The sequence below is a fragment of the Bacillus sp. FSL R5-0512 genome (assembly GCF_038593295.1).
Classification (GTDB): domain Bacteria; phylum Bacillota; class Bacilli; order Bacillales; family Bacillaceae; genus Bacillus; species Bacillus safensis.
This window is the reverse complement of the sequence record NZ_CP151982.1, coordinates 2,011,039-2,124,647: the sequence shown is the minus strand read 5'-3', so window position 1 is coordinate 2,124,647 and position 113,609 is coordinate 2,011,039. Positions and strand designations below refer to the sequence as shown.

Here is a 113,609-nt window from a genome sequence, read left to right as displayed (position 1 = left end):
ATGATGTAAAAAGGCATTTGGTGTTCCGAGATTATTTAAAAGCTGCACCTGACCGTGCCAAAGTCTATGCAGATAAAAAGCGTCAATTGGCAAAAGCCTATCCTGAAGATATGGCAAGTTATATCAAAGGAAAAGATGAGCTCATTAAAGAAATTGAACAAGAAGCGTACAATTGGTCAGACCAGTTAAAGACAAATGATCAGACATAAGAGCTGACAGGGCGTGAACATGTTTAATTGATGACTGATATGTTACAATGTAACAATCAACGAAAAAAGGATGTTCGGCATGTATATTCATATAACAGAACCAGCAGCAGCGTTCCTTACAAAACAACAAGCAGGGCATGAAACAAAAGAACTGCTCCTTCGATATGATTCAGATGGGTGCGGCTGTGCGGTAAGCGGTGTCCCAATGATTTGGCTCACAGGCGAAAGAACAGGCGAATGGGAAGAACTCAAGCATAATCAGCTCTTTAAGCTGTACATACACACAGCACAAAAGGTCTTTTTTGACGAGGAAATGACGATTGATTTTAACGAAAAAGCCAACACACTCATGTTGAAAAGTCCTCAACAAATACTCAGCCCGAGAATGGGTATACTTGTAAAGTAAGGTGGAAATGTAGTGGATCAAAAGCTAAAAGCAATACAAAATACGGCACAAAATAAAACATGGGTGTCGTTTTTAAATAACAATCATCCCTATAGCCTTTTGCACTGGTCAATAGGTGGAATGGATTCGGTGAAAAAGGACGTTTGGCTTCTTCAAGATGAAGTCACATTTGAAACAGAAGAATTTCCAACGCTCGATTTAGCTGTCAATTGGATCAAAGAGAATATGGACCAAGTAACAGATGTATTATAAAAGCCCTTTTTCGAAAGGGTTTTTTTCGTGCGTTCATCATCTCATCACACCGCATGGCTGTCTAATCCGGAAAATGATCTTTTGGGAACGGAAAAAGCCGTTTTTTAACAAACAATTCGACAAAATGAGCAAGCTGGAAATAAAAAAATAATGGCTGTAAATGCCGAAAAATAGGCATTTGCAGCGTTAATTGCGGGATACCGAAAACTTTGCGAAAAATGACATTTCATATTTCTTCCATTCGAGGAAATGTGATAGAATACAACATGTATCGTATATGAGAAGGGAGGTGCTAAAGTGAATTGAAGCTCAAGCTGTCATCGCCTCAGGTTGGAATCAAAATAAACGAATGGTATAGGCAGATTTGCGGATTTCATGTGATGAAAGCAGAGAAGCTGAAGGCGGAGATCGAGCAGGAAATCCTGGAGATGGAGCAGGATCAAAACTTGTTATTGTTTTACCAGCTGATGGATTTTCGCCACAAGGTGATGCTTGAATATTTTGAACCGGCAAAGAAAGCCTCGAATGATGAAGAGATTAAGAATTTGCTAGAAACGATTGAACATTCACAAACGAAATTAACGGATATGCTTGAATACTATGTTCATTTTTTCACAGGAATGTTTGAATTTGAACAGAGAAACTATTTAAGTGCCATTGCTTATTACCGCTCAGCAGAAAAAAAGCTCAATCTCATATCAGATGATATAGAAAGAGCAGAATTTTACTTTAAATTAGCAGAAATTTACTACCACATGAAACAAACCCACTTTTCGATGCACTATGCCTTGCAAGCGTTAGATACGTATTCTGCCTACAGAACGTACACGCTGAGAATCATCCACTGTGAATTTGTCATTGGTGCAAACTATGATGATTTGAAATGCTATGAACATGCATTGCCCTACTTTAAAAATGCTCTAAAGCGAGCACGCTCAATTGGAAACCCTCGAGTCATAGGTTCGGCCCTTTTCAACTTAGGTAACTGTTATTATCAAATGAACGATCTTGCGGAAGCAAGGCGTTATCTGAAAGACTCTATTGAAGTGTTTGAAAAGGAGAATTTAACCCATCTTAATCGCTCTCTAGACCCACTATTTATGCTGACACAAATCCTGTTTAAACAAAAACAAATAGAAGAGTCATTAACCCTCTATCAACAAGGTATTATGAAGGCCTGTGAATTAGAAGATGAAATTTACATCTGCAAATTTCAATTCTTAAAAGCATTGTACGTTGATGCAGACATAACAATCATAGACGATACATTAGACCTGCTCGAGGACAAGCGCTTATACCCAGATATTGAGGAATTGGCACTTGATGCGGCTCATTATTACAATGAGCTTGGACTGTTTGAAGTATCTACCCGGTTTTACGAAAGGAAAATTCAAGCCATATCAAAAATCCAAAATGGGGGTCATTTATATGAAAACGAGTTTGATAGTTCTTTTATTGGCAGCAACTGCAGGATTATCGGTCATGAGTCAGCAGCAATCGGAAGAGAGCCATATGGAGCTTGCGGGCAGACACCATACAACAGTGGTGACTATCGCATAAGTTAGCTCAAAAAGAGGGGACGAACTGCTGTTCATTCTCCTCTTTTATTTTCATTCAATTCAAATCTTTGAAGAAATGCTTGAATTTCTTGCTCATAAGCTTCCTTATTTTCGCTAAAAGACATTGCATGCGCACCGTGTGGCGCAATAAATAACTGTTTGTCACCCTTTTTTCGAGTATATAACTGCTGACTTTGCTCACAGGGGATATAGTCGTCATGGCGGCTATGAATAAAAAGTACAGGTTCTTTCACCTGATCGATCACATCAAGAGGGGAAACTTGCCGGATGCGGTATCCGTCCCGCCATTTTAACACTTGATCACTTAGTGGAAGAATCCATTTTCCTGAAAGGCGAAAATCTGTTTTTAATCGATACAGAAGCTGGTCTTCAAAAGAAGCAAAAGGGCAGTCTGCTATGTAGAAATTGGCGTTTGCTTCCGGCTTTGCGGCATATAACAAGGTCGTGACTGCGCCCATTGATTCTCCGTGTATCCCAATAATGGCACTTTCTCCGAGTTTTTGTCTGAGCCACTTTACGATCTTTGCTAGATCTTCTTTTTCATAATATCCATAACTTGTGGTTTTCCCGCCGCTCATTCCATGTCTTCTATGATCATAAAGCATCACATTCCATCCGAGCTTTTGGAATAATTTCATATACTTAACGGAGTTAATCAAACTGACTGTAACACCGTGGCAAAGGACGATTGTGCGTGTTGTATGGGGATACGGCACAAAATAGCCATGGAGATCATAACCAAATGCTGAAGGAATACACACTTTCTCTTTTTTGAGCTGTTGAAATTCCTCGTGGTGATAATGGCCTCCATCTGATTCTCGTTTGATGAGCTCTTTATCCGTTAATTTTCGAATATACATCATTTTATTGGTGAAAAAAATACCAATTGCAGCGAGTGGACATAATATGAAGGCAAATATAGCGATCCATTTCTTCATCTAGCCGATTCTTCCTTTCCGTGGTTTTTTCTATGACGATCATACCACATCTTGGGAGATTGGCGTGCCTCTTGCTCAGAAAATAAAACGGATGATACACTAAATCAAAAGGAGAGAGGCACAATGAAAAAGACCAAACAAGATCAAGCGAAATTAAAGGATGGCATAAACGATGATGTCAAACAGCAGCTTCTTCAAATGAAGCAGAACCTTGCCGTCGAGACAGAAAAAAGAGAAGAACAAAAACGACAAGACCTCCTTCGGCAGCAGAAAGAAAAAGAAAAAAACAAAAGTTTTTCAGAGCTGCTAGATGAAAGCCATTTAGACTGGAGAAAGTATAAAAGCTAAAAAAGAGGGCGATGATGCTCTCTTTTTTTCTTAAGATAGATCCACAGCAGAAACATAGAAGTGTATAAAGAGAAAAGCAATTCTTCCCCCTTCACATCACTTCATTTCAGAATCGTGACAGTATGATATTTACAGTCAAACGAAACGAAATCCCATAACTTAAGTTTAAGATAGAAGTAAAAAGGTGAGTATTGAATTATTTAAATTCCTTTTTATTGAAAATATGGTTATTAAGACCCTTTTGATAGAGGATCATTCTCCTTATAATGAAGGTGTATTACAAAATTTGGGAATGGAGATGATTCACATGAAATTGAGAAAAACAATGGCTGGAGTCGCTTTATCTTTAGGATTGCTTTTACCTGTTTCTGGACAAGCTCTTGCTACAAATGATTTAACGAATGCTGATTTGAGTACAAAGGCTACTTCAATTGTAGATTGTTCTGTAACCCCTTTTAAAGGCGCAAGTAATCGACTATGTATGTATTCAGATAATGGTTCTTTTGCAAATAGTTTCAGTCGCTTTGGTACTACATTTTATCTTAAAGGCAAATCTGGAAATTATGCATATTATGAAAGTGCAAGATAAGGACAACGGGGCTTTTAGCCCCTCCTCATTTTTAATAGAGAAACACTAGCATCATACATACGCTAAAATAAAAAGATTGTAGAAAAACATGAGTTCTTCTACAATCTGAGAGATCACACCATGTGATCTCTTTTTATATTATTTAAACCGATGCGTTTCATACACAGATGGTTTTGTATAGTAAGTTAATGCTTTGACTTCTTGGTCACTTAATGAACGTGCATTTGCTGCTGCTATATTTTCTTTTAACTGATCCACTGAGCTTGCACCAAATACAACGGAACTGACCGCAGAATGTTTCAGTATATACTGAATGGACAGTTCAGTGAGTGATAGGTCATAAGCGACTTTCTTTAAAGAAGGAATGATCTGCTGAAGCTCTTCAAATGAATATTGAAGATAGCCGTTTTTTTGAATCGCTGCACTTGCTTGAGAAAGTGGCTTTTCAGTTAATAATCCTTTCGCTAAAGGACCTCTTGCGACGACGCTAATGCTTTGTTCTTCAAGTAGAGAGAACCATTCTTCTGGGCGGCGGTCGAGTAAACTATATTGCATCATCACGCTTACGATATTGGACTTTTTGGCATATTCTTTAATGACATTTGGACGGATAGATGAAATGCCATAATAGCGAATTACGCCTTCCTCTACCAATTCTTCAAAAGCCTCAATCGTTTCATCAATGGGGTCATCAATCGTGCCTCCGTGCAATTGATATAAATCAATATAATCTGTTTGAAGCCGCTTGAGGCTTTGTTTTACTGCTTCCTTTATGTACGCTTTTGAAGGGTCCCAGTCCCAGCCTGGTTTGCCTTTTTCAAAGCGGTTGCCGCCTTTTGTCGCCAAAATCAAATCCTGACGTCTGTTTTTAATGGCTTCCCCGACAATTTCCTCATTTGTCCCAAAATCATATAAATCGGCTGTATCCAGATAGTTAATTCCGAGATCAATGGCCTCATCTAATAAAGAGAGCGCTTTTTCTTTTTCCGTCCCAAGAGACATGCATCCTAGTGCCGCCTCGCTCACTAAGAGATCTGAGGTGCCAATTCGTCTTTTTTTCAATTCCATCACACTCCTATCCCTTCACATTAAGTGAAAAAAATCAGGAATTCAAGCTAGGTGATTTCAAATGGCGCATTGAAGCAAGCGTTTCGCTTTTCGCTTCTCTTAAATCATCTATGTTAAAATAAATGAAGTAAAAAGTGAAAGTAGAACGAGGAGCTGACAAAATTGAAGGACTTTGAAGAAAAAACATTATCGTCGAAAGAATTATACAACGGAAAAATCATTGATTTGGTTCTTGAAGATGTAGAATTGCCTAACGGAAAACAAGGCAAACGCGAAATCATTAAACATCCTGGTGCAGTAGCCGTCATTGCACGTACAGCCGAAAATAAAATCATCTTGGTCAAACAATACCGTAAAGCACTAGAGAGAGCCATCGTTGAAATTCCAGCCGGAAAACTAGAAAAAGGGGAAGAGCCGGCACATACAGCATTAAGAGAATTAGAAGAAGAAACAGGATATACAACCCAGCAGCTTCAAAAGCTGACGGCCTTTTATACATCACCTGGTTTTGCAGATGAAATTGTTCACATCTATCTAGCAGATCAGCTAGTTCCGCTTGAAGAAAAAAGAGAGCTGGATGAAGATGAATTTGTCGAAGTAATGGAAGTTTCATTAGAAGAAGCTCTGCACCTCATTGAAAAGCAGCATATTTATGATGCAAAAACAGCCTATGCCATTCAGTACTTACAACTGCAAGAGGTACTTGAGTCAACAAAATGAAGGAATTTTTTGCAGACATCCATATCCATATTGGCAGAACAAGAACAGGCAGAGCTGTCAAAATTACAGGTGCAAGGTCACTGACAATTGATCAAATTCTTATTGAAGCAGCAGAAAGTAAAGGGATGGGGATGATTGGTGTGATTGATGCACAATCTCCAGAAGTCCTAGAAGAATTAATAGAAGGTGTAGAGGAAGGCAGGTACACGGAACAAAATGACGGCGGTTTATCATTTGGACAGACAGTGCTGCTTTTAGGCAGTGAATTAGAAATCAATGATGACCATTCAAAGGGTCCGATTCATGTGCTGGCATTTATGCCCACACTACACAAAATGTCTGAGTTTTCCGCATGGCTTTCGCTTCATATGAAAAATGTGCATTTGAGTTCACAGCGCCTCTATGTTGATGGGAAAACACTTCAGCGCAAGGTTAAGGAGCTGGGAGGATTGTTTATTCCTGCTCATATATTCACGCCTCATAAAAGTCTATACGGCAAAGGGGTCAACACTTCTTTGACGGAAGTATTTGATCCTGACCTTATTGATGCTGTTGAGCTTGGTCTTAGCTGTGATACGTCAATGGCGTCCCAGCTGAGTGAGCTGAACCGGTATCCTTTTTTAACGAATTCAGATGCTCATTCTTTAGGAAAAATCGCGCGGGAATATACAAAAATCAAAATGGATCATGCCTCTTTTGCCGAATTCAAGCTAGCTCTTGAAGAAAAAGATGGCAGAGCCGTCACAGGAAATTATGGACTTGCTCCGCGGCTTGGGAAGTATTATCATACGACCTGCGAGAAATGCGGGGTTAGACCTCACGCACCAGATCAAGAAGAGTGCCATGTATGCGGACATACACGGATGACAAAAGGAGTAAGTGAACGTTTAAAAGAGCTTGCTGACCAAGAAAGTGAAAAAGGAACGAGACCTCCTTATGTTCATCAGCTCCCGCTTCAGTTTATTCCGGGTGTTGGACCTAAAACGCTGGAGAAGCTTAAAGCCGTGTTTCACACAGAGATGAATATTCTACATCAAGCAACAGAACAAGAACTAAAAGCCGTTCTGCCAGAAAAGACAGCGGGCTACATCATCAAAGCAAGGAAGGGCGAAGTCGGACTGATCGCTGGTGGAGGCGGAGTGTACGGTAAGGTGGATATCAATCATGAGTCACATTAAATGGACATGTCAAACGTTTGAACAATTGTCAAAAGAGGATCTTTACTTGATTCTTATGGAAAGAGTCAACGTGTTTGTTGTAGAACAAACATGCCCTTACCCTGAAATTGATCACCGGGACCAAGATGCGCTTCATCTCATCGCAAAAGAGAACGGCACGATTGTGGCTTATTGCCGAATTTTCCAAAACGGGATCATGTACAAGGAGGCGTCCATCGGCCGCGTGCTTGTGACGCAGGCCGGGCGGAAAAAAGGCTATGGAAAGCTGCTGCTCATCAAGGCTTTGGAAAAGCTTAGTGAACTAGGTGAAACAAGTGTCAAAATACAGGCGCAAGCCTACCTGAAGTCATTTTACGAATCATTTGGTTTCAAGGCTGTCTCAGATGTTTATGATGAAGATGGGATTCCGCATCTTGATATGGTGAAAACAGAAAGATAGACGTTTTTACGTCTATCTTTTTTATGTAACATCGTGTATCATAACGTCAACGAAAGGGGTTTTGCCAAATGGGAAAAAGCAAAGCAAAGAAAAAACGAGAGCATATCCAAAGGCAGCAGAGCCGTAATCCAGAACTGTCGAGAGGAAACATGCCGCATTTTAGCACACACGAAAGGAAGACAAAAACAAAACAGGAAGCCTTGCAGCATATGATGAAGAAACATAAAGGACGAAATGCTTATGATCACTATCAAGAGGATCATAAGCATTTTTATTTTGCTTTTTTGTGACAACTAGATCAAATAAATGGAAAAATTTAAAAAATAGGACAAACGGTCGTTTCTTTTTGTCTAAATATGTAGTTAAATGACAAAAAGAAACGAAAGGGAGAGTGAGTATCGTGAACGTCAAGTCATTTGGAGCAGGGCTTTGTATGGCAAGTGTGCTTGTGACATCCGTCATGTTTGGCGCGTCAGATATTTCTGCAAAGGAGCAAACAAAAAAAGAGTACATGATCGGCTTTTCTTCTTCCGTTCAAGACAAAACACAAAAACAGCTTGTAGAAGAAGCTGGCGGGCATGTGAAAGAATCAATAGAGCAAATAGATATGATGAAAGTGTCGCTGAATGAGACTTCGAAAAAGAAACTGAATGAAGCAAAAGAAGTGACCTTTATCGAGGAAGACCAAAAAGCAAAAACAAGCGGTCAAACGATTCCATACGGCGTCAAAAGCATCAAAGCACAAAAGGTACATAAACATGGATACGCTGGACAGAATGTCAAAGTAGCCGTTCTTGACAGCGGCATCGACGGCAAACATGAGGATTTACATGTCACCGGCGGCGTGAGCTTTGTACCGGCAGAGTCTGATCCATTTGTTGATCCGCATAAACATGGAACGCATGTGGCAGGCACAATTGCAGCATTAGATAATAAGGTAGGTGTCGTGGGTGTTGCACCAAAAGCTTCTATCTATGCTGTCAAGGTGGCAGATGAAAATGGTGACGGCTACTATAGCTGGATCATAAAAGGGATTGAATGGGCCATTGAGAATGACATGGATGTCATCAATATTAGTATGGGGGGAGCAAGTGAATCTGAGGCGCTGAAAGAAGCGGTAGATCGAGCGTATGATAAAGGGATTCTCATTGTGGCTTCTGCAGGGAATGAAGGAAGCTATGGCTCTCTCAATACGATTGACTATCCGGCTAAATACAGTTCCGTGATGGCGGTTGCCTCTGTTGACCAAAAAAAGCAAAGAGCTTTTGATTCATCTGTTGGCGAAGAACTGGAAGTCTCAGCACCAGGCGTTTCAACGCTGAGCACCATCCCTCATAACGAATATGGCTACATGAGCGGAACGTCAATGGCATCACCGCATGTAGCGGGCGCAGCGGCTGTCATTCTATCAAAACATCCGAATCTGACAAACGATGAAGTACGCGAGAGACTGTCAAAAACGGCGACAAAGCTTGGAGAACCTTTTTATTACGGTGCCGGGCTTGTGAACGTACAAAAAGCCGCACGATAAATGAAAAAGAGAAAGCAGTGAGCAGGCTGCTTTCTCTTTTTTCTTTCGATAAAACTGTCATGTTTCGTAATCTCTCTCATAGAATCTAGTAACCTTACTATTTGGGAGGAAGACACATGCGGAAAAAGTCTTGGAAGGAGCATCTTCTTCAGCACGTAAAAGATCATCTCTCGATTTATTTATTTGTCTCTGTACTCTTTTTAATGGGTGTGATCTTCGGGGCGATTATTGTCAATAGCATGACATTCAGCCAGAAAGAGGATTTATTCTATTATTTAAATCAATTTTTTGGTCAGCTGACGAATGAGAAAGCAGCTGAATCAAAAGAAATGTTTCTACAAAGCTTCCTGCATCATATGAAATATTTAGGCCTTATGTGGATTCTGGGAATCTCCATCGTTGGTCTGCCGCTTATCTTTCTTATGATCTTTTTAAAAGGAATTGTTGTTGGGTTTACTGTTGGTTTTCTCGTGAATCAAATGGGGCTGAGTGGATTTTTTCTCTCGTTTGTATCGGTGCTTCCGCAAAACATTTTGCTCATTCCAGCCTATTTAGTGATTGGCACTTGTGCGATTGCGTTTTCCATCCGTCTCATTGGACAGCTCTTCATGAAAAAAACCATCAGTCAAGCACCCGTCCAGTGGTTTGGCCGGTATGCATCTGTTCTGCTGATGATTTTAGCGCTTGCTGCACTGTCGTCTTTTTTTGAATCGTACATATCATTCATGCTGATGAAAAAGCTGGCAGGTGTTCTTTTATAATTGTTATTAATTAATAATCAATTTATTTATCAATTTAAAATGATTATAGTTGGCTCTCAGCACATCATTTGATATAATGATCAAGTAATGTGGCGTAGGAGGGAAAGTCAATGGAAAATAGGATTGATCGAATTAAGAAGCAGCTTCATTCTTCCAGCTACAAGCTCACGCCACAGCGTGAAGCCACAGTAAGAGTACTGCTTGAGAATGAAGAAGACCATTTAAGTGCAGAAGATGTATACCTCCTCGTAAAAGAGAAGTCTCCTGAAATTGGTCTTGCTACTGTTTATCGGACGTTAGAATTGCTCACTGAACTGAAAGTTGTTGATAAAATTAACTTTGGAGACGGCGTTTCGCGATATGATCTTCGCAAAGAAGGAGCCGCTCACTTCCATCATCATCTTGTCTGCATGGAATGCGGAACAGTCGATGAGATAGAAGATGATTTATTAGAAGATGTCGAAGAGATTATTGAACGTGACTGGAAATTTAAAATTAAGGATCATAGATTGACATTCCATGGTATTTGCCACCGGTGTCATGATGATGAATCCGGCAAATAATCCGAATTGGAACCTTTTCATTTAAGATGAAGAGGTTTTTTGCATTTTCGCTGTATATTCTTTGTCCCACCTGGCATATGCTGAAGTAATGAGAAGGTGAGAAAGGACTTGAAGTTTATGCGAAAATGGCTCAAAACAACAGGTGAAGTGATCAAAGTATTTATCTTGTTCACTGGTTTTACCGTCCTGTTCTATTATGCTATGATATGGATAAATTCAGAATATGAAAGCTACCATCGTTATGATAAACCAGAGGGTGCAGCAATTAAAGTGATGGAAATGGATCAGCCGAATCAAGACAACTGGCAAGACCGATTGATTTATTTTTATCAAAACGGGGAGTAGAAATCATTGAACGATCAATTATCCGACTTTATTCATTTTATGACCGTAGAGAGAGGACTCTCTGAAAATACCATTGTTTCTTATAAAAGAGATTTACAGAACTACTTGTCTTTTTTAATGACACATGAACAGCTGACGGATATTAGCGATGTCACGCGTCTGCATATCATTCATTATTTAAAGCAGCTAAAAGAGGAAGGGAAATCGAGTAAAACGTCTGTACGGCATCTATCATCGATCCGTTCCTTTCATCAATTTCTGCTTCGGGAAAAAGTGACAACGGATGACCCGTCATGGAACATTGAAACGCAAAAAACAGAGCGGACTTTACCGAAAGTTCTATCATTAGGAGAGGTCGAAAAGCTGCTTGATACACCAAATCAAAACACTCCCTTTGACTACCGAGACAAAGCAATGCTTGAGCTCTTATATGCAACGGGCATTCGCGTCAGTGAAATGCTGGATCTGACCCTTGCGGATGTTCACCTCACAATGGGCTTTATCCGCTGTTTTGGAAAAGGAAGAAAAGAGCGAATTGTGCCAATTGGTGAAGCTGCTGCAAGCGCGATTGAAGAATATATCGAAAAGGGAAGAAGCAAGCTGTTAAAAAAACAGCCGTCCGATGCCCTATTTCTCAATCATCATGGGAAAAAAATGTCGCGTCAAGGCTTCTGGAAGAACTTGAAAAAACGAGCCATCGAAGCAGGGATTCAAAAGGAACTGACGCCTCATACGCTCAGACATTCATTTGCTACACACCTGCTTGAAAACGGTGCGGACTTAAGAGCTGTACAGGAAATGCTCGGACATGCCGATATCTCAACAACACAAATTTATACACATGTGACGAAAACAAGACTGAAAGATGTGTATCACAAATTCCATCCAAGGGCATAAGTAAAGCATGACACAGTGAACGGGTGTCATGCTTTTTCATGTTTACACCGTTTATGGTTGTCAACTGGCTTGTAAACGGTTTATACTTGAGATGTCTGACCTCTCGCTGTTTGTAAGGTCAAAAGACAAGAATATTGAAGGAGGCGCTTTTTAATGCCTGATTATCAGTATAAACGCATTTTCCTCGTCGTCATGGATTCAGTAGGAATTGGGGAAGCACCAGATGCTGCTGATTTTAATGATGTAGGTGCAGATACACTTGGACATATTGCTGAAAAAATGAACGGGCTTCATATGCCGAATATGGCGAAGCTTGGGCTGAGTCATATTAAAGAAATCAAAGGAATTCCAGCGGATGAAAAACCGCTTGCGTATTATGGAAAAATGCAAGAAGCATCAAACGGTAAAGACACAATGACAGGACACTGGGAAATCATGGGTCTTTACATAGACACACCGTTCAAAGTCTTTCCAGAAGGATTCCCAGATGAACTATTAAATGAACTAAAAGAAAAAACAGGCCGAGGTATTATTGGAAATAAACCTGCGTCTGGTACGGAAATTTTAGATGAGCTTGGCGAAGAGCACATGAAAACAGGCGATTTAATTGTTTATACATCTGCGGATTCTGTGCTGCAAATTGCTGCGCACGAAGAAGTTGTGCCATTAGATGAACTTTATCGTATTTGTGAAATTGCCCGTGAACTCACATTAGATGAAAAATATATGGTTGGCCGGATTATCGCTCGTCCGTTTGTCGGAGAGCCTGGCGCATTTGTTAGAACGCCAAACCGTCATGACTATGCGTTAAAACCATTTGACCGTACAGTCATGAATGAACTGAAAGATGATGGACTCGATGTCATTGCGATCGGAAAAATCTCTGATATTTATGACGGCGAGGGTATCACATCATCTCTTAGAACAAAATCAAACATGGATGGAATGGACAAGCTGGTCGATACACTTAAAACAGACTTTACAGGACTAAGTTTTTTAAACCTTGTTGATTTTGACGCTCTTTACGGACATAGAAGAGATCCAGAGGGTTATGGAAAAGCACTAGAGGAATTTGATGCACGTCTTCCTGAAGTGTTTGACCTGTTGAAAGAGGATGACCTTCTTGTGATCACAGCAGATCATGGTAATGACCCAGTTCATCACGGAACAGATCATACAAGAGAATATGTTCCGCTCATTGCTTACAGCAAAAAGCATCAGGAAGCAAATGAACTGCCAACAGCAAAAACGTTTGCTGATCTTGGGGCAACCGTTGCAGATAATTTCAAGACAACGATGCCAAAATACGGAACAAGCTTTTTATCTAAACTCAAATAGGGGGAGATTTCGTGGGAGCACAGTTTTCAGAAGCGGCGGCATACATTAAACAAGCATCGACATATGTACCAACAGTTGGGCTCATTTTAGGATCAGGACTTGGCATTTTAGCAGATGAGATTGAAAATCCAATCAAAATAAAATATGAAGATATTCCTGGATTCCCTGTTTCAACAGTAGAGGGACATGCAGGACAGCTCGTGATCGGAACGCTGAAAGGCACTGTCGTTTGCGCTATGCAAGGACGTTTTCATTTCTATGAAGGATATGATATGAAGCAAGTGACGTTTCCTGTCCGTGTGATGAAAGAAATTGGCATTGACACATGCATTGTCACAAATGCAGCCGGCGGTGTGAATACGTCATTCCGCCCAGGAGATCTCATGCTGATCACAGATCATATCAATATGATGGGAACCAATCCATTAATTGGCCCAAATGACAGTCAAGGCGTCCGTTTCCCTGATATGTCTGCACCGTACGATAAAGAACTATTGGCACTTGCAGAAGAAACAGCCCAGCGTTTAGGTATATCTGTACAGCAAGGGGTTTATGCAGGGATGACAGGGCCTTCATATGAAACACCTGCTGAAGTTCGTTTCCTAAGAACACTTGGAGCAGATGCGGTCGGAATGTCGACTGTTCCAGAAGTCATTGTTGCGCGTCATGCAGGAATCAAAGTACTTGGCATTTCATGCATTTCCAATGCGGCATCTGGTATTTTGGATCAGCCGCTGTCTCATGATGAAGTGATCGAAGTAACGGAAAAAGTGAAAGCAAGTTTTCTTGATTTAGTAAAAGACATTGTCAAACAACTTTCATAGCATGTGTCCAGAAGCCTTCTGCTACCCAAGCAGAAGGTTTTTTTTATTTGCAATCATACGATCTCTGAATAAAACAGCCTGTATGAGGAAAAAATAGAAAGGATTACGATAATGGAGGTCTGCCACTTGAAACGTCATATATGTGCATTGTTTATTTTAATGATCCTTATCTCAATGGTTTCACCATCAGCGATAGCAAAAGAAAAGATTGAAAAACCAGGAGAAAAACAAACATCAGAATTGGCACACGAAGCCAAATCAGCGATCTTAATAGAACGAGACACGGGAAAGGTGCTTTACAACAAAAACAGCGATGAAAAGCTTGCACCCGCAAGTATGACCAAAATCATGACGATGCTTCTCATCATGGAAGCCATTGATCAAGGTAAACTAAAAATGACAGACAAGGTCAGAACGAGCGACTATGCAGCGTCCATGGGAGGCTCACAAATCTTCCTTGAACCAGGAGAAGAAATGACCGTAAAAGAAATGCTGAAAGGCATTGCGATTGCGTCAGGAAATGATGCTTCAGTTGCCATGGCAGAGCATATTGCAGGATCTGAAGAACAGTTCGTTGAGCAGATGAACAAAAGGGCGAAAGAGCTTGGCCTCACCTCAACGGTCTTTCAAAACCCAACAGGACTTCCTGAAAAAGACCATTACAGCACAGCTCACGATATGGCAAAAATGGCAAAAGAGCTGTTGAAATATGAACAAATCACCAAATTCACAGGTGTCTACGAAGACTTTTTACGGCAAAACACAGATAAAAAATTCTGGCTTGTCAACACAAACCGTCTGATTAAATTTTATCCAGGGGTCGATGGGGTGAAAACAGGTTTTACAGGTGAAGCGAAATACTGTTTAACTGCATCTGCTAAAAAAGGCAACATGCGCGTCATTGCGGTTGTCTTCGGCGCAAGCACTCCGAAAGACAGAAATGCTCAGGTAGTCAAAATGTTAGATTACGCATTTAGTCAATATACGACTCATCCGCTTTACAAAAGAGGGCAAGATGTGGCGGAGGTCAAAGTGAGCAAAGGGAAAAAGAAAAACATTCAGCTCGTTACTTCTGAACCGATCTCCCTTTTAACGAAAAAAGGCGAAAATGTGGATCAGATCAAAAAAGAAATCAAATTGTCTCATGATGTCAAAGCTCCATTTTCAAAAGGAACGGAACTTGGTACGATCGTCTTGAAAAAAGACGGAAAAGTGCTGCATGAAAGCCCTGTAGAAGCAAAAGAAGGAATGGAAAAGGCAGGCGTTTGGACTTTCTTCAAACGAGCAATGGCTGATTTTGTGAAATGGAAATAAAAGGCGAAAGGCTGCTGTAATTGGCAGTCTTTTTGCTATGAGAAAAGAAAAGAACATCTAAATGTGACGAATGGTCACTAGTTTTGTCATGGTGAAGGATTTACTTCATATAAAAGAGAAACATTCTTTATCCGAAATTAGAGCAAGGAGGAAGAAAAAAATGAGCCTTGGTATTGATTTTCAAGTAAAAGAGAGCGTACTTTGCATTCGGTTAACAGGAGAGCTCGATCATCACTCCGCAGAAACATTGAGACAAAAGGTGACGAATTATTTGGAAACAGAGGACATTCGCCACATTGTGCTGAATCTGGCTGATTTATCGTTTATGGACAGCTCTGGACTCGGAGTGATTTTAGGAAGATATAAAGAAATTAAGCAGCTTGGCGGGGAAATGGTCGTCTGTGCCATCTCGCCAGCGGTGAACCGGTTATTTGATATGTCTGGTTTGTTTAAAATCATTCGGATGGAGCCTTCTGAGCAAACGGCTTTGCAAACATTGGGGGTGGCATCATGAGAAATGAAATGAACCTGACTTTTTCGGCATTAAGCCAGAATGAATCGTTTGCAAGGGTGACAGTCGCGGCGTTTATCGCTCAGCTTGACCCGACTTTAGATGAATTAACAGAAATCAAGACCGTTGTATCTGAGGCAGTGACAAACTCCATCATCCATGGCTATGATGGGAATCCAGATGGAAAGGTGCATATCCATGTCACGCTAGATGACCATGTCGTTTATCTTACCATTCGTGACGAAGGTATGGGTATTACAGATCTTGAGGAAGCAAGACAGCCGCTTTTTACAACAAAACCAGACTTAGAGCGCTCTGGAATGGGCTTTACCATCATGGAGAATTTTATGGATGATGTCATGGTGGACTCATCACCAGAAATGGGCACGACCATCCGTTTAACAAAGCATCTATCAAAAAGCAAAGCGCTTTGTAATTAAAGGAGCTGCTCATATGGATGTGGAGGTAAAAAAGCAAGCTAAAAAAGCCCAGCTGTCAAATGATGAAGTCAAAGAGCTCATCAAAAAAAGCCAAGACGGTGATCAGCAAGCAAGAGACCTCCTCGTAGAAAAAAACATGCGTCTTGTTTGGTCCGTTGTTCAGCGCTTTTTAAATAGGGGATATGAACCAGATGATCTGTTTCAGATTGGCTGTATTGGACTGCTGAAATCTGTTGATAAATTTGATTTGTCATATGATGTAAAGTTTTCAACGTACGCCGTTCCCATGATCATTGGTGAGATTCAGCGATTCATTCGGGATGATGGAACGGTCAAAGTCAGCCGGTCATTAAAGGAACTCGGAAATAAAATTCGGCGGGCAAGGGATGAATTGTCTAAGTCTCATGGAAGAATGCCGACCGTTCAGGAAATTGCCGAATACCTTGATATCACACCAGAGGATGTCGTCCTCGCCCAAGAAGCGGTACGCTCCCCATCATCCATTCATGAAACGGTGTATGAAAATGATGGGGATCCGATTACATTGCTTGATCAAATTGCTGATCATTCTGAGGAAAGATGGTTTGACAAAATCGCACTGAAAGAAGCGATCAAGGAATTAGAAGAACGGGAAAAACTCATTGTGTATTTAAGGTATTATAAAGATCAGACACAATCTGAGGTTGCAGAAAGACTTGGCATTTCACAAGTACAAGTCTCACGGCTTGAAAAGAAAATTTTAAAACAAATCCAAATGCAAATGGATCAAAAAGACAGCTAGCCAATTCGGCTGGCTTTTTTTGTGTGGTAATTACCGGTAAATCAAGTTCTATCAGTATGAGAACCATTTTTCACCACATACTATTTTTAACCCATCGTATAGGAAGTGACTTGGATGGACGGACAAATCTTTATTCGGCTGCGCCATCGAATCAAGACCGGTATTGATCAGCTCATTTATTTAGAGGATATCTCCCAAATCACTGGTGATGAGTTTGCTGTGCAAAAGCTTAGCAAAATGCCGGTGTATCATGTCAGCAAAAAGGATCGTCACATCGTCGTACTTGATATCATGCATGTCGTCAAAACGATCAAAAAAACGTGGCCGGATATCGACATTCAAACCGTCGGCGGCTCTGAAGCTATTGTTGAAATTGATACAGGCAAACGCCAGCTTTCTCCCGTTTTATTTGTGTTTGTATGGCTCCTATTATTTGTCGGAGCGGCCCTTGCCATTATGAATTTCCACGAGGATGTCAGTATGCGGCTCGTTCATATCCGTCTATATGAAATGATCACTGGAAAAACGGTTGAGCATCCGTATTTATTACAAATTCCATATAGCTTTGGACTCGGCTTTGGCATGATTTTGTTTTTCAATCATGTATTTAAAAAGCGTTTAAATGAAGAACCAAGTCCGCTAGAGGTGGAAATGTTTAAATATCAGCTTGATCTCGATCATTACGTCGCACTCAACGAAAATAAAGAAACATTGAAAGATATCCATGATCGGTAAATGGCTGTTTGTTGTACTCGTTGGACTTGGCGGCGGTTTAACGGTCGGAGCAGGATTTGTGGCATTTCTTACAGTGCTTGGCATCATTCCCCGCTTAATGCAATTAACCAAAACGCAGCGCTTCATACAAGGGTACGAGGCGGCTGTCATTAGCGGTGCAGTCGTTGGCGGCTGGGCCACCTTAAGTCAAATACATCTGCATTTAACCAAATGGCTGGCACTGCCGGTCGGTCTTTTATCAGGTATCTTTGTCGGCATGCTTGCAGCTGCACTCACTGAAGTATTAAATGTACTTCCTATATTAACGAAAAGAATTGGAATGGACGGGAAAATTGTTTTGCTGCTCATGGCCATCGTCTTAGGAAAGGTATTTGGTTCACTATTTCATTGGCTTATTTATATTTAAGAAATTGGAGGGAACAACACGTGTCGAGTTTAAAAGAGAACTATCCATCTAAGGTAAAAACGTATCAGCCCAAACCTCCTTATGTCATCAACTGCATCAAGGCGTTTTTAGTTGGCGGCTTAATCTGTCTGATAGGTGAGGGGCTGCAAAATTTCTATATCCATTTTTTTGATTTTAACGAAAAGACAGCAGGGAATCCGACGGTGGCAACCCTCATTTTAATTTCTTCTCTATTAACGGGTATCGGTATTTACGATAGAATCGGCCAGTTTGCTGGAGCCGGATCGGCCGTACCAGTGACAGGCTTTGCTAACAGTATGACAAGTGCTGCCCTTGAGCATAAAAGTGAAGGGCTTGTTTTAGGTGTTGCCACAAATATGTTTAAACTCGCTGGGAACGTCATTGTGTTTGGTGTCGTTTCCGCATATGTCGTAGGGATCATTCGATACGTCTTTGAAAAGATGTTTTCGTAGGAGGAATGAAAGGTGAAACTAACAGGTAAACAATCTTGGGTATTTGAGCACAAGCTTTATGTCAATGCAGAAGGAACTGCTGCAGGACCGAAAGAAAAAGAAGGCCCGATTGGCCATTTAATTGATAAAACGTATGATGAAATGCACTGTGATCAAAAGAATTGGGAAATGGCTGAAAGGAAGCTCATGGATGATGCGATATCAACCGCTTTATCAAAAGCAAATTTGCAAAAAAGCGATATTGACCTGTTGCTGGCTGGAGATTTACTCAATCAGAACGTCACTGCAAACTATGTGGCAAGAGAGCTGAAGATCCCGTTTCTTTGCTTGTTTGGGGCATGCTCGACTTCAATGGAATCGGTTGCCATTGCGTCAGCGCTCATTGATGGCGGTTTTGCAAATAGAGCCATTGCAGCGACAAGCAGCCATAATGCGACGGCAGAACGCCAATTTCGTAATCCGACAGAATACGGCGGACAAAAGCCCGATACAGCAACAAGTACAGTGACAGGAAGCGGAGCTGTTATTATCAGCCAAGAAATCTCTGACATTCAAATTACAAGCGCAACAGTAGGCAGGGTCATGGATCTTGGCATTACAGATCCATTTGATATGGGATCGGCCATGGCACCGGCAGCGGCAGACACCATCAAGCAGCATTTAGAAGACTTAGGAAGAACAGTAGATGATTACGATCTGATTTTAACTGGTGATTTATCAGGCATTGGTTCACCGATCTTAAAGGATCTTCTGAAAGAAGACGGCATTCAGCTTGGGCGAAAGCACGATGATTGCGGTTTAATTATCTATACACCCGACCAAAACGTATTCGCAGGAGGCAGCGGCTGTGCTTGTTCAGCTATTGTGACATTTAGTCATATTTTTCAAGAAATGAAAGCAGGGAATTTGCAAAGAGTACTTGTTGTGGCAACCGGGGCGTTACTCAGCCCGATGATGGTTCAGCAAAAAGAGACCATTCCAACCATTGCGCACGGTGTCGTATTTGAGCGTGCAGGAGGAGAGAGCTAATGGATTATCTTATCGCTTTTGTGGCAGGCGGACTTATTTGCGTCATTGGCCAGCTTTTACTAGACGTACTTAAACTCACGCCTGCACATGTCATGACTACTTTTGTTGTAGCGGGTACCATTTTAGATGGATTCGGTATTTATGATAAATTTATTGAATTTGCAGGTGCGGGCGCCACCGTACCAATCGTCAGCTTTGGTCATAGCTTGCTTCATGGGGCAATGCATCAGGCAGATGTACATGGATTCATCGGCATCGGTATCGGTATTTTTGAATTAACCTCTGCTGGAATATCAGCTGCGATTTTATTCTCATTTATTGTCGCACTTATCTTTAAACCGAAAGGATAACCGAATATGGGGCAAAGACGGAAAGTCATTTTAGTGACAGACGGAGATATATATGCTGCCAAAACCATAGAGCTTGCTGCTAAAAACGTCGGCGGACGATGTATTTCCAGCTCAAAAGGAAATCCAAGCAAACGGACAGGACCTGAACTTGTTCAGATGATTTTAAAAACGCCGTATGATCCAGTCTTTGTGATGTTTGATGATTCTGGTCTGACAGGTGAAGGAACAGGGGAGACGGCGATGAAACATGTGGCGCGCCACCCTGAAATCGAAGTTATTGGTGCGATCGCAGTTGCATCCAAGACGCATCAAGCAGAATGGACAAAGGTTCATGTCTCGATTGACCGGGAAGGTGAACTGACAGAATATGGTGTCGACAAACACGGTCTTCCCGAAATGGAGCCCCATAAAATGAGCGGGGATACAGTGTATTGCCTTGACTCCCTCAACCTTCCGTTAGTTGTCGGGATTGGAGATATTGGCAAGATGGGACGAAAAGATGATCTGAGCAAGGGATCTCCAATCACGATGAAAGCAGTGGAATTAATACTAGAAAGGAGTGGTTACCATGAAGAAAGACAAGGTAAACGTGTACCGAGACCCGAAGAAAAATGAAGATTACTTCAAGGAAAATGTCGGGATGGGTCTCAGCTTTGACCTTGGTGTTCGGAAAATTTATATACACGATCAGGAAATCCAGCTTTACTATGTAAACGGATTGTGTGATACACAGTATGTCATCTACTTATTAAAGGAACTAATCGAAATCAATGACAACGAACCTGAATCAGATGATCTTGCACATGTAGTCGAGAACCGCCTTGTCAATCAGCAGGTGTCCAAGGTAGAAACGCTGGATGAAGCAGTGGATCAAGTACTGTCTGGGCTTGTAGCAGTCGTTGTAGAAGGTGAAAACTACGCCTTTATCATTGATGTTAGAAGCTATCCTGGCAGAATGCCTGAGGAGCCGGATACAGAAAAGGTGGTCCGGGGAGCAAGGGACGGCTTTGTTGAAAACATTATTGTAAACACAGCGCTGATTCGAAGAAGAGTACGGGATGAAAAGCTGCGATACAAAATGCTCAAAGTAGGCGAACGTTCAAAAGCGGATGTCTGTGTTTGCTATATTGAAGATATTGCAGACCCTGACTTAGTAGATATTATAGAAAAAGAAGTATCAGGAATCAAAGTCGATGGGTTGACGATGTCTGATAAAACGATTGAAGAATTTATTATTAAGCAAGGATATAATCCCTTTCCGCTAGTGCGTTACACCGAGCGTCCAGATGTCGCCGCTAACCACATATTAGAAGGGCATGTCATCATCATTACGGATACATCCCCTAGTGTCATCATTACACCAACCACTATTTTTCACCACGTTCAGCATGCAGAAGAATACCGCCAGGCACCTGCCGTTGGTACATTCTTAAGATGGGTACGCTTTTTAGGCATTTTATGTTCTACCTTTCTTTTGCCGATTTGGTTTCTTTTTATCCTCGAACCAAATCTCCTGCCAGACAATTTAAGCTATATTGGATTTAACAAACCTTCTCATATCCCTGTGATTCTCCAAGTATTTCTTGCTGATTTCGGGGTGGAATTTTTAAGGATGGCTGCGATTCATACGCCAACCGCATTGTCGACCGCCATGGGGCTGATCGCGGCTGTTTTAATTGGACAAATCGCCATTGATGTTGGTTTATTTACACCAGAGGTCATCTTATACGTCTCGCTGGCAGCGATCGGTACCTTTACAACGCCAAGCTATGAACTGAGTGTCGCCAATAAGATTGTAAGGCTCATCATCCTAGCACTAGTAGCGATCTTTAAGCTGAATGGACTCATCATTGGTTTTACGTTGTTAATCATTTATTTAACATCCATTCGTTCATTGCAGACGCCTTATATGTGGCCGTTCATTCCTTTTAATGGAAAGGCTTTGTGGCAAGTGCTAATTCGGACGTCTGTTCCTGGCTCAAAAGTAAGGCCGAGCATCGTTCACCCTCAAAACAGATCAAAAATTCCGCCAAATTCTTAACGCTCATTGAAAGTGGCTGAAGATTGTGATATTGTATTTTTAACTTTGAGACACGGCAAAAGGCAGCTCACGCAGCTGCCTTTTTTCAGCCGAAGCGGAGAAAGAGGGAATGACATTGTATTTACACGGCACTTGCAGACAAAATGAACTCGGTCATTTAGAAATTGGTGGTGTTGATGCTGTTTCTTTAGCTGAAACGTATGGGACACCACTTTATGTATATGATGTGGCTTTAATACGGGAGCGCGCAAAAAGCTTTCAAAAAGCGTTTATAGAAGAAGAATTAACGGCGCAGGTAGCATATGCGAGTAAAGCATTTTCCTCCATCGCCATGTTTCAGCTTGCCAAAGAAGAAGGATTATCTCTTGATGTCGTATCAGGCGGTGAGCTTCACACAGCCATTTGCGCTGGATTCCCAGTAGAAAAAATTCATTTCCATGGCAATAATAAAAGCAGAGAAGAATTAAAAATGGCTTTAGAGCATGGGATCGGCTGTATTGTTGTGGATAATTTCTATGAAATGAAGCTCATTGAACAGCTTGGTCAAGAGCTGTCAAAAAAAGTCAAAGTATTGCTCCGCATCACGCCTGGTGTCGAAGCGCATACGCATGATTACATTACGACAGGTCAAGAGGATTCAAAATTTGGCTTTGATCTTCACAATGGACAAGCAGATGAAGCGGTGAAACAAGTGCTTGGTTCAGAAGTGATCGAGCTTTTAGGTGTTCATTGTCATATCGGTTCACAAATTTTTGATACGGCTGGTTTTGTCCTTGCAGCAGATAAAATCTTTTTGAAGCTGGATGAATGGAGAGAATCATTTGGTTTTATTTCTACAGTATTAAACTTAGGCGGCGGTTTTGGGATTCGTTATACAGAAGAGGATGAACCACTTCCTGCAACAGAATATGTCGAGAAAATTATCCAAGCTGTGAAAGAGAACGTTGCCCGCTATGAGTTTGATATGCCAGAGATTTGGATAGAACCAGGCCGTTCTCTTGTTGGAGATGCAGGGACGACTCTTTATACGATCGGATCATCAAAACATGTACCTGGCATCCGCGATTATGTGGCGATAGATGGCGGAATGAGTGATAACATTCGTCCAGCTTTATATCAAGCGAAATATGAAGCCGCAAGTGCCAACAAAATGAGCCAAACGCATGATCAAACGGTTTCAATTGCCGGTAAATGCTGTGAAAGTGGAGATATGCTCATTTGGGATATCGATCTGCCAGAATTATCACAAGGGGATTTATTAGCTGTCTTTTGTACCGGAGCTTACGGCTATAGTATGTCAAACAACTATAACCGTATCCCGCGCCCAGCTGTTGTGTTTGTAGAAGACGGGGAAGCGCAGCTTGTGGTTGAGCGTGAAACATATGAGGACATTGTCAAACTTGATTTACCGTATCAATCAAAAGTGAAATCATCTACTTAAAAAAGCCGCCTGGTGTTCAGGCAGCTTTTTTTCATGAATTATTTTCCTCCAGTGAATACAGAAACGATCGCGTTCCAAATGGAGACAAAGAAATCCCAAATCTTTTGAAGAAGGTTTTTCCCTTCATCCGATTCTATGAATTTAGTAATCTTGTCTTTTGCTTTATCAATTTGAGATCCTACTTGATTCCAATCGATATTGATGTTTTTCATTTTATCAAATAGCGAGACAAGCTGATCTTTTTGATCCTGCGTCAGATTTAAGTTCAATTCAGAAGCAGCCTGATCCACTTTTTCTTCTACTTCTTTTGTGGTTTTAGGAACACCATTTTTTGCAATGTCATCTTTGATTTTTGCAATAAGGGCAGAAGCGTTGTCTTTTCCGATAGAGTCACCCAATTTAGAAGTTGTCACAAGCTCTTCGTTTGCCACCTGCTTCACATCTTCTGGAATGGCTTTGTCGCTTGACACCTCATACGCTTTTAGTAAGCCCGTCAGTGCCGCTGTACCAGATACTTCAAATGGAGCAGTCACGACAACCTTGGCATCTTTGACACCTGCTGTCATTAAAGCATTTAAATACATCTCATCTGTAATGGTCTTGATGTTGTGTGTATCCACAGTCAGACCAGTACCTGATTTTTCAATGGTGATCGATGAAGATGATAATGCTCTCGTCCCGATTTGAGAACGAGGGATATACTTTCCTAAATATTCGTGCTCTTCTTTATTGGTTACTTCAATTTTTGTCGCATTTTCAGGTGGGTTCAACTCGTCAAGCACCTTCTGGCGATCAGCCGGTGTTAGGTCTTGCCCGAGTGTGACGATGACATCGCCGACAGCTGCATCCGCTAAGCTGACTTTTGGCGCACCAATTAGGAAAAGGAGCGCTGCCATCATACCAAGCATCATTTTTTTAAACATGTTGACCTCCTTCAAGTCGAAAGCGTTCCTCTTTCAAGAGAAACTCATCTTTTGAGTACACGTGTTGAAGTGCACTCCATCATATAGACGTAACAAATTGGCTCGACGTTTCAATTTTCTTTTTAAGATGTGTTCCTTTTCCAATAAATGAAGACATGTCATTTAGTCAAATATCATTTTATTAGGAAAAAAGAATCAAGCAACCCTATTTTATCAATCATCAGTTAAGAGGTAAATGACAATCGAAGAGCAGGGGATGTTTAACATCACCGAAAATGTGCTATAATGAGCGTTGTTTAACCTGAAAGGAGAATGTGAAAAATGGCGAAAAAAGGATACATACAATTAACGAATGGAAAGAAAATTGAGTTTGAACTTTACCCAGAGGCTGCTCCAGGTACAGTAGCAAACTTTGAAAAATTAGCGAATGAAGGCTTCTACGATGGATTAAAATTCCACCGCGTGATTCCAGGTTTCGTCAGCCAAGGCGGCGACCCAAACGGTAATGGAACGGGTGGTCCTGGTTACACAATTAAATGTGAAACAGAAGGAAATCCACATCAGCACGAAAGAGGTTCATTATCAATGGCGCATGCTGGTAAAGACACAGGCGGCAGCCAATTCTTTATCGTACATGACCCGCAGCCGCACTTAAACGGTGTTCACACTGTTTTTGGCAAGGTAACATCTGGTATCGAGGCTGTACTTGATATGGAGCAAGGCCAAGGCATGGAAAAAGTTGAAGTTGTAGATGCTTAATCTAAAACACCGCTTAATCGCGGTGTTTTTTTATTTTGTTTCTGATTCTACCGTGATTTGTTTCGTTATGCGGTAGGTGATGAGCCAATACAAAATGGCTAAAGCGCTGATAGAGGCACCAAAAAGACATACTCCGCTCCAGCCATAGGCTGCGTATATGCTGGTTGAAACAATTGAACCGGTCGCACTACCGATGGAGTAAAAAATCATGTAAGCGGCAGTAAGCCGGCTTCTCGCCTCAGGCCGTACTGTAAAAATCATACTCTGATTGGTCACATGTACTGCCTGCACAGACAGGTCAAGAATGATAATGCCAATGACTAATGCAATAAGTGAATATTCAGTCAAACTGATGAAAAACCATGAAATGAATAAGAGGACAAGGGCTATACCGGTTGTGAACTGTCCAAAACCTCGATCAGCAAGGCTGCCAGCCCGAGCAGCTCCTAACGCTCCGGCTGCCCCAGCAAGACCAAATGCGCCAATAGCAGTATGTGAAAGAGAGTATGGCGCTGTACTGAGAGGCAGCACGAGTGAAGTCCATAACGTACCAAAGACAATAAAAATCAGAAGAGCCAGAATCCCACGGATGCGGAGAATTCGTTCTTGTATAAACAATGTAAACATTGAACGAAGCAGATCAGCATAGGATAATGATTCTCTTTTGCTGTCATCATGCGGGAGCACTCGGAACAATACGCCAGTCAGGATAAGCATGATGACGGCAGAAACAAGATAAACAAACCTCCAGCCAGCAAAATCGGTTAATACACCAGCAAAGGTCCGGGCGAGAAGAATACCGATTACAATTCCACTTTGCACCAAGCCGACTATACGGCCGCGCTCTTCTGGAGCAGCCCAACTTGCTGCAAACGCAACGAGTACCTGAGTGACTACAGCGAGCAGTCCGACCACTGCTAATCCTAGAAATAGGACGGTAATGATAGGAGCAATGCCGACTAGAATGAGGGCAAGCACAGATAAAAGCATCTGACCAATGATGAGCCGGCGTCGATTCAACAGATCACCAAGTGGTACTATCAGTAGCAGCCCCGCTGCATAACAAAGCTGAGTAATCGTAATGACAATACCGATGGATGAATACGTGATACCGAACTCGTCTGCCAGTGAATCTAGTAACGGTTGTGCGAAGTATATGTTTGCAACAGCCATCCCGCACGATGCTGCAAAAAGTAGTGCCATATAGTGAGTCATTTTTGATCCAGGCTTTATTCGAAAATGAGCCGTTTTCATATCAGGATGATCTCTTGGAGTCATTTTATCTTTAACCATTCATTGCATCCTCTCCTTTTTATACTAAAAAGTATAATATATCGATAAGTATAAAATGATTTCTGTTAAGGATAACCAACAAAATGTTTTAAAGTCAAGAGTTTAATCCAGTTATTCTAAGTTAATTTTGAAAGTAAAAAGGTAGTTTGACAATTTTACATGAATAAAATAAAATTATAATGTACTGATTGATAATAAAAAAGAAAATGATATCCTTACAAATAAATAAATGAATAATTGTTTTGGTGAAATGATTTTATTATTGAAAAGAGGAATTGATGATGGTTCGACAGCGTGAGTTTGATGAGGAAAAAGCGTTGGATGATGCAATGGTGCTTTTCTGGGAAAAGGGGTATAGAGCTACAACGTTAAGCGATTTGACTGCAAAAATGGGAATACAGCGGCCAAGCTTATACTCAGCCTTTGGAGATAAAGAGGAGTTATTTGAGGCTGCCTTACGCAAATATACAAAGCAGCATGCAGCCCGTATTCGAACAAAACTTCAAAACAATCAATCTGTAAAGGAAGCATTTCATACATTATTTACAGATGTAGTGGAAGAGGAATACAGGGATGGCCCGAGTAAAGGCTGTTTTTGCATTAATACGATAGTGGAACTTGCTCCACACGAAGAGAAATTTGAAATTCTGACAAGAGAGCATCAGATGTATCTTTCGGTCATATTTGAAGAAAAGATTGTGCAAGGTATTCGCTCGGGTGAGTTCGAAAGCAGCTTGAATGCTAAAGCCTTAGCACAGACACTGGTCGTTTCTTTCATCGGGCTTACCGTCCTCATGAAGTCACGTCCAGAGCGTTCATTTGTAGATCATTCTGTAGCGACGATCCTATCCATTTTAAAATAAAATGGACAACACGCTATGACAGCTTCCGTGAAAAAATCATACAGCATAGTGAAAGCGTATTTGATCCATTACATCAAAATACGCTTTTTCTTATAGGGCAGTCATGCACAGAATATGTTTTTATGATATGATAAGAGAACAAATATTCGTATTCGCGCGGGCTCCAGCACATCCAGAATGCAAATGTAGAAAGCGAAAAGAAAGAAGGGGAGACTTTGAAACCACTCACAAAAGAAGAGAGAAATCAAATGACGATGGCTATTCAGCGTTATTTTGCCGAAGAACGAGAAGAAGAGATTGGTGAATTAGCAGCCATTAATATACTAGAATTTATCACAAAAAACCTTGGAAGCTACTACTATAATCAAGGGGTTCGCGACAGCCGCAGCATCGCTGTTCAGCGGTCACAATTGTTAGAGGAAGACTTATTCGCACTCGAAAAAAGAATATAATGAAAAGCTTGCAGTATGGTGTGTTACGAACTAATAAATAGGAAAAAGACCCCCTTAATAAAGAACGCATATTCGTATCATATGTAATGATTAAGAGGTGGAACCAAAGGGCCATCTGAATCGTTATATAAGTAACCATTAATGAAAATCAGCTTTTTTGGTTTTATTTCAATAAAAGAAGGAATAAAACATACAAATAGGCGAAGTGCAGATGATGGAGGTTCTAAATATGGGGAAAATTAAATTAAAAATTGCGATCTTATTTGTTTTACTGCTTTGTTTAGGCGCAGGTTATTTATACATGAATGGCATGAAAATTGAAGATGTGCCAACAGCTATTGGCGAAAGCTTAACAAATAATGATAAAGATTACACCATCTATGAATATACCATTACGAAAATTGATGGAGATGAATATTACGGTCAAGCGAAGAATGGCACAAAAATCATTTTTAATGGTAAGAAATTTGAAGATGATGTGGCCGATCTAAAAAAAGGAGATCGTATTAAAGCCTACTTTAGTAATGAAAAAAGAATAGATGGGCTGATAAAAGTTGTAAAAGTCGTCAATTAACATGTCTCCTTTCCTATAAGGAGGCTTTTTTTGTGAAGAAATCTTGATTGTTGCATTTGACAACAAGGATCGCTATAATAGCCCCTAAGGACAGCTAAATATCGATTGTATCCTTCGGGGCAGGGTGAAAATCCCGACCGACGGTAATAAAGCAAATGCTTTACAGCCCGTGACCCGTTAATTTATTAACGGTTGATTCAGTGAAAAGCTGAAGCCGACAGTGAAAGTCTGGATGGGAGAAGGATAAAGAAAGCTATGAACGAAAAATATTTGTTGATCATAGTCTTATTTCTGATGCAAAAAAACCACAGCCCCGGAATTTTTTCCGGGGCTTTCTGTATGATTTTGTCGTTAATAGACTGCATACAGTGTTTATTAGGTGATCCCTCATCTACCTTGTATGGACCATAAAAAGCGACGAAGGTGCTCAATCGATCACATGTCCCTAACATCGCTTTTTTTAAAAGTGAGAAATACAAATGAAACGAAAGGGAGGATCACATGTTTACGGGGATAATTGAAGAAGTTGGCACCGTTCAGTCATTAAGTAAAAAGTCAGCAGATGCCATGGAAATTGTCATTACATGCAGCCGTGTGCTGGAAGATGTTCACCTCGGAGACAGTATCGCCATTAATGGAGTATGTCTCACAGTCACTAGCTTCACAAAAGAACAGTTCGCGGCAGATGTGATGCCAGAGACGGTCAAAGCCACATCGCTGGATCAGCTGACAAAAGGCAGTCCAGTGAATTTAGAGCGAGCCATGTCCTCAAATGGACGATTTGGCGGCCACTTTGTCTCAGGCCATGTTGATGGAACGGCTGTCATTACCCGGATAGAAAAGAAGAGTAATGCCATTTACTATGATTTAAAGATGAACAAGACCCTCACAGATATGCTCACCCAAAAGGGTTCGATCGCAATAGATGGTGTCAGCTTGACCATTTTCGATTTGCGAGATTCACATGTCACAGTCTCTATTATTCCTCACACGCTTGAAGGAACTATTTTCCCGACTAAATCTATGGGGGATATCGTGAATATAGAGTGTGACATGATCGGTAAATACATTTATCGCTTTTTAACAAAAGAGCAGAGCGAAAAACAGCCATCTCGATTGACCCCATCATTTCTAAAAGAGCACGGATTCTAGGAGGCGATTGTATGTATCATTCCGTTGATGAGGCAGTAAATGCCCTTAAACAAGGAGAAATCATTATCGTAGTGGATGATGAAGACAGAGAAAATGAAGGAGACTTTGTGGCACTTGCTGAGCATGCCACACCTGAGGTGATTAACTTCATGGCTTTACATGGAAGAGGCCTCATTTGTACGCCAGTCCATGCGTCGATCGCAAAACACCTGAATCTGCATCCAATGGTTGAACATAATACGGATGCACACCATACAGCATTTACAGTAAGCATCGACCATGTGACAACGACAACTGGTATTAGTGCTTTTGAGCGCTCCACGACCATGCTGGCCATGTTAAATAAAGACGCAAAACCAGACGAATTTGCCCGTCCAGGACATGTTTTTCCGCTTATTGCAAAAGAGGGCGGCGTACTAGAAAGACCGGGTCATACAGAGGCGGCGGTTGATCTTGCTAAACTGGCAGGCTCAGAGCCAGCGGGTGTCATATGTGAAATTATGAATGCAAATGGATCAATGGCTCGCGTCCCTGAACTAAAGGAGATCCAAAAACAGCATGATTTAAAGATGCTGACAATCGAAGCATTACAGACATATTTAAACAACAATCGAACAGCCGCTATTGAAACAAAATAAAAATCACAAAAAAGGATGATCAACATATGAATACAATACAAGGTCATGTAGTAGCAGAAGGACTAAAATTTGCAATCGTTGTAGCGAGATTCAATGATTTTATTACAAGTAAACTGTTAGATGGAGCAGAAGATACATTACTCAGACACGGAGCAAATGGTGATGATATCGATGTTGTGTGGGTACCAGGCGCTTTTGAAATCCCGTACATGGCAAAAAAATTAGCAGAAACCAAAAAATATGATGCAGTCATCACACTTGGAACCGTGATTAGAGGCGCAACGACTCACTATGATTACGTTTGTAATGAAGCTGCTAAAGGAATTGCTCAGAGTGCTATGTCAACAGGGGTACCGATTATCTTTGGTGTACTCACAACAGAATCTATTGAACAAGCCATTGAAAGAGCTGGTACAAAAGCAGGAAATAAAGGCAGCGAATCGGCTGCAGCTGCTATTGAAATGGCGAATCTCAATCGAACGTTCTCTTAATTTAGTGAAAAAGAGTTTAAAAACGGTATAAAAATGTTTATAATGTGTGATGAGCAAATGAATCATAAGACATTTGCTGGAAATTAGGATAATTTGAATATTGAGGGGTATATATGTTAATTCGTTACAAGAGGTCTTTTGAAAAAATTGCCATGGGACTTCTGTCCTTTATGCCGGGTGAGAAAGACGTCAAACAGCTTCAGCAGACGATGAAGTCATATGAAATGGATGAAGATCGGCAGCTGTTCCTATGGAAAGATGGCGAAGATATTGTAGGTGCTATTGGTGTGCTCAAAACAGACGACCAAGTACAAATTGAGCATATTAGTGTGAATCCATCCCATCGTGATCAAGGAATCGGCAAGGAAATGGTTTTAGCCGTGGAAGAAATATTTAAAACCAAAACACTCATTCCAAATGAATTAACGCAAGGCTTCTTTCATAAGTGTCACAGCGAATCAAATTAAATATCACACATGTAAAAGCAGAGGCTACAGTCCTCTGCTTTTTTTACGTTCAATCTGCTTTTTTCGTTCAAGCAAAACTTCTGTCCGGTCACGGAGTCTATGTTTTTCGATTAAAAATGTATGGGATAAGTTGCTTTCCTGTCCAAAGAGCAGTCCTTCTTTTTGGGCCATTTCTTGGCATAAAGAAAGAAGTGCTTCATCTTTGATCGGCAGCATCACACTCTCATAGGGCATATCTTCATCCATTTTCTTTTTCAGCGTTCTCAGAAGCATCAGAAATGCCTCATCATCCAGACCGAGATTCGATAATACTGAACGGTTTGATTCTAACAAATGAAGACTGTTAGAAATGAGCCGTTTTGCTCCTTTTCCATTTCCCCGTCTTTGATGATACAAGGCAACAGCGAGCTGAATGAGCCCGACCCAATAGTCTTTGCGCTGCTTAGGGGGATCTTCTTTCCAATATTCCTCTAGAATTTCATGACACTCAAAATAATCTCTTGTCGTATGAAATTCGTGTAAAAAAGCCACGTACGCTTCAGGATACACAGCGGTCATCTCCTTTTCCACTCTCAGTCTAACATATCGAAAAGAAAAGAAGAAAGAGCGTCCCTTTAGTGAAAAGGACGCTCTGTTTCTTTAATAAACCCAAGCCGCGCCAACGATGATCAGCAAGATGAAAAGCACGACAATAAGCGCGAATCCTCCGCCGAAGTTATAGCCATCTCCCATAATGATACGGCCTCCTTTTTCATCAGTTCTGATTACAATGGTATTCTATGTATAAATGCCCTTATTGGTATGGGCGGATCCACTGTTTTTCTTGATTTGCCTAAGGCATTTTGGCCGAAATTATATTGGACGAGAGCTTTATCCTGTCTTATACTAAAGGTTAGCCGGTGAAACGGTACTTAGAAGACAGTAGAAATGGTGAGAAAAAGATGCTGGAATATCAGGTGAAAATAGATTCGTTCGAGGGTCCTTTGGACTTGCTTTTACATTTAATTAACCGGTTGGAAATTGATATTTATGATATTCCCGTCGCTAAAATTACGGAGCAGTATTTATTATATGTCCACACGATGAGGGAGCTTGAGCTCGATGTTGCGAGCGAATATTTGGTCATGGCTGCAACCCTCCTGAGTATTAAAAGCAGAATGCTTCTTCCAAAACAAGAGGAAGAGCTGTTTGATGAAGACCTGCTCGAAGAGGAAGAAGATCCTCGAGAAGAGCTGATTGGCAAATTGATTGAATACCGCAAGTATAAAAATGCAGCACAAGAATTAAAGGAACGCGAAGAAGAAAGGCAAAATGCCTTTACAAAACCACCGAGTGATTTAAGCGAATTTGCAAAAGAATCAGAAGCGAAGGACACAAATTTACACGTAACGGTGTATGATATGTTAGGTGCGTTCCAAAAGGTATTAAATCGAAAGAAAATAACGAAACCAGCACCATCAAAGATTACAAGACAAGAAATCCCGATTGAAGACAAAATGAATGAGATTATGAACCATTTAAGAAAAACAAAAAAGCGGACCAATTTCATGACTCTATTTCAACATGATCAAAAGGAGCACCTTGTCGTGACGTTTCTTGCTGTTCTCGAATTGATGAAAAGTCATCAAATCTTGCTAGAGCAGGAAGGGAACTTTGAAGACATTTATATCATAGGGAGTGAAACGATTCATGACGCTTGATATCGTGAATTGGAAAGCCATCTTAGAAGCGCTGCTGTATGCAGCAGGTGACGAAGGCTTAACAAGAAAACAGCTCATGTCTGTTCTTGAAGTAGATGAGTCGGTATTACTCGACATTATGTCTTCCGTAAAGGAAGAATATCAAAAACAAGAACGAGGGATTGAGCTCATTGAATATGCAGATTCATATATGCTGCTGACGAAAAAAGAATACAGCATGTATTTAAAAAAATTAGTCGAGACACCATCCAAGGGTTTGTCGCAGGCAGCGCTGGAGGTGCTTGCCATTGTTTCTTATAAACAGCCGATTACACGCAGTGAGGTAGAGGAGATTAGAGGAGTCAAATCAGAGCGGGTACTTCATAGCTTAGTAGCCAAAGCACTGCTCTGTGAAGTAGGACGTGCCGATGGTCCGGGACGAGCGATTCTTTATGGGACAACCCCTACCTTTTTAGAGCAATTTGGCTTAAAAGCCTTAGATGAATTACCGCCGCTTCCAGAAAATGTGGAAGCAGACGGGGTACAAGAAGAGGCTGATCTATTTTTTGAAAACTTCAATCAAACATTTGAAGACATAAAATAGTTCAAAAGAAGGAAAAATGTATGATAAAATATAAAAAAGATTTTAGGTCTAAAATCTTTTGATGACAGATAAAATGGTGACAAAGCCATGAGGGGAAGGTAAACACGAAACAAATGGCACATATGAATGTAAAGGCTCAAGTTGATCAAGCAGGCGTCTTTTTATCAAAGGTTGCAATTGAAATGAATGGTTTTCTGAACGAAGCCACCTTATCAAGCTTGAAACGATTAAACCCCGAAGCGGAAGCCTATTATTGTGACATATTGAGTACATTACGGAAGCTTGCAGTGTACAGCGAGGATGCAGCAGCCATTTGCAGGAAAATGGGCCAGCAGCAGACATTCCCGCAGCAGGCCGCACAGCAGATGCTTCACCGTATTTATCATCAATGCATTGAAGAATTTTTCACGCCAAAAAAGGATACATGGTATGAAGACAGCCGATCGGCCTATACAGGAAAAAGCAGCATTGTCTTTCACCATGAAGTATCCGCTGATATGAAACAATTATTTTCTTCATTAGAAAAAGACTTTTTAGCGATGAGAGAAGAGCTGGAATATACGGCATCTCATCAGCAAGTGAAAATGGTATAAGCAACTTGAAGAAGCGCCTCTACATGTAGAGGCGCTTTTTTTTATGGACGAGGCATCATAACTTTTTCAGCTGAGCATACACTTGTACAAAACGGACAAGGACGTGAATGAACATGCCCTATTTAAAAATTGGAACAGCAGTCCTTCTTCTATTTACACTCTTACTGCCTTTTTCTTCACATGCCAAAGCAGACATTTCATTATCAGTGAGTGCAAGAAGCGCCATTTTAATAGATGGACAGTCAGGCAGAGTCCTATTTGGAAAGGACGAGCACGAAAAAAGAAGAATCGCCAGTATTACAAAAATCATGACGGCTGTATTAGCCATTGAATCAGGAAAAATGAAAGATACCGTCAAAGTATCAAAACGTGCGATTGGGGCGGAGGGGTCATCCATTTATTTGAAGGAAGGGCAGAAGGTGAGCTTAGAAGATTTGACATACGGGCTCATGCTGCGTTCTGGAAATGATGCAGCTGTTGCCATTGCAGAGCATGTTGGCGGCAGCTTAGAAGGTTTTATTTTTATGATGAATCAAAAGGCGGCTGAACTAGGAATGGAGAATACGAATTTTCAAAATCCGCACGGACTCGATGATCATAAAAATCATTATTCATCAGCCTATGATATGGCGATCCTAACAAAATACGCAATGAAGCATAAACAATATCAAAAAATTGCCGGTACAACTTTCTATAAAGCGAAGACAATGGAAGGCTATTGGAAAAATAAAAATAAGCTGCTCACCGGTTTATACGAATATTCCACCGGAGGGAAAACAGGATATACAAAGCTTGCAAAACGAACACTTGTCTCCACCGCTGCAAAAGGTGATGCCGAGCTGATCGCTGTGACCATTAATGCACCTGACGACTGGAAGGATCATATTTCTATGTTTGAGTATGCATTTGATCACTATAAAACGTATGTGCTTGCTGAAAAAGGAAGGCTTGCTTCGTTAAAAGGGACCTTTTACGAAAAAAAAGCGTTTATCAAGCGTGATGTGGACTATTTTTTAAATGAAGATGAGAAAAAACTTGTCAAAATTGAAACGGAAATGCTCGCTCCTAAAAAGAAGTGGAAAAAAAACGCCGAAGCCATCCCAGATGTTGTCGGAAAAATGACGATTTTATTAGATGGACAGGTGATCGAGCAATTACCGATTTTTTATGAAAATAAACGAAACCGCATGCCTCAAAAAAGCTTTCAAGAAATGTTTAAGTCTGTCTTTCAGACATCTATAGGCGGATCTTCATGGTCAATCTAATTTGGGTATTTCTCACTGTCATCGGTCTTGTCTATGCGATGTTTAATGGAACGATGCAGGAAGTGAACGAGGCTGTATTTAAAGGCTCAAAAGAAGCGGTTACTATTTCAATTGGTTTGATTAGTGTCCTCGTTTTTTGGCTCGGGCTTATGAAGATTGCCGAAGAGGCAGGGCTGTTAAATTTCTTTAGTAAATTGTGCCGGCCCTTTATTTCAAAGCTATTCCCGGATATTCCGCCTAATCATCCTGCAATGGGGTATATTTTGTCCAATCTCATGGCGAATTTCTTTGGTCTCGGGAATGCCGCTACACCGCTTGGAATTAAGGCGATGGAGCAGATGAAATCATTAAACGGCGGGAAAAATGAAGCAAGCCGTTCTATGATTACATTTCTAGCGGTCAACACATCCTCTATCACACTTGTGCCAACAACCGTCATTGCAATAAGAATGACCTATGGGGCAGATCAGCCAACAGACATTGTAGGGCCAACCATTTTAGCAACACTCATTTCAGGAATCGGTGCAATTATCATCGATCGTTATTTCCACTATCGCAGAAGCAGGCGGGGGTGATCTTGTGGCATTTATTAACTGGCTGTCACTTGCTTTGATACCACTGATCATCGCAGGAATTTTGATTGCTGGAACCATTAAAAAGGTACCAACCTATGAAACATTTGTGGAGGGAGGAAAAGAGGGCATTCAAATTGCCTTTTCAATCATTCCCTATTTAGTCGGTATGCTTGTAGCCATTACGATATTCCGTGCGTCAGGTGCGCTTGATTTTGTTATGGGACTATTAAAACCAGTCTTTACAGCGATTGGTTTCCCGCCAGAAGTGGTGCCGCTTGCGTTTATTCGTCCGATATCAGGAACGGCTGCACTTGGAATGACATCAGACTTGATAGCGACATATGGTCCAGATTCTTTTATTGGCCAGCTTGCAGCTGTCATGCAAGGGTCAACAGACACCACCCTTTACATTTTAACGGTCTATTTTGGAGCAGTCGGCATTAAAAAAATGGGAGATGCGCTGAAAGTAGGTTTGCTAGCAGATCTCATTGGTGTCATTGCATCTGTGATTATCGTCAGTTTGTTATTTAGCGGCGCCTAATCAGGCGCTTTTTTGTATTTCATGGATGGAAAATCGCTTTTTAGCTGAAATTAGACAGACGAAACGCTTATTTTTCCACGAATGCTTGTTTGTTTTAAGTCAAGCAAGTAAGATAGTACATGAGGTGAAAGACAAATGGAACGTTTACAGAAAGTAATTGCACATGCCGGCGTCGCTTCAAGACGAAAGGCTGAAGAATTAATTAAAGAAGGAAGAGTTACCGTTAATGGTCAAACAGTGACAGAGCTCGGAGTGAAGGTGGGCTCTTCAGATAAAATTGAAGTCAATGGATTAAAGCTTGAAAGAGAAGAACCGGTTTACTTTATGCTTTATAAACCGCGCGGCGTCATTTCGGCTGCCGAGGATGATAAAGGACGCAAGGTCGTCACAGATTTCTTTGATGATGTCCCGCAGCGTCTTTATCCAATCGGCCGGTTAGATTATGATACGAGCGGTTTGATTTTGATTACAAATGATGGGGAATTTGCCCATAAGCTCATGCACCCGAAATACGAAATTGATAAAACGTATGCAGCGAAGCTAAAAGGCATTCCTTCAAAGGAACTGCTTAGAAAGCTAGAAAAAGGGATCATGTTAGATCATAAAAAAACAGCACCTGCTCGTGCGAAAATGCTTTCTATTGATAAACGAAAGCAAACTTGTATTGTTCAATTAACCATTCACGAAGGCAGAAACAGACAGGTGCGCCGCATGTTTGAAGCGATTGGACATGATGTGTTAAAGCTAAAAAGGGAGCAATATTCGTTCCTTCATATTGAAGGTATGAGACCAGGAGACCGCAGAGAATTGTCTCCGCATGAAGTAAAGCGCCTGAGAGCAATTGCCGATCATGGGAAAAGCGCTTTTTAATTTTCACATAAACTTCAAAAAATGAAGAAGCATCAAAAGAAGGAGAATGCTATAATTTACCTGAATGTCTATGGGGAAGGGGTACTTCAGATGAAAAAAAGACGGTTTTTCATACGGACGGGCATTCTCCTCGTGATGCTTGCGGCACTATGTTATACAATGTATAACTCAGTATTTGCCAAACAGGATCGAGTCAAAGAAGGATCTATTGCGCCAAACTTTGTCCTTCAATCTGTCGATGGGGATCGGATTGAGTTAAAGGACTTAAAAGGCAAAGGTGTCTTTCTTAATTTTTGGGGTACATGGTGTGGTCCGTGTAAACAAGAATTTCCTTATATGGCGAATCAATATGAAGTGTTCAAGGATCGCGGTGTGGAAATTGTTGCAGTCAATGTTGCGGAATCCAAGATTGCCGTGAAAAATTTTATGGAATCCTATGGCGTGAATTTTCCTGTTGCCATGGATAAAGATCGTCAAGTGACAGAGGCGTATGATATTGGGCAGCTGCCAACTACGCTTTTACTTAATCCTGAAGGCAAGGTAATCAAAGTCATAAAGGGAACGATGACAGAACGTCAAATCTATGAATATATGAATTTGATTAAACCAAAGGGGTCATAGAATGAAAGAGGTAAAGTGCGAGTGTGGACATATTAATCCAATCGGTACTGTTCTATGTGAATCATGCGGGAATTCCATTGCGGCTAAAGAGAAAAACTCTTCAAAGCTGCTTGATATGAGATATGACGGCAGTGCAAGACGCTCGCAAACATACAACAAAACGATTGTTGATAAAGTATGGAACTTTTTTTCTTCCGTTAAAGTGGGTGTGTGGCTGATTGTCATTACACTGCTCGCTTCTTCGCTTGGAACGATTTTTCCGCAGGAGCGATTTATTCCGCCAGGTGCATCTGCTTCCACGTATTATGAAGAGCAATATGGATCGTTTGGCAAGCTGTATTACACACTTGGATTCCATGATCTTTATAATTCTTGGTGGTTTTTAGCTCTTGTCGCATCAATCGGAATCTCCCTTGTCATTTGCAGTCTCGACCGCGTTATTCCTCTTTATCGAGCACTCAAAAACCAAGGGGTTATCAAAAAAGAAGGCTTTATGAGAAGACAGCGTCTGTTTAGCGAGACAGACAAAACATTAGATCAGCATACATATGAAGGCATCATAAGAGCAATGAAACAAAAGCGTTACCGCGTGCGAGAAGAAAATGGGCATATTTTAGCCGAAAAAGGACGTTTTTCACGCTGGGGACCTTACGTCAATCACATTGGACTAATCATCTTTCTCATTGGAGCGATGCTCCGGTTTGTCCCGGGCATGTATGTGGATGAAACGCTTTGGGTCAGAGAAGGGGAAACTGCACCAATTCCAGGTACGGATGGTCAATACTTCTTGAAAAATAATGCGTTTTCAATTGATCGCTATGAAACTGGAAATGAAAAAGAAGTGTTTGAGAATGCCATTGAAAAAGCTGGCGATGGTCAAGTGGTGAAAAGCTATAAAACGGATGCCATTTTATACAAACGTGAAGGAGAAGTTGTATTTGGTGAAAAGCCCAAGCTGAAGCAGGTAACAGAACACGATATCAAAGTGAATGAACCGCTCAAGTTTGACAATTTCTCATTATATCAAGTGGATTTTAAACAAAATGAACTCGATCAAATGGTCTTTCAGCTGATTCGTAAAGATACAGAAAAATCTTTCGGTACAGTGAAGATTAATCTGCTGGAGCCTAAGTCAGAATATGATCTTGGTAGCGGTTACAAAGTCAAGGTGATGAGCTATCTGCCTGATTTTTATTTTGACGATGATGGAACGCCAAGTACGAAAACAAGGAATCCGAATAATCCTGCTTTCGTGTTTGAAATGATTTCTCCTGAAAAACCTAAAGGTGAAAAAAGCTTTGTCGCCATTCAAGAGACAGTAGAGGGTTCTGATAACAATCTATATAAAATGAAGTTTGATCGGGTCGAAACGAAAAACGTCACAGGGTTAACAGTGAGAAAGGATTTAACACTTGGCGTGCTCATAGTAGGCGGAATCATCTTCATGATTGGTGTCGTGCAGGGGATGTATTGGCAGCATAGAAGAATCTGGCTGTCGGCAAAGGATGGAAAAGTATTGGTGGCAGGACATACAAACAAAAACTGGTTCGGCTTAAAGTCCGATCTTGGTGTGTTACTGCACGGCAGTGGCATCAAACAGCCAGTTGATCAAAAAGAACTGCCTGATACAACAAGTATCAGCAAAAGCAAGGGGGAAGGATTAGATGGCGGCAGTCAGTGAAAATCTGTTATTTGCAGCTTTTCTATTTTATTTAGCGGCAGTTCCTTTTTTTGGTGGTGCCATTAAGGGAAAAAAGAAAGAAGAAGGACCGCACAGAAATAAGGCGGCACTCATTGGCATTACGCTTACCATCATCGGTTTTTTGAGCCAGTTGGGTTATTTTATTTCAAGATGGATCGCATCTGGTCATGCACCTGTCAGTAATTTGTTTGAGTTCACAACGGCTTTTGGCATGATGCTGGTGCTTGCATTCATCATTTTATATTTTGTGTATCAAGTGTCTGTACTTGGTTTATTTACACTTCCAATCGCTTTATTGATTATTGCCTATGCAAGTATGTTCCCATCAGATATTTCACCGCTGATTCCTTCACTTCAAAGTAATTGGCTTTATATTCACGTGACAACAGCAGCACTTGGCCAAGCCATTTTAGCCATCAGCTTTGTGGCAGGTGTCATCTTTCTATTAAAGCATGTGGATCAAACAAAGCCAGGGAAGAAGACGTTTGGTTTAGAGCTTGTCATGTTTATGATTGTGGTCACACTTGCATTTATCGCTGTTACGTCTATCTTTAGAATGACAGGATATGAAGCAACATTTAATTGGATTGATAAAAATAAAGAAAAAAGTGAGATGGTCTATGAGCTCCCAGCTCTTGTCGGACCTCATAAAGGGGAGCTTGTGACGGAAGATCGTTTGGAACCGTTTGTTGAGCTGCCGCCTGTTTTTTCAGGTAGAAAGGTCAATACGGTGTTATGGTCATTTGGCGTAGGGCTGATCATATACGGACTCATTCGATTGATCATTCGCAAACGGCTGAGCGCACTGCTTCAACCGCTAGTGAAACAGGTGAACCTAGATTTAGTTGATGAAATTGGGTATAGGGCTGTTTCGATTGGTTTCCCTGTATTTGCGTTAGGCGGGCTGATCTTTGCCATGATCTGGGCGCAAATTGCATGGACTAGGTTTTGGGGCTGGGACCCGAAGGAAGTATGGGCATTGATTACGTTTCTCTTTTATGCTGCCTATCTTCATCTTCGCTTGTCGCGAGGCTGGCATGGTGAAAAGTCCGCATGGCTTGCTGTGATCGGCTTCGCCATTATTATGTTTAATCTCATCTTTGTCAACCTTGTCATTGCGGGGCTTCATTCTTACGCATAATCACAAGGAAAAGCCAACTTTTATGATTCAATTCGGCTTTTTGTTAAAATGAATGTAACAACGGAGAAAGCAGGAGGACTGTCTAATGGAACACACAACTCAAACGAAAATATTAGTCGTAGATGATGAGGCAAGAATTCGCCGCCTTTTAAAAATGTATTTAGAACGTGAAAATTATGAAATCGATGAAGCGGAAAATGGAGATGAGGCGATTCAAAAAGGGCTTCAAACCGATTACGACCTCATTTTGCTCGATTTAATGATGCCTGGTACAGATGGAATCGAAGTGTGTAATCAAATTCGAGACAAAAAAGCGACTCCAATCATTATGCTGACGGCAAAAGGAGAAGAAGCCAACCGCGTTCAAGGATTTGAGGCAGGAACGGATGACTACATCGTCAAACCTTTCAGCCCGCGTGAAGTGGTTTTACGTGTAAAGGCATTGCTCAGAAGATCGTCTCAAACGTCTTATTTGAATACTGGGACAACAACAAAGGATGTTCTTGTGTTTTCTCATCTTTCTATTGACCATGATGCACATAGAGTGACGGCTGATGGCAAAGAAGTCAGCCTCACGCCGAAGGAATATGAGCTTTTATATTTCCTTGCAAAAACACCAGATAAGGTCTATGACAGAGAAAAGCTGCTAAAAGAAGTATGGCAATATGAATTCTTTGGAGACTTACGAACAGTTGATACTCATGTCAAACGACTTCGTGAAAAACTGAATAAAGTGTCACCAGAAGCAGCGAAAAAAATCGTAACTGTATGGGGTGTCGGGTACAAATTTGAGGTCGGCGCTGAATGAAACTGTGGAAAAGTGTTGTAGGAAAGCTATGGTTAACCATTCTTTTCCTCGTCTTGATCGTTTTATCTATTTTAACTGTGCTTCTTTTAGAGTTCATTGAGAATTATCATGTAGAAGAAGCAAAATCTGATTTAACACAAATGGCAAACAAAGTAGCGGTCATTTTAGAAAGCCATGAGGATCAATCACTTGCGAGGTCGATTACATCAGAACTCGCTGACAAATTGACGAGTATTGCGATCATCCAAGAGGACGGGCTAGAGTGGTATTCGTCTGAAAAAGACGGGAAGCTTCCTGCGATTACAAAGAAACAAATTGAAGCGGACAACGATTTAAATCAAGCACTGAAAGATCGTAAAAAAATCAGTAAACGTGCAGAACCTGATGCAGGCAATCGAAAAGATGAACGGATTGTAGTCGGTGTTCCATATGAGGCGAACGGAAAAAAAGGCATGGTCTTTCTTTCTCAATCACTCCTCGCTGTAGAACAAACAACGAAACATACGACACGCTACATCTTTTTAGCCGCCGGAATTGCGATTGTACTGACCACTATATTCGCTTTCTTCTTGTCAACACGTGTCACCTATCCTCTCAGAAAGATGAGAGAGGGTGCACAAGATTTGGCGAAAGGGAAATTTGATACAAAGATTCCTATTTTAACGCAAGATGAGATTGGAGAACTGGCGATCGCCTTTAATCAAATGGGGAAGCAGCTTAAATTCCATATCACAGCCTTAAATCAAGAAAAAGAACATTTATCTAATATTTTAAGCAGTATGGCTGATGGCGTCATCACCATCAATATTGATGGAACGATTTTGATGACAAATCCTCCTGCAGAACGATTTTTGCAGGCATGGTATTACGAGCAAAATATGAAGATCAAGGATGGAGATGAACTGCCGCCAGAAGCGCGCGAGCTATTTCATACAGCTGTCAGCACAGAAAAAGAGCAAATGATCGAAGTTACGCTGCAAGGGCGTACCTGGGTTCTTCTTATGTCTCCGCTGTATAATCAGCAGGATGTCAGGGGAGCAGTTGCAGTCCTTCGTGATATGACGGAGGAACGAAGACTTGATAAACTGAGAAAAGACTTCATTGCCAATGTCAGTCATGAACTTCGTACACCAATTGCCATGCTGCAAGGGTACAGTGAGGCAATTGTAGATGATATTGCGGGATCAGAAGAGGAAAAGAAAGAGATTGCGCAAATTATCTATGATGAATCACTTCGAATGGGACGTCTTGTGAATGACCTTCTAGATCTAGCGAGAATGGAAGCAGGTCATATTACACTGAATCTTGAATCAACAGATACGGAAGAGCTGACAGAGAAGATCTACCGTAAGTTTCTCGGGATTGCGAAAGAAAAACAAATCGACCTTACGTATGATATTCAAGTGGATGAACCGCACTTTGTATTCGATCCAGATAAGATTGAGCAAGTGTTTACGAATCTCATTGATAATGCTATTCGTCATACACCAGAGGGCGGCGAGGTTCACTTCTCGGTTCAATCGGTGGAAAACGGACTGAAAATGGATGTAAAAGATTCGGGGAGCGGAATTCCGGAAGAGGATCTGCCCTTTATTTTCGAACGCTTTTATAAAGCCGATAAAGCAAGGACGAGAGGGCGTTCTGGTACTGGACTTGGCCTTGCGATTGTGAAGAACATCATCGAGGCGCATCAAGGCTCTATACATGCTCACAGCAAAGCGGGGGCAGGTACACACTTCACATTCTATATTCCGAGAAAAAAGCAGGAACTCGTCTAATCCTGACGAAGAATCTTGTTACATGAGAAACACTTCTTTTCGTAAAGAAAATGAAGTGTTTTTTCTATTTTAAAATTTTTAAGGAGAAGTTAAACAAAAAGCCCTTTCCAAACTGTCGAACTTGTAATATATTTGTCATAAAGTTGTAATGTAACGTTTTATAAGAGTCACTCGACAAAAATAAGTGAACGGAGGGGTTTCCTATGCATGAAACCTTTCAAAAAATATATGATTCGTACCATCAAGATTTGTACCAGTTTTTATTTTATATGGTTAAAGATAAAAATCAGGCAGAGGATCTCGTACAGGAGGTTTACATTCGGGTACTTCACTCATATAAAACTTTTGAAGGAAGAAGCAGCGAGAAAACATGGCTGTTTTCAATTGCAAGGCATGTGGCGATTGACTGGTTTCGCAAGCAGCAAACCATAAGACAACGGGTACTCGGCACGTTTGATTGGGATAAGCAGGATGTAAAAGACCCAGACTTGCTCCCAGACGAACTGGCTGTACAGGATGAAAATACTAAAGAAATTTATGCCGCGCTTGATCACTGCACGATTGATCAAAGAGCTGTCATCATTTTAAGGTTTATCCAGGGCTACTCAATCATGGAGACGGCAAAGGCGCTAAAGTTCTCGGAAAGCAAAGTCAAAACAACGCAGCACCGAGGCCTGAAAGTGCTCCGAAAACATATGGAGCTTTTGAAGGAGGAGCTAGTGAATGAAAACGAACAGGTCCGATTGGAGCGAAGAACGAATCAAGGTGTTACTAAGTCAGCTTCCAAAGGTGGAGGACAACCGTTCATCTAAGCAGATATACCAGCAGGTGCTGATGGCAAGCGGGAAGAAAAAGAAAAGTGTCAAATGGATCGGTCCAGCGGTGGCAACCGTTGTGGTTTTATTTATGGCGTTTTTAATTTCTCCTCATTTATTTCAGCCGGCTGCTCAAGAACAGCATAAACAGATGAAAATGGACTCAAGTGCTGACAAAGGACAGGCAAATGCCACATTAGAGCCGGTCAAACAGGCAAATGGTACCACACACGTTGTTTCTCATGAAGACAAGCAAAAGTATATGACGGTTGCATACATAGATGAATCAACATCTCAAGTGGTTCCCATTAGTATTGAAAAAGAGAATGAACATGACCATTTGCAGGAAATGATGAACACATATGAACAGGTGCAGCTGCCTGAAATGACAAAGCCACTTCAATCTTATCTTGAGATGGTGGACCTTCGTGAAAATGGGAATACACTTGTTTTTCAGTTAAAAAATGATTTGTCCCTTGATACGATAAAGGAAGCCAATCGATTTAAAGATATGGTAAAAGAAACGCTCAAATGGAGCAGGTATAAACAGGTGGAGGTCAGGTCAGTTAAAGGTTCTCATCTTCAATTAGGGACTAGCAGCTTTGGCACGATATCAATTGATAAACAAACGAAGAAAGCTTATTACGTGTTAGAAAATAAGAGCGGGACTTTTTTGGTGCCCTCCAAAACACATTATTCTTCTTATGAAGAAGCTGTAGAGGCCATGAAACGCACGAGTGATTCTGGACTTGAACCATTAATTAAAGAAGAACCCATTAAAGAAGTGACATCAAAAGGTAAGCATGTAACCATCACGTTTGGAGCATCAGCACAATTATCGGACTCAATTGATCATACTCTACTCATTGAAGGTCTGCTGCTCACAGCGAAAGATTTTGGTTTTACAGATGTCACCATTCAATATGCAGGAACAGATCAAGTAGGACCATATGAATTAAATGAACCAATAGAGGTACCGGCTCTGCCGAATCCAGTTGTCATAAAAGATCGTTAAAGGACGCAAGCATTTCATTGCGTTCTTTTTTGATGTATAGAAAAGGGTCTTCTTGCTGTATACTAAGCTGTCATGAAAAGAACCTCAAAAAAGGGGAGTCACTGATGAAAAGGTATTGCTTCATAGGTGCCAGCTGTTTTTTGCTCTTGATCTTAGCGCCATTTGCTCATGCGCAGAAGACAAACGAATGGGTGGAACCAGTGAAAGGAGAAGTCACTGACTTGTTTGGGACAAGGGGCGGCTCGCATAAGGGATTAGATATAGCTGCGCCAGAAGGAGAATCCATTTTTGCTGCAAGTGAAGGTGTGGTCACGCGTTCGTATGTATCGGCTACATATGGAGAAGTTATATTTATTCAGCATCCAAATGGATACGAAACCGTCTATGCTCATTTACACGAGCGTTTTGTGAAAAAGGGTGACCATGTACAAGCGGGACAGCCGATTGGCATAATTGGCAACACAGGAGCCTCCAGAGGCACTCATTTGCATTTTGAAGTACATCGTGGCAATTGGTCAGTCAGCAAAAAGGATGCGGTAGATCCGCTCAAAATGATTGCTGTGGAACGTTTCCAAGAGCCGGCTCTTCATGTAAATGGACATGAAAAAAATACATATGTCATTAAACAAGGGGATACCCTTTGGTCGATAGCAAAGGCGAATGAAATGACTGTGGAACAGTTGAAAAAGATCAATGAGCTGACGACTCATCTCATTCGAACAGGAGACCGTTTAATGGTTTCAACTAAATAAACCTCATGCTTTTGCATGAGGTTTATCACTGTTTTTATAGATCAATCAGGCGGACAGAAAGAATATCCTGCACTTCAGTTAATTTTTTCACAATTTCGTCCTCTAGATGCTTGTCGAAAGAAAGCATCATAATGGCTTCGCCGCCTTTTTCTTTACGTCCCACCTGCATTGTGGCGATGTTGACATCATGGTCGCCTAAAATCTGTCCAACCTTTCCAATCACACCAGGTGCATCTGTATGCTGGATATAGACAAGGTGTCCATCTGGATAAAAATCAATATTAAAACCATTAATAGAAACAACGCGCTCCCCTAGATGCGGGATGTAAGTCGCTTTTAGAGTAAAGGTTGAAAGATCACCTTTGACTTCAATGGAAATACTGTTTTCGTAACCAGATTCGCTGGAAGAAATTTTTTCACTAAAGCTAATGCCTCGTTCTTTTGCGACCATTCCAGCATTTACTTCATTCACAGTCGAATCAACACGCTCTTTTAAAAAGCCTGACAGAAGACTCTTTGTGATAAAGGATGTTTCGAGTTTTGAAATAGAGCCTTCATAAGAAATGCCTACTTCTTTTACAGGTTCTCTCATTGATTGAGAGACAAGACGTCCAAGTTTTCCTGCAAATTGATGATAAGGCTGAATCTTTTTGAACTCGTCTTTTGTCATCGCTGGTAGATTAATAGATGACATGACAGGAAGACCTTTTGCAAATTGAAGGACTTCTTCAGATACTTGCGCCGCTACATTTAATTGTGCTTCTTTTGTAGAGGCACCAAGATGCGGAGTTGCAATGACATGTGGATGATCCACAAGCGGATTATCAGTTGGCGGTTCTACCTCGAATACATCGAGTGCAGCTCCTGCGACATGGCCGCTTTCAAGTGCCTCAAGAAGGTCAGCCTCGTCAATAATGCCGCCGCGCGCACAGTTTACAAGGCGAACACCTTTTTTCGTTTTTGCAATCGTTTCTTTATTGAGAAGTCCTCTTGTTTCTTTTGTTAATGGCGTATGTACAGTAATAATATCTGATACTTCGAGTACTTCATCAAGTGATTTCGCATTGACGCCAATTTTTTCTGCACGTTCCTTTGTGAGAAATGGGTCAAACACGTTGATTGTCATGCCAAATGCTCTTGCACGCTGCGCGATTTCACTTCCGATTCTGCCTAAGCCGACAATCCCAAGAGATTTTCCGTAAAGCTCAGCACCAACATATGCACCTCTGTTCCATTCTTTTGATTTGACAGAAATGTTGGCTTGCGGAATATGACGCATAAGTGATGAAATCATAGCGAACGTATGCTCAGCTGTCGAGATCGTATTACCGTTTGGTGCATTGATCACAATGACGCCGTGTTTGGTCGCTTCATCAATGTCAATATTGTCTACTCCCACACCGGCACGGCCGACAATTTTTAATGAAGTCATTTTTTCATAAAGCTCTTTCGTTACTTTCGTGGCACTTCTGACAAGTAAGGCATCAAACGTGTGTAATTCATCTTCTGCTTCTGCTACATTTTTTTGGACAATTTCAACAAAATCTGATTCTAAAAGTGGTAGAAGACCATCATTGCTCATCTTATCTGAGACTAATACTCGAAACATCGTAAGATTTCCTCCTAAAATAAACGTCATAAATATCTGATAATTTACCATATTCCTTTTCACTGTGTCAATCAAATTAAAGCAGTAAAGTGAAAAAGAAAACACGAACATTTCTTTGTGTCTTTATAAAGAATGAACACCTTTAAACAAAAGATAACCAATTTTTGCGCATTTGTCATTATAATTTTTGTGTTTTTTACGATTTCTTAAAACTGATGAATTTGCTCAGATTTTTATCTGTACAAATGCTCATATATCATATATAATGATGTCGAATTGAATAATGATCAATCTTCGGGGCAGGGTGTAATTCCCTACCGGCGGTGATGAGCATAGTCTCTAAGCCCGCGAGCCTTTTTGGCAGGATTCGGTGTGATTCCGAAGCCGACAGTATAGTCTGGATGGGAGAAGATGGAGGTTCATAAACGTTGAAAACATTGATGTTCACACGTTTATTTGTCTAGCCCAATTTCCCCGCTCCTGTTTTCAAGGGCGGTTTTTTTGTGGCTAAAATGGAACAATCCTCTTTTCGAAAGATTTGATCGAAAAGGAGAGAGAATATTGAATCAAAGTAAAGTAAAGCGTTTAGTTGTTACCAGTATGCTCAGCAGTATTTCGTTTGTGTTAATTTTATTGGATTTTCCTTTCCCGGGTCTTCCAGCGTATTTGAAAATTGATTTTAGTGATATCCCGGCAATTATTGCGATTTTAATTTATGGACCGGGTGCAGGGATTGCTGTTGAGGCATTAAAAAATGTACTGCATTACCTCATTCAAGGCAGTATGTCCGGCGTTCCAGTTGGGCAAGTTGCGAACTTCATTGCAGGCACACTATTTATCTTGCCAGTCGCCTTTATGTTTAAAAAAATCAAATCAGCAAAAGGGATGGCATGGTCTATGATCACGGGTACATTGCTTATGACTGTGATGATGAGTATTTTAAATTACTTCTTATTCCTGCCAGCTTACACATGGTTCTTAAACGCGCCAGAACTATCCGATCATGCGCTCAAGACGACCATTACAGCAGGGATCTTACCATTTAACTTTATTAAAGGCATCATCATTACCATCGTGTTTAGTCTCATTTTTGTGAAAATGCGTCCATGGTTTGAAAATAAACGACGACTTCAAAATAGTTAATATAAAAAAAGCCCCTGCATAAGGGGCTTTTATACTATTCATGCTTAAGCGGGTCACCATCGAAAGATTCGTCCGCAACTTTGATTGAATCTGTTGGACATCCTTCAAATGCATCAAGCATATCTTCTTCAAGCACTTCTGGAACTTCTACAGTCCCTTGGTTGTCATCAAGCGTAACAAATGCAATGCCTTCATCATCATAATCATAAATGTCTGGAGCAGCTGCACCGCATGCGCCGCAAGCAATACATGTGTCTTTGTCTACAATTGTATATTTTGCCATGTTAAAAAAATACCTCCCAGATTGTTCGATGGAACAAATGGTCTAACCTTTTTAGTTTCACCGATAAAAAACAATTTCCTCAAACCTTATTGTAATGATTTTAATTTCACATTTCAACTGTAAAGTGATTGAGAATGCTTATCACATAAGGGTTTGTTCATAACTTTCCCCCACAAATTGAGTTTAAACATTTCTTCTTCTATGAAATCTGTTAAAATAAAGGGAGAAAATATTCGAATTTTGTCAGGAAGACAGGTGCTTTGGCGAATGACTCTTCATTACTTGGATGTCATGTTAATGGACAGCGTACATAAATTGAACGGCGAACGCTCCATAAGTGCTGTCTACCATCTTTTTAAAGGAAAGAAATCATCACAAACCATACAGGATGCCAGTTTGTTTCAGCTTTCAAAGTACTTCGGCTGTTACCCGGGGGTTACGAGGGATCAGCTGAATCGCTCTGCTATAAAGCTTGACGAAAAGCACTACATCGTAAAAACAGGGGAGACATTCACTGTTACAAATGCAGGACAGCGTATGCTAAACCAGTATTTTTCAGAAAAACCGATGCCCGCTTATTTTCACGGTGCCAAATATCATGATAAAGCAAAGGTGCTATGGATGAGACTCTCTTTACTTGTACAAGTGCTGTCCCACCATCTGGCTGGATCGCATCAATATGTTCCAATACAAAGAGATGTATCTGTACAAAGCTGGACGAAATCCTTCTTAAAACAGCATCACGAGAAGAATAAGCTTTCGGAAGAGCTGCATCATGAACTAGACAAGCTCCTTTCCCGTATAAGTGATCAAGAGGCGCTGATTTTTGTTTACTCATTGACGTCAAATGAAAGAATTGGGCGTACGTATCAGCAAATGGCAGAGTGGCTAAAAGAAGATGTGTGGTATGTGTACCTGCTTTTTTGGAATGTCCTCCATTATTTTATTCATGCTGCCCAAAAAGGTGAAGCGCAGGTCATGCAGCAGCTCGTAGGTGACCTTGAATTCAAACGCGTGCTAACAACCTCTACTCATAAAACGCTCGAGCTTGTGCAAAAAGGCTATGATATTGATCAGATTGCTCACATTCGTTCATTAAAAAAGGCAACGATCGAAGACCATATTGTCGAGCTGTCCATACATGAACCGAGCTTCTCAATAGAGCCGTATGTGAGCGAAGAAGAGCAGCAGGCCATTCATGCAGTAGCCAGGGAGCTTCAAACAAATAAAATGAAGCTGATTAAAGAAAAACTCGAACATCCATTTACTTATTTTCAAATAAGATTGGCTCTGACAAGGATGGTGAAAGCAAATGGATAAGCTTCATCAGACGCTCATGCGATATTTTGGTTACGACTCATTTAAAGCAGGTCAAGAGGACATTATTCAAAGTGTACTGAATCAGAAAGATACGGTTGCCATGCTGCCTACTGGCGGAGGGAAGTCCATCTGCTATCAAATTCCCGGCTATATGACTGAAGGATTAGTTCTCATTATTTCGCCGCTGTTATCGCTTATGGAGGACCAAGTCGAACGAATGAAAATGCGCGGAGAAAAACGAGTGGCGGCACTGAACAGCACATTATCTTTTCAGGAGAGACGGCATATTATTCGGCATTTGCCATCATATAAATTTTTATTCGTCGCGCCTGAGGCATTAATGTCAGAGGTGCTGCTAGAACAGCTCAAATCGATGCATATTGGTCTGTTCGTCGTCGATGAAGCCCATTGTATATCGGAATGGGGGCATGATTTCCGTCCGGAATATTCCAAGCTGGGAGAATGGAGAGAAGCATTAGGTCATCCTGTTGCCTTAGCACTGACGGCAACTGCAACAAAACAAACGCTAAAAGATACCGTGCAAACGTTAAGATTGCAGCATCCAGACTTTCATTTCCATTCTGTCAACCGGCCAAACATCGCATTAGTCAAAGAAGCGCACGAAACGAAAGAAGCAAAAGAGAAACGGGCCATTGAGCTTGTGGAATTCCTGCAAGGCCCTGGCCTGATTTATTGCCCGACCCGGCAAATGACAGAAGATATGGCGCTTATAATGAAACAAAAAACCCATCAGCGTGTAGAGTATTACCATGGAGGAATGGATGCAGGAGACCGCATGCTTATTCAGCAGCAATTTATCAGCGGACAGCTTGACCTCATTTGTTGTACAAGTGCTTTTGGAATGGGAATTGACAAAGCAGATATACGATTTGTTATTCATATGAGCCCGCCGCAGTCTATTGAAGCATTTATGCAGGAAATTGGAAGAGCAGGACGGGACGGGAAAAATAGTGTGAGCATTCTTTTATATACAGAAGAGGACGCGGATATTCAACAGCATTTAATACAAGCAGAGGGCTTTGATGATCCAGAAATTGATTTTTTCTTAGCCAGGCTGACACAAATGCAGACAAATGATGAAAAGAAACTACGTGAACAATTGATGGAATTAGGACTTCAGGAGACACGTGCAAGAATGCTGATCCATTATTACAGGATGTATCAATCTGACGAGCCTCGTGTGCTCCTGATGAAACTGAAAGAGAAATTGCAGGACAGACAAACTGAAAAACTGAGAAAAGTGTGGCAATTTAAGGAGCGGATCACAGATCATAGCTGCTTTAGACAATCTCTGTTATCATACTTTTACGAACAGCTTGATCAAACGGAGAGCGCATCCTCTGGCAGCTGCTGCTCTTCTTGCGGACTTGACCTGTCTGATTATGAAAAAAAAGATCAACCATTGGAGCTGAATGAAATGAAACACTGGAAGACCGTGCTGGACCGTATGTTTCATCTGACAAAAGAGGCGCAGCATTGATTGAACAACATCGCCGAATCATCGAAAAATTAACCGATCGACAAGTTGTAGAACAGCTGTATTTCACGCAGCTGCTGATGCTGATCATTTCTTTTTTACTAGGTATATTTATGTTCGATCATTGGACAGATTTCACATTCCTTTGGGAGATCCAAGATGCGCGGATACTGACTTATGGAATTGGCGGCGCTGTGCTTGTGATCATTGTGGATGCGATTGTCATGAAGGTGTTTCCTGTTCATATGTATGATGATGGCGGATTAAATGAAAAAATGTTCAAAAATCGCAGCATCCCGCATATCGTTTGGTTAACACTGCTCATTGCCTTTTCAGAGGAGATTCTATTCCGAGGGATCGTTCAGCAACAATTTGGATTGGAGATTGCCAGTATTGTGTTTGCGCTCCTTCACTTTCGCTACTTATCAAAAATACTCTTGTTTATCCTTGTGGTTTCAATTAGTATTTTTTTAGGACTTTTATACGAGTGGACTGGGAATTTATTTGTTCCTGTCATGACCCATTTTGTCATTGACTTAGTCTTTGCTTGTCAAATTCGTTTGAAATATAGGGGGAGGGATGAACATGGAAGAAATGTCGAGAATGAAGAGAAAGAAGGAGCAGCTGACAAACATCCATGACGATGATGCAGAGAAAATTTTTGAAGAAGAAGTGCAGCCTTCAGATGACTCTCACTTTCCTACACGAGAAGATTTTCATGAATATAAAAAGCAGCGCACGAAAAAGGTGCGTAATCCATTGTTTACAACACTTGCTATTATCTTTCCTATTATCGTCGTCACAGTGTTCTTCCTTTTGATCTACTACACATCAAAGGAAATCAACCATAATAATAATCAAGATGTATATAATATTGATTCTACATCAAGTGCTGACACAGACCCAGTCCCGTCAGCTCTTGTCGAAACGAAAAATGACTCAAGCGTTGATAAAGCGGATGCGTCTGATGATGAGAAGCAAAAGAAAGAGAAAGAAAAACAGCGGTCGAAAGAAAAAGCTGAACAGCAGAAAAAAGAAAAAGCTGCTAAAGAGAAAGAAGAGCGTGAACAAGCAGCGAAAGAAAAAGAACGCGCGAGAGCCGAAGCTGCCAAAAAGCGTGAACAGCAGCAGCTAGCCTTGCAAAAGCAACAGGAAGAGAAAAAACGAAAAGAGGCCGAAGAGAAAAAGAAGCAGGAAGAAAAACCAGTTCGTGTCGTGCAGCACACCGTTGGTCCAGAGGAAAACCTGTATCGAATTTCAATGAAGTATTACAAAAACCGTTCGGGTGAAGAGAAAATTAGAGCCTATAATCATTTGAAAGGTAACAGCGTGTATAGTGGTCAAGTGCTGAATATTCCACTAGAAAACTAATCACCTGACATGAATGAAGAAGCACGCACATACATATGTAGAAAAAAGGGACAGGGTGTATGTGATGACATTGCACGCAATCAGCCGATATATGGATCAGCCGACACAGAAAATGATGGAAACATTGATCAAAAGAAAGCAAAAATATGAGGGCTTTGCCAAGCAGTGCAAAAGATGGCAATGGACAGCCCTTCTATCGCTGGCCATTCTTTTGTTTTATTTTGTGATCACGGCAAATGCGGGAGGCGGCTCGCTTCAGCCGGAAGCCATGATTGCCACACTGCTTGGTCATGAAGTTTTTCTGTTTTGGATCATGGCTGAAGTCTTTGCTTTTTACGCCTCTTATTACTATAAGAAAAAAGAAGAAAAGGCTGAGGATGAATATCATCGGCTTCGATGTGAAATTATACAAAAAAGCACAGATTTATGGCCGCAATCAAATCAGTGGAAAGAGCGCGAGACGGTTTTTCACTATATGCAGAAGCAATACGACATTAATCTCTATTATGAAAGTAAATAAATGAGAAAAAAAGACGTTTAACAGTTGAAACGTCTTTTTTCATTCAAGCGTCTTATGAAAGAAAGATATGTAAGGGAGCCATTTGTGATGAAATATGCCATCGGATTTACTGCCGCCATTGCGGCTGTTACAACAGGTGTGTGTGTAACGGCAAAAATGGTGAAAACGGCAAAACAAAACAACATCAAAAAGCATTACTTTACAATAGAAGCACTTCAATCAGACCGGCCTGCTGTCATTTTCTTTATTTCTGATACACACAGACGTCTCATCAGTGACACTTTATTAGCAGAAATCAGACAGGAAGAGCCAGATGTGATTATGATTGGCGGAGATTTAGCAGAAAAAGGTGTACCCTATGCAAGGATTGAAGAAAATGTGAAACGTTTATCAAGAATTGCGCCGGTTTATTTTGTCTGGGGAAATAATGATCATGAGCTGGACCAGCAAAGGTTTAAAGAAATTCTTCATGCATACGATGTCACGACTTTGCAAAATGAAACGGCTGTATGGAATTTCGAAGGGCAGCGAATCAAAATTGGAGGAATTGATGATATTCGGCTTGAAAAAGCAGATTATGAAGCGATACGGCCTGAGTTTGTGAAAGATGATGTCAATATTCTCTTATCACACAATCCAGATGTACATCATTTGATGAGTGAAGAAGAAGGAATCGATCTTGTCCTGAGCGGTCATACGCATGGGGGACAGATCCGAATTGGGAAATTTGGACCGTATGAAAAAGGAAGAACAGGCCAGGTCAAAGGTGCGTTCTTTCTCATTAGTAATGGCTACGGAACAACAAAAATTCCCTTGCGTCTCGGAGCAGAACCAGAAACCCATCTGATCTATTTAATGCCTCTAAAAACGCGTTAACTTGCGGCACCCTCAATATTTTCCATAAAAGTCACCGTAAGCGTAGCTTCGTGCTTGTCTTCCGTCTTGACACAGTGTAAACTGAATACAAAATTAAGAACCTATGACTCATCATCTCATATACTACAGTATGATGTGTGTTTAGAAGAGGCAGGAGGGAACGTTATGCGACTGGAGCGTCTGAATTATAATAAAATCAAAATTTTTCTCACACTAGATGACCTGACAGACCGAGGTCTTACGAAAGAAGACCTTTGGAAAGATTCGTTCAAAGTCCATCAGCTGTTTAAAGACATGATGAACGAAGCGAATCAGGAGCTCGGTTTTGAAGCGAATGGACCGATTGCTGTTGAAGTATTTTCTCTTCAGGCGCAGGGGATGGTCGTCATTGTCACAAAGAGTCAGCAGGAAGATGCTGATGATGAGTTTGATGAAGATTACATTGAGATGCAAGTCAAGCTCGACGAGAGTAAGCATGTGCTCTATCAATTTGCCTCGTTTGAAGATGTGATTCAACTGTCCCATAGTTTAAGTCGTATTGGACTTTTAGGGGGTACAGTTTACCATTATGAAGGTCAATATTACCTCAGCCTGGATGATGTTGGAGAATTATCTGCTGATACAGTCATTTCGATTTTAGCAGAGTTTGGTTCACCTACGACACTCACCATTCACCGGCTAAAAGAATATGGAAAAGTGATCATGCAAGAAGATGCTGTGAAAACGATTCAAATGTATTTTTAATCACTTTTTTCTATTATATTTAATACTGTTGTGATGAAACAACAGTATTTTTTTATATCCTTTTTTATATTTATAAACGCTGATATTTTATTTTGATAAAAAACGCTTTTTACCTTTGCTTTACCAGTACGAAGGTGTATACTATTGCTTGAAAGGGAGCAGTAGATCATGAAAGATTTCTAGGGGGTTTATTTTAATGGCAGCCGATCAAAACGCCGCTCATAACGCAGAAGATAAGCTAGATGTTTTAAAGTCAACTCAAACCGTCATACATAAAGCGCTAGACAAATTAGGGTATCCGCAGGAAGTGTATGAATTGCTGAAGGAGCCAATTCGTCTATTAACGGTCAAAATTCCAGTACGTATGGATGATGGATCGGTGAAAATTTTCACTGGTTACCGCGCACAGCACAATGATGCTGTCGGTCCAACAAAAGGCGGAATCCGTTTCCACCCGAACGTTACGGAAAAAGAAGTAAAAGCGCTTTCAATTTGGATGAGTTTAAAATGTGGAATTGTGGATCTTCCTTATGGCGGAGGAAAAGGCGGTATTATCTGTGATCCAAGAGAAATGTCATTCAGAGAGCTTGAAAAACTAAGCCGCGGCTATGTTCGCGCCATCAGTCAAATCGTTGGACCAACAAAAGATGTTCCAGCACCAGACGTGTTTACGAACTCTCAAATTATGGCATGGATGATGGATGAATATTCTAGAATTGATGAATTTAACTCGCCAGGATTTATTACAGGAAAACCAATTGTTCTTGGAGGATCACACGGACGTGATACTGCAACAGCAAAAGGTGTGACGATCTGCATCAAAGAAGCGGCGAAGAAAAAAGGAATTGACATTAACGGGGCTCGTGTTGTCGTACAGGGATTCGGAAATGCAGGAAGCTACTTAGCTAAATTCATGTATGATGCTGGAGCAAAAATCGTAGGAATTTCAGATGCGTACGGCGGATTATACGATGAAGATGGTCTAGACATTGACTACTTGCTTGACCGACGTGACAGCTTTGGAACCGTCACTAAACTATTTAACGATACAATTACAAACCAAGAGCTGCTTGAGCTGGATTGTGATATCTTAGTACCTGCAGCCATTGAAAACCAAATCACAGAAGATAATGCGGCAAACATTAAAGCCAAAATTGTCGTAGAAGCAGCAAATGGCCCAACGACACTGGAAGGAACCAAAATTCTTTCAGATCGTGGTGTACTGCTTGTTCCAGACGTACTTGCGAGTGCGGGTGGTGTAACTGTTTCTTACTTTGAATGGGTTCAGAATAACCAAGGGTTCTACTGGACAGAAGAAGAAGTTGAAACTCGTTTAGAAGATATGATGGTGAAATCATTTAATAATATTTATGAAATGGCGCAAAACCGCCGAATTGATATGCGTCTTGCTGCATATATGGTCGGTGTACGTAAAATGGCTGAAGCTTCTCGATTCAGAGGCTGGATTTAAGCGGCTGATTTGCATCGCGCCTTAAAATCTCCTATCCTTAAATAGGAGATTTTTTTATGGAATGGAACAAAGAATCAAACAGCCCAGCAATTGTTATTGCAGTGAAATGACAGGAGTGGAACAAATGAAACAAGAAAAAGCGATCATAATAGGAGGCGGCCCATGCGGGTTATCAGCTGCCATTGCATTCAAGCAAATTGGGATTGATGCACTTGTGATTGAAAAGGGGAATGTCGTGAACAGTATTTATCATTACCCAACACATCAAACCTTTTTTAGTACAAGTGAAAAGCTTGAAATCGGTGATGTTGCTTTTATTACTGAAAACCGTAAGCCCGTTCGTATTCAGGCGCTTTCCTATTACCGAGAGGTCGTCAGACGAAAAAAACTGCGTGTGCATGCTTTTGAAAAAGTAAACGCCGTGACGAAACAAGATGGCCGTTTTACGGTGAATACATCAAAAGACGACTATGCATGTGATTACGTCGTCATTGCGACTGGCTACTATGATCATCCAAACTATATGAACGTCAAAGGAGAAGACCTTCCCCACGTATATCACTATTTTAAAGAAGGACATCCATATTTTGATAAAGATGTGACGGTGATCGGCGGGAAGAACTCCAGTGTTGATGCTGCGTTAGAACTTGTGAAATGCGGAAGCAGAGTCACTGTGCTGTATAGAGGAACCGAATATTCATCCAGCATCAAGCCTTGGATTTTACCAGAGTTTGAAGCGCTTGTCCGTAATGGAACGATTCGAATGGAGTTTGGTGCGCAGGTGAAAGAAATCACAGAAGAAGATGTGATCTTCACAAACCAGCAAAATCAAACGGATCGAGTGAAAAGTGACTATGTATTTGCCATGACTGGCTATCACCCAGATCATTCTTTCTTAGAAAAAATGGGTGTCACGATTGACCAAGAATCAGGCCGTCCAGCATTTGATGAAGAGACGATGGAAACGAATGTTGAAGGCATTTTCATTGCAGGAGTCATTGCAGCTGGAAATAATGCCAATGAAATTTTTATCGAAAATGGAAGATTTCATGGCGGACTCATTGCAGAAGAAATCAAAAAAAGAATTAACGGATAAAAAAAGAACTGAATCCTTCAAAGGGGTTCGGTTCTTTTTTTTATAAATTGGGATTATATAGAAAGGTATTTTTAGAAAAATGGGCCCGAGTCATATAAAAAAAGGGTAAATCATGGTACGATAATGAAGGATAATGTAGGGAAAGAGGTCTGGTTATGATCGCAATCATCTCAGCAGGTTTAGCTCCCGGCATCGCACTTTTAAGTTATTTTTATTTGAAAGATCAGTACGACAATGAGCCGGTTCACATGGTCATCAGATCTTTTATGCTAGGTGTCATACTTGTGTTTCCAACCATGTTTATTCAATATGTCCTTCAAGAGGAAAATATTGCAACAAATCCTATCTTGATTTCATTTGTGACGTCGGGCTTTTTAGAGGAATCATTAAAATGGTTTATTTTAATGGTCAGCGTTTATGCACATGCCCAGTTTGACGAACACTATGACGGAATTGTGTATGGAACGAGTGTCTCACTTGGTTTTGCAACACTTGAAAATATCCTTTACTTAGTCGGCCACGGGGTCGAATATGCGTTTACCCGTGCTTTATTACCTGTATCAAGTCACGCATTATTTGGTGTTGTGATGGGATTTTATATCGGAAAAGCCCGCTTCTCTGATAAAAAAGAGCAGCGCAAATGGCTGATCCTTTCTTTAACGCTCCCTGTGCTGTTTCACGGCCTGTATGATTTCATTCTATTAGGGATGAAAAACTGGGGATATATCATGGTGCCGTTCATGATTTTTTTATGGTGGTTTGGTTTAAGGAAAGCAAAAAAAGCCCGTGCGGTAAAAATGGTGCAAATTTAATTTGGAAAACGTCCTATTTGTTTATAGGGCGTTTTTTTGTCTTTTCCATCCAATTCTCTCCTGTGTTGAATGTATAAAAATAGGGATCGGAAGAAACATATATTCAAACATCAAAAGTACAGGAGGATCAAATATGGATAAAGCTCGTTTCATGAAACAAATTGTTCTTATCTTCTCAATCGTTCTTCTTGCGTCTTCACTTTTGACAGCCAGTAAAAGTGAAGCATTCACCGGCCAAGTCATCCAGCGCGGGGCAACAGGAGAAGATGTAGTCGAGCTGCAAGCGCGGCTCCAATACAATGGGTTTTACAATGGCAAAATCGATGGCGTCTATGGCTGGGGGACGTACTGGGCCGTTCGCAACTTTCAAAACCAATTTGGCATGAAGAAGGTCGATGGACTTGTAGGTGAGAAAACAAAAAACTTATTAGTTCAAAAGACGAAATACTACAAAGAGTTTGTTCAAAAACAGCTGCAGCAAGGGAACCAGTTTACCCATTATGGCGGAAAGCCTCTTGATCAGCAAACAAAGGCTCCTGCGCAAAAAAGCTCGCAAAAAAAGACAGCCCAAGGTACAAAAGAAAATCAAAAAAGTCAAAGTGGATCATCTGGGAAGTCCGGCAATCAGTCAGGCAGTCAGCAGGGAAATCAAACACCAAAACAAACAGCAGCCAACATGCCTGGTGGTTTTTCTAGTAATGACATTCAGCTCTTGTCGCAAGCTGTTTACAGTGAAGCAAGAGGTGAGCCGTATGAAGGACAGGTGGCCATCGCGTCCGTTATCTTAAACCGCTTGAACAATCCGACCTTTCCAAATACGATCGCAGGAGTCATTTTTGAACCGCTTGCGTTTACTGCTGTAGCAGATGGGCAATTTTATATGACGCCAGATGAAACGGCAAAAAAAGCTGTATTTGATGCAATCAATGGCTGGGATCCATCTGAGAGCGCCATCTATTACTTTAATCCTGATACAGCAACAAGTCCATGGATTTGGGGAAGACCACAAATTAAACGAATCGGGAAACATATATTCTGCGAATAAAAAGGGGTGTAAATAAATGATCAGAGGAATATTGATTGCTATTTTAGGAATTGCTGTCATCTCAACAGGTTACTGGGGCTATAAAGAACATCAAGAAAAAGACGCCGTCCTGCTTCATGCTGAGAACAACTACCAAAGAGCCTTCCACGATTTAACGTATCAGGTGGATCAGCTGCATGACAAACTGGGCGCAACACTTGCGATGAACAGCCAAACATCCATCTCACCAGCACTTGCAGATGTATGGAGAATGTCATCAGAAGCGCATAACAATGTCAGCCAGCTCCCGCTTACATTGATGCCTTTTAATAAAACGGAAGAATTTCTGGCGAATGTCGGAGACTTTAGCTACAAATCATCAGTCAAATCTTTATCAGATGAACCATTAAATAAAGATACACACAAAACCATTACAGCTCTATATAATCAAGCGTCAGATATCCAAAACGAACTTAGACAAGTGCAGCACCTCGTACTTAATAAAAACTTAAAATGGATGGATGTTGAAATGGCGCTCGCTGACGGCGATCGAAAGAACGACAACACCATCATTGACGGGCTGAAAACAGTCGAGAGAAATGCAGATGCATTTGCAGATGTCGATCTTGGGCCTACAAATGTGTCCACAGAAAAAGAAACACAAGGATACAATCATTTAAAAGGCGATAAGATTTCAAAAAAAGAAGCGATCCGCATTGCACAGCAATTCACACCTGACCATAATCAACATTTTAAAGTGAGAAAAAGCGGCAGCAAAACCAATCGCGACGTGTACAGCTTATCGATGTCTGATCCAGACAGCCATGCAAACTTTTATTTAGACTTAACTGAAAAAGGAGGACACCCAGTTTACCTTCTTCAGAATCGTGACGTGAAAAAACAGAAAATCAGTTTAAATGATGCATCAGAAAAAGCACTCAGCTTTTTAAAGAAGCAAGGGTTTGATACAGAATCGTTCCATTTAGATGAAAGTGCACAATTTGATAATATCGGTGTATTTACCTATGTTCCTCTTCAGAAAAATGTTCTGCTTTATCCAGATAGCATACGCATGAAAGTCGCATTGGACGATGGTGAGGTTGTTGGGTTTTCAGCGAAGGATTATTTAACGAATCATAAAACACGTGACATTAAATCACCTAAAATCTCGCAAAAAGAAGCGAAGAAAACATTAAATCAGCATGTAAAGATCGAAGATACTCATTTAGCGATTGTGCAAAATGATATGTCAGAGGAAGTTCTGTGCTATGAGTTCCTCGGAACGATAAAAAACGATACGTATCGCATGTTCATTAATGCAGATACTGGAAAAGAAGAACGAGTAGATAAACTAAAAAACGCAGAACCTATATATAAAGACCTATAGAAAAGGAAACAAGGAAAAGGCTAATAAGTCTTTTCCTTTTGTTTTAGACATGGTTTAATATAGGAGAGGATACGATTTCACAGATGAAAAGAGTGATGAGGAATGTTACAAATAGGGGATGCAATCACAATTGAATATGTCAATGAGAACAAAGAAGTGAAAACAGCAAAATCGAAGGTTTTGGAAAATAATAACGATGATATTTGCATTAATTATCCAGCTGATAAAGAAACGGGACGCACCATCTACTTAAACCAGCAAACAGAAATCACCGTCTTCTTTTTTGACGAAGACCAAATTCCATACAAATGTACAAGCGAAGTCATCGGAAAGAGAAAAGAAGATATCCCGATGATTGTTATTTCCATTCCGCCAAAAGAAAAAATGATTCGGCTTCAGCGAAGAGAATATCTGAGAGTGGATACGATGGTCAAAGCCACCATTATGCAAACGGATGAAGAGGCCTTTGAAACGTTTATTGTGAATATGAGTGCTGGCGGCGTAGCAATTTCTGTTCCTGAGGGCGTGTCATTGAAAGAATATGGAGAAGTGGTCACAGAGTTTGAACTTCCCCTAAAAGAGCCCGTGAAAATAAAAGCGGTTGCAGAGATGAATCGAGTATATCAAGATGAACAGTCTGGCAAAACAAGAGCGATCATGGAGTTTTCAGAGATCACAAATGATCACCAGCAGCACATCATGAAATACTGCTTCCAGCAGCAGCTTTTAACACGTGTGAAAAAAGCATAAGAATAAAGGGTGTAAAAAGCTTCCATACTAGAGAGGGAAGAATCTAGCGTGGAGGCTTTTTGTATGAAGACAATGGAAAGATGGTTATTGAAAGTGGTGCTCATTCAGCTTGTTTTATTGCTAACTGTTCAGATTACACTTCATTTGACGAAAGGAGAGCTTTTTTTGTCAAAAGTCGTGCAGTATGAGGGTGTGAATAACATGAGTATTGAAGAATGGATTGAAACGTTTAAGCAGAAGGATTGATAGAAAATTCCCCCGTTTGAGCGGTGATCGTGTTACAATTTATAAGGGAGATTCAATCAAGGAGAGGTATTATGAAAAAGAAATTATCTATAGCAATTGACGGTCCTGCAGCAGCAGGCAAAAGCACTGTGGCAAAAATTGTCGCAGCCAAAAAATCATATATTTATATTGATACAGGTGCTATGTACCGCGCGATTACACTTGCGGCACTCAATCAAGGTGTAGACCTTGAAGACGAACAGGCACTTGATTCATTACTGAAAAAAACGGTCATTGAACTAGTAACAACAGACGAGGGTCAAAAAGTCCATCTAAACAATACGGATGTCACAGAGGATATTCGCACAGACCGCGTAAGCAACCAGGTATCGGTTGTTGCAAAGCACAGAGCTGTTCGGGAAGAAATGGTCCGCAGGCAGCAAGAGCTTGGCAAACGAGGCGGCGTCGTTATGGACGGAAGAGACATAGGTACTCATGTACTTCCAGATGCTGAAGTGAAAATTTTCTTGCTTGCATCAGTAGAAGAAAGAGCAAAACGCCGCTTTGAAGAGAATCAGAAAAAAGGCTACGATGTCAATTACGATCAGTTGATCGAAGAGATTGCAAGACGCGATAAGCTTGATTCTGAGCGCGAAGTTTCACCTTTGAAGAAAGCGGATGACGCCATTGAAATTGACACCACTTCCCTTTCTATTCAAGAGGTGGCAGGGAAAATTTTAGATGCAGCAGACCGCGTGGAGAAACAGTAAGAAATTTTAGAAAACTTTTATAAGTTAGAGGTTTATCTCTTGACAAACAAGATCTTTTATTAGAAGTTTATACTAATACTATTTTTATTGATCATTCAAGCAATTATATTGATTTGAATGTTTCTATAATACATATTCGGCTGGCAATCATCATGCTTAAGACACATATTCGCCCAGTCGTTTTAACTAAGCTGTGTAGGTTTGGACCAAGGAGGTTATCGAAATGACAGAGGAAATGAATCAAATCGATGTTCAGGTACCAGAGGTTGGAGATGTAGTGAAAGGGATTGTTTCTAAAGTTGAGGACAAGCATGTCAATGTAGATATCGTCAATGTGAAACAACCTGGTATCATCCCAATCAGTGAATTATCAAGTCTTCACGTTGAAAAAGCATCAGATGTCGTGAAAGATGGCGACGAGTTAGAGCTTAAAGTAACAAAGGTCGAAGACGATGCTTTGATTTTATCTAAACGTGCTGTTGATGCAGACCGCGCTTGGGAAGACCTAGAGAAAAAGTTTGAAACAAAAGAAGTATTTGAAGCTGAAGTAAAAGACGTTGTAAAAGGTGGTCTTGTCGTTGACATTGGTGTGCGCGGATTTATTCCTGCATCTCTTGTAGAAGCACACTATGTAGAAGACTTCACAGATTACAAAGGGAAAACACTCTCACTAGTCGTGGTAGAACTTGACCGCGAAAAAAATCGCGTGATTCTCTCGCACCGTGCAGTCGTTGAGCAAGAGCAATTAGACAAAAAGCAAGACTTCCTGCAAAAGCTTGAAGTAGGCAGTGTGATTGATGGTAAAGTGCAGCGGCTTACTGATTTTGGTGCATTTGTTGACATTGGCGGCATTGACGGATTAGTTCACATTTCTCAACTATCCCATGCGCATGTTGAAAAGCCATCTGACGTAGTAGAAGAAGGACAGGAAGTCAAGGTCAAAGTACTTGCTGTTGATCGTGATAACGAACGTATCTCACTATCTATTAAAGAAACATTACCAGGACCTTGGAGCCAAATTGGTGAAAAGGTAAAACAAGGTGATGTGCTTGAAGGAACCGTTCAACGTCTTGTGAGCTTTGGTGCATTTGTTGAAATTCTGCCAGGTGTAGAAGGACTTGTGCATATTTCCCAAATCTCTCATAAACATATCGGCACGCCGCAAGAAGTCCTTGAAGAAGGGCAGACTGTGAAAGTGAAAGTGCTTGATGTGAATGAAGACGAAGAGCGCATCTCACTAAGCATCCGTGATTTAGAAGAAAATCCTGAAAAACAAATCGAAGAGGATTATCGTCAATATCAGGCGAAAGAAGAAAACACAAGCGGATTCCAGCTTGGTGATCTGATCGGCGATAAACTCAATAAACTAAAATAATTTGGTGATCAAAATTGACGCGAGCAGAAAGAAAGAAGCAGCATATTGAGCATGCGTTGTCCACTGGCCAGCATGCAGCAACAGGTTTAGATGATGTTTCCTTCGTTCACGCCAGTTTACCAGATCTTGCGACATCACAAATTGATACACAAACGACAATTGGCGGACTGACTTTCGGTTCGCCAATTTTTATCAATGCAATGACTGGCGGAGGCGGAGAGTCCACCTATGAGATCAACCGCTCTTTATCGATCGCAGCGAAGGAGACCAATATCCCAGTAGCAGTTGGATCACAAATGGCTGCACTGAAAGATAAAGAAGAAAGACGAACATATGAAGTCGTTCGTAAAGTCAATCCGGATGGAATTGTCTTTGCGAATTTAGGCAGTGAAGCGACAATGAAGCAAGCTCAAGAAGCAGTCAACATGCTCGAGGCAAATATGCTCCAAATTCATCTGAATGTCATCCAAGAGATTGTCATGCCTGAAGGCGATCGCGATTTCAGAGGGGCGCTTGAGCGGATTGCAGCGATCGTTGAATCTGTTGGTGTGCCTGTTGTTGTAAAAGAAGTCGGGTTTGGCATGAGCAAGGAGACGGCAGGAAAGTTATTTCATGCTGGGGTTGCAGCCGTTGATGTAGGCGGATTTGGTGGAACGAACTTCTCCAAGATTGAAAATCTCCGACGCCAAAAAGCACTTCGTTATTTTGATCAATGGGGAATTCCAACTGCAGCGAGTCTTGCTGAAGTACATACAGCCTTTCAGAATCAAACGATTTTAGCCTCCGGAGGTATTCAAGATGCTCTTGATGTAACCAAATCAATGGCTCTTGGCGCATCTGCTGCTGGTCTAGCTGGATTTTTCTTGAAATCATTGACCAGTGGAGGAGAAAGCGGCCTCATCGCAGATATCATGGAACTTCAAGAAGATATCAAGATGATGATGACAGTGCTTGGAGTGAAGACGATTGAAGAACTGAGACAGGCTCAAGTTGTGATCTCAGGGGAAACAAGTCATTGGCTCAAAGAAAGAGGCGTTGACACAACGTACTATAGTCAGAGAGGCATGTGATATCACATGCCTCAGCGCGTAGACAAACCCTCGCATTCGGTGTCAGTCCTGCGTGCCGGTGCTCACGAATGCCAAATTCGCTCCGCCCCGGTACTCGCCCTTCCTAGGGCTGCAAAGGTTTTCTATCACGCTGAAAAGAAGACAAAGATCCAAAATAAAGAACATTTTAGCCCTTTGTCAATAAATCTAAGGCATGTGATTATCACATGCCTTTTTTTATTGATTTCTTTTTCGAGCGCTTTCTGGACCTTCTAATGCTGTTGCACCTTTATGATGAATGGATTGATCGCGGTCAGATTCCACTCTTTTTGACGCCTTTAAACGTTTTTCCTGTCTATCTTTTCCCATCATGTATCCCTCCTCAGGTTATTAGGGTGTCACCTCTTGTTTATTTCATACAGAGCCGGTAACGATCCGCATGTTTAAAAATTGGAGATTTTCCCATAATGTAATTGAGGTGATGAGGCGTTGGAGGCTTTGTACTATTATTGGTCTATATGGTTCGTTTGGATTATGGTGACATTTATCATGGAAAAAAGTTTGTGGCGCAGCGTGCTGGGCATCTGTGTACTTGTCCATATTATATTCAGTCATATCATGATATCCGTTTTAGATATGAGCATCAATGCGGGATTCTTGATGACTTTTTTATATGCATGTGCTGCTTTCGTCATATATAGGCCTAGTTACCGAATGATGAGAATCATGCAATTGGGCTCGATGGTGAGCGCGTATGCCTTTTTTATGATGTTTGCATTATATGACCCTGTTTGGTTCACGATAATAAAGGTGGATTGGGTCGTATTTGCCCTGCTGATCTTAATGTGTATGACATATGGACAGCCGTTAACGGAAAGAATCACCTTATGGATGATGTCAGTATGTCTCGGCGAAGCCCTTTATGCGCTGACGATTCACCGCCTCACATCATCAATTGTCCTAGGGGATCTCTCTTTTCTTTCCTTCGTTGTACAAGGAGCGGTCTTCCTATTAGGTGTCGATCAGCTTGAAAAGCTCTTAAACGCCCGTTCATCAAGAAAATCAGTAAAAGGGGCTGCAAAATCAACATGACAGACTATACGTTTCCTGTGATTATTGGTGTCATCTTTGGGATGGCGGCCAGACTTTACATGTTAAGAACGGATTACCGGCAATACCCGACGTATATTCATGGACAAGTGATTCACATTGCACTTGGTTTTATTGCGTCAGGATTAGGTGCGATCATTATGCCTGCACTAATTCAGGAGGAATTTACAGCGATTACCTTTCTCACTTTGGCAGCCACACAATTTCGAGATGTCCGAAATATGGAAAGAAATACGTTAACCCAAATGGATTCGTATGAGCTTGTCTCACGAGGCAGTACATATATAGAAGGCATTGCCATTGCCTTTGAAAGTCGAAATTATATTGCCATTCTCACTGCACTTATTACAACGACAGCCTGTATTTTCTTCTCGCTTGTTGTTGGAACAGTAGTCGGTATTCTTTGTTTTTTCATGGCAAAGCTATTAATGTCAGGCAGTCAATTAAAGGATATCGTCAGCATTCAAAAAGGGGAACTTCGCTTTGATGGGGCAGGGCTTTATGTGAATGATATATACATTATGAATATCGGGCTGCCTGAAAAGCAAAAGCTCATTTTAGAGCATGGGATGGGCTTTATTTTGACGCCGAAAAATTTCAACTCTGCTACAACGATTGCTAACCTTGGACAGCGGCAAGCCATTTTATTTGATTTATCGAACGTGCTTGGCGTGTACCGCGATTCTGGTGAACCATCGCTCTGTCCGCTAGCAAAACGTGATCTGAATACCGGTACACTTGGTGTGTTCATTTTACCGCAATGGCAGCGTGAAGATTTGGCTGTACGTGTATTAGAAGAGGTGCCTATTTTAGAAAATGCTATAAGAATGCCGACAGATTTCATTAAAAAGAAAGTGAGGTAATAGGGCATGGCGAACACCATTGAACAATTTATATTGGCTGTGGCAACAACTAATAAAGAGCGGGTCATTGGCGGAACAGCGGTTTTTTTCTGTGAAAATAAAGAAGAGCTCGACATGTATGCCATGAATTTAGAGGCCATTTTAGATGGAATTGCACACGGCATTGGAGAAGATCTTTACTTGATTGTCAAACATTTTTAAGTTATTCATTGTGGTCTGATTAAAAATTGATATAATATATAAGTTGAACCCTTCATGTTTGAAGGGTTTATTTCATAAATCTGAATGAAAATTATAAATCCCGGTTGAAACATGATGATGAACATATTGAATCGCGGCTGGATTGAAAGGAAGGGTACTATGGGTAAACCTGTCGTAGCCATTGTTGGAAGGCCCAACGTTGGAAAATCTACAATTTTTAATCGAATCGCAGGCGAAAGAATATCGATTGTAGAAGACACACCTGGTGTAACAAGAGATCGAATCTATAGCTCTGCTGAATGGTTAAATTATGACTTTAATTTAATAGATACTGGTGGAATTGATATTGGAGATGAGCCATTCTTGGCGCAAATTCGCCATCAGGCAGAAATCGCAATGGATGAAGCGGATGTCATTATCTTTATGGTGAATGGCCGAGATGGCGTGACATCTGCGGATGAAGAAGTCGCAAAAATTTTATATCGTACGAAAAAGCCAGTTGTACTTGCTGTCAATAAACTGGACAACCCTGAAATGAGAAGCGATGTGTATGACTTTTATGCACTCGGATTTGGCGAGCCGTTTCCGATTTCTGGAACGCACGGATTAGGTCTTGGTGATCTGCTTGATGCAGTGGCAGAACACTTTAAGAACTTACCGGATACGCAATATGCTGAAGAAGTTGTTCAGTTTTGCTTAATTGGCCGCCCGAATGTAGGGAAATCTTCTTTAGTGAATGCGATGCTCGGAGAAGACCGCGTCATTGTCAGCAACATTGCTGGTACAACAAGAGATGCTGTCGATACGATGTTTACGTACAATCAGCGTGACTTTGTCATTGTCGATACAGCAGGTATGAGGAAAAAAGGGAAAGTATATGAAACAACAGAGAAATACAGTGTACTTCGTGCATTAAAAGCCATTGACCGCTCTGATGTTGTCGCTGTTGTACTTGACGGCGAGGAAGGCATTATTGAGCAGGATAAACGAATTGCGGGCTATGCACACGAAGCTGGTAAAGCTGTTGTCATCATTGTGAACAAATGGGATGCTGTTGAAAAAGATGAGCGCACGATGAAGGAATTTGAGCAAAACATCCGCGAGCATTTTCAGTTCCTTGATTATGCACCTGTCTTGTTTATGTCTGCTCTTACGAAAAAGAGAATTCATACATTAATGCCGTCTATTATCACAGCAAGCGAAAACCATGCAATGCGCGTTCAAACCAATATTTTAAATGATATCATCATGGATGCGGTGGCGATGAATCCAACGCCGACCCATAACGGACAGCGCCTAAAGATTTACTATGCAACACAGGTGGCCATTAAGCCTCCGTCCTTCGTTGTGTTTGTCAACGATCCAGAGCTTATGCACTTTTCTTATGAGCGTTTCCTAGAAAACCGCATTCGAGATGCATTTGGTTTTGAAGGAACACCGATTAAAATATTTGCGAGAGCGAGAAAATAAAAAGGGTGAGCAGGATGAAGAAAATTTCAGTACTTGGAGCAGGCAGCTGGGGAACAGCTCTTGCGCTTGTATTAGCTGATAATCATCATGATGTACACATGTGGGGACATAGACAAGAGCTCATAGATCAAATCAATGAGAAACATGAAAATCATGATTACTTGCCAAATGTCGAACTGCCAGCGTCTATTCAGGCGACAACCGATATGAAGCAGGCTTTAGAGGGGACAGAGGCGGTTATTGTCGCTGTGCCAACAAAGGCCATTCGTGAGGTATTGAAGCAGGCAAATGAGCTGATCTCATCGAAGGTGCCATTTGTCCATGTCAGTAAGGGAATTGAACCAGATACACTTCTTAGAATTTCTCAAATGATTGAACAAGAAGTTCCATCTGAGAAAAGAGAGGCTGTCGTTGTCCTATCAGGGCCGAGTCATGCAGAAGAAGTAGGTCTGCGTCATCCGACAACTGTCACTGTCTCGTCAGAAAACATTGAAGCAGCTCAATTTGTTCAAGATTTGTTCATGAACAATCATTTTAGAGTGTACACCAACCCTGATGTGATTGGGGTGGAAATTGGCGGCGCATTGAAAAATATCATTGCTCTTGCGGCTGGTATCACAGACGGACTTGGATATGGTGACAATGCAAAAGCGGCGCTTATCACTAGAGGACTTGCTGAAATCGCACGTCTTGGCACGAAAATGGGAGGGAATCCCCTTACATTTGCCGGATTAACAGGCGTTGGTGATTTGATCGTGACATGTACAAGTGTTCATTCGCGTAACTGGCGCTGCGGGAATTTACTCGGTAAAGGATACAAGCTCGAAGAAGTGCTTGAAAAAATGGGCATGGTTGTCGAAGGCGTCCGCACAACAAAAGGCGCTTATCAGCTCTCAAAAGAATACAAGGTCAGCATGCCGATTACAGAGGCTCTTTACGGCGTCCTGTTTGAAGGGAAAAAGGTTGACGATGCTGTAGAATCGTTGATGGCACGTGTGAAAACACATGAGATGGAAGACCTTGTGAACATGTTTGAAAACCAAACAAAATAAAAGGAAAGACTGAACTTAGGCATGTAGAGGATGCAAGAAGGGGAAGACTTGCATAACATAGCAATGAAGTTTGAATAGAGCTTTGCCTCTACAGAATGAGGAAAATAGTCGATCCAATGACTGAAGCAGAGTCCCCCTCTTTGCTTCAGTTTTTTTATGCGCTTTTTTCTGAATGATTGGAAAAATGATTGATATTTACCTTATTTTTGGTTTAAAATGAAATATAAACGCTTACAATTCGTTCGTTTTGAAGGGGGACAGGCACGATGAGTTTTGCTTTAATCAAGATGTGGTTTGCGCTTGGTTCAATGGGGCTCATGTTTTTAGCCGTAGTAACCATTTATTTCAGCAGGTTTAAGCTGAAAAGCAAATTTCTTAAAATAACGGCCTCGACCGTTGCGTACAGCTTGATGCTGATATCAGGTATCATTGTGTTTTTAGTTGTCATTAGCGGACCGGTTAATGAATAAAGAAAAAGGAAGAATGTGATGATCAAAGCAAAAGTCAGTGTCACGCTGTTAGCACTTATTTTATTAACAGGATGTCTGTATCCAGAGAATCGCAAAGCTGAGAACCGGGTGCCATACGAAGAGCAGCTGCAAAGTGTACAGACAGCGATTGAGGAATTTCAAAAAGCAACAAATGGTCTTCTGCCTATAGAAACAAAAGAAGCAGACACGCCGGTTTATCAGAAATATGTCATCGACTTTAAGCGCTTGTCACCAAGATATTTACACGATGTACCGTCTACATCTTATGAAGGCGGGGGCGAATATATTTATGTCCTCACAGACGTCGAAAAGAAACCCACTGTGAAACTGCTTGATGTCAAAATGACGCAGACCATCAATGAATTACGGCTTAGAATCAAGGTGTATCAAGATGAACATACATATCCGCCATACGGCAAAGTCGTATCAGCCAATTTATATACGTTAAATGAAAAAAAACTAGGATTAAAATCGCCGCCTGCGGTGATAAGTCCTGTGACAGGGAATTCCCTCCCATTACTGATTTCATCAAACGGTGACATCTATGTGGACTACCGCAGTGATTTTGCTCATATTTTGAAGAATACGAAGCAAAAGCTGAAACCAGGTGAAAACATTCAGGATGTATATTGGCAGGAAACCCCGTTTGTACCCGCGTTTTCTGTCCCATATACCATCAACAAAAAAGGTGAGCCTGCCTTTTTAGAAAAAAAGACGTCATAAACAAGAATGAACCTTTTTCCTCTGCATATAAATGAGGAGAAAGGTTTTTTTATGGCTAAACATACTCTCAAAACAAAAAGGTGTCATATTCAAATAGGACAACGTCATACACATATATTGTCCAGACACCTTTCAAGCACAGTTTGATTGAAGAATAGAGTATTTCATTTGAAAACGAGGATAGCAAGTCCGGGAGGGGATCACTTGGAAAAAGTCGATATTTTCAAGGATATCGCTGAACGAACAGGAGGCGATATATATTTAGGAGTCGTTGGCGCTGTTCGTACAGGGAAATCTACGTTTATTAAAAAGTTTATGGAGCTCGTGGTGCTCCCGAATATCAATAATGAGGCAGATCGTGCAAGAGCACAGGATGAATTGCCGCAAAGCGCAGCAGGAAAAACCATTATGACCACAGAGCCTAAATTTGTACCGAATCAAGCCGCATCAATTCACGTGAGTGACGGTCTTGATGTCAACATCAGGCTTGTCGATTGTGTGGGATACACTGTCCCTGGTGCGCGCGGGTATGAAGATGAAAATGGCCCAAGAATGATCAATACGCCGTGGTATGAAGAGCCAATTCCGTTTCATGAAGCAGCGGAAATTGGTACACGCAAGGTCATTCAAGAGCATTCAACAATAGGTGTAGTGATTACAACAGATGGTTCCATTGGAGAAATTCCAAGACATGATTATATTGAATCTGAAGAACGTGTGATTGATGAACTCAAAGAGGTTGGAAAGCCGTTTATTATGGTCATCAACTCTGTGAGGCCATATCATCCTGAAACAGAAGCGCTCCGGCAGGAACTTAGCCAAAAGTATGATATTCCAGTACTCGCCATGAGCGTAGAGAGTATGAGAGAGCAAGACGTACTCAGCGTTCTTCGTGAAGCATTATATGAATTCCCAGTCCTAGAGGTGAATGTGAACCTGCCAAGCTGGGTGATGGTGCTAAAAGAAGATCACTGGCTGAGAGAAAGCTATCAGGATTCAGTAAAGGAAACTGTAAAGGATATTAAAAGATTAAGAGATGTCGACCGTGTCGTTGGTCAATTCAGTGAATTTGATTTTATCGAAAGAGCGGGTTTAGCAGGAATTGAAATGGGTCAGGGGATTGCAGAGATTGACCTGTATGCGCCAGATGATCTATATGATCATATTTTAAAAGAAGTGGTTGGTGTAGAAATTAGAGGAAAAGACCATCTTCTAGAGCTGATGCAAGATTTTGCTCATGCTAAGACAGAATATGATCAAGTATCAGACGCATTGAAAATGGTGAAGCAGACTGGTTACGGGATTGCAGCGCCAGCGTTGTCCGATATGAGTTTAGATGAGCCAGAAATCATTAGGCAGGGATCAAGATTCGGTGTGAGATTAAAAGCGGTCGCTCCATCTATTCATATGATCAAAGTAGATGTAGAGAGTGAATTTGCACCGATTATCGGAACAGAAAAACAAAGTGAAGAGCTCGTCCGCTACTTAATGCAAGATTTTGAAGATGATCCGCTTTCGATTTGGAATTCAGATATATTTGGCCGCTCCCTCAGCTCCCTTGTCAGAGAAGGCATTCAAGCAAAGCTGTCTCTCATGCCGGAAAACGCAAGATATAAGCTGAAGGAAACACTTGAAAGAATCATCAACGAAGGATCAGGCGGTTTGATTGCGATTATTTTATAGCAAGTGAGACCTCTCATTGATGGGGTCTTTTTTTTGCGTGTAGAATGAGTCATAAAAAGACAATTGTATAAAGATTAGTCAGATTCAGGCTGAAATTAGGAATATTCGTTCGCAAAAGTGCCCTTAATCCTTGACGAATAAGGATTCTTCCCTTTAAAATGCTTGATATGGTATTTCATATGTGTTAATCTACTTACAGAAAATCTTCACTTTGTTGGACAAACATTCCTTCAAAGAGATGTTTTCTAATGAAAAGCCATGTATAACGCTTTCTAGACGCTCTTTTTTTCTGAAAAAGGGTATAGAAAGAAGATGAATTGTGAAGAAATGATAACAATCTACTGAATGCATATTTTTGGGAGGAGGTGAAAGGCATGAACAAGACAGAACTTATTAACGCGGTTGCTGAAGCAAGCGAGTTATCTAAAAAAGACGCGACAAAAGCAGTTGATTCTGTTTTTGATACAATTTTAGATGCACTTAAAAATGGTGACAAAATCCAACTTATTGGTTTTGGTAACTTTGAAGTACGTGAGCGTTCAGCTCGTAAAGGACGTAACCCACAAACTGGTGCAGAGATCGAAATCCCTGCAAGCAAAGTACCTGCTTTCAAACCAGGTAAAGCACTTAAAGACGCGGTGGCAGGTAAATAATCGTTATGTGTAATGATCCTGTTGAAGGAGTTATACATATACAGTTTCACACTGGTCTAGAAAAGCCCCTTTCATAAGGGGCTTTTCCTTTTGAATCAAAAGGTTCGTTTAGAACGCTCTCCTTTGCTTTTAGGATCTGAAGTGTGCTAGAATCTGAATGAAATGTAATCGCCTTTGGAGGATATAATACATGAGTGAAATAAATAAAGAATTAATCGAACACGCAGTACGCGATATATTAAAAGCAATCGGAGAAGATCCGGATCGTGAAGGACTTCTTGATACCCCAAAACGAGTCGCAAAAATGTATGAAGAAGTGTTCTCGGGATTAAATGAAGATCCAAAAGAACATTTTAAAACCATTTTTGGCGAAGACCACGAAGAACTCGTCCTTGTAAAAGATATTGCTTTCCATTCAATGTGTGAACACCACCTTGTGCCTTTCTACGGGAAAGCCCATGTCGCTTATATTCCGCGCGGAGGAAAAGTAACGGGACTTAGTAAGCTGGCAAGAGCTGTAGAAGCCGTGGCAAAACGCCCGCAGCTTCAGGAACGCATTACATCAACGATTGCAGATAGTATGGTGGAAACACTTAATCCGCATGGCGTGATGATTGTCGTTGAAGCAGAGCATATGTGTATGACGATGCGCGGAGTGAAAAAGCCAGGCGCTAAAACAGTGACCTCAGCCGTCCGCGGCACATTTGCAAATGATGCAGCCGCAAGAGCAGAAGTGCTTTCCTTTATTAAAAACGACTAATTCAATAGATGGAAGGTGAACAAAATGAGTGAAAATAAAGCATCTGATTTTGTGGTGATTAAAGCCATTGATAATGGTGTAAACGTCATCGGCCTAACAAGAGGCTCTGATACAAGATTTCACCATTCCGAGAAACTCGATAAAGGTGAAGTGATCATTGCACAATTTACTGAGCATACGTCAGCGATCAAAGTAAGAGGCGATGCTGTCATTCAAACAAGCTTCGGCGAAATTCAAAGCGAAGCAAAGAAATAAAGAACTTGTAGCACTTGATAGCATAAAAGTGAGAGCTGATATGGTATAATAAATCTCTATACAATGTGCAGGTCTACATATGAAACTGTAATTTTTGGGACAAGGGTGATATCTTTGCAAGACATCTACGGAATTTTATCTAATCTAAATATAAAATTAAATAAAAAGCTTTCTCATCCTTATTTGGCGAAGCATTTACGCGCACCACTCATCGATGAAGATAAGCTCCTTCTTTTTCATGCAATGTTTGAAGAAGCTCAAATTGATGCAGAGAAAAAAGAAAATTATATTTTAACGGCGATGCTTGTGCAAATTGCCCTTGATACCCATGACGAAGTCACAACTGCTGCAGCCATCAAGCAAGACGAATTCAAAAATCGTCAGCTGACCATCCTGGCAGGAGACTATTTCAGTGGTCTCTATTATTCTCTTCTCTCTGACATGAAAGACATTTATATGATCCGCACGCTCGCTACGGCGATCAAAGAGATCAATGAACATAAAATTAGACTGTATGACCGGTCCATTCAAGATGCAGCGCACTTTTACAAAAGTGTAGCTACAGTTGAATCTGCGCTTTTCCAAAGGATTTCTGAGCACTTTCAATTAACGCATTGGAATGAGATTGCAAGTCGTTTTCTTGTTTATAAACGCTTCATGAAACAAGCAGAAAATGACAAACATTTAAAACTTTTTTTGAACGATCGTTATACGGACGCCTATTCATGTTTTGACAATTTTGAGAATGAAGGCTATGAAAAGGCCAAACGACCGATCAAGGAGCATCTTGTGTCATCTCCGGTCGTTCAAAAAGAGCTATTAAATCGCTTGGATCATATGAAAAATGAGCCTGCGTACCATCAGAAAGTGGAAGAAGGGTAAGTCATGCAGCAATCAAAAGAACAGCGAGTACACGGTGTATTTGAAAAAATTTATAAAAACTACGATCAAATGAACTCTGTCATCAGCTTTAAACAGCATAAAAAATGGCGCGATAAAACAATGAAACTTATGAATGTGCAAAAAGGCTCTAAAGCATTAGATGTATGCTGCGGAACAGCCGATTGGACAATTGCGCTTGCAGATGCTGTTGGAGAAAAAGGTGAGGTCAAAGGCCTTGATTTTAGCAAAAATATGCTGAGTGTTGGAGAAACGAAGGTGAAGACTGGGGGCTACAAACAAATTGAATTGCTTCATGGCAATGCGATGGAGCTTCCTTTTGAGGACAACTCATTTGATTATGTCACCATCGGTTTTGGACTTAGAAACGTTCCTGATTATTTAACGGTGCTAAAGGAAATGACAAGAGTAGTGAAGCCTGGCGGAATGGTTGTCTGTCTTGAGACATCACAGCCTGAGATGATCGGTTTTAAACAGGGCTACTACATCTATTTCAAATACATTATGCCGCTCTTTGGTAAACTGTTTGCCAAAAGTTATCAGGAGTATTCATGGCTTCAAGAATCAGCCAAAACGTTCCCTGGCATGAAAGAGCTGGCGGCTCTGTTCGAAGAGGCCGGGTTGTCTGATGTCTCGTATCATCCATTTACAGGCGGTGTAGCAGCAACACATATCGGAAAGAAGCTTTGAATAAACGATATTTGGGTGAAGATAATGAAACTAAAAGCAATGATCTCTTTTTTAAATCATGATATCGATATAATTGAAAAAGAGCTTGAACAAACCGTTCGCTCTGATTATGCATTATTAAGTGAAGCAGGTCTTCATTTGCTGCAAGCGGGCGGAAAACGAATCCGCCCCGTTTTTGTTCTCCTTTCAGGCATGTTTGGTGACTATGACATTAATAAAATTAAATATGTTGCCGTTGCCCTTGAGCTGATTCATATGGCATCACTTGTTCACGATGATGTCATTGATGATGCAGAGCTGAGAAGAGGCAAACCAACCATAAAGGCAAAATGGGATAACAGAATTGCCATGTACACAGGGGATTATATGTTTGCGAGATCACTTGAATACATGACAAAAATCAATCACCCAATGGCACATGAAATTTTGTCAAAAATGGTTGTTGAGCTTTGTCTTGGTGAGATAGAGCAAGTGAAAGATAAATATAATATGGATCAAAACCTGCGTACATATTTAAGAAGAATCAAACGAAAAACAGCCTTGCTTATTGCAGGCAGCTGTCAATTAGGCGCCATTGCAGCAGGAACAGATGAAAAAACACATAAAGCCCTCTATTGGTTTGGATACTATGTCGGCATGTCCTATCAAATCATTGATGATGTCCTTGATTTCACATCAACTGAAGAAGAGCTGGGCAAGCCTGTCGGAGGAGACCTTTTACAAGGGAATGTCACACTCCCAGTCTTATATGCACTGAAAAATCCGACACTAGAAGGCCAATTGAAGCTGATCAATAGTGAAACGACGGAGAAGCAGCTGAAGCCTGTCATTGAAAGCCTCAAACAAACAGATGCGATTGACCGCTCGATTCGAGTGAGTGAAATGTATTTGAAAAAAGCTTTTGAACAGCTCGACAAACTTCCTCGAGGACGAGCGAGAACGTCCCTCGCCTCCATTGCAAAATATATTGGGAAACGAAAATTCTAATCAACGTGATGTTGATTGGTTTTTTTGTGAAATTTTTTGTCAAAAATTGATTATTATAAAAAAAAATGATACGATCACTTTGTAACAATGTAAGCCTATACATACATAACGACGGGGTGGAAAACGTATATGGACAAAACATTTCTTATGGTCAAACCTGATGGTGTGGAAAGACAATTAATCGGTGACATTGTGTCAAGATTCGAAAAAAAGGGGCTTCAGCTTGTTGGTGCAAAACTAATGAGTATTCCAAAGGAAGTAGCAGAAACACATTACGGAGAGCATAAAGAAAAACCATTTTTCGGGGAATTGGTTGACTTTATTACGTCAGGACCTGTATTTGCAATGGTATGGCAAGGTGAACAGGTAGTAGACGTAACAAGACAGATTATCGGCAAAACAAATCCAAAGGAAGCGCTTCCAGGAACAATAAGAGGAGACTATGGATTGACTGTTGGGAAAAACATTATCCATGGGTCTGACTCACCAGAAAGTGCTGAAAGAGAAATTAACTTATTCTTCAAACAAGAAGAACTCACAAGCTGGGATCAAACCATCTCAAGCTGGATTTATTAAGATTCAAGCCAAGGTGTTCATCTAATGGGCACTTTGGCTTTTTTTTATATTGAACTTTCTGCACGAAATTTCGCATGAGAAGATACAAATTTTCGATAAAAACAGCTATACTAGGACAAAGATAGATGAGACAGGAGAGGACATTGATGGATCCATATCAAGTTTTTGTTGGAAAATGGAAAAAACTAACCGGGGTTGATCTGAATTTATATAAAGAAGCACAAATGAAACGGAGATTAACATCACTTTATGATAAAAAAGGATATAGAGATTTTGAAGCATTCGCGGCCGCGCTTGAAAAGGACAGAGCATTATTAGATGAGACGATGGACCGCATGACGATAAATGTGTCAGAATTTTACCGAAACTATCAGCGCTGGGAAGTACTTGATCAAAAAATTCTGCCGCTGCTTTCGAAAAATGGCGGCACCTTAAAGATTTGGAGTGCAGCATGTTCGACAGGAGAGGAGCCATATACACTCTCCATGCTGCTGTCAAGCCATCCTCTTGTGAAAGACTTCCAAATTATTGCCACTGATATTGATGATAAAGTTCTGCAGTCAGCTCAAAAAGGCAGATATCATGAACGCTCTCTGCAAGAGGTGCCAGATCATATCAAGCAAAAATATTTCACAAAAGGAGATTCTTCATTTTACATTGTGAAGGATGAGGTTCGAAAGCATATTCAATTTAAGAAGCACAACCTTTTAGCAGATCCATATGAAAAACAGCTTGACCTCATCGTCTGCCGAAATGTACTGATTTACTTTACTGAAGAGGCAAAAGAAGAAATTTACTTAAAAATGAGCAGCAGTTTAAAACAAAATGGCGTATTATTTGTTGGTTCTACAGAGCAAATTTTTCACCCAGAAAAGTTTGGACTGACATCTGCTGATACTTTCTTTTATCAAAAGAAGGGTATGTAGCTGACTTTTTAGTAGCAAGTGTGTTATTATATTTTTACTTAAAAGCGTTAATGCGATGAAGGGAGATTGAGTCATGAGGTACTTAACAGCAGGTGAATCACATGGTCCACAACTGACCACAATTATTGAAGGAGTTCCAGCGGGACTTTACATAGAGCAGGATGACATCAATTATGAATTGGCTAGAAGACAAAAAGGTCATGGCCGCGGAAGAAGAATGCAGATTGAAAAAGACCAGGCGAAAGTGTTAAGTGGTGTTCGCCACGGGAGAACATTAGGTTCACCAATCGCACTTGTTGTTGAAAACAACGACTGGAAGCATTGGACAAAGGTGATGGGGGCAGAGCCGATCACGGAAGAAGAAGAAAGTGAAATGAAGCGTCAAATCTCCCGTCCAAGACCAGGACATGCGGATTTAAATGGGGCGATCAAATATGGACACCGTGATATGAGAAACGTTTTAGAGCGTTCATCAGCCCGCGAGACAACTGTTCGCGTAGCAGCAGGCGCAGTTGCCAAACAAATCTTGGCACATCTAGGGATTAAAGTAGCTGGCCACGTTCTTGAAATTGGCGGAGTGAAAGCAGCTCATACAGCATATGAGTCTATTGAAGATTTGCAGAAGGTAACAGAAGAATCACCTGTTCGCTGCTATGACAGTGAAGCAGGTCAGAAAATGATGGATGCAATTGATGAAGCGAAGAAAAACGGCGATTCAATTGGCGGAATTGTTGAAGTCATCGTTGAAGGGATGCCGGTTGGGGTTGGCAGCTATGTTCATTACGACCGTAAATTGGACAGCAAGCTTGCGGGCGCTGTACTTAGTATCAACGCTTTTAAAGGGGTTGAATTCGGTATTGGCTTCGAGGCAGCCTCTAAAAACGGCAGTGAGGTCCATGATGAAATCATCTGGGATGAAGAAAAGGGCTATACGAGAAAAACAAATCGCCTAGGTGGTCTTGAAGGCGGAATGTCAACCGGTATGCCAATTGTCGTAAGAGGGGTTATGAAACCAATCCCAACGCTTTATAAGCCGCTTCAAAGCGTTGACATTGAAACAAAAGAACCTTTCTCTGCAAGTATTGAACGATCTGACAGCTGTGCTGTTCCTGCTGCAAGTGTTGTTGCAGAAGCAGTCGTTGCATGGGAAATTGCCAATGCAGTTGTGGAGCAGTTTGGCCTTGACCAAATCGACCGCATTAAAGAAAATGTTGAGAAAATGCGCCAGCTTCAGAGGGAATTTTAATGAAAACACTGGAAGTTAAGACGTCTTCAGCCACTTATCCTGTATTTATCGGTGATGGGATTAAACGCAATATCGTCGACTTGATAACTTCCACTGGGCATTCCTATACGAAGCTCTTAATCGTCACAGATGCAGCTGTTGATGCCATTTATGGGGATGAGATGGTTCGCTTACTTCAGCAGAAGTGGCCTGTGAACAAAGTGGTTGTGCCAAGCGGAGAGCAGTCAAAATCCTTTGCCGAATTTGAGCATATTCATACGAAAGCCATTCAATTTCAGCTTGATCGTTCCTCCTGCATCATTGCGCTGGGAGGAGGCGTGATTGGAGATTTGGCTGGCTTTGCTGCTGCCACTTATATGAGAGGCATTGATTTTATCCAAGTGCCGACGACGCTGCTGGCACATGATAGTGCAGTTGGCGGGAAAACAGGGATCAACCATCCGCTCGGTAAAAATTTAATCGGTGCGTTTCATCAGCCGAAAGCTGTGATCTATGATACTAGTATGCTTGAGACTTTATCTCAAATTGAACGAAGATCAGGCTTTGCAGAAGTCATCAAACATGCACTGATTTCAAGTGAAGACTTTTTATCAGAACTGATGTCCATTCGTTCTTTGCCGGATTTATCAAAAAGCGAGCTGGCACATATGCTGTATCAAGGCATTCAAGTCAAAGCGTCAATTGTTCAAGAAGATGAAAAAGAACAAGGTGTGCGTGCATTTTTGAATTTAGGCCATACACTAGGGCATGCCATTGAAGCAGAGTATGGATACGGCGCCATCACGCACGGAGATGCCATTGCAATCGGCATGCAGTTTGCGCTGTATGTGAGTGAAAAGCAGCTAGGACTCAGCCTTAATCGTTTGGAACTAAAAGAGTGGATGAAAGAGCTCGGTTTCCCGGTCAAAGTCACAAAAGATATTTCCACGAAAACATTTGTTGACCGGATGATTGGTGATAAAAAAGCAAGAGGCGGCAGTGTTCAATTTGTTTTATTAAAACAGGTTGGAGACGTCACCTTACAGTCTTTCACAAAAGATGAGCTGCACTACTGGCTCGAAGAATGGAAACGGGAGGAGGGATGTCTATGATGTTTCGCGGGATACGTGGGGCTACAACTGTGATAGAAGATACAGAAACAGAAGTGTTAAATAAAACGAAACAGCTGCTAGAAGCGATCATTTCAAGAAACCAAGTAGATCCAGAACGTGTCGTGCAGATCTTGATTTCAGCTACACAAGATATTCACTCCGTTTTTCCGGCAAAAGCACTTCGTCAATTTGAAGGATGGACATATGTACCGGTTACTTGTATGCAGGAACTGGACATTGATGGCGGTTTAAAGCAATGTATTCGTGTCTTAATGACTGTCCAGACAGATACAAAGCAGGAAGACATACAGCATGTATACTTGGAAGAAGCTGTGACGCTTCGCCCTGATTTACAGTTGACAAAAAACAAGGAATTATAATACGATATGAACAGCCGAAGTTTACACACAGGTGTAAACGGCATTGCAAGCTTAGAGAAGATGAGAATGAGACTAGGGTAGTTGAGATGAGTAGAGTTGAGCAGAGATACGATACTTCTATTTAATCATACTGCCTAAAAGAGTAACCCTCTTTTAGGCTTATTTTGTATACTCATACAAACCCTTTATATGTCCCCTCATTCTCCTTAATCCCATTTAAGGAGTGTGCTTATGAATTCCCAATCAAACCTGACCCAATTTTTAAAGGATAGTGAGTCCTACAAAACGATCCCAATTGTTGAAACCATTACAGTCGATACGCTCTCACCGATTCAAATTGTTGAAAAGCTCAAACAAGATATTGTGTATTTGCTAGAAAGCAAAGATGAGTCTTCCAGCTGGTCGAGATATTCCTTCATTGGATTGCATCCGTTTTTAACCTTACATGATGACCAAAACAAATACGTTGCACGTGACGCTGCGGGGCAGGAAGTCATGCAAAAGCAAGAGCTGAAAAAACTGCTGGATTGGATGAAAGAGCAATATCAAATCAAAACGCCAGATATTGATATCCCATTTACAGGCGGGGCTGTTGGGTACTTAAGCTACGATCTAATCCCAAACATTGAACCTTCTGTCAGGCCTCACCGCAACGCATCGACGACAGAAAATTGCACATTATTTGTCTGCCAAACGATGATTGCTTTTGATCATGAAACAAATCATGTTCATTTTATCCAGTACATCCAGCTAACCGGACATGAAACAGAAGACGAAAAAATACGCGCTTACAAAGAAAATCAAAAACAGCTTGAACAGATGATTCACAAGCTTCATTCAAAGGTTGATATGAAAGAACTGATTTTATCAGGGAATATGAATGAGCCGCCGTCCTTTGAACATGTGACGTCAACCTATGAAAAAGCGCAATTTCTAAAAGATGTTGAAAAAATAAAAGAATACATTCGAGCGGGTGACATTTTTCAAGGCGTACTCTCGCAGCGCTTTGATATCCCTGTGTCAGTGAGTTCATTTGAATTATACCGCGTGCTTCGGATTGTGAATCCATCTCCTTATATGTATTTTATGAAATTAAAAGATCGTGATTTAGTCGGCAGCTCGCCAGAACGATTAATCCATGCCAAAAACGGTCACCTAGAAATTCATCCTATTGCAGGCACAAGAAAACGAGGAAGAACGATAGAAGAGGATGCTGAGCTAGCAAAAGAGCTGCTTGAAGATGAAAAGGAAAAAGCCGAGCATTACATGTTAGTGGATCTTGCCAGAAACGATGTTGGCCGTGTGGCAGAATACGGCAGTGTATCCGTACCTACCTTTACAAAAGTAGTGAATTTTTCACATGTCATGCACATCATCTCCATTGTGACTGGAAAGCTAAAGCGGGATACACATCCAGTCGATGCGCTCATGTCCGCATTCCCTGCAGGCACATTAACAGGTGCCCCGAAAATAAGAGCGATGCAATTATTAAATGAAATGGAGCCTGAGCCAAGAGAAACGTATGGCGGCTGTATTGCCTATATTGGATTCGACGGTAATATCGACTCCTGTATTACCATTCGTACGATGAGCGTCAAAAATCAGACCGCTTCTATACAAGCAGGCGCCGGCATTGTGGCTGATTCTGTCCCAGAAAATGAATGGGAAGAGACTTGTAACAAGGCAGGAGCACTTTTGAAAGCCATTCAGCTTGCGGAACATATTTTCTCAGAAAAGGAGAGTGTGCAGGATGAATCACCGACTATCAGCTCTTGTTAATGGAGGCTTTCTATCAGAAAATGAAGCAAATAAACTCATGCATGATATGATGAGCGGCTTTTTAACAGATGCTGAAGTCGCTGCTAGTCTCTCGATTTTAGCGCATAGAGGAGAAACCGCTGAAGAAATGACGGGTTTTGTGAAAGCCATGCGGCAAAATGCAGCACCAATGGAACGATCGCTTGATGTTGTTGACACTTGCGGCACAGGAGGCGATGGACTCTCCACCTTTAATATATCAACTGCCGCCGCCATTGTCGCTTCCGCTGCTGGAGCCAAAATCGCCAAACACGGAAATCGATCAGTTTCTTCTAAAAGCGGGAGTGCCGATGTACTTGAGTGTCTTGGGATTCATATTCAATCCACACCAGAAGAAACAAGAAGACAAATACAAGAGAAAAACATGGGATTTTTATTTGCCCCATTGTATCATTCATCTATGAAACAAGTAGCCGCAGTCCGCAAGCAGCTCGGCTTCCGGACGGTATTTAATCTATTAGGCCCGCTTTGCCACCCAATGCAAGCCAAAAAGCAAATCATCGGCGTTTACTCAAAGGAAAAGGCGAAGTTAATGGCAAAAGCCCTTGCGCCGTTAGAGCCAGAACATGTGCTGTTTGTTTGCGGAGAAGATGGGCTGGATGAATTAACGATTACAGCAAATTCATATGTGATTGAACTCAAAAAAGATGTCATGACAGAATATACACTTAATCCAGAAGACTTTGGGCTGCAAAAAGGATATTTATCAGATATTCAGGTCCAATCACCGGAAGAGAGTGCTAAATTGATTCAGAATATATTGAATCATCAAACAGGAGGGGCGCCGCTTCATATTACAGCCCTGAATGCTGGAGCGGCTTTATATGTCGCAGGAAAGTCAGAAAGCCTCATGGCCGGAACATTAAAAGCGATTGAAACGATTAAAAACGGCGCAGCCAAAGAACAATTGGATCGTTTAAAACAAAAAACGAGAGAGGAAGAGATCTATGCTTAATCAAATCATTTCCCGCAAAAAAGAACATATCCAAACATTGCAGTTACCAGTGGATGGACACTTTGAAAGACGATCATTTAAAGAAGCACTCATGAATCCTCATCGCTCAATTGGTCTCATTGCGGAGGTGAAAAAGGCGTCTCCTTCCAAAGGAATCATTCAACCGAATTTTGATCCTTTACAAACAGCAAAAGCTTACGAAAAATCAAATGCTGATTGCTTATCTGTTTTAACGGATGAACCGTTCTTTCAAGGAAAAAACGAATACTTATCCCTCATTAAAAAACACGTAGATCGTCCAATTTTAAGAAAAGATTTCATCATTGATTCCATACAAGTAGAAGAGTCAAGACGTATAGGGGCAGATGCCATTTTATTAATTGGAGAAGTTCTTGAGCCGCAAAAGCTGCACGAGCTCTATGCTGAAGCGAAAGAGAAAGGCCTAGATGTCCTTGTCGAAGTACATGCAGCAGATACACTGGAAAATATTTTGAAGTTGTTTACCCCTGAAATCATTGGAGTGAACAACCGGAATTTAAATACATTTACAACAACAGTTGAACAAACAAAAGAGATCGCACCCCTCGTTCCAAACGATGTCTTACTAGTGAGTGAGAGCGGTATTCAAACATTTGATGATCTGACCTTTGTGAAGGAACATGGAGCGGGTGCAGTTCTTGTAGGAGAATCATTAATGAGAGAACAATCACAAGAAAAAGCCGTTCAAACATTGTTTGGAGAATGAACAGGATGAAGCCTTACTTAAAATATTGCGGAGCAGTATCACAAGGCGATGTGGAATGTATTGCGCAATCTCACGCAGATGCCATTGGATTTATTTTTGCTCCAAGTAAAAGACAAGTCCAGCCAGATCAAGTGAAACAATGGCTCATCCAAACAAAGTGTGAGAAAAAAATTACCGGTGTATTTGTAAATGAAAAGATCGAAAAAGTGTGTGAGATCACAAAACATATACCTTTAGATATCGTACAGCTTCATGGAGATGAAACGAAGGATGACGCAAAAGAAATCAAACAACAAACAGGGGCTGTCGTTTGGAAAGTGTTCCACCACGAATCCAATATCACAAACACGCTGGAAAAAATGACGGCATTTGCACCTGTTGTCGATGGCTTTCTCATTGATGCGAAAGTAAAAGGGATGAGAGGCGGCTCTGGAACAGCTTTTGCTTGGGAGGCGGTGCCTGCATACGTTAAGCATGCAAAACGGCTTGAGAAAACTTGCATAATTGCAGGCGGTATCACACCAGAAACGGTAGCAGAGCTCCTTGCCTATGGTCCAGAAGCGATCGATCTTTCAAGCGGAATAGAAGAAAACGGGAAGAAAAGCAGCGCTAAGATCGAAGCGCTCGAAGAAAGGATGTTAAATGATGTACGCATATCCAAATGAGATTGGCAGATACGGAGAATTCGGAGGGAAATTTGTCCCGGAAACGCTCATGCAGCCACTTGCAGAAATCGAGCAGGCATTTCGTGAATTAAAAGAAGACCCTGCTTTTCAAGCAGAATATGTATCACTACTTCGAAACTATTCAGGCAGACCAACTGCGCTTACATATGCTGAACAATTATCAGCATACCTCGGCGGCGCAAAGATCTATTTAAAAAGAGAAGATTTAAACCACACGGGTGCTCATAAAATTAACAATGCGCTTGGTCAGGCCCTGCTTGCGAAAAAAATGGGGAAATCAAACATCATCGCGGAAACAGGCGCGGGCCAGCACGGAGTAGCTGCTGCAACGGTGGCCGCAAAGTTCGGGTTATCCTGCACGGTATTTATGGGAAAAGAAGATGTGGAAAGACAATCACTCAATGTCTTTCGGATGAAGCTGCTTGGCGCTGAAGTCATACCTGTCACAAGCGGGAATGGCACACTAAAAGATGCAACCAACGAAGCTATCCGCTATTGGGTTCAGCACTGCAGTGATCATTTTTACATGATTGGCTCCGTTGTAGGCCCTCATCCGTATCCTCAAATCGTCAGTGAGTTCCAGCGGATGATTGGTGATGAAGCAAAAGAGCAGCTGCTTGAAAAAGAAGGAAGGCTTCCTCATAAAGTCATTGCCTGTGTTGGCGGCGGAAGTAATGCCATTGGAATGTACCGGGCATTTTTAGATGAAGAGGTAGATATCATTGGTGTAGAGGCAGCTGGAAAAGGAATCGATACGCCGCTCCATGCTGCAACCATCACGAAAGGAACCAAAGGTGTGATCCACGGGTCTTTGACATACTTAATCCAAGACGAATTTGGCCAAATTATTGAGCCATATTCTATTTCCGCTGGTTTAGATTATCCGGGAATTGGACCAGAGCACGCATATTTACATGCGAGCGGGCGGGTTCAATATGTGAGTGCGACAGATCAAGAAGCACTAGATGCACTAAAGCTGCTGACTGAAAAAGAAGGAATTCTGCCAGCAATTGAAACTGCACATGCGTTAGCCAAGGCGTTTGAGGTAAGCAAGACGATGAATGAAGATGAAATTGTTCTTGTCTGCCTGTCAGGAAGAGGCGATAAGGATGTGCATACATTAATGAACGTGCTTGAAAGTGAGGGAAAAACAAAATGATCACGTTTCAATTAGAGCAAGGCGAAAAATTATTTATCCCATTTATCACAGCGGGAGATCCGTCAGAAGACATTACGATTGATTTAGCTGTCTCTCTTCAAGCAGCCGGTGCACATGCGATTGAACTCGGTGTTCCTTATTCCGATCCATTAGCAGACGGTCCTGTCATTCAAAGAGCCTCCAAAAGAGCTCTAAATCATGGCATGAATATCGTAAAAGCGATAGAATTAGCAGGGAAGATGAAAAAAAACGGAGTAAAAATTCCTGTAATTCTATTTACGTATTATAATCCTGTGTTACAATTAGACACAGAATACTTTTTCGCTTTACTGCGCAAAAATCATATTTCGGGACTCTTAACACCCGACTTGCCGTTTGAAGAGAGCAGCGAGCTGCAAAAGAACTGTCAAACACATGGCATTTCATATATTTCACTCGTTGCACCAACAAGCAAGGAACGATTAGTAAACATTGTAGAGCAGGCAGAAGGTTTTGTGTATTGTGTTTCATCTCTTGGTGTAACAGGTGTCAGGCAATCCTTTGACGCGTCAATTACAGATTTTATTCAACAAGTGAAACAGCTGAGTCACATACCGGTTGCTGTCGGTTTTGGCATCTCAACAAGAGAGCAGGTAGACTCAATGAATAAACTGAGTGACGGTGTTGTTGTCGGAAGTGCACTTGTGAAAAAAATTGAAGAGCTTCAAGAACAATTGCTGGCAAGTGATACACGTCAAGAGGCTTTAAGAGAATTTGAAACATATGCAAAAACATTTAGTCCCCTCTATTCATTCAAATGAGGTGAAACATTTTGCAAATCAAAGATCAATTAAAACAGCTAAAACCGTATCAACCTGGGAAACCAATTGAAGAGGTCAAAAAAGAATATCAATTAGACAAAATTGTGAAATTGGCTTCAAATGAAAACCCTTTTGGATATTCTGTACATGCAAGAGAGGCAATACAAGCCGAGCTCGAACATCTAGCGATTTATCCTGATGGATACAGCGCAAGTTTAAGAACGGAGCTTGCTGAGTTTCTTCAAGTAAGTGAAAAACAATTAATTTTCGGGAATGGCTCAGATGAACTTGTGCAAATTATTGCGAGAGCATTCCTTGACCAACATACAAATACCGTCATCCCATCTCCATCTTTTCCGCAATACCGTCACAATGCAGTGATTGAACATGCTGAAATTCGAGAAGTGCCTCTTTTAGAAGGAGGAGCTCACGATCTGAAGGGCATGCTGGATGCGATCGATGAAAACACGAAGGTTGTCTGGGTATGTAATCCAAATAACCCGACAGGAAATCATTTGTCAGAATCTGAGATTGTGGCGTTTTTAGATAAAGTGCCAGCTCACGTGCTTGTTGTACTAGATGAAGCGTATTTTGAATACGTTCGTGCGGAAGATTTTCCAAACAGTTTATCTTTATTACACAATTATCAAAATGTCATTGTACTTCGAACGTTTTCTAAAGCATATGGACTTGCAGCGCTTCGAGTAGGCTACGGAATTGCATCAGAAGAGCTGATTACTGCCATTGAACCAGCGAGAGAGCCGTTTAATACCAGCCGTATCGCTCAGGCAGCTGCTCGTGCAGCGATCAAAGATCAAGATTTCATACAATCATGCAGACAGAAAAACGAAGCAGGTCTCAAGCAATATCAAGATTTTGCTGACCGTTTTGGACTATATATCTATCCATCTCAAACAAACTTTGTGCTGATTGATTTTAAAAGAGATGCCGATGAATTGTTCAATGCATTATTGAAAAAAGGTTACATTGTTCGTTCCGGTAAAGCACTTGGTTTTCCGACTTCTTTACGTATTACCGTCGGAACAAAAGAGCAAAATGAAGACATTCTAAGCACACTTGCAGATTTACTGCAAGGCATTCGTGCGTAGCATAACCAGAAAGTCATATCCTAAGTCAGGATATGGCTTTCATTGTACCAACCTCAATACATATAAGCTGTTGAAATAGGTTGTTTAATTTTCGCGAAAAATCAGGTGATGAATATGAATGATGCAAACGAAACAATATTAATCGCTGGACTCGGTTTAATTGGGGGATCCATTGCACTCTCAATTAAAAAAGAGCATCCTCATAAAAAAATTGTAGGATTTGATGTTTCCAAAGAACAAATGGTTGCTGCAACAAAGCTGGGAATTATTGATGCAACAGCTGATTCGTTTTTGGCTGGTTTAGAAGAATCTTCGACCATTATTTTGGCAACTCCTGTCCAGCAAACAATAAAGATGCTTAGTGATATTGCAGACTCTGGAATTGAAAGAGAGCTCACAATCACTGATGTCGGCAGCACAAAGCAAAAGGTCGTCCATTTTGCTGAAAAAGCGCTGCCTGAGCAGTACCAATTTATTGGTGGACATCCAATGGCAGGCTCTCATAAGTCAGGTGTTATTGCAGCGAAAGACTTTTTATTTGAAAATGCGTTCTATATTTTAACGCCTGCAAAGGAAACAAACCGTCAAGCTGTTGATCGGTTGATGGATTTGTTAAAGGGGACACATGCTCATTTCATCGAAATGACACCAGAAGAACATGATGCTGTGACAAGTGTTATCAGCCATTTCCCTCATATTGTTGCAGCCAGCCTTGTGCATCAAGCACATCATTTTGAAGAACAATTCCCACTTGTTAAACGGTTTGCTGCTGGAGGCTTTCGTGATATCACACGAATTGCTTCAAGCAATCCTGCAATGTGGCGGGATATCCTGCTGCACAATAAACACAAGATTTTAGACCGATTCCATGAATGGAAAAAAGAAATTAACCGCATTGAAACCTTCGTAGAGCAAGAAGATGCTGAAGGATTGTTCTCTTATTTTCAAGATGCAAAGGAATATCGTGATGGACTGCCTCTAAGGAAAAAAGGAGCCATTCCTGCTTTTTATGATCTGTATGTCGATGTTCCGGATCACCCTGGGGTCATATCGGAGATTACAGGGCATCTAGCAAGTGAAAACATTAGTATTACAAATATCCGTATTATTGAGACGCGGGAAGACATTAATGGGATTTTACGCATTAGTTTTCAAACAGATGACGACCGCAAGCGTGCAGAAATCTGTATAAAAAATAGAGCGAATTACGATACATTTTATGCTGACTGAGGTGACAAACATGAAAATTCATAAAAATGCTCCTATGAATGGAGAAATTCATATCCCAGGTGATAAATCTATTTCACATAGATCAGTGATGTTTGGCGCAATTGCTGATGGGACCACAGTAGTGAAAAACTTTCTTCCTGGAGCTGACTGTTTAAGTACGATTGATTGCTTTAGAAAGATGGGCGTTGAAATTGAACAAAAAGGGACAGATGTTGTCATTCATGGTAAAGGACTGAAAGAGCTCAAGGAGCCGTCTGACATTCTTGATGTTGGCAATTCTGGTACAACCATTCGATTAATGATGGGAATATTAGCTGGTTGTGAGTTTCACAGTACACTAATTGGTGATGAGAGTATTGCCAAAAGACCAATGAGGCGGGTGACGGGTCCGCTTAAACAACTAGGAGCCAAAATAGACGGCAGAGCAAATGGCGAGTTTACACCACTATCTATTCGTGGCGGTCATTTAAAAGGAATCTCTTATGAGTCTCCAGTGGCAAGTGCACAAATTAAGTCGGCTGTCCTTTTAGCTGGACTTCAAGCAAAGGGAACAACGACTTTAACTGAACCTCATAAATCAAGAGATCATACAGAAAGAATGCTCTCTATGTTTGGTGTAAAACTAGATGAAGATGAACAAAGTGTTTCCATTGAAGGCGGCCAGACATTAACAGCAACAGATATATTTGTTCCAGGAGACATCTCTTCAGCTGCATTTTTCCTTGTAGCTGGATCAATCGTTCCTAACAGCCGGATTGTCTTAAAAAATGTCGGGTTAAACAAAACAAGAACAGGTATCATTGATGTGCTGAAACTTATGGGTGCAAACCTTAAGATCAATGAAGTAGATGCCAAAGGCGGAGAACCGTTTGGTGATTTAACGATTTCTACTTCATCATTAAAAGGGATTGAAATTTCTGGTGACATGATTTCAAGACTCATCGATGAAATTCCGATTATTGCGCTTCTTGCGACCCAAGCAGAAGGAACAACGATCATTAAAGATGCTGCTGAGTTAAAAGTTAAAGAAACCAATCGAATTGATACAGTCGTATCAGAACTTAAAAAACTCGGTGCTAATATTGAAGCAACAGATGATGGTATGAAGATTCATGGTAAAACTACGCTTCAAGGCGGCGCAGTCGTCTCAAGCTACGGAGATCACCGTATCGGTATGATGCTGGGAATTGCCGCATGTGTGACAAAGCAAGCAATTGAGATTGAAGATACAGATGCTGTTCGTGTCTCATACCCGAATTTCTTTGAACACATTGAATATTTAACGAAAACAGTCTGAGGAGGTCCTCAGGCTTTTTCTTTCCTTTTGCATATTTGTCAGAAATATAGCATAGCTTGTCTCAAGGTGAAACCTTGAAAAAAAACATTTTGTCCGATAAAAATAGTGTCTGCAGTTTACAAATCATCAGTTTCGTATAGGATGAAATGAAAAACAGTCTTTAAAACACAAAAATGGGTTCATTTTAAAAGAGCAACATATTTGCTGGATGTGTACCTGTCGATTATGATATGAAGTAACAATAGTTTAGGTTTTTGGAAACAGAAAGGAACGGTTTGATTTGAATAGTTCATTACAAGAAGCCATAAAATTAGTTGAGGCGGGTGAGACTGAAAAAGGACTCCAAACACTTGCTCAAGCAGAGAAGCATTTGCATGATGAAGAAAAGGCGCAAGCGGCTCAATTATATTATGATTGGGGAGATATCGATAAAGCACGGAATCTCATCAGTGATTTACATGATTTATATCCAGAGGAAACAGGTTTAACGTGTTTTTATGCAGAGCTGTTGATTGACTCTGATGAAGAAGAGAAGGCGATTGCAGTATTAGAAACGATTCCTGAAGATGATGATGCGTACCCAGAGAGTTTATTGTTAATGGCAGATTTGTATCAAATGCAAGGACTATTTGAAGTCAGTGAACAAAAGCTTTTAAAAGCGAAAGAGCTACTTCCGAATGAAGCCATCATCGATTTTGCATTAGGTGAGTTGTATTTTTCTCAAGGTCTTTCAAAGAAAGCGGCCGATTATTTCTACAAAGTGGCAGATCAACAGCATGAGGTTGGCGGTGTCAATGTGTATCAGCGGCTCGCTGAATCGCTCAGCACAGCTGGAGAATTTGAGGATGCACTTGAATGGTATGAAAAGGCAGTAAAAGATCAAGCAGACCCGAATACTCTTTTTGGCTACGGATTCACAGCAATGAGGGCTGGCAGAACGAAAACAGCCATTCAGCAGCTTACAGAACTGAAAGATATTGATCCGTCCTATTCGTCACTTTATATGCCTTTAGCGAAAAGTTATGAGGAAGAAGGACTATATCACGAGGCTTTAGAGGTAGTAAAAGAGGGTATTAAAGTTGATGAGTATAACAAAGAATTATATTTATATGGTGCCAAGATTGATTTGAAAAATGGGGATTCAGAAGATGCGAAAAAACTGCTTCAAGAAGCACTTGCTCTCGATCCGGGTTATATTGAAGCAGTTCAAACATTGCTGGCGATCTATTTAAATGAAGAGCTGTTTGATGAAATTCTGGATGTTATTAAAGAGGTTAAAAGCTTTGGGGAAGATGATCCAAAATGGAATTGGTATGCTGCATCTGCTTCTGTTGGGCGAGAAGAATACAAAGAAGCTGCCGAGTATTTCAAGCTTGCCCTGCCTGATTTTGATGAGGAGCGTGACTTTTTATATGAATACGCTTCGTTCCTTTTAGAAGAGGGCAGACAAAAAGAAGCATTGCCGTTATTACGCAAAGTTCTAGAGAAAGATGGCACGAATGAAGAAATTGAAGAAACGATTTTAAGAATTGAAGACGAAATTTCCTTATAGTTTGCAGGAATGAAGAACTGGTTTGTTGAATAATTCATGTATAGCAATTTAATTTACGATAGAGGAGGGAATAACATGCAGACCCCTGTTTCTGTCAATGAAAAAAAGGAATTTATCCGGTGGTTCTTAAACCATTATCAGCTAAAGCGAAGAGAGTGTGTTTGGATATTAAATTATTTAATGAGTCACGACTCTTTGATGGAAAAGGTTCATTTTGTAGAGCAAGCAGAATTTTGCCCAAGGGGAATCATCATGTCAACACACTGTGTGGATGAAGTTCCCTTTAGATTTTATAAAGAAAACATTATGACGACAGATGCTGAAAAGTCATTTCATGATATTCGTTTGAATAAACAGCAGGATTTGTTTATTCAATTGAATTTCCGTTCTGCTTATCGTTCGCCGGAATATGCAGCTGTTCTTGAAACAAATCCTCATATTCCAAAGGATCTTTATGAGAACGAAAAAGATAAGGATCTTGCTGAGAAAGTGCTTGAGCACTCAATCGCAACTTTCCAAAAAGAACGGCTCATGAAAGAGATAGATGAAGCACTTGACCGTCATGATCAAGAAACATTTAATAAGCTGGCAAAAGAATTAAGCCTATTGTCATAAACTGAACGAATAAGCCTTGCCCTATACAGGCAGGGCTTATGTCATGAAAGAGGGGAATTTGATGAGATTTCAATCAGAGGACGCGGATCGCTTTTTGCAATCTAAAGCTTACATTGATACCGCTGTCATTCCATTAGTTGGGATGAATGCGGATCAAATGAAACAAACCGTGTCTTTAGGAGAGTTTACTATTCTTGTAGCAGATGAACTTGAAAGACAGTTAAAAGGGCGGGTTTTTCTTTTTCCGCCACATACATATTTGGAAGTAAGTGACCGGAAACAAGAAGACATACTCACAATGAAGCAGTCGCTCAACGATCATTTTCAGCATGTTGTATTGATCACATCTAATCACCAGTGGAAAGAGCATACTGAGATCAATGAATCGCTATTTTTGCTCAAGCCGGTTCCGCTGGAGCATTTGAAGGTTGAATTAAAGCAAAAAGTGATTCAAGACAGTGTAGAACAAATTTTGAACTTTTTGTTACAAAAATGGAACCCTTCATAAAAACCCTTACATTTGCATTGTACATAGCTTTTTAGGATGTTGACCTTGTGAATAGATTGATATATTATGAGGGTGTCCTAGTTTTATGAAATTTTTTCTAATTCAGTTATAAAGTAGCTGACGACCTGAGGGGGGGAGAAAAAAATGAGCGAGAAGAGACATGGAGTGTCCAGGCGTCAATTTTTGAATTACACGTTGACCGGCGTGGGGGGATTTATGGCCGCTGGAATGCTCATGCCTATGGTTCGCTTTGCGCTTGACCCTGTGCTAAAAGGAACAGAGGATCAGGATATGGTTCAAGTTGTCAGTGTAGATGAACTGACAAAGGAACCGAAGCGCTTTGACTTTAAAATTGATCAAGTAGATGCATGGTACGAGTCAAAGGAATCTAGGTCAGCATGGGTGTACAAAGAAGGGGATGAAATTGTCGCTTTATCGCCAATCTGTAAACATTTAGGATGTACAGTGAACTGGAACAGTGATCCGAAAAATCCAAACAAATTTTTCTGCCCGTGCCATTATGGGCTGTACGACAAGGATGGTACAAACGTACCCGGAACTCCACCGCTTGCACCGCTTGACCATTATAAGCAGCAAGTGAAGGACGGATACCTCTATCTTGGAAAAGCTGTGCCGAAAGGGGAAGGGTAACGATGCTTAACAAGATTTACGATTGGGTAGATGAGCGGCTGGACATTACACCAATATGGAGAGATATTGCGGATCACGAGGTGCCAGAGCACGTCAACCCAGCACATCATTTCTCCGCTTTTGTGTATTGTTTTGGCGGTTTAACGTTTTTTGTGACAGTCATTCAAGTCCTTTCGGGCATGTTTTTAACGATGTATTACGTGCCGGATATTAAAAATGCCTGGGAATCTGTCTATTATTTGCAAAATGAAGTGGCATTTGGCCAGATTGTCAGAGGGATGCACCACTGGGGTGCGAGTTTAGTTATTGTGATGATGTTTTTACATACGCTAAGGGTCTTTTTCCAAGGGGCGTATAAAAAGCCTAGAGAGCTGAACTGGATTGTTGGTGTGCTCATTTTCTTTGTGATGCTTGGACTTGGTTTTACAGGTTATCTTTTACCATGGGATATGAAGGCGCTGTTTGCGACTAAGGTTGGTCTTCAAATAGCAGAAGCAACACCTTTCATTGGTAAAGAGATCAAAACGCTGCTTGCAGGTCATCCTGACATTGTAGGGGCACAAACGCTGACGAGATTTTTCGCTATCCATGTCTTTTTCTTGCCAGCGGCATTATTTGGGCTGATGGCTGCCCACTTTATTATGATTCGTAAGCAAGGAATTTCTGGACCGCTTTAAAATGCTGCGTTTGATGAATGTTCAATGAGGAGGGGATGACTTTGCATAGGGGAAAAGGGATGAAGTTTGTCGGAGATTCCAGAATACCGGCAGAAAGAAAACCTAACATACCTAAAGACTATTCCGAATATCCGGGAAAAACAGAAGCCTTTTGGCCGAACTTTCTTTTAAAGGAATGGCTTGTAGGTGCCGTTTTTTTAATTGGATTTCTTGTCCTAACTGTTGTTCATGCGCCTCCGCTTGAGCGGATGGCTGATCCAACAGATACTGGCTATATTCCGCTGCCAGACTGGTATTTCCTATTTTTGTACCAGTTATTAAAATATGAATTTGCTGCAGGAAACTTCACTGTCGTCGGCGCGATGATTATGCCTGGAATTGCGTTTGGTGCACTTTTGCTGGCACCATTTCTTGATTCAGGTCCAGAACGCAGACCGTATAGAAGACCAATTGCAGTCGGGATGATGATTCTTGCAGTCGGCGCAGCAACATATTTAACGTGGGAGTCTGTTGCAACTCATGATTGGGAAGCAGCGGCAAAACAAGGTGAGATTAAGAAAGAAGCAGAGATTGATACTTCAGCTGAAGAGTATAAAATTTATCAAGAGCAGACATGTATCTCCTGCCATGGGGATAACATGCAGGGCGGAGCAGCTGGACCGTCACTCGTTGACAACGGTCTCTCGCCTGAGGAGATCGCTAAAATCGCTGTAGAAGGTAAAGGCAACATGCCGAAGGGTGTTTTTAAAGGCAGTGATGAAGAACTCGAGAAGCTCTCTAAATATTTATCTGAGGTCAAATCAAAATAATTCAGTTGTTTAAATGCAAGTACAAGGATATACTCAAAAGAGAAAAAGCTGGCGCTGTCAGCTTTTTTCTGATTTTAACAGATCGTGAGTGAAGAGACATATGAGATGGATTCAATATTTGCTAGCGACGCGCTACATGCTTGTGCTGGTGCTTATGATCAATTTCCTTGGCACTGTGTACGGCTACTATTGGTATATTCCGCAGCTCGTAGAGACACCGGCTGTCTTTTTAGCTTTTGTACCAGACAGTCCAACGGCCAGCTTTTTCTTTTTATTTGTATTACTTGCGTTTTTGATGAAACGAAATGCTCCTTATTTTGAAGCACTTGCTCTTGTGACCTTGATTAAATATGGGTTATGGGCGGTAGGAATGAATATCTTTGTGCTTTTATCTGTTGATGATTTTCCGTGGGAAGGATACATGCTGATTGGGTCTCACTTTGCGATGGCGGTTCAGGCTGTATTGTTTGCGCCATATTATCGTTTTCAAATGCGTCATCTCGTGGTAGCAGGCATTTGGATCTTACATAATGATGTAATTGATTATGTATTTGGTATGATGCCCCGTTATTCTATGCTGTCTGCTTACTCAAACGAGATCGGCTACGTGACGTTTTGGCTAAGTATTGCGGTTCTTCTTGTTTCGTATTATCTCGTTCTATCGAAAAAATCGGTCAAGCTGGAACTCCCTTAACAATGTTGGTCTAACCTTGTCCTTTTCTTCATACGCTGTAAGGAGAAGGGCTAGGAGGGACTTGCATGAAACGAAAGCCAATCGCGATGATTCTATTATTTTTTCTCGTATTACAGCCAGCAGTTGCCAAAGGTGAGGAAACAGCTGCTAACACGCTGCAAGAATTAACGGAACTATCAGATTCCATCTTTCAATTAACGAGACAAGCTAAATATGATGAGGCGTTACAAGTCGCATTGTATGTTGAAAAGACATTTAAAGCTGAGAATTGGCGTGGAACTTTGACGAATACGCAGATTCGGCAAATTACACTTGGCTATCAAGATATGATAAAAGGGCTGCCGCAAGAAGAATTGAATGAGCGCGAAAAGCTTCGTTATGCCTCTCAATTTAGAATGCTGCTTGATGCGATCCAGTCGGATTCTGAGCCTCTTTGGGGTTCGCTGGAGAAGCCCATTATGGGGTCTTTTCCTACTTTGAAAAAAGAAGTAAAAGATCCAGAATCGACGACATTTTATGAAACTTGGAATGAGCTGGTTTCTTTATACGATATGATCTATCCAAGTTTAACCATTGATATTTCGTCTGAAAAGCTGCAGACAATTAAGCAGCACATGGAAGTAATTGAGCAAGGTGAGTTTTTAAAAGCATCAAGTGGGACAAAGCTTGAACGTCTCACGAAGCTGGAAGAGGATTTATCGAGTGTGTTTGCTCACGTCGATGAAGATGAAGCTGATCCATCGCTTTTATGGGTCATCCTAACAACCGGGAGTATCATTTTATTAACGTTAACGTATGTTGGATTTCGGAAATATCGTGCCGAAAAAGAAAAGAAACAAAAACGTCAGGCTGATTATCCTAAATCATAAAAAAAGAAGCCCAAAACTGGTGCTTCTTTTTTAATGTGGATTGAGCGGCTTTTTGTGTTCATCTAATGTAAAGCCTTCACCGAGTACATCATGCACGTCACTGACAGATACAAACGCATGAGGATCGACTGAGGTCACGACACTTTTGAGGTGGACAAGCTCGTTTTTCGGAACGACGCAATAAAGGACGTTGCGCTCCTGCTTCGTATAGGAACCGACCCCTTTTAAGATGGTGACACCGCGCTCCATTTCATCCGTGATTTTCTTTTGAATGATGTCATCTTTTTCAGAGATAATCATGGCGCCTTTGGCAGCGTAAGCGCCTTCCTGCATGAAGTCAATGACCTTCGCAGCAACAAACACTGCGACAAGTGTATACATCGCTTCTTTATAATTTAAGTAGGTCAGAGAGATGGTAATGACGCATGCGTCGAAGATGAACATCGTTCGTCCCATTGCCACCTGATAATGCTTGTTGATCAGTCTTGCAATGATGTCCACACCGCCTGTTGTACCGCCGAATTTAAAGATGATCCCGAGGCCTGTTCCGATAAATACACCTGCAAAGAGGGCGGCTAAGGCTAAATCGTGCTGGAGAGGCATATGTATTTGAAAGCGCTGGAAGATGGCAAGAAAGACAGAAAGACTCACTGTTCCTACAATTGTATAAGTAAACATCGTTCTGCCAAGCATTTTCCAGCCTATAAAAAAGATCGGAATGTTTAAGACAAGGTTTGAAATAGATGGGTCAATGTGAAATAGAAAATATAAAAGCAGTGTAATACCTGTAAATCCGCCTTCCGCCAAATTGTTCTGCATATTAAAATGAACAAGACCGAAAGAAAAAATCGCAGATCCTATTAAAATAAATACGATATTTTTAAGACGAATTTCTTTTAGCAAGAGACCACTCCTTTTTTTGCTTAGACAGCGATAATATTATATGGTATGGGAGAGAAACAAGCAAACTGAGTCTTAAACATTTGTCAAATATTTATGATTTCGCTAACATGTAAGAGATGGATAGGAGGATGAGCTTCATGACGAAAGAAAAAACGCTGCGTCACGTGCAGCAAGAAGTAGATGATTACATAGGACAATTTAAAGAAGGCTATTTCAGCCCGCTTGCGATGATGGCCCGCCTGACAGAAGAATTAGGGGAGCTGGCAAGAGAGGTTAACCATTACTATGGAGAAAAGCCGAAAAAAACAACGGAAACAGAAAAAAGCATGGAAGAAGAAATTGGCGATGTTTTGTTTGTGTTAACATGCCTCGCTAATTCACTTGATATTTCACTAGAAGAAGCACATGATCGTGTGATGCATAAATTCAATACAAGAGATAAAGACCGCTGGACGAAAAAAGAAGGGAAGTAGAGACGATGACAAACGAAACCATCAAAGTAGTAATCGCTGGAGCAAGAGGAAGAATGGGGATAGAGGCTGTGAAGCTGGCGGAAGAAACAGGCCATTTTGAGCTGGTGGCCGCACTTGATCACACGCATGAAGGAAAAAAATTATCTGATGTGATTCATACGACATCTAATGCACCGATTTATACGGATATTGATGTGTGTCTTTCAGAAACAGCACCAGATGTATTAATTGATCTGACAACACCTGAAATCGGGAAAGTACATACAAAAAAAGCACTTGAACATGGCGTGCGTCCAGTCGTAGGAACAACTGGATTTTCAGAAGATGACCTAAAAGAGCTTCAGCAATTAACAGAAGAAAAGGGCATAGGCTGTATTATTGCACCAAACTTTGCTGTCGGTGCGGTCTTAATGATGAAATTTGCCAAAATGGCCGCGAATTATTTCCCTGACGTTGAAATCATTGAGCTTCACCACGATAAAAAACTAGATGCCCCAAGCGGTACGGGCTTAAAAACGGCTGAAATGATTGCAGAAGTAAGAGAAAGCAAAAAGCAGGGACATCCAGAAGAGAAAGAATTAATCGAAGGGGCACGAGGAGCCGATTATGATGGTATCCGTCTGCACAGCGTGAGACTTCCTGGTATGATTGCACATCAAGAAGTGCTGTTTGGAATGGACGGACAGACGCTCACCATTCGTCATGATTCTTATAACCGTGCATCCTTTATGTCAGGCGTGAAGCTTTCAGTAGAGCAGGTCATGCACATTGATCAACTCGTTTATGGTTTAGAAAATATCATCGACTAATAAGGAGTGGATTCCTGATGAACATTGCTTTAATCGCTCATGATAAGAAAAAAAGTGACATGATTCAGTTTACCACCGCGTATCGTGATATTTTGGCAGATCATACACTTTACGCAACAGGGACAACAGGTTTGAGAGTGAAAGAAGCGACGGGGCTTCCCATTCATCGTTTCCAATCAGGACCACTTGGGGGAGATCAGCAGATCGGTGCTTTAATTGCTGATAATGCAATGGATCTTGTGCTCTTTTTTAGAGACCCGCTAACTGCGCAGCCGCATGAACCGGATGTATCTGCACTCATCCGGCTTTGCGATGTGTATACCATTCCATTAGCCACCAATATGGGAACTGCTGAAATTTTAGTCAGGAATTTAAATAAAGGTACGTTTGATTTTCGAGATGTAGCAAAAAACGGAGGAACAAATGAAACGACTTGATATCCTTGCATTCGGTGCCCATAGCGATGATGTAGAGATCGGAATGGGCGGAACGATTGCAAAATACGTAAAAAAAGGGGCGCGCGTCGGGATTTGCGACTTGACCCAGGCCGAATTATCTTCAAATGGAACAGTAGAGAGCCGCAAAGAAGAAGCAAAAGCCGCCGCCGCTATTTTAGGTGTCAGAGCGAGAATCCAGCTTACACTGCCAGATAGAGGGCTGTATCTAAATGACGAAGCGATGAAGGAAATTGCGGGCGTGATTCGAACATACAAACCGAAACTGATTTTCGCTCCGTACCACCAAGATCGGCATCCAGATCATGGCCATGCGGGCTCACTTGTAGAAGAGGCCGCTTTTTCTGCAGGTATACATAAATTTGAAGATTCATACAAGCAGCCAGCGCATAAAATAAGCCAAATGTATTATTACATGATTAATGGGCACCATCGTCCAGATTTTGTGATCGATATTTCTGAGGAAATGCACCAAAAAATTGATAGCTTGCACGCGTATAAAAGCCAATTTGTTAAATCGGCAAACTCAGTAGAGACACCTCTTGTGAACGGTTATATTGATTTTGTCAAAATGAGAGAGTCTATGTATGGAAGAGAAGTCAACAAAGCTTATGCAGAAGGGTTTATCACAAAGAAACCACTTTTGTTGGACGATGACTTACTTGGGGGGTAATTATGAAAAAACTGAGGATCGGAATTACTTGTTATCCAAGTGTCGGCGGCTCAGGCATTATCGCCACGGAGCTTGGAAAACGTTTAGCTGAAAAAGGGCACGATGTTCATTTCATTACCTCTAGCATTCCGTTTAGGCTTAATAAAGTATATCCGAATATTTATTTTCATGAGGTGGATGTGAATCAATATGCAGTTTTTCAATATCCGCCTTATGACCTTGCGCTGGCAAGTAAATTGGCAGAAGTCGCAAAACGAGAAAAGCTTGATATTATTCACGCGCATTATGCAGTCCCGCACGCTGTCTGTGCGTTTCTAGCCAAACAAATGACTGGACACTCTGTGAAAGTCGTTACGACGCTTCATGGAACGGATATTACGGTTTTAGGCTATGATCCATCATTAAAAGAAGTGATCCGGTTCGCCATCGAATCATCGGACCGCGTAACAGCGGTGTCGCATTCGTTAGCTGCGCAGACGTACGATCTCATCAAACCAGATAAAAAAATTGATACGATTCATAATTTTGTTGATGAACGGGTGTATTTGCGTGAAGATCACGATTTGTTAAAGACACATTATGGTCTTTTACCGAACGAAAAGGTCATCATCCATGTATCAAACTTTCGAAAGGTGAAACGGGTGCATGATGTGATTCATGTGTTTCAAAAGGTTTCTGAACAGGTGCAGGCAAAGCTGCTGCTCATTGGTGATGGCCCTGAGAAATCGGTTGTATGTGAACTCGTGAAAAAATTAGGACTGACAGACCGCGTATTGTTTTTAGGCAAGCAAGAGAAGGTTGAGGAGCTTTATTCAATAAGTGATTTGAAGCTGCTTCTTTCGGAGAAGGAGAGCTTTGGGCTTGTGCTTCTTGAGGCAATGGCATGCGGTGTCCCTTGTATCGGTACGGATGTCGGCGGTATTCCAGAGGTCATTACACATGGAGAAACAGGGTTTCTTGTCCCGCTCGGCGATATAGATGGAGCAGCAAAGCACGCAGTGTCACTGCTGAAAGACGAAGCGCTTCATGAAAAAGTGTCAGCGGCAGCACAGTCTAGTGTTCAGGCTCATTTCTCCTCTGATAAGATTGTGAGTGAATATGAGAAGCTTTACCTAGAATTGATCGAAGGTGATGATGAAGATGAATGAACCATTCACACATGCGATCCCTATATTACATACACTGCACGAACATGGGCATCAGGCTTACTTTGTCGGCGGAGCGGTGAGAGATGTTCTATTAGGACGGGAAATCGGCGATATCGATATTGCGACAGATGCAACACCTGATAAGGTTGAGTCCTTATTTGAAAAAACAGTAGATGTCGGTAAGGAGCATGGCACTGTCATTGTGTTGCATGATGGTGTCAGCTATGAGGTCACGACGTTTCGAACGGAATCAGAATATGAAGATTTTCGCAGACCGAAAGAAGTGGCGTTTATCACGTCGCTTAAGGAAGATCTTTTAAGAAGAGATTTAACGATTAATGCGATGGCCATGGATATAAATGGGGAAATTATTGATCATGTAGGTGGAAAACAGGATATTAAGCGGAAACGAATTCAAACCGTAGGAGATCCTGCGTGCCGCTTTCAAGAAGATGCGCTTCGCATGATGAGAGCTGTCCGTTTTTTAAGCCAGCTTGGCTTTGAACTCGCTGATGAAACGGCTGAAGCTATGAAAAAGGATAAACATCTGCTTGCCAACATATCAGTTGAGCGCAAAAAGATTGAAATGGAGAAGCTTTTAAAAGGCCGTCATTGTGAGAAGGCCATTCAAGTACTCATTTCAACCAAATTATATGAAGAATTGCCAGGTCTCAAAGAGGAGTGTCTTCATGAATCCTTTCAAGCCTTTCCATATTACTTACTGGATGGACTAGAAGAGGTATGGGGGGCTTTCATCCATTTGCTCGGCCTAGATGAAGCGGAGGCTGCGGCCTTCTTAAAAGAATGGAAGCTGTCAACGAAGCTTTTGAAAGACGCAGTGGCTATTAGTCAATACGTTGATTGTGACTGGGATGCGGAAACCATGTTTGAAGCTGGTGAACACGTGCTCTTATCTAGTTTGAAGATCACACAGCTAAAACATGAGCGCCGCATTTTCTTTGATGAGCTGGAGGCAGCGAAGCGTTCTTATGATGCACTTCCGATTAAAAAGCTCCAAGACCTCGCTGTTTCAGGAAAAGATTTAATGGCCTTTCGGCAAAAGCCGTCTGGGAAATGGATTGCAGAGGAGCTTGATTTTGTGAAAAAAGCCGTTTTGCAAAACCGTTTAGAAAACCGAAAAGAAGCCATAGAGGAGTGGCTTAAAGCATGCGATCCGCAATTAGAAAACGATTAATTGAGCTATTTACAGAATCCAGTCAGGATTTTGTCTCAAGTCAGCAGATTTGTGATGAGCTTGGCTGCTCCCGAACAGCTGTGTGGAAGCATATGGAGGACTTGCGAAAAGAGGGGTATGAGGTAGAAGCAGTTAGAAGAAAAGGATACCGTCTGCTTCGTAAACCGGACAAAATTAGTGAGGACGAAATTCTGTTTGGTCTGGAAACAGAGAGCTTCGGCAGGCATATTTACTTTCAGAAAGAAGTCGCTTCCACTCAGCTGATTGCCCATGATCTTGTCAATGAAGGTGCGCCCCACGGCACAATCGTTGTCAGCGATCATCAGACAAACGGAAAAGGGCGTCTTCAAAGAACGTGGCATTCACCAAATGGGACAGGCATTTGGATGAGTCTTATTCTCCGGCCTGAGATCCCGCTGCATAAAGCGCCGCAAATGACGCTTTTGGCATCTGTAGCCATCGCAGAAGCGATTGCGCAGCAAACAGGACTCAATCCATCTATTAAATGGCCAAACGATATTTTGTTGAATGGAAAAAAGGTCGTTGGCATTCTGACTGAATTAAAAGCAGAAGCTGACCAGGTTCATGCGGTCATCATTGGGCCGGGTATTAATGTGAACCAAACAGCTGATGACTTCCCGGATGAACTAAAGGATGTCGCCACAAGTCTGCGGATGGAACTGAATGAAAAAGTGGATCGGGCTGCACTCATACAACAGATCATGTCCACTTTTGAAAAAAGGTATGACGATTACATGAAGCAAGGATTTGCGCCGATTAAACAATTATGGGAATCGTTTGCGATGACGATCGGTCAACATATTGTTGCCCGCACCGTCAATGGGCAATATACGGGGAAGGCGCTTGGCATCAATGAAGAAGGTGTTTTATTGCTTGAAACGGAGGACGGTATCCAAAAAATCTACTCCGCAGACATTGAGATCAAGTCAACTTGAGTGGAACACCCGGCACATTTTTGATATACTTCGTGTGGGCAGTATCTGCAAAGAACTGTACCTGTTAGGAAGAAAAATTCGATAAATTTCTGCCTTGATCCTAAGGGACTTGGACAGAGGGATGATTCGCCGCACATGAGAAATCAAAGCATGTGATGTGAGGCAAGCCATCTCCTCTCCAGAATGAGGAGGAACAAATGAAGACAAAGCTAGATTTTTTCAAAATGAAAGAACAAAACGAACCTATTGTGATGCTGACCGCATACGACTATCCAGCTGCAAAGCAAGCGGAAAAAGCGGAAGTCGACATGATCTTAGTTGGTGATTCACTTGGGATGGTTGTACTTGGACTAGATTCCACAGTTCAAGTCACGATGGATGATATGATCCATCACACAAAAGCAGTGAAAAGAGGCGCAAAAGACACATTTGTTGTGACTGATATGCCATTTATGTCTTACCATTATTCGTTAGAAGAAACAATGAAAAATGCAGCACGCATCATGCAAGAAAGCGGTGCCGATGCCTTAAAGCTAGAAGGTGGAGATGGAGTATTTGAATCCATTCAAGCTTTAACAAGAGGCGGAATTCCTGTCGTCAGTCATTTAGGCCTCACACCTCAATCAGTTGGTGTACTTGGCGGGTATAAAGTGCAAGGAAAAGACCACGAAAGTGCTCAAAAATTGATTGAAGACAGCTTGAAATGTGAGGAAGCCGGAGCGATCGCTCTTGTGCTGGAATGCGTACCTGGCGAACTGACAAAACGAATTACCGACATGCTGAAGATTCCTGTGATCGGAATTGGTGCAGGAGCTGAGGCAGACGGACAAGTTCTCGTTTACCATGATGTGGTAGGATACGGGGTGTCTAGAACACCTAAGTTTGTGAAACAATACGCGCAAATTGATACTGTTTTAGAAGAAGCGCTCATTCAATATACGAAAGAAGTAAAAGCACGCACATTTCCAGAGGACATGCACACGTTTCATATCAAAGAAGAGGTCCTTGATGGCTTATATGGGGGAATCAAAAAATGAACGTTGTCACCCATATTCACGAGCTAAAAGAATTAATTAAGCAGCATCAAGAAAACCAGCATTCCATCGGCTTTGTCCCAACGATGGGCTTTCTTCATGAAGGACATCTGACGCTTGCGAAAGAGGCAAGAGGTCAAAATGACATTGTCGTGATGAGTATTTTTGTCAATCCGTTGCAATTTGGACCAAATGAAGACTTTGAATCCTATCCAAGGGATATGGAAAGAGACCAGCGTCTTGCAGAACAAGCAGGGGTGGATATTTTATTTACACCTGATGTGAAAGAAATGTACCAAAATGAACCATCTATTACGATGACGGTTCAAAAGCGGACGGATGTCTTATGCGGAAAAAAACGCCCAGGACATTTTGACGGCGTTGTCACTGTGCTCACAAAGCTGTTTCATCTTGTGTCACCAACAAATGTCTACTTTGGACTAAAGGATGCACAGCAAGTCGCTGTGATCGATGCGATGATCAAGGATTTCTTCTTTGATCTTCACCTTGTATCTGTACCGACAGTCAGAGAAGAAGACGGTTTAGCGAAAAGCTCAAGGAATGTGTACTTGTCAGAAAAAGAAAGACAAGAAGCACCCGCTTTATACCGCGCATTAAAAAAAGGACGGTCAGCTGTTGAAAAAGGTGAACGTGATGTCAGTCGTGTATACCAGCTGATTGAAGAGGAACTTGTTCAGACGTGCGGAGAAATTGATTATATTGAGATCTACTCATATCCAGAACTTGAGCCGCTTGAGCAGTTAACAGGTCAAGTCATTATGGCGATTGCGGTGAAATTTTCACGGGCAAGACTGATTGATAATGTGATTTTCCATGTTCCTGAAAGCGGTGAAAAACATGTATAGAACCTTTATGACATCTAAGCTTCATAAAGCAACGGTAACAGAAGCAAACTTACATTATGTGGGAAGTATTACAATTGACGAAGATTTACTTGATGCGGCAGGTATGATGGCAAATGAGAAAGTACAAATTGTCAATAATCATAATGGCGCAAGACTTGAAACATATATTATTCCCGGCGAAAGAAAGAGCGGTGTCATTTGTCTAAATGGGGCGGCGGCGAGACTCGTTCAGCCAGGGGATGAAGTCATTATTATCGCTTATGGGATGCTGTCAGAAGAAGAAGCAAAGACACATACACCAAAAGTGGTCGTGTTAAATAAACAAAATCAAATTGAACAAATGATTGGGCAAGAGCCTGCGAGAACGATTTTATAACGCAAGCTCCATGGAAACAGAACAGTTTCAGAAGAGAGGCTGTTCTGTTTCATCTATTTTGTCCAGAGTGTGTTTCACTTCAGGGTGAAACGAGGAATTGAGGTGTCCATTTTATGACCGATCAAAGGTTTGTTGTCGTTGATATTGAAACCACCGGAAATTCACCTAAAAAGGGTGATAAAATCATTCAAATAGCTGCGGTGGTCATTGAAAATGGACAAATTGTCGAACGGTATTCAAAATATGTGAACCCGGGAAAAGCAATCCCTGGATTTATTGAACAGCTGACAGGCATTCAGCAGCACATGGTTGAGGATGCGGTGTTTTTTGAGGATATTGCCCAAGAGGTGTATGATCTCATACAGGGTGCTTATTTTGTTGCGCACAATGTTCATTTTGACTTGAATTTTTTAAATGATGAACTAAAAGCATGCGGGAAAAATGAGCTGGATGTGCTAGCAATTGATACAGTTGAGATCTCTAGAATTCTTTATCCTGAGCTTGAAGGTTATAAGCTCACTGAATTAAGTGAAGAGCTCATGCTTCCACATGACCACCCGCATAGGGCGGATAGTGATGCGGAAGTTACTGCCATGTTATTTTTAACTTTATTACATCAATTAAAACATACACCGAAAATTGTGCTGAAGCAGCTGCGCAGATTATCCTCTTATCTCCTAAGTGATATAGGACTTTTAATTCAGCAGCTTGAAACAAGTCATGCTAGCCGGGAAGATTCTTTGGTGGAAGTCGGCTCTTTTGCTGTAAAAGATGTCACCAATCCTATCAGTAGGGCGACACATTCAGTAGGTGAAGATGATGAACAGCTGTTTGAGGAAATCAAAAAGAAGCTTCCGCAAACGGTAGAAGGCTATGAGGTAAGAGAAGGCCAGCTTACAATGATGAATAAAGTGAGAGATGTGTTTCATGAAAGAGCCTATGCATTAATTGAGGCGGCACCGGGTATTGGGAAAACGCTCGCTTACCTCATCCCAGCTGCTCTAGAAGCGAGGAAATCAGGAAAACCTGTCATTATTAGTACATATTCCATACTTTTGCAGCAGCAAATGCTTCAGCGCGATGTGCCGATGTTGAATCAATTGCTCCCGTTTGAGCCTGCTGCCTGTGTATTTAAAGGTCGGGCGCATTATATTTGTTTAGATAAGTTTGAGCATGTGCTTCATGAGGAAGATGATAACTATGATGTCGTCTTAACGAAGGCGCAAATTTTAATGTGGCTCCTTGTAACAGAAACAGGTGATTTATCTGAACTGAATTTACCGTCAGGAGCTGCCAATATAAAAGACCGCATTTCCTGTGTGCATATGCCGTTTACATCGAAAAAGCGCCGTTTTAAAGAGTATTGCTTTTATGAGCGCGCCAAAAAAAGGGCAAAAACAGCTGATTTAATTTTAACGAATCATCGTCTGCTCTTATCACAAACGGAGGCATCGTCTATCTTTCAGCATGCTGACGTATATGTGATAGACGAAGCCCATCAATTTGAGAAAACAGCCAATGAAACCCTAGGGGATAGTGCGTCTTATATCCAGCTTCACGCGAAGTTAACACAGCTTGGCTCCTTGCAAGGCGGATTGTTAAAGAAACTGAAAAAGAGATTTCATCATGCAGGGTTACAGACAGACACCTTTATTGAAATGGATGAGTATCTCAATCAGCTTCAAATGGAAAGTGACGCTTTCTTTAGCACCGTCCATTCATTTGTGAAAAGGACAAAACCAAAAGCCGACATCAATCGTCTCATTCATAGAGTACGTCATCATTCAAAGCATGCTCAGTGGAAACGGATTAAAGAAACGGCAAGTAAGCTTTGTTCCTTGTTAATTGCTTGTGAGAAGCTGTATGAACAGCAAAAAAATGAGCTTCTTCAAAAAAGTGATCAGCTGACAGAACACTTTGCCTTTGAAGCAGAGGAATACGACCAAGTCATGTCGTTTATGCATACTTTTTGCAGTACACTGTACCGGTTTATCTTTGAACCGAAAAACGATGAAACGGTTTGGATTGAAATTGATGCAAAAGGGGCCAAAAACGCTGTCTTTATGCATGCACAGCCGTTAGATACTGGGGAGCTTTTGGCTGACCGTTTCTTTATGAACAAAAAGAGTGTTGTCCTCACATCAGGGACGCTTACCATTAATCACCGTTTTGATTATTGCTTGGAACGGTTTGGCCTGCAAGATTTTTACCCTCATCTTGTGCAAATTGATTCACCTTTCGAACTTGAAAAACAGCTTAAGGTCATTGTTCCAGCAGACATGCCGCCGATTACAAACCGTGATGAACGAGATTATGTAAAGCAAGCCGCACTATATATTAAGGTCATGGAAAAGCAGCAGCATGCAAAAATATTGGTTTTGTTTAATTCACATGAGATGTTAAAAGCAGTCTATGAAGAGCTAAAAACAGAAGGGATGCAGTCAGCCCTTTTTGCTCAAGGTCTAACAGGCGGAAGCCCCGTAAAATTAACGAAAATGTTCAAATTAGCAAAACAGGCCATTTTACTTGGTACGGGTAGTTTTTGGGAAGGTGTTGATTTTCCGGGCGCAGAGCTGACAACAGTCATCATGGCACGTCTTCCGTTCCGGCCGCCTGATTCTCCGCTTATTGAAGCCAAATGTGATGCAGCAAAAAAACAAGGGAAAAATCCGTTTAAAGCCGTCGCTTTACCAGAAGCTGTGTTAACCTTTAAGCAAGGAGCTGGACGCTTGCTGCGCTCTGAAAAAGACATAGGCACATTGCTGATTTTAGACCGCCGAGTGAAAACCGCTTCATATGGAAAACTATTTTTAGAATCACTCCCTCATGCGCCGGTTCACGAGATGTCAAAAGAGTCACTTGAGGCGTATATAGAAAACCTTAACAACGAAAAGCCGCTGTCATAAGCGGCCTTTAGCTGGTGTGGGTTTGGAGTTAATTTATCGTAACGGCTTTTTGTGTTCCGTTGTAAAAATAGTATCGGTTCCCGTGCAGAAAAGTATGACTAACAATATTTACGTACCGAGGAGGAATTAGAAGTGGAAAGTAAAATAGAGGTACTTTCAACTGTTCAAATTAAACATTCAGAAGACCTGTACAAAATCGTTGACTTATTGAACAGAACGCTTAAAAGAGAAGATCTTATGTTTGGATTAGCATTAGATCAAGAAGATCAAAATCAAGCGGTATTTACGATATACCGCACATAGGGGAAGCTTGACATGAAAAAAATAGTCTGGATTATTTCATCTGTAGTGGCTCTCGTTCTGCTTATTGGCATCATCAGCTTTACGTGGATTTATCAAATTGCCATGGGACAAAGAGAACAAGGGCATGAAGCAGCGATCGAACGAGCAAAAGAACAAGCAAACATCGTACAAGTGGAGCAAGTGGAAACCTTTGTCGGGAAAGAAAAACAATTTATTGTTGAAGGGAAAAACAAACAGAATGAAATGACCTACGTTTGGGTTCCTGCCAGCAAAAAAGAAAAAGTGATCGCAAAAAAAGCAAAAGAAGGCATTACCTCGAATCAAGCAGTACAAGCCGTTCAAAAGGAGAACACGGTCTCTAAGCTAAAAGAAGTCAAATTAGCGAGAGAAGGTGACGTACTCCTTTGGGAAGTGACGTACTTAAATGAGAACAATCAATATAGCTTCAGCTATGTCGACTTCTCGACAGGACACGTGGAAAAAAATTTAACACCGTAGTTTCTCCTGTCTTGCGTTGACCATGCTGATTTAGAACGGTTATAATAAAATGTATGAAAAAAGATTCACACCTGTCTAAAGGTGAGTTTCTTTCTGGCTTTGGAGGGAATTATGTTGAAAACAACGATTAATCAAGTGTTCAAACACGTCGATCAAGAAGTAACCATCGGCGCATGGATTGCCAATAAACGTTCAAGCGGAAAAATTGCATTTTTGCAGCTGCGTGACGGGACAGGCTTTATTCAAGGAGTCGTAGTAAAAGCAGAAGTGGAAGAGGAAGTCTTTAAGCTGGCGAAATCAGTCACTCAAGAAACATCTGTCTATGTAACAGGTCAAGTGACAAAAGATGAGCGTTCACCGCTAGGTTTTGAATTGCAAGTGAAATCCATTGAAGTGATTCATGAAGCGACAGATTATCCAATTACACCAAAAGAGCATGGAACAGAATTCTTAATGGATCACCGTCATTTATGGCTTCGTTCTAAAAAACAGCATGCCATTATGAAAATCCGTAACGAAATTATTCGTGCTACATATGAATACTTCCATCAAGAAGGTTTCGTGAAAGTAGATCCGCCAATTTTAACTGGAAGTGCACCTGAAGGCACAACGGAACTGTTTGCTACGAAATATTTTGATGAAGATGCATACCTTTCTCAAAGTGGTCAGCTTTACATGGAAGCTGCGGCAATGGCACTCGGAAAAGTATTCTCATTTGGCCCAACATTTAGAGCTGAAAAATCTAAAACGAAACGTCATTTAATTGAGTTTTGGATGATCGAGCCTGAGATGGCTTTTGTCGAATTTAATGAAAACCTTGAGTATCAAGAAAATTATGTGTCTCATGTTGTTCAAAGTGTACTTGAAAACTGTAAAGTGGAGCTGCAAACACTAGGCCGTGATACAGCAAAATTAGAAAATATCAAAGCACCATTCCCGCGCATCACTTACGATGAAGCGATTAAATTCTTGCAGGAAAAAGGCTTTGATGATATCAAATGGGGAGATGACTTCGGAGCGCCTCACGAAACAGCGATCGCCGAAAGCTATGATAAACCAGTGTTTATCACTCATTACCCAACATCATTAAAACCGTTTTATATGCAGCCAGCACCGGATCGTGAAGATGTTGTCCTTTGTGCAGACTTGATTGCACCAGAAGGCTACGGAGAGATTATTGGCGGTTCTGAGCGTGTTCATGATTTAGAGCTTCTTGAAGCAAGATTGAAAGAACATGGGCTTGATCAGGAAACTTACAAATGGTATACAGAATTAAGACAATACGGTTCTGTACCGCATTCAGGTTTTGGTCTTGGACTTGAACGTACAGTTGCTTGGATTAGCGGAGCGCCGCATGTGCGTGAAACCATTCCTTTCCCAAGATTATTAAACCGTTTATACCCTTAAGACGTGAAAGCCTCCAACAAATGGAGGCTTTTTCAAACGTCTTTTTAGAGGGGCACGTGAAATAAAACGTGATATACTTAAAATGAAGAGGTGTATCCGATGAATAGACAGCAATTTATTAATATGCAGCAAATGGGGTCGACAAGTTTGCCTAATTTGCTGATTGCTCATTATGAGCAGTTAGGACTGAATGAATCACAGATGATGGTGATGCTTAAAATTAAAATGAATGAAGAACAAGGCGTTTTCTTCCAAACATTTGAAGAGCTTTCTCAAGGCATGACCATTTCAGCGGAAGAGTGTGCGTATATGGTTCAGCATCTCATTCAAAAAGGATTTATCTCGATTCAGCCATTTGAAGACAGGTCTGGTATTCAGCATGACCGCTATTCAGTAGAACCTTTATGGGGCGTGCTGTATGACTTTTTAGAAGCAAAACAGGCGAAAGAAGCGCAAAAACATCATGTGCAGGCTGAAAAATCTTTATATGCTTTATTTGAAGATGAATTCGGCAGACCGCTGTCTCCTCTTGAAGGAGAAACACTTTCGATCTGGATGGATCAAGACCATCATGATACTGAGATGATTCGGCTGGCGCTAAGAGAAGCCGTTTTATCAGGGAAATTAAATTTCCGTTATATTGATCGAATTTTATTTGAGTGGAAAAAGAAAGGGCTGAAAACAGCGGAAGAAGCAAAAGAGCATAGCCAGCATTTCCGGTCTCAGCAGAAAACGCCGCCTTCAAAAGAAGAGACGTCCACCTATAAACGACAAGTTCCTTTTTATAATTGGCTGGAACAATAACCAATAAAGGAGAAGGCATGTTAACAAAAAAACAAATCAATGAGTGTTTAGATATTATAGGAGATATGTTTCCAGAGGCTGAGTGTGAGCTTGTTCATGACAATCCATTTGAGCTTGTGATTGCTGTTGCACTCTCTGCTCAATGTACAGACGTGCTTGTAAACAAGGTCACCAAAACGCTTTTTCAAAAATATAAAACACCAGAAGACTATTTAAGTGTACCGCTTGAAGAACTGCAGCAAGATATTCGCTCGATTGGTCTTTATCGAAATAAGGCTAAAAACATTCAAAAGTTGAGCAAAATGCTGATTGAAGAATATGGCGGTGAAGTACCAAAGGACCGGGATGAGCTTGTTAAGCTTCCTGGGGTTGGCCGGAAAACAGCAAATGTCGTCGTTTCGGTCGCTTTTGGTGTACCGGCAATAGCAGTAGATACACACGTAGAACGAGTCAGTAAACGTCTAGGCATCTGCCGCTGGAAAGATTCTGTGCTTGAAGTAGAGCAAACCTTGATGAAAAAGGTGCCTAAAGAAGATTGGTCTGTGACGCATCACCGTCTGATCTTTTTTGGGAGATATCATTGTAAGGCGCAGCGGCCGCAGTGCGAATCGTGTCCGCTTCTTGATATGTGCAGAGAAGGGCAGAAGAGGCTGAAAAAAGGATTGGTGAAGCTGGCATGAGCGGGGCAGCTGTTTTCACCTCATATGTCGAAAAGCTAAAAGAAAAAAAGGTAGAGATTAAAGGTGATCGAGTAGATATACTGAGAGCCAATCCGCTCGCATATGATCTATCTTCAGAAGTTTTAACAGACGAGTTTCCATGGCAGGAAACGGAAGAATTTGTTCCTGTGATGTTTGAGCTGTGGGACGAATTAAAAGAAAAAATGCTTCCTCGTTTCCAAACAAGAAAATCCCGCTGTGAAGAAGATGATATGCTGCAAGGAATCGTCAGTATGATTGCGATGTTTTACTGGATCAAAGGGGAGAGTGTCCAAACGTTTGAATGGGAACATATCAAGCAAGAGACATTTCCTGTTGCTCCGATTAATTGGACGGAACGTTTAGAGTTCATCTTGCTAAAACCAACTCAATATCACTGCTTTATTCAATTGGACGAGCTATACAGGGAATTAAAAAAGCAGTATGGAAAATATGAAGCACTTAAAAAAATCAAACAGCAGCGTTAAAAAAAGCACTTGCCATAGGAGGCAAGTGCTTTTTCATTATTCATCTTCTTTTCGAGAAGTAGCATTTGATTGCGAATTGGAACTTTGAGAGTTGGCTTTCTCATCATCTTTCTTTTTATCTTTATTATCAGTTTGCGAGTTGCTGTTCCCATTTGTACTGTCTGAGCCATTTTCTGAAGAACCAT

General features: G+C 41.2%; 133 protein-coding genes, 1 pseudogene and 2 riboswitches (2 of these 136 only partly in view). Of the genes and pseudogenes, 123 read left to right on the top strand and 11 right to left on the bottom strand.

Annotation, left to right across the window (positions count from 1 at the left end; all coding sequences use genetic code 11):
- From NSQ25_RS10835 to NSQ25_RS10820, 4 genes are all read left to right on the top strand, one after another.
- Positions 1-209: the end of a GNAT family N-acetyltransferase gene (locus NSQ25_RS10835; protein ID WP_034280332.1), read on the top strand. Its footprint begins 766 nt before the window's first position; 209 of the gene's 975 nt are visible here — the last part of the coding sequence; the start codon falls outside the window, past its left edge; it ends in the stop codon at positions 207-209.
- 79 nt (positions 210-288) lie between these two features.
- Entirely contained in the window at positions 289-615 is a 327-nt protein-coding gene (locus NSQ25_RS10830) for an iron-sulfur cluster biosynthesis family protein (RefSeq protein WP_024428050.1), read from the top strand.
- 12 nt (positions 616-627) lie between these two features.
- Entirely contained in the window at positions 628-867 is a 240-nt protein-coding gene (locus tag NSQ25_RS10825; protein WP_061109315.1) for a YqkC family protein, read from the top strand.
- Between the two features lie 302 nt (positions 868-1,169).
- On the top strand, positions 1,170-2,432 hold the full coding sequence (locus tag NSQ25_RS10820; protein WP_046311682.1) for a tetratricopeptide repeat protein: 1,263 nt from the start codon (positions 1,170-1,172) through the stop codon (positions 2,430-2,432).
- Positions 2,433-2,458: 26 nt separating this feature from the next.
- Here the strand turns inward: NSQ25_RS10820 and NSQ25_RS10815 are convergent, their stop codons facing one another.
- Entirely contained in the window at positions 2,459-3,385 is a 927-nt protein-coding gene (locus NSQ25_RS10815) for an alpha/beta hydrolase (protein ID WP_065214660.1), read from the bottom strand.
- A gap of 123 nt (positions 3,386-3,508) precedes the next feature.
- Here NSQ25_RS10815 and NSQ25_RS10810 point away from each other — a divergent pair, with 123 nt between their 5' ends.
- Both NSQ25_RS10810 and NSQ25_RS10805 read left to right on the top strand, forming a co-directional pair.
- A complete protein-coding gene (locus tag NSQ25_RS10810) occupies positions 3,509-3,733 on the top strand; it encodes a YqkE family protein (protein WP_024422881.1) in 225 nt (74 codons plus the stop codon).
- Positions 3,734-3,917: 184 nt separating this feature from the next.
- The gene (locus NSQ25_RS10805) at positions 3,918-4,322 is read left to right on the top strand and encodes an antimicrobial peptide LCI (protein WP_224426704.1); all 405 of its coding nucleotides are present in this window, start codon (positions 3,918-3,920) and stop codon (positions 4,320-4,322) included.
- Positions 4,323-4,460: 138 nt separating this feature from the next.
- On the opposite strand, the gene NSQ25_RS10800 is transcribed toward NSQ25_RS10805, so the two are convergent.
- The gene (locus NSQ25_RS10800) at positions 4,461-5,384 is read right to left on the bottom strand and encodes an aldo/keto reductase (RefSeq protein WP_024422879.1); all 924 of its coding nucleotides are present in this window, start codon (positions 5,382-5,384) and stop codon (positions 4,461-4,463) included.
- A gap of 168 nt (positions 5,385-5,552) precedes the next feature.
- Between NSQ25_RS10800 and NSQ25_RS10795 the strand changes: the two genes are divergently transcribed.
- From NSQ25_RS10795 to lysA, 23 genes are all read left to right on the top strand, one after another.
- Entirely contained in the window at positions 5,553-6,110 is a 558-nt protein-coding gene (locus NSQ25_RS10795) for an NUDIX hydrolase (protein WP_065214662.1), read from the top strand.
- On the top strand, positions 6,107-7,288 hold the full coding sequence (locus NSQ25_RS10790; RefSeq protein ID WP_326136248.1) for a TIGR00375 family protein: 1,182 nt from the start codon (positions 6,107-6,109) through the stop codon (positions 7,286-7,288). The genes NSQ25_RS10795 and NSQ25_RS10790 overlap by 4 nt, the downstream gene beginning before the upstream one ends.
- Positions 7,275-7,727, top strand: coding sequence for a GNAT family N-acetyltransferase (locus NSQ25_RS10785; RefSeq protein WP_034280347.1), 453 nt, complete (start codon positions 7,275-7,277; stop codon positions 7,725-7,727). The genes NSQ25_RS10790 and NSQ25_RS10785 overlap by 14 nt, the downstream gene beginning before the upstream one ends.
- 68 nt (positions 7,728-7,795) lie before the next feature.
- Complete coding sequence (locus tag NSQ25_RS10780) at positions 7,796-8,017, top strand: hypothetical protein (RefSeq protein WP_034280349.1); 222 nt, start codon at positions 7,796-7,798, stop codon at positions 8,015-8,017.
- A 110-nt stretch (positions 8,018-8,127) separates the two neighbouring features.
- Positions 8,128-9,258 carry a S8 family peptidase gene (locus NSQ25_RS10775; protein ID WP_326136249.1) on the top strand — a complete coding sequence of 377 codons (1,131 nt, stop codon included), beginning with the start codon at positions 8,128-8,130 and terminating at the stop codon, positions 9,256-9,258.
- Between the two features lie 116 nt (positions 9,259-9,374).
- A complete protein-coding gene (gene spoIIM / locus NSQ25_RS10770; protein WP_024422873.1) occupies positions 9,375-10,019 on the top strand; it encodes a stage II sporulation protein M in 645 nt (214 codons plus the stop codon).
- 110 nt (positions 10,020-10,129) lie between these two features.
- Positions 10,130-10,582: a ferric iron uptake transcriptional regulator gene (fur, locus tag NSQ25_RS10765; protein ID WP_003215577.1), complete on the top strand. Its 453-nt coding sequence runs from the start codon at positions 10,130-10,132 to the stop codon at positions 10,580-10,582.
- A 117-nt stretch (positions 10,583-10,699) separates the two neighbouring features.
- Complete coding sequence (locus NSQ25_RS10760) at positions 10,700-10,927, top strand: YqzK family protein (protein WP_024428058.1); 228 nt, start codon at positions 10,700-10,702, stop codon at positions 10,925-10,927.
- A 6-nt stretch (positions 10,928-10,933) separates the two neighbouring features.
- Positions 10,934-11,824, top strand: a complete 891-nt coding sequence (gene xerD, locus NSQ25_RS10755; RefSeq protein ID WP_111926489.1) for a site-specific tyrosine recombinase XerD — start codon at positions 10,934-10,936, stop codon at positions 11,822-11,824.
- A gap of 153 nt (positions 11,825-11,977) precedes the next feature.
- Positions 11,978-13,162, top strand: a complete 1,185-nt coding sequence (gene deoB, locus NSQ25_RS10750; protein WP_041117869.1) for a phosphopentomutase — start codon at positions 11,978-11,980, stop codon at positions 13,160-13,162.
- A gap of 11 nt (positions 13,163-13,173) precedes the next feature.
- Positions 13,174-13,986 carry a purine-nucleoside phosphorylase gene (locus tag NSQ25_RS10745; protein WP_041117867.1) on the top strand — a complete coding sequence of 271 codons (813 nt, stop codon included), beginning with the start codon at positions 13,174-13,176 and terminating at the stop codon, positions 13,984-13,986.
- A gap of 126 nt (positions 13,987-14,112) precedes the next feature.
- Positions 14,113-15,300, top strand: a complete 1,188-nt coding sequence (locus NSQ25_RS10740; protein ID WP_065214665.1) for a D-alanyl-D-alanine carboxypeptidase family protein — start codon at positions 14,113-14,115, stop codon at positions 15,298-15,300.
- Between the two features lie 160 nt (positions 15,301-15,460).
- Positions 15,461-15,814, top strand: coding sequence for an anti-sigma F factor antagonist (gene spoIIAA / locus NSQ25_RS10735; protein WP_024422866.1), 354 nt, complete (start codon positions 15,461-15,463; stop codon positions 15,812-15,814).
- Positions 15,811-16,251 (top strand): anti-sigma F factor, encoded by a 441-nt coding sequence (gene spoIIAB, locus NSQ25_RS10730; RefSeq protein WP_024422865.1) that lies wholly within the window; start codon positions 15,811-15,813, stop codon positions 16,249-16,251. Before spoIIAA ends, spoIIAB begins: the two co-directional genes overlap by 4 nt.
- A gap of 13 nt (positions 16,252-16,264) precedes the next feature.
- Positions 16,265-17,032 (top strand): RNA polymerase sporulation sigma factor SigF, encoded by a 768-nt coding sequence (gene sigF / locus NSQ25_RS10725; protein WP_024422864.1) that lies wholly within the window; start codon positions 16,265-16,267, stop codon positions 17,030-17,032.
- Between the two features lie 114 nt (positions 17,033-17,146).
- Positions 17,147-17,767 carry a stage V sporulation protein AA gene (locus NSQ25_RS10720; protein WP_326136250.1) on the top strand — a complete coding sequence of 207 codons (621 nt, stop codon included), beginning with the start codon at positions 17,147-17,149 and terminating at the stop codon, positions 17,765-17,767.
- Complete coding sequence (locus tag NSQ25_RS10715; RefSeq protein WP_034280358.1) at positions 17,757-18,173, top strand: stage V sporulation protein AB; 417 nt, start codon at positions 17,757-17,759, stop codon at positions 18,171-18,173. The genes NSQ25_RS10720 and NSQ25_RS10715 overlap by 11 nt, the downstream gene beginning before the upstream one ends.
- A 20-nt stretch (positions 18,174-18,193) precedes the next feature.
- Positions 18,194-18,646 (top strand): stage V sporulation protein AC, encoded by a 453-nt coding sequence (spoVAC, locus tag NSQ25_RS10710; RefSeq protein ID WP_034280360.1) that lies wholly within the window; start codon positions 18,194-18,196, stop codon positions 18,644-18,646.
- A gap of 12 nt (positions 18,647-18,658) precedes the next feature.
- A complete protein-coding gene (spoVAD, locus tag NSQ25_RS10705; RefSeq protein ID WP_034280361.1) occupies positions 18,659-19,675 on the top strand; it encodes a stage V sporulation protein AD in 1,017 nt (338 codons plus the stop codon).
- A complete protein-coding gene (gene spoVAE / locus NSQ25_RS10700; RefSeq protein ID WP_024422860.1) occupies positions 19,675-20,025 on the top strand; it encodes a stage V sporulation protein AE in 351 nt (116 codons plus the stop codon). Before spoVAD ends, spoVAE begins: the two co-directional genes overlap by 1 nt.
- Positions 20,026-20,031: 6 nt before the next feature.
- Entirely contained in the window at positions 20,032-20,640 is a 609-nt protein-coding gene (locus NSQ25_RS10695) for a stage V sporulation protein AE (protein ID WP_046311665.1), read from the top strand.
- Positions 20,585-22,066 (top strand): spore germination protein, encoded by a 1,482-nt coding sequence (locus tag NSQ25_RS10690; protein WP_087975842.1) that lies wholly within the window; start codon positions 20,585-20,587, stop codon positions 22,064-22,066. The genes NSQ25_RS10695 and NSQ25_RS10690 overlap by 56 nt, the downstream gene beginning before the upstream one ends.
- 115 nt (positions 22,067-22,181) lie before the next feature.
- Positions 22,182-23,507 (top strand): diaminopimelate decarboxylase, encoded by a 1,326-nt coding sequence (lysA, locus tag NSQ25_RS10685; protein ID WP_034280367.1) that lies wholly within the window; start codon positions 22,182-22,184, stop codon positions 23,505-23,507.
- 38 nt (positions 23,508-23,545) lie between these two features.
- Here the strand turns inward: lysA and NSQ25_RS10680 are convergent, their stop codons facing one another.
- The gene (locus NSQ25_RS10680) at positions 23,546-24,430 is read right to left on the bottom strand and encodes a DUF1002 domain-containing protein (protein WP_326136251.1); all 885 of its coding nucleotides are present in this window, start codon (positions 24,428-24,430) and stop codon (positions 23,546-23,548) included.
- A gap of 321 nt (positions 24,431-24,751) precedes the next feature.
- Here NSQ25_RS10680 and NSQ25_RS10675 point away from each other — a divergent pair, with 321 nt between their 5' ends.
- Entirely contained in the window at positions 24,752-25,189 is a 438-nt protein-coding gene (locus NSQ25_RS10675) for a peptidylprolyl isomerase (RefSeq protein WP_008359679.1), read from the top strand.
- Between the two features lie 30 nt (positions 25,190-25,219).
- Here the strand turns inward: NSQ25_RS10675 and NSQ25_RS10670 are convergent, their stop codons facing one another.
- On the bottom strand, positions 25,220-26,443 hold the full coding sequence (locus NSQ25_RS10670; protein ID WP_326136656.1) for an MFS transporter: 1,224 nt from the start codon (positions 26,441-26,443) through the stop codon (positions 25,220-25,222).
- 320 nt (positions 26,444-26,763) lie between these two features.
- Between NSQ25_RS10670 and NSQ25_RS10665 the strand changes: the two genes are divergently transcribed.
- From NSQ25_RS10665 to NSQ25_RS10635, 7 genes and pseudogenes are all read left to right on the top strand, one after another.
- Positions 26,764-27,345, top strand: a complete 582-nt coding sequence (locus NSQ25_RS10665) for a TetR/AcrR family transcriptional regulator (RefSeq protein WP_251232027.1) — start codon at positions 26,764-26,766, stop codon at positions 27,343-27,345.
- Positions 27,346-27,560: 215 nt separating this feature from the next.
- On the top strand, positions 27,561-27,797 hold the full coding sequence (locus NSQ25_RS10660; RefSeq protein ID WP_061109305.1) for a DUF2164 domain-containing protein: 237 nt from the start codon (positions 27,561-27,563) through the stop codon (positions 27,795-27,797).
- A gap of 229 nt (positions 27,798-28,026) precedes the next feature.
- Complete coding sequence (locus tag NSQ25_RS10655; protein WP_008344451.1) at positions 28,027-28,371, top strand: hypothetical protein; 345 nt, start codon at positions 28,027-28,029, stop codon at positions 28,369-28,371.
- Between the two features lie 106 nt (positions 28,372-28,477).
- Positions 28,478-28,619: riboswitch (FMN riboswitch) on the top strand.
- A gap of 253 nt (positions 28,620-28,872) precedes the next feature.
- Positions 28,873-29,523: a riboflavin synthase gene (gene ribE, locus NSQ25_RS10650; RefSeq protein WP_024422851.1), complete on the top strand. Its 651-nt coding sequence runs from the start codon at positions 28,873-28,875 to the stop codon at positions 29,521-29,523.
- Between the two features lie 11 nt (positions 29,524-29,534).
- Positions 29,535-30,113: pseudogene (ribB, locus tag NSQ25_RS10645) on the top strand (3,4-dihydroxy-2-butanone-4-phosphate synthase); the annotation flags it as partial.
- A 74-nt stretch (positions 30,114-30,187) separates the two neighbouring features.
- The gene (gene ribE, locus NSQ25_RS10640) at positions 30,188-30,652 is read left to right on the top strand and encodes a 6,7-dimethyl-8-ribityllumazine synthase (RefSeq protein WP_029706184.1); all 465 of its coding nucleotides are present in this window, start codon (positions 30,188-30,190) and stop codon (positions 30,650-30,652) included.
- 113 nt (positions 30,653-30,765) lie between these two features.
- Positions 30,766-31,119, top strand: a complete 354-nt coding sequence (locus NSQ25_RS10635; protein WP_024422850.1) for a GNAT family N-acetyltransferase — start codon at positions 30,766-30,768, stop codon at positions 31,117-31,119.
- Positions 31,120-31,143: 24 nt separating this feature from the next.
- Here the strand turns inward: NSQ25_RS10635 and NSQ25_RS10630 are convergent, their stop codons facing one another.
- Complete coding sequence (locus tag NSQ25_RS10630; RefSeq protein WP_065214671.1) at positions 31,144-31,668, bottom strand: DUF309 domain-containing protein; 525 nt, start codon at positions 31,666-31,668, stop codon at positions 31,144-31,146.
- A gap of 90 nt (positions 31,669-31,758) precedes the next feature.
- Complete coding sequence (locus NSQ25_RS10625; RefSeq protein ID WP_012010430.1) at positions 31,759-31,851, bottom strand: YjcZ family sporulation protein; 93 nt, start codon at positions 31,849-31,851, stop codon at positions 31,759-31,761.
- A 209-nt stretch (positions 31,852-32,060) separates the two neighbouring features.
- Here NSQ25_RS10625 and NSQ25_RS10620 point away from each other — a divergent pair, with 209 nt between their 5' ends.
- From NSQ25_RS10620 to NSQ25_RS10550, 15 genes are all read left to right on the top strand, one after another.
- Positions 32,061-32,819, top strand: a complete 759-nt coding sequence (locus NSQ25_RS10620; protein WP_034280379.1) for a segregation/condensation protein A — start codon at positions 32,061-32,063, stop codon at positions 32,817-32,819.
- Positions 32,809-33,402 (top strand): SMC-Scp complex subunit ScpB, encoded by a 594-nt coding sequence (scpB, locus tag NSQ25_RS10615; RefSeq protein ID WP_024422847.1) that lies wholly within the window; start codon positions 32,809-32,811, stop codon positions 33,400-33,402. Before NSQ25_RS10620 ends, scpB begins: the two co-directional genes overlap by 11 nt.
- 113 nt (positions 33,403-33,515) lie before the next feature.
- The gene (locus NSQ25_RS10610; RefSeq protein WP_041117855.1) at positions 33,516-33,995 is read left to right on the top strand and encodes a YpuI family protein; all 480 of its coding nucleotides are present in this window, start codon (positions 33,516-33,518) and stop codon (positions 33,993-33,995) included.
- A 113-nt stretch (positions 33,996-34,108) separates the two neighbouring features.
- Entirely contained in the window at positions 34,109-35,260 is a 1,152-nt protein-coding gene (locus NSQ25_RS10605; RefSeq protein WP_326134802.1) for a D-alanyl-D-alanine carboxypeptidase family protein, read from the top strand.
- Positions 35,248-35,835, top strand: a complete 588-nt coding sequence (locus NSQ25_RS10600; RefSeq protein ID WP_034280382.1) for a nucleoside recognition domain-containing protein — start codon at positions 35,248-35,250, stop codon at positions 35,833-35,835. Before NSQ25_RS10605 ends, NSQ25_RS10600 begins: the two co-directional genes overlap by 13 nt.
- 4 nt (positions 35,836-35,839) lie before the next feature.
- Positions 35,840-36,376, top strand: a complete 537-nt coding sequence (locus NSQ25_RS10595; RefSeq protein ID WP_024422843.1) for a spore maturation protein — start codon at positions 35,840-35,842, stop codon at positions 36,374-36,376.
- A gap of 135 nt (positions 36,377-36,511) precedes the next feature.
- On the top strand, positions 36,512-37,246 hold the full coding sequence (gene rluB / locus NSQ25_RS10590; RefSeq protein WP_024422842.1) for a 23S rRNA pseudouridine(2605) synthase RluB: 735 nt from the start codon (positions 36,512-36,514) through the stop codon (positions 37,244-37,246).
- A gap of 90 nt (positions 37,247-37,336) precedes the next feature.
- The gene (locus NSQ25_RS10585; protein ID WP_047204114.1) at positions 37,337-37,867 is read left to right on the top strand and encodes a thiol-disulfide oxidoreductase ResA; all 531 of its coding nucleotides are present in this window, start codon (positions 37,337-37,339) and stop codon (positions 37,865-37,867) included.
- Position 37,868: 1 nt separating this feature from the next.
- A complete protein-coding gene (locus NSQ25_RS10580; protein WP_326136252.1) occupies positions 37,869-39,548 on the top strand; it encodes a cytochrome c biogenesis protein ResB in 1,680 nt (559 codons plus the stop codon).
- Complete coding sequence (gene ccsB, locus NSQ25_RS10575) at positions 39,532-40,710, top strand: c-type cytochrome biogenesis protein CcsB (RefSeq protein ID WP_041117853.1); 1,179 nt, start codon at positions 39,532-39,534, stop codon at positions 40,708-40,710. Before NSQ25_RS10580 ends, ccsB begins: the two co-directional genes overlap by 17 nt.
- 85 nt (positions 40,711-40,795) lie before the next feature.
- The gene (locus tag NSQ25_RS10570) at positions 40,796-41,518 is read left to right on the top strand and encodes a response regulator transcription factor (RefSeq protein WP_003215596.1); all 723 of its coding nucleotides are present in this window, start codon (positions 40,796-40,798) and stop codon (positions 41,516-41,518) included.
- A complete protein-coding gene (locus tag NSQ25_RS10565) occupies positions 41,515-43,296 on the top strand; it encodes an ATP-binding protein (RefSeq protein ID WP_034280386.1) in 1,782 nt (593 codons plus the stop codon). Before NSQ25_RS10570 ends, NSQ25_RS10565 begins: the two co-directional genes overlap by 4 nt.
- Positions 43,297-43,499: 203 nt before the next feature.
- On the top strand, positions 43,500-44,108 hold the full coding sequence (gene sigX / locus NSQ25_RS10560; protein ID WP_024422837.1) for an RNA polymerase sigma factor SigX: 609 nt from the start codon (positions 43,500-43,502) through the stop codon (positions 44,106-44,108).
- Positions 44,020-45,126, top strand: coding sequence for a sigma X negative regulator (locus NSQ25_RS10555; RefSeq protein WP_065214673.1), 1,107 nt, complete (start codon positions 44,020-44,022; stop codon positions 45,124-45,126). The genes sigX and NSQ25_RS10555 overlap by 89 nt, the downstream gene beginning before the upstream one ends.
- Positions 45,127-45,230: 104 nt before the next feature.
- A complete protein-coding gene (locus NSQ25_RS10550; RefSeq protein WP_326136253.1) occupies positions 45,231-45,878 on the top strand; it encodes a peptidoglycan DD-metalloendopeptidase family protein in 648 nt (215 codons plus the stop codon).
- Positions 45,879-45,912: 34 nt separating this feature from the next.
- Here NSQ25_RS10550 and serA read toward each other — a convergent pair whose 3' ends face one another.
- A complete protein-coding gene (gene serA / locus NSQ25_RS10545; RefSeq protein ID WP_046311646.1) occupies positions 45,913-47,487 on the bottom strand; it encodes a phosphoglycerate dehydrogenase in 1,575 nt (524 codons plus the stop codon).
- Positions 47,488-47,773: 286 nt separating this feature from the next.
- Positions 47,774-47,904, top strand: a riboswitch (FMN riboswitch).
- 144 nt (positions 47,905-48,048) lie between these two features.
- Here serA and NSQ25_RS10540 point away from each other — a divergent pair.
- Entirely contained in the window at positions 48,049-48,630 is a 582-nt protein-coding gene (locus NSQ25_RS10540) for an ECF transporter S component (protein ID WP_034280389.1), read from the top strand.
- Between the two features lie 34 nt (positions 48,631-48,664).
- Here NSQ25_RS10540 and NSQ25_RS10535 read toward each other — a convergent pair whose 3' ends face one another.
- The gene (locus NSQ25_RS10535) at positions 48,665-48,913 is read right to left on the bottom strand and encodes a ferredoxin (RefSeq protein WP_008361239.1); all 249 of its coding nucleotides are present in this window, start codon (positions 48,911-48,913) and stop codon (positions 48,665-48,667) included.
- 267 nt (positions 48,914-49,180) lie between these two features.
- Here NSQ25_RS10535 and NSQ25_RS10530 point away from each other — a divergent pair, with 267 nt between their 5' ends.
- The 17 genes from NSQ25_RS10530 to fni all read left to right on the top strand — a co-directional run bounded on the left by NSQ25_RS10530 (position 49,181) and on the right by fni (position 65,222).
- Entirely contained in the window at positions 49,181-50,233 is a 1,053-nt protein-coding gene (locus tag NSQ25_RS10530) for a helix-turn-helix domain-containing protein (RefSeq protein ID WP_326136254.1), read from the top strand.
- Complete coding sequence (locus NSQ25_RS10525; protein ID WP_326136255.1) at positions 50,226-51,734, top strand: ATP-dependent DNA helicase RecQ; 1,509 nt, start codon at positions 50,226-50,228, stop codon at positions 51,732-51,734. Before NSQ25_RS10530 ends, NSQ25_RS10525 begins: the two co-directional genes overlap by 8 nt.
- Positions 51,731-52,372, top strand: a complete 642-nt coding sequence (locus tag NSQ25_RS10520) for a CPBP family intramembrane glutamic endopeptidase (protein WP_326136256.1) — start codon at positions 51,731-51,733, stop codon at positions 52,370-52,372. The genes NSQ25_RS10525 and NSQ25_RS10520 overlap by 4 nt, the downstream gene beginning before the upstream one ends.
- Positions 52,317-53,102, top strand: a complete 786-nt coding sequence (locus tag NSQ25_RS10515; protein ID WP_061109299.1) for a LysM peptidoglycan-binding domain-containing protein — start codon at positions 52,317-52,319, stop codon at positions 53,100-53,102. Before NSQ25_RS10520 ends, NSQ25_RS10515 begins: the two co-directional genes overlap by 56 nt.
- A gap of 64 nt (positions 53,103-53,166) precedes the next feature.
- Positions 53,167-53,622 (top strand): DUF2663 family protein, encoded by a 456-nt coding sequence (locus NSQ25_RS10510; protein ID WP_046311636.1) that lies wholly within the window; start codon positions 53,167-53,169, stop codon positions 53,620-53,622.
- Positions 53,623-53,709: 87 nt separating this feature from the next.
- Complete coding sequence (locus NSQ25_RS10505) at positions 53,710-54,498, top strand: metallophosphoesterase (RefSeq protein WP_046311634.1); 789 nt, start codon at positions 53,710-53,712, stop codon at positions 54,496-54,498.
- Between the two features lie 165 nt (positions 54,499-54,663).
- Positions 54,664-55,242 (top strand): genetic competence negative regulator, encoded by a 579-nt coding sequence (locus tag NSQ25_RS10500; protein WP_024428080.1) that lies wholly within the window; start codon positions 54,664-54,666, stop codon positions 55,240-55,242.
- Between the two features lie 196 nt (positions 55,243-55,438).
- Positions 55,439-56,713, top strand: coding sequence for a Glu/Leu/Phe/Val dehydrogenase (locus tag NSQ25_RS10495; protein WP_007500982.1), 1,275 nt, complete (start codon positions 55,439-55,441; stop codon positions 56,711-56,713).
- Positions 56,714-56,837: 124 nt separating this feature from the next.
- On the top strand, positions 56,838-57,809 hold the full coding sequence (locus tag NSQ25_RS10490) for a YpdA family putative bacillithiol disulfide reductase (protein WP_034280402.1): 972 nt from the start codon (positions 56,838-56,840) through the stop codon (positions 57,807-57,809).
- Positions 57,810-57,964: 155 nt separating this feature from the next.
- The gene (gene prsW / locus NSQ25_RS10485) at positions 57,965-58,621 is read left to right on the top strand and encodes a glutamic-type intramembrane protease PrsW (protein ID WP_024422824.1); all 657 of its coding nucleotides are present in this window, start codon (positions 57,965-57,967) and stop codon (positions 58,619-58,621) included.
- 133 nt (positions 58,622-58,754) lie between these two features.
- Positions 58,755-59,666, top strand: coding sequence for a spore cortex-lytic enzyme (sleB, locus tag NSQ25_RS10480; protein WP_034280405.1), 912 nt, complete (start codon positions 58,755-58,757; stop codon positions 59,664-59,666).
- 16 nt (positions 59,667-59,682) lie between these two features.
- Positions 59,683-61,032, top strand: coding sequence for a germination protein YpeB (gene ypeB / locus NSQ25_RS10475; RefSeq protein ID WP_046311625.1), 1,350 nt, complete (start codon positions 59,683-59,685; stop codon positions 61,030-61,032).
- A 102-nt stretch (positions 61,033-61,134) separates the two neighbouring features.
- A complete protein-coding gene (locus NSQ25_RS10470; RefSeq protein WP_081124544.1) occupies positions 61,135-61,782 on the top strand; it encodes a flagellar brake domain-containing protein in 648 nt (215 codons plus the stop codon).
- Between the two features lie 63 nt (positions 61,783-61,845).
- On the top strand, positions 61,846-62,028 hold the full coding sequence (locus tag NSQ25_RS10465) for a DUF5359 family protein (protein ID WP_024422820.1): 183 nt from the start codon (positions 61,846-61,848) through the stop codon (positions 62,026-62,028).
- 71 nt (positions 62,029-62,099) lie between these two features.
- Positions 62,100-62,777 carry a (d)CMP kinase gene (gene cmk / locus NSQ25_RS10460; RefSeq protein WP_024428083.1) on the top strand — a complete coding sequence of 226 codons (678 nt, stop codon included), beginning with the start codon at positions 62,100-62,102 and terminating at the stop codon, positions 62,775-62,777.
- A 223-nt stretch (positions 62,778-63,000) separates the two neighbouring features.
- Complete coding sequence (gene rpsA, locus NSQ25_RS10455) at positions 63,001-64,152, top strand: 30S ribosomal protein S1 (RefSeq protein WP_024422818.1); 1,152 nt, start codon at positions 63,001-63,003, stop codon at positions 64,150-64,152.
- 14 nt (positions 64,153-64,166) lie between these two features.
- Entirely contained in the window at positions 64,167-65,222 is a 1,056-nt protein-coding gene (gene fni, locus NSQ25_RS10450) for a type 2 isopentenyl-diphosphate Delta-isomerase (RefSeq protein WP_065214679.1), read from the top strand.
- A 216-nt stretch (positions 65,223-65,438) separates the two neighbouring features.
- Here fni and NSQ25_RS10445 read toward each other — a convergent pair whose 3' ends face one another.
- Positions 65,439-65,570, bottom strand: a complete 132-nt coding sequence (locus NSQ25_RS10445; protein ID WP_064497540.1) for a YpzI family protein — start codon at positions 65,568-65,570, stop codon at positions 65,439-65,441.
- 180 nt (positions 65,571-65,750) lie between these two features.
- Here NSQ25_RS10445 and NSQ25_RS10440 point away from each other — a divergent pair, with 180 nt between their 5' ends.
- The 36 genes from NSQ25_RS10440 to ypjB all read left to right on the top strand — a co-directional run bounded on the left by NSQ25_RS10440 (position 65,751) and on the right by ypjB (position 97,432).
- On the top strand, positions 65,751-66,293 hold the full coding sequence (locus tag NSQ25_RS10440) for a hypothetical protein (protein WP_034280415.1): 543 nt from the start codon (positions 65,751-65,753) through the stop codon (positions 66,291-66,293).
- Positions 66,290-67,174 (top strand): YIEGIA family protein, encoded by an 885-nt coding sequence (locus NSQ25_RS10435; protein WP_024422816.1) that lies wholly within the window; start codon positions 66,290-66,292, stop codon positions 67,172-67,174. Before NSQ25_RS10440 ends, NSQ25_RS10435 begins: the two co-directional genes overlap by 4 nt.
- Positions 67,175-67,180: 6 nt before the next feature.
- Positions 67,181-67,375 carry a hypothetical protein gene (locus NSQ25_RS10430; RefSeq protein ID WP_008344527.1) on the top strand — a complete coding sequence of 65 codons (195 nt, stop codon included), beginning with the start codon at positions 67,181-67,183 and terminating at the stop codon, positions 67,373-67,375.
- Between the two features lie 159 nt (positions 67,376-67,534).
- Positions 67,535-68,845 carry a ribosome biogenesis GTPase Der gene (gene der / locus NSQ25_RS10425; RefSeq protein WP_034280419.1) on the top strand — a complete coding sequence of 437 codons (1,311 nt, stop codon included), beginning with the start codon at positions 67,535-67,537 and terminating at the stop codon, positions 68,843-68,845.
- A gap of 14 nt (positions 68,846-68,859) precedes the next feature.
- Positions 68,860-69,897, top strand: a complete 1,038-nt coding sequence (locus tag NSQ25_RS10420) for an NAD(P)H-dependent glycerol-3-phosphate dehydrogenase (RefSeq protein WP_024428086.1) — start codon at positions 68,860-68,862, stop codon at positions 69,895-69,897.
- Positions 69,898-70,163: 266 nt separating this feature from the next.
- On the top strand, positions 70,164-70,367 hold the full coding sequence (locus tag NSQ25_RS10415; RefSeq protein WP_041117835.1) for a DUF2768 domain-containing protein: 204 nt from the start codon (positions 70,164-70,166) through the stop codon (positions 70,365-70,367).
- An 18-nt stretch (positions 70,368-70,385) separates the two neighbouring features.
- Positions 70,386-71,111 (top strand): hypothetical protein, encoded by a 726-nt coding sequence (locus tag NSQ25_RS10410; protein ID WP_041117833.1) that lies wholly within the window; start codon positions 70,386-70,388, stop codon positions 71,109-71,111.
- Between the two features lie 204 nt (positions 71,112-71,315).
- Entirely contained in the window at positions 71,316-72,794 is a 1,479-nt protein-coding gene (spoIVA, locus tag NSQ25_RS10405) for a stage IV sporulation protein A (RefSeq protein ID WP_008344534.1), read from the top strand.
- A gap of 374 nt (positions 72,795-73,168) precedes the next feature.
- Complete coding sequence (gene hbs / locus NSQ25_RS10400) at positions 73,169-73,447, top strand: non-specific DNA-binding protein Hbs (protein ID WP_003215863.1); 279 nt, start codon at positions 73,169-73,171, stop codon at positions 73,445-73,447.
- Positions 73,448-73,637: 190 nt separating this feature from the next.
- Positions 73,638-74,207: a GTP cyclohydrolase I FolE gene (folE, locus tag NSQ25_RS10395; RefSeq protein ID WP_003215789.1), complete on the top strand. Its 570-nt coding sequence runs from the start codon at positions 73,638-73,640 to the stop codon at positions 74,205-74,207.
- 24 nt (positions 74,208-74,231) lie between these two features.
- Positions 74,232-74,462 (top strand): trp RNA-binding attenuation protein MtrB, encoded by a 231-nt coding sequence (mtrB, locus tag NSQ25_RS10390; RefSeq protein ID WP_008344541.1) that lies wholly within the window; start codon positions 74,232-74,234, stop codon positions 74,460-74,462.
- Between the two features lie 114 nt (positions 74,463-74,576).
- On the top strand, positions 74,577-75,344 hold the full coding sequence (locus NSQ25_RS10385) for a heptaprenyl diphosphate synthase component 1 (RefSeq protein ID WP_061109295.1): 768 nt from the start codon (positions 74,577-74,579) through the stop codon (positions 75,342-75,344).
- A gap of 3 nt (positions 75,345-75,347) precedes the next feature.
- Positions 75,348-76,052 carry a demethylmenaquinone methyltransferase gene (locus tag NSQ25_RS10380; RefSeq protein WP_024422810.1) on the top strand — a complete coding sequence of 235 codons (705 nt, stop codon included), beginning with the start codon at positions 75,348-75,350 and terminating at the stop codon, positions 76,050-76,052.
- 24 nt (positions 76,053-76,076) lie between these two features.
- Positions 76,077-77,039, top strand: a complete 963-nt coding sequence (gene hepT / locus NSQ25_RS10375) for a heptaprenyl diphosphate synthase component II (RefSeq protein WP_061109294.1) — start codon at positions 76,077-76,079, stop codon at positions 77,037-77,039.
- Between the two features lie 129 nt (positions 77,040-77,168).
- Entirely contained in the window at positions 77,169-77,615 is a 447-nt protein-coding gene (gene ndk, locus NSQ25_RS10370) for a nucleoside-diphosphate kinase (protein WP_024422808.1), read from the top strand.
- Between the two features lie 146 nt (positions 77,616-77,761).
- Positions 77,762-78,541 (top strand): protein-glutamate O-methyltransferase CheR, encoded by a 780-nt coding sequence (locus tag NSQ25_RS10365; protein ID WP_326136257.1) that lies wholly within the window; start codon positions 77,762-77,764, stop codon positions 78,539-78,541.
- A gap of 73 nt (positions 78,542-78,614) precedes the next feature.
- Entirely contained in the window at positions 78,615-79,787 is a 1,173-nt protein-coding gene (gene aroC / locus NSQ25_RS10360; protein WP_024422806.1) for a chorismate synthase, read from the top strand.
- Complete coding sequence (aroB, locus tag NSQ25_RS10355) at positions 79,787-80,878, top strand: 3-dehydroquinate synthase (RefSeq protein WP_326136258.1); 1,092 nt, start codon at positions 79,787-79,789, stop codon at positions 80,876-80,878. Before aroC ends, aroB begins: the two co-directional genes overlap by 1 nt.
- On the top strand, positions 80,875-81,258 hold the full coding sequence (gene aroH / locus NSQ25_RS10350) for a chorismate mutase (protein WP_024422804.1): 384 nt from the start codon (positions 80,875-80,877) through the stop codon (positions 81,256-81,258). The genes aroB and aroH overlap by 4 nt, the downstream gene beginning before the upstream one ends.
- Positions 81,259-81,489: 231 nt before the next feature.
- Positions 81,490-83,037 carry an anthranilate synthase component I gene (trpE, locus tag NSQ25_RS10345; RefSeq protein ID WP_326136259.1) on the top strand — a complete coding sequence of 516 codons (1,548 nt, stop codon included), beginning with the start codon at positions 81,490-81,492 and terminating at the stop codon, positions 83,035-83,037.
- Complete coding sequence (trpD, locus tag NSQ25_RS10340; RefSeq protein WP_326136260.1) at positions 83,009-84,031, top strand: anthranilate phosphoribosyltransferase; 1,023 nt, start codon at positions 83,009-83,011, stop codon at positions 84,029-84,031. The genes trpE and trpD overlap by 29 nt, the downstream gene beginning before the upstream one ends.
- The gene (gene trpC / locus NSQ25_RS10335; RefSeq protein WP_065214684.1) at positions 84,024-84,776 is read left to right on the top strand and encodes an indole-3-glycerol phosphate synthase TrpC; all 753 of its coding nucleotides are present in this window, start codon (positions 84,024-84,026) and stop codon (positions 84,774-84,776) included. Before trpD ends, trpC begins: the two co-directional genes overlap by 8 nt.
- Positions 84,773-85,441 (top strand): phosphoribosylanthranilate isomerase, encoded by a 669-nt coding sequence (locus NSQ25_RS10330; RefSeq protein WP_326136261.1) that lies wholly within the window; start codon positions 84,773-84,775, stop codon positions 85,439-85,441. The genes trpC and NSQ25_RS10330 overlap by 4 nt, the downstream gene beginning before the upstream one ends.
- Positions 85,422-86,621: a tryptophan synthase subunit beta gene (trpB, locus tag NSQ25_RS10325; RefSeq protein WP_034280432.1), complete on the top strand. Its 1,200-nt coding sequence runs from the start codon at positions 85,422-85,424 to the stop codon at positions 86,619-86,621. Before NSQ25_RS10330 ends, trpB begins: the two co-directional genes overlap by 20 nt.
- Positions 86,618-87,421, top strand: a complete 804-nt coding sequence (gene trpA, locus NSQ25_RS10320; protein WP_065214687.1) for a tryptophan synthase subunit alpha — start codon at positions 86,618-86,620, stop codon at positions 87,419-87,421. The genes trpB and trpA overlap by 4 nt, the downstream gene beginning before the upstream one ends.
- An 11-nt stretch (positions 87,422-87,432) precedes the next feature.
- Positions 87,433-88,530 carry a histidinol-phosphate transaminase gene (gene hisC, locus NSQ25_RS10315; protein ID WP_144496188.1) on the top strand — a complete coding sequence of 366 codons (1,098 nt, stop codon included), beginning with the start codon at positions 87,433-87,435 and terminating at the stop codon, positions 88,528-88,530.
- A 114-nt stretch (positions 88,531-88,644) separates the two neighbouring features.
- A complete protein-coding gene (locus NSQ25_RS10310) occupies positions 88,645-89,760 on the top strand; it encodes a prephenate dehydrogenase (protein WP_081124537.1) in 1,116 nt (371 codons plus the stop codon).
- 10 nt (positions 89,761-89,770) lie between these two features.
- Positions 89,771-91,057, top strand: coding sequence for a 3-phosphoshikimate 1-carboxyvinyltransferase (gene aroA, locus NSQ25_RS10305; protein WP_326136262.1), 1,287 nt, complete (start codon positions 89,771-89,773; stop codon positions 91,055-91,057).
- A gap of 280 nt (positions 91,058-91,337) precedes the next feature.
- Positions 91,338-92,609 (top strand): tetratricopeptide repeat protein, encoded by a 1,272-nt coding sequence (locus NSQ25_RS10300; RefSeq protein WP_024422794.1) that lies wholly within the window; start codon positions 91,338-91,340, stop codon positions 92,607-92,609.
- A 75-nt stretch (positions 92,610-92,684) separates the two neighbouring features.
- Positions 92,685-93,224 (top strand): ReoY family proteolytic degradation factor, encoded by a 540-nt coding sequence (locus NSQ25_RS10295; RefSeq protein WP_008344562.1) that lies wholly within the window; start codon positions 92,685-92,687, stop codon positions 93,222-93,224.
- A 61-nt stretch (positions 93,225-93,285) separates the two neighbouring features.
- Positions 93,286-93,732: a YpiF family protein gene (locus NSQ25_RS10290; protein ID WP_326136263.1), complete on the top strand. Its 447-nt coding sequence runs from the start codon at positions 93,286-93,288 to the stop codon at positions 93,730-93,732.
- A 144-nt stretch (positions 93,733-93,876) separates the two neighbouring features.
- Positions 93,877-94,383, top strand: coding sequence for a ubiquinol-cytochrome c reductase iron-sulfur subunit (locus NSQ25_RS10285; RefSeq protein WP_007500911.1), 507 nt, complete (start codon positions 93,877-93,879; stop codon positions 94,381-94,383).
- Positions 94,384-94,385: 2 nt separating this feature from the next.
- Positions 94,386-95,060 (top strand): menaquinol-cytochrome c reductase cytochrome b subunit, encoded by a 675-nt coding sequence (qcrB, locus tag NSQ25_RS10280; RefSeq protein WP_003215804.1) that lies wholly within the window; start codon positions 94,386-94,388, stop codon positions 95,058-95,060.
- Positions 95,061-95,101: 41 nt separating this feature from the next.
- Positions 95,102-95,869, top strand: coding sequence for a menaquinol-cytochrome c reductase cytochrome b/c subunit (locus tag NSQ25_RS10275; protein WP_024422792.1), 768 nt, complete (start codon positions 95,102-95,104; stop codon positions 95,867-95,869).
- A 100-nt stretch (positions 95,870-95,969) separates the two neighbouring features.
- A complete protein-coding gene (locus NSQ25_RS10270) occupies positions 95,970-96,563 on the top strand; it encodes a DUF1405 domain-containing protein (RefSeq protein ID WP_024428102.1) in 594 nt (197 codons plus the stop codon).
- Between the two features lie 65 nt (positions 96,564-96,628).
- Positions 96,629-97,432 (top strand): sporulation protein YpjB, encoded by an 804-nt coding sequence (ypjB, locus tag NSQ25_RS10265; protein ID WP_061109287.1) that lies wholly within the window; start codon positions 96,629-96,631, stop codon positions 97,430-97,432.
- A gap of 30 nt (positions 97,433-97,462) precedes the next feature.
- On the opposite strand, the gene NSQ25_RS10260 is transcribed toward ypjB, so the two are convergent.
- Positions 97,463-98,335, bottom strand: coding sequence for a YitT family protein (locus NSQ25_RS10260; RefSeq protein ID WP_024422789.1), 873 nt, complete (start codon positions 98,333-98,335; stop codon positions 97,463-97,465).
- A 137-nt stretch (positions 98,336-98,472) separates the two neighbouring features.
- Here NSQ25_RS10260 and NSQ25_RS10255 point away from each other — a divergent pair, with 137 nt between their 5' ends.
- From NSQ25_RS10255 to NSQ25_RS10175, 17 genes are all read left to right on the top strand, one after another.
- The gene (locus NSQ25_RS10255; protein ID WP_024422788.1) at positions 98,473-98,808 is read left to right on the top strand and encodes a nucleotide pyrophosphohydrolase; all 336 of its coding nucleotides are present in this window, start codon (positions 98,473-98,475) and stop codon (positions 98,806-98,808) included.
- Between the two features lie 5 nt (positions 98,809-98,813).
- Positions 98,814-99,617, top strand: a complete 804-nt coding sequence (dapB, locus tag NSQ25_RS10250) for a 4-hydroxy-tetrahydrodipicolinate reductase (RefSeq protein WP_034280443.1) — start codon at positions 98,814-98,816, stop codon at positions 99,615-99,617.
- A gap of 17 nt (positions 99,618-99,634) precedes the next feature.
- A complete protein-coding gene (mgsA, locus tag NSQ25_RS10245) occupies positions 99,635-100,054 on the top strand; it encodes a methylglyoxal synthase (RefSeq protein ID WP_024422786.1) in 420 nt (139 codons plus the stop codon).
- Positions 100,041-100,745: a bacillithiol biosynthesis deacetylase BshB1 gene (gene bshB1 / locus NSQ25_RS10240; RefSeq protein ID WP_024422785.1), complete on the top strand. Its 705-nt coding sequence runs from the start codon at positions 100,041-100,043 to the stop codon at positions 100,743-100,745. Before mgsA ends, bshB1 begins: the two co-directional genes overlap by 14 nt.
- 2 nt (positions 100,746-100,747) lie before the next feature.
- Positions 100,748-101,893, top strand: a complete 1,146-nt coding sequence (gene bshA / locus NSQ25_RS10235; RefSeq protein ID WP_065214693.1) for an N-acetyl-alpha-D-glucosaminyl L-malate synthase BshA — start codon at positions 100,748-100,750, stop codon at positions 101,891-101,893.
- The gene (locus NSQ25_RS10230; RefSeq protein ID WP_081124529.1) at positions 101,886-103,088 is read left to right on the top strand and encodes a CCA tRNA nucleotidyltransferase; all 1,203 of its coding nucleotides are present in this window, start codon (positions 101,886-101,888) and stop codon (positions 103,086-103,088) included. The genes bshA and NSQ25_RS10230 overlap by 8 nt, the downstream gene beginning before the upstream one ends.
- Complete coding sequence (locus NSQ25_RS10225) at positions 103,061-104,044, top strand: biotin--[acetyl-CoA-carboxylase] ligase (protein WP_081124528.1); 984 nt, start codon at positions 103,061-103,063, stop codon at positions 104,042-104,044. The genes NSQ25_RS10230 and NSQ25_RS10225 overlap by 28 nt, the downstream gene beginning before the upstream one ends.
- A 197-nt stretch (positions 104,045-104,241) precedes the next feature.
- The gene (gene panB / locus NSQ25_RS10220) at positions 104,242-105,081 is read left to right on the top strand and encodes a 3-methyl-2-oxobutanoate hydroxymethyltransferase (RefSeq protein ID WP_024422781.1); all 840 of its coding nucleotides are present in this window, start codon (positions 104,242-104,244) and stop codon (positions 105,079-105,081) included.
- Positions 105,078-105,944, top strand: coding sequence for a pantoate--beta-alanine ligase (panC, locus tag NSQ25_RS10215; protein WP_065214696.1), 867 nt, complete (start codon positions 105,078-105,080; stop codon positions 105,942-105,944). Before panB ends, panC begins: the two co-directional genes overlap by 4 nt.
- A complete protein-coding gene (gene panD / locus NSQ25_RS10210) occupies positions 105,937-106,320 on the top strand; it encodes an aspartate 1-decarboxylase (protein ID WP_024422780.1) in 384 nt (127 codons plus the stop codon). Before panC ends, panD begins: the two co-directional genes overlap by 8 nt.
- Positions 106,321-106,433: 113 nt before the next feature.
- Positions 106,434-109,226, top strand: coding sequence for an ATP-dependent DNA helicase DinG (dinG, locus tag NSQ25_RS10205; protein WP_326136264.1), 2,793 nt, complete (start codon positions 106,434-106,436; stop codon positions 109,224-109,226).
- 132 nt (positions 109,227-109,358) lie between these two features.
- Entirely contained in the window at positions 109,359-109,529 is a 171-nt protein-coding gene (locus NSQ25_RS10200) for a YpmA family protein (RefSeq protein ID WP_065214698.1), read from the top strand.
- Between the two features lie 12 nt (positions 109,530-109,541).
- Positions 109,542-110,027, top strand: a complete 486-nt coding sequence (tseB, locus tag NSQ25_RS10195; RefSeq protein ID WP_267587444.1) for a cell wall elongation/penicillin-binding protein regulator TseB — start codon at positions 109,542-109,544, stop codon at positions 110,025-110,027.
- A 114-nt stretch (positions 110,028-110,141) separates the two neighbouring features.
- A complete protein-coding gene (gene asnS / locus NSQ25_RS10190) occupies positions 110,142-111,434 on the top strand; it encodes an asparagine--tRNA ligase (RefSeq protein ID WP_326136265.1) in 1,293 nt (430 codons plus the stop codon).
- Positions 111,435-111,533: 99 nt separating this feature from the next.
- On the top strand, positions 111,534-112,238 hold the full coding sequence (locus NSQ25_RS10185) for a DnaD domain-containing protein (protein ID WP_034280461.1): 705 nt from the start codon (positions 111,534-111,536) through the stop codon (positions 112,236-112,238).
- A 17-nt stretch (positions 112,239-112,255) separates the two neighbouring features.
- Positions 112,256-112,918, top strand: coding sequence for an endonuclease III (nth, locus tag NSQ25_RS10180; RefSeq protein WP_034280464.1), 663 nt, complete (start codon positions 112,256-112,258; stop codon positions 112,916-112,918).
- Positions 112,915-113,424: a YpoC family protein gene (locus NSQ25_RS10175; protein ID WP_111926517.1), complete on the top strand. Its 510-nt coding sequence runs from the start codon at positions 112,915-112,917 to the stop codon at positions 113,422-113,424. Before nth ends, NSQ25_RS10175 begins: the two co-directional genes overlap by 4 nt.
- 36 nt (positions 113,425-113,460) lie before the next feature.
- Here NSQ25_RS10175 and NSQ25_RS10170 read toward each other — a convergent pair whose 3' ends face one another.
- Positions 113,461-113,609, bottom strand: partial view of a PBP1A family penicillin-binding protein gene (locus NSQ25_RS10170; protein WP_144496180.1) — the 3' end only. Its footprint extends 2,560 nt past the window's final position; 149 of the gene's 2,709 nt are visible here — the last part of the coding sequence; its start codon lies beyond the right edge, outside the window; the stop codon is at positions 113,461-113,463.

What these genes read in the sequence shown, in the direction of transcription:
- serA (WP_046311646.1), bottom strand. Translation starts at nt 47,487, where the DNA reads ATGTTTCGAGTATTAGTCTCAGATAAGATGAGCAATGATGGTCTTCTA.
- NSQ25_RS10270 (WP_024428102.1), top strand. Translation starts at nt 95,970, where the DNA reads ATGAGATGGATTCAATATTTGCTAGCGACGCGCTACATGCTTGTGCTG.
- der (WP_034280419.1), top strand. Translation starts at nt 67,535, where the DNA reads ATGGGTAAACCTGTCGTAGCCATTGTTGGAAGGCCCAACGTTGGAAAA.
- trpA (WP_065214687.1), top strand. Translation starts at nt 86,618, where the DNA reads ATGATCACGTTTCAATTAGAGCAAGGCGAAAAATTATTTATCCCATTT.
- NSQ25_RS10185 (WP_034280461.1), top strand. Translation starts at nt 111,534, where the DNA reads ATGAATAGACAGCAATTTATTAATATGCAGCAAATGGGGTCGACAAGT.
- ypjB (WP_061109287.1), top strand. Translation starts at nt 96,629, where the DNA reads ATGAAACGAAAGCCAATCGCGATGATTCTATTATTTTTTCTCGTATTA.
- NSQ25_RS10655 (WP_008344451.1), top strand. Translation starts at nt 28,027, where the DNA reads ATGGGGAAAATTAAATTAAAAATTGCGATCTTATTTGTTTTACTGCTT.
- spoIIAA (WP_024422866.1), top strand. Translation starts at nt 15,461, where the DNA reads ATGAGCCTTGGTATTGATTTTCAAGTAAAAGAGAGCGTACTTTGCATT.
- NSQ25_RS10605 (WP_326134802.1), top strand. Translation starts at nt 34,109, where the DNA reads ATGCCCTATTTAAAAATTGGAACAGCAGTCCTTCTTCTATTTACACTC.
- NSQ25_RS10830 (WP_024428050.1), top strand. Translation starts at nt 289, where the DNA reads ATGTATATTCATATAACAGAACCAGCAGCAGCGTTCCTTACAAAACAA.
- ccsB (WP_041117853.1), top strand. Translation starts at nt 39,532, where the DNA reads ATGGCGGCAGTCAGTGAAAATCTGTTATTTGCAGCTTTTCTATTTTAT.
- NSQ25_RS10625 (WP_012010430.1), bottom strand. Translation starts at nt 31,851, where the DNA reads ATGGGAGATGGCTATAACTTCGGCGGAGGATTCGCGCTTATTGTCGTG.
- aroA (WP_326136262.1), top strand. Translation starts at nt 89,771, where the DNA reads ATGAAAATTCATAAAAATGCTCCTATGAATGGAGAAATTCATATCCCA.
- aroC (WP_024422806.1), top strand. Translation starts at nt 78,615, where the DNA reads ATGAGGTACTTAACAGCAGGTGAATCACATGGTCCACAACTGACCACA.
- NSQ25_RS10505 (WP_046311634.1), top strand. Translation starts at nt 53,710, where the DNA reads ATGAAATATGCCATCGGATTTACTGCCGCCATTGCGGCTGTTACAACA.
- scpB (WP_024422847.1), top strand. Translation starts at nt 32,809, where the DNA reads ATGACGCTTGATATCGTGAATTGGAAAGCCATCTTAGAAGCGCTGCTG.
- sigF (WP_024422864.1), top strand. Translation starts at nt 16,265, where the DNA reads ATGGATGTGGAGGTAAAAAAGCAAGCTAAAAAAGCCCAGCTGTCAAAT.
- ndk (WP_024422808.1), top strand. Translation starts at nt 77,169, where the DNA reads ATGGACAAAACATTTCTTATGGTCAAACCTGATGGTGTGGAAAGACAA.
- NSQ25_RS10440 (WP_034280415.1), top strand. Translation starts at nt 65,751, where the DNA reads ATGGAAAAAAGTTTGTGGCGCAGCGTGCTGGGCATCTGTGTACTTGTC.
- qcrB (WP_003215804.1), top strand. Translation starts at nt 94,386, where the DNA reads ATGCTTAACAAGATTTACGATTGGGTAGATGAGCGGCTGGACATTACA.
- ribE (WP_029706184.1), top strand. Translation starts at nt 30,188, where the DNA reads ATGAATACAATACAAGGTCATGTAGTAGCAGAAGGACTAAAATTTGCA.
- spoVAE (WP_024422860.1), top strand. Translation starts at nt 19,675, where the DNA reads ATGGATTATCTTATCGCTTTTGTGGCAGGCGGACTTATTTGCGTCATT.
- NSQ25_RS10285 (WP_007500911.1), top strand. Translation starts at nt 93,877, where the DNA reads ATGAGCGAGAAGAGACATGGAGTGTCCAGGCGTCAATTTTTGAATTAC.
- NSQ25_RS10255 (WP_024422788.1), top strand. Translation starts at nt 98,473, where the DNA reads ATGACGAAAGAAAAAACGCTGCGTCACGTGCAGCAAGAAGTAGATGAT.
- folE (WP_003215789.1), top strand. Translation starts at nt 73,638, where the DNA reads ATGAGTGAAATAAATAAAGAATTAATCGAACACGCAGTACGCGATATA.
- NSQ25_RS10695 (WP_046311665.1), top strand. Translation starts at nt 20,032, where the DNA reads ATGGGGCAAAGACGGAAAGTCATTTTAGTGACAGACGGAGATATATAT.
- NSQ25_RS10675 (WP_008359679.1), top strand. Translation starts at nt 24,752, where the DNA reads ATGGCGAAAAAAGGATACATACAATTAACGAATGGAAAGAAAATTGAG.
- NSQ25_RS10665 (WP_251232027.1), top strand. Translation starts at nt 26,764, where the DNA reads ATGGTTCGACAGCGTGAGTTTGATGAGGAAAAAGCGTTGGATGATGCA.
- NSQ25_RS10420 (WP_024428086.1), top strand. Translation starts at nt 68,860, where the DNA reads ATGAAGAAAATTTCAGTACTTGGAGCAGGCAGCTGGGGAACAGCTCTT.
- rpsA (WP_024422818.1), top strand. Translation starts at nt 63,001, where the DNA reads ATGACAGAGGAAATGAATCAAATCGATGTTCAGGTACCAGAGGTTGGA.
- spoIIM (WP_024422873.1), top strand. Translation starts at nt 9,375, where the DNA reads ATGCGGAAAAAGTCTTGGAAGGAGCATCTTCTTCAGCACGTAAAAGAT.
- NSQ25_RS10785 (WP_034280347.1), top strand. Translation starts at nt 7,275, where the DNA reads ATGAGTCACATTAAATGGACATGTCAAACGTTTGAACAATTGTCAAAA.
- NSQ25_RS10600 (WP_034280382.1), top strand. Translation starts at nt 35,248, where the DNA reads ATGGTCAATCTAATTTGGGTATTTCTCACTGTCATCGGTCTTGTCTAT.
- NSQ25_RS10535 (WP_008361239.1), bottom strand. Translation starts at nt 48,913, where the DNA reads ATGGCAAAATATACAATTGTAGACAAAGACACATGTATTGCTTGCGGC.
- prsW (WP_024422824.1), top strand. Translation starts at nt 57,965, where the DNA reads ATGATCGCAATCATCTCAGCAGGTTTAGCTCCCGGCATCGCACTTTTA.
- trpE (WP_326136259.1), top strand. Translation starts at nt 81,490, where the DNA reads ATGAATTCCCAATCAAACCTGACCCAATTTTTAAAGGATAGTGAGTCC.
- panB (WP_024422781.1), top strand. Translation starts at nt 104,242, where the DNA reads ATGAAGACAAAGCTAGATTTTTTCAAAATGAAAGAACAAAACGAACCT.
- deoB (WP_041117869.1), top strand. Translation starts at nt 11,978, where the DNA reads ATGCCTGATTATCAGTATAAACGCATTTTCCTCGTCGTCATGGATTCA.
- dapB (WP_034280443.1), top strand. Translation starts at nt 98,814, where the DNA reads ATGACAAACGAAACCATCAAAGTAGTAATCGCTGGAGCAAGAGGAAGA.
- NSQ25_RS10790 (WP_326136248.1), top strand. Translation starts at nt 6,107, where the DNA reads ATGAAGGAATTTTTTGCAGACATCCATATCCATATTGGCAGAACAAGA.
- NSQ25_RS10585 (WP_047204114.1), top strand. Translation starts at nt 37,337, where the DNA reads ATGAAAAAAAGACGGTTTTTCATACGGACGGGCATTCTCCTCGTGATG.
- mgsA (WP_024422786.1), top strand. Translation starts at nt 99,635, where the DNA reads ATGAACATTGCTTTAATCGCTCATGATAAGAAAAAAAGTGACATGATT.
- NSQ25_RS10415 (WP_041117835.1), top strand. Translation starts at nt 70,164, where the DNA reads ATGAGTTTTGCTTTAATCAAGATGTGGTTTGCGCTTGGTTCAATGGGG.
- NSQ25_RS10445 (WP_064497540.1), bottom strand. Translation starts at nt 65,570, where the DNA reads ATGGGAAAAGATAGACAGGAAAAACGTTTAAAGGCGTCAAAAAGAGTG.
- mtrB (WP_008344541.1), top strand. Translation starts at nt 74,232, where the DNA reads ATGAGTGAAAATAAAGCATCTGATTTTGTGGTGATTAAAGCCATTGAT.
- NSQ25_RS10290 (WP_326136263.1), top strand. Translation starts at nt 93,286, where the DNA reads ATGAGATTTCAATCAGAGGACGCGGATCGCTTTTTGCAATCTAAAGCT.
- NSQ25_RS10530 (WP_326136254.1), top strand. Translation starts at nt 49,181, where the DNA reads ATGACTCTTCATTACTTGGATGTCATGTTAATGGACAGCGTACATAAA.
- spoIIAB (WP_024422865.1), top strand. Translation starts at nt 15,811, where the DNA reads ATGAGAAATGAAATGAACCTGACTTTTTCGGCATTAAGCCAGAATGAA.
- sigX (WP_024422837.1), top strand. Translation starts at nt 43,500, where the DNA reads ATGCATGAAACCTTTCAAAAAATATATGATTCGTACCATCAAGATTTG.
- NSQ25_RS10365 (WP_326136257.1), top strand. Translation starts at nt 77,762, where the DNA reads ATGGATCCATATCAAGTTTTTGTTGGAAAATGGAAAAAACTAACCGGG.
- NSQ25_RS10680 (WP_326136251.1), bottom strand. Translation starts at nt 24,430, where the DNA reads ATGTTTAAAAAAATGATGCTTGGTATGATGGCAGCGCTCCTTTTCCTA.
- NSQ25_RS10610 (WP_041117855.1), top strand. Translation starts at nt 33,516, where the DNA reads ATGGCACATATGAATGTAAAGGCTCAAGTTGATCAAGCAGGCGTCTTT.
- NSQ25_RS10720 (WP_326136250.1), top strand. Translation starts at nt 17,147, where the DNA reads ATGGACGGACAAATCTTTATTCGGCTGCGCCATCGAATCAAGACCGGT.
- sleB (WP_034280405.1), top strand. Translation starts at nt 58,755, where the DNA reads ATGGATAAAGCTCGTTTCATGAAACAAATTGTTCTTATCTTCTCAATC.
- cmk (WP_024428083.1), top strand. Translation starts at nt 62,100, where the DNA reads ATGAAAAAGAAATTATCTATAGCAATTGACGGTCCTGCAGCAGCAGGC.
- trpD (WP_326136260.1), top strand. Translation starts at nt 83,009, where the DNA reads ATGAATCACCGACTATCAGCTCTTGTTAATGGAGGCTTTCTATCAGAA.
- NSQ25_RS10515 (WP_061109299.1), top strand. Translation starts at nt 52,317, where the DNA reads ATGGAAGAAATGTCGAGAATGAAGAGAAAGAAGGAGCAGCTGACAAAC.
- NSQ25_RS10435 (WP_024422816.1), top strand. Translation starts at nt 66,290, where the DNA reads ATGACAGACTATACGTTTCCTGTGATTATTGGTGTCATCTTTGGGATG.
- panD (WP_024422780.1), top strand. Translation starts at nt 105,937, where the DNA reads ATGTATAGAACCTTTATGACATCTAAGCTTCATAAAGCAACGGTAACA.
- NSQ25_RS10230 (WP_081124529.1), top strand. Translation starts at nt 101,886, where the DNA reads ATGAATGAACCATTCACACATGCGATCCCTATATTACATACACTGCAC.
- aroB (WP_326136258.1), top strand. Translation starts at nt 79,787, where the DNA reads ATGAAAACACTGGAAGTTAAGACGTCTTCAGCCACTTATCCTGTATTT.
- NSQ25_RS10780 (WP_034280349.1), top strand. Translation starts at nt 7,796, where the DNA reads ATGGGAAAAAGCAAAGCAAAGAAAAAACGAGAGCATATCCAAAGGCAG.
- trpB (WP_034280432.1), top strand. Translation starts at nt 85,422, where the DNA reads ATGTACGCATATCCAAATGAGATTGGCAGATACGGAGAATTCGGAGGG.
- NSQ25_RS10580 (WP_326136252.1), top strand. Translation starts at nt 37,869, where the DNA reads ATGAAAGAGGTAAAGTGCGAGTGTGGACATATTAATCCAATCGGTACT.
- bshA (WP_065214693.1), top strand. Translation starts at nt 100,748, where the DNA reads ATGAAAAAACTGAGGATCGGAATTACTTGTTATCCAAGTGTCGGCGGC.
- hepT (WP_061109294.1), top strand. Translation starts at nt 76,077, where the DNA reads ATGAAACTAAAAGCAATGATCTCTTTTTTAAATCATGATATCGATATA.
- NSQ25_RS10225 (WP_081124528.1), top strand. Translation starts at nt 103,061, where the DNA reads ATGCGATCCGCAATTAGAAAACGATTAATTGAGCTATTTACAGAATCC.
- NSQ25_RS10810 (WP_024422881.1), top strand. Translation starts at nt 3,509, where the DNA reads ATGAAAAAGACCAAACAAGATCAAGCGAAATTAAAGGATGGCATAAAC.
- NSQ25_RS10465 (WP_024422820.1), top strand. Translation starts at nt 61,846, where the DNA reads ATGAAGACAATGGAAAGATGGTTATTGAAAGTGGTGCTCATTCAGCTT.
- panC (WP_065214696.1), top strand. Translation starts at nt 105,078, where the DNA reads ATGAACGTTGTCACCCATATTCACGAGCTAAAAGAATTAATTAAGCAG.
- NSQ25_RS10310 (WP_081124537.1), top strand. Translation starts at nt 88,645, where the DNA reads ATGAATGATGCAAACGAAACAATATTAATCGCTGGACTCGGTTTAATT.
- fur (WP_003215577.1), top strand. Translation starts at nt 10,130, where the DNA reads ATGGAAAATAGGATTGATCGAATTAAGAAGCAGCTTCATTCTTCCAGC.
- NSQ25_RS10525 (WP_326136255.1), top strand. Translation starts at nt 50,226, where the DNA reads ATGGATAAGCTTCATCAGACGCTCATGCGATATTTTGGTTACGACTCA.
- NSQ25_RS10495 (WP_007500982.1), top strand. Translation starts at nt 55,439, where the DNA reads ATGGCAGCCGATCAAAACGCCGCTCATAACGCAGAAGATAAGCTAGAT.
- dinG (WP_326136264.1), top strand. Translation starts at nt 106,434, where the DNA reads ATGACCGATCAAAGGTTTGTTGTCGTTGATATTGAAACCACCGGAAAT.
- NSQ25_RS10635 (WP_024422850.1), top strand. Translation starts at nt 30,766, where the DNA reads ATGTTAATTCGTTACAAGAGGTCTTTTGAAAAAATTGCCATGGGACTT.
- NSQ25_RS10760 (WP_024428058.1), top strand. Translation starts at nt 10,700, where the DNA reads ATGCGAAAATGGCTCAAAACAACAGGTGAAGTGATCAAAGTATTTATC.
- NSQ25_RS10295 (WP_008344562.1), top strand. Translation starts at nt 92,685, where the DNA reads ATGCAGACCCCTGTTTCTGTCAATGAAAAAAAGGAATTTATCCGGTGG.
- NSQ25_RS10670 (WP_326136656.1), bottom strand. Translation starts at nt 26,443, where the DNA reads ATGAAAACGGCTCATTTTCGAATAAAGCCTGGATCAAAAATGACTCAC.
- NSQ25_RS10500 (WP_024428080.1), top strand. Translation starts at nt 54,664, where the DNA reads ATGCGACTGGAGCGTCTGAATTATAATAAAATCAAAATTTTTCTCACA.
- NSQ25_RS10380 (WP_024422810.1), top strand. Translation starts at nt 75,348, where the DNA reads ATGCAGCAATCAAAAGAACAGCGAGTACACGGTGTATTTGAAAAAATT.
- NSQ25_RS10430 (WP_008344527.1), top strand. Translation starts at nt 67,181, where the DNA reads ATGGCGAACACCATTGAACAATTTATATTGGCTGTGGCAACAACTAAT.
- hbs (WP_003215863.1), top strand. Translation starts at nt 73,169, where the DNA reads ATGAACAAGACAGAACTTATTAACGCGGTTGCTGAAGCAAGCGAGTTA.
- NSQ25_RS10330 (WP_326136261.1), top strand. Translation starts at nt 84,773, where the DNA reads ATGAACAGGATGAAGCCTTACTTAAAATATTGCGGAGCAGTATCACAA.
- NSQ25_RS10565 (WP_034280386.1), top strand. Translation starts at nt 41,515, where the DNA reads ATGAAACTGTGGAAAAGTGTTGTAGGAAAGCTATGGTTAACCATTCTT.
- NSQ25_RS10555 (WP_065214673.1), top strand. Translation starts at nt 44,020, where the DNA reads ATGAAAACGAACAGGTCCGATTGGAGCGAAGAACGAATCAAGGTGTTA.
- NSQ25_RS10570 (WP_003215596.1), top strand. Translation starts at nt 40,796, where the DNA reads ATGGAACACACAACTCAAACGAAAATATTAGTCGTAGATGATGAGGCA.
- ypeB (WP_046311625.1), top strand. Translation starts at nt 59,683, where the DNA reads ATGATCAGAGGAATATTGATTGCTATTTTAGGAATTGCTGTCATCTCA.
- tseB (WP_267587444.1), top strand. Translation starts at nt 109,542, where the DNA reads ATGAAAAAAATAGTCTGGATTATTTCATCTGTAGTGGCTCTCGTTCTG.
- NSQ25_RS10715 (WP_034280358.1), top strand. Translation starts at nt 17,757, where the DNA reads ATGATCGGTAAATGGCTGTTTGTTGTACTCGTTGGACTTGGCGGCGGT.
- nth (WP_034280464.1), top strand. Translation starts at nt 112,256, where the DNA reads ATGTTAACAAAAAAACAAATCAATGAGTGTTTAGATATTATAGGAGAT.
- ribE (WP_024422851.1), top strand. Translation starts at nt 28,873, where the DNA reads ATGTTTACGGGGATAATTGAAGAAGTTGGCACCGTTCAGTCATTAAGT.
- NSQ25_RS10410 (WP_041117833.1), top strand. Translation starts at nt 70,386, where the DNA reads ATGATCAAAGCAAAAGTCAGTGTCACGCTGTTAGCACTTATTTTATTA.
- NSQ25_RS10815 (WP_065214660.1), bottom strand. Translation starts at nt 3,385, where the DNA reads ATGAAGAAATGGATCGCTATATTTGCCTTCATATTATGTCCACTCGCT.
- NSQ25_RS10550 (WP_326136253.1), top strand. Translation starts at nt 45,231, where the DNA reads ATGAAAAGGTATTGCTTCATAGGTGCCAGCTGTTTTTTGCTCTTGATC.
- NSQ25_RS10470 (WP_081124544.1), top strand. Translation starts at nt 61,135, where the DNA reads ATGTTACAAATAGGGGATGCAATCACAATTGAATATGTCAATGAGAAC.
- trpC (WP_065214684.1), top strand. Translation starts at nt 84,024, where the DNA reads ATGCTTAATCAAATCATTTCCCGCAAAAAAGAACATATCCAAACATTG.
- NSQ25_RS10490 (WP_034280402.1), top strand. Translation starts at nt 56,838, where the DNA reads ATGAAACAAGAAAAAGCGATCATAATAGGAGGCGGCCCATGCGGGTTA.
- rluB (WP_024422842.1), top strand. Translation starts at nt 36,512, where the DNA reads ATGGAACGTTTACAGAAAGTAATTGCACATGCCGGCGTCGCTTCAAGA.
- bshB1 (WP_024422785.1), top strand. Translation starts at nt 100,041, where the DNA reads ATGAAACGACTTGATATCCTTGCATTCGGTGCCCATAGCGATGATGTA.
- NSQ25_RS10510 (WP_046311636.1), top strand. Translation starts at nt 53,167, where the DNA reads ATGACATTGCACGCAATCAGCCGATATATGGATCAGCCGACACAGAAA.
- aroH (WP_024422804.1), top strand. Translation starts at nt 80,875, where the DNA reads ATGATGTTTCGCGGGATACGTGGGGCTACAACTGTGATAGAAGATACA.
- NSQ25_RS10175 (WP_111926517.1), top strand. Translation starts at nt 112,915, where the DNA reads ATGAGCGGGGCAGCTGTTTTCACCTCATATGTCGAAAAGCTAAAAGAA.
- NSQ25_RS10620 (WP_034280379.1), top strand. Translation starts at nt 32,061, where the DNA reads ATGCTGGAATATCAGGTGAAAATAGATTCGTTCGAGGGTCCTTTGGAC.